This is a genomic window from Rhodococcus sp. NKCM2511 (assembly GCF_014905595.1).
GTDB lineage: Bacteria > Actinomycetota > Actinomycetes > Mycobacteriales > Mycobacteriaceae > Rhodococcoides > Rhodococcoides fascians.
The window spans coordinates 1,839,974-1,953,355 of sequence record NZ_BNHJ02000001.1 but is presented as its reverse complement, the minus strand read 5'-3'; the positions used below and the strand labels follow the sequence as shown (position 1 = coordinate 1,953,355).

General features: G+C 64.8%; 105 protein-coding genes and 1 riboswitch (2 of these 106 only partly in view). Of the genes, 55 read left to right on the top strand and 50 right to left on the bottom strand.

All coding sequences use genetic code 11. From position 1 onward, the window contains the following. Positions 1-358, bottom strand: partial view of an NAD(P)/FAD-dependent oxidoreductase gene (locus tag JLZ96_RS08910; RefSeq protein ID WP_201009867.1) — the 5' end (the start) only. Its footprint begins 1,004 nt before the window's first position; the window shows 358 of its 1,362 coding nt (coding positions 1-358); its start codon is at positions 356-358; the stop codon falls past the left edge of the window. Between the two features lie 153 nt (positions 359-511). Continuing rightward, positions 512-1,231, bottom strand: coding sequence for a FadR/GntR family transcriptional regulator (locus JLZ96_RS08905; protein ID WP_094621550.1), 720 nt, complete (start codon positions 1,229-1,231; stop codon positions 512-514). 206 nt (positions 1,232-1,437) lie between these two features. Between JLZ96_RS08905 and JLZ96_RS08900 the strand changes: the two genes are divergently transcribed. From JLZ96_RS08900 to JLZ96_RS08890, 3 genes are all read left to right on the top strand, one after another. After that, on the top strand, positions 1,438-2,916 hold the full coding sequence (locus tag JLZ96_RS08900) for a peptide MFS transporter (RefSeq protein ID WP_052073858.1): 1,479 nt from the start codon (positions 1,438-1,440) through the stop codon (positions 2,914-2,916). A 109-nt stretch (positions 2,917-3,025) separates the two neighbouring features. Next, positions 3,026-4,612 carry a gamma-glutamyltransferase family protein gene (locus JLZ96_RS08895; RefSeq protein ID WP_032366813.1) on the top strand — a complete coding sequence of 529 codons (1,587 nt, stop codon included), beginning with the start codon at positions 3,026-3,028 and terminating at the stop codon, positions 4,610-4,612. Continuing rightward, the gene (locus tag JLZ96_RS08890) at positions 4,609-5,349 is read left to right on the top strand and encodes a YoaK family protein (protein ID WP_230592001.1); all 741 of its coding nucleotides are present in this window, start codon (positions 4,609-4,611) and stop codon (positions 5,347-5,349) included. The genes JLZ96_RS08895 and JLZ96_RS08890 overlap by 4 nt, the downstream gene beginning before the upstream one ends. Here JLZ96_RS08890 and JLZ96_RS08885 read toward each other — a convergent pair. Together JLZ96_RS08885 and JLZ96_RS08880 are read right to left on the bottom strand one after the other, a co-directional pair. Then, positions 5,319-6,473, bottom strand: coding sequence for a hypothetical protein (locus JLZ96_RS08885; RefSeq protein ID WP_080736174.1), 1,155 nt, complete (start codon positions 6,471-6,473; stop codon positions 5,319-5,321). The genes JLZ96_RS08890 and JLZ96_RS08885 overlap by 31 nt on opposite strands. Before the next feature lie 48 nt (positions 6,474-6,521). Beyond that, positions 6,522-6,782, bottom strand: a complete 261-nt coding sequence (locus JLZ96_RS08880) for a hypothetical protein (protein WP_141214541.1) — start codon at positions 6,780-6,782, stop codon at positions 6,522-6,524. Positions 6,783-6,926: 144 nt separating this feature from the next. Between JLZ96_RS08880 and JLZ96_RS08875 the strand changes: the two genes are divergently transcribed. From JLZ96_RS08875 to JLZ96_RS08865, 3 genes are all read left to right on the top strand, one after another. Continuing rightward, a complete protein-coding gene (locus JLZ96_RS08875) occupies positions 6,927-7,457 on the top strand; it encodes a hypothetical protein (protein WP_143536227.1) in 531 nt (176 codons plus the stop codon). A gap of 148 nt (positions 7,458-7,605) precedes the next feature. Beyond that, positions 7,606-9,045 (top strand): PepSY domain-containing protein, encoded by a 1,440-nt coding sequence (locus tag JLZ96_RS08870; RefSeq protein WP_201009866.1) that lies wholly within the window; start codon positions 7,606-7,608, stop codon positions 9,043-9,045. Between the two features lie 70 nt (positions 9,046-9,115). Next, positions 9,116-9,919, top strand: a complete 804-nt coding sequence (locus JLZ96_RS08865; RefSeq protein ID WP_094716719.1) for a DNA-formamidopyrimidine glycosylase family protein — start codon at positions 9,116-9,118, stop codon at positions 9,917-9,919. Between the two features lie 11 nt (positions 9,920-9,930). Here the strand turns inward: JLZ96_RS08865 and JLZ96_RS08860 are convergent, their stop codons facing one another. Both JLZ96_RS08860 and JLZ96_RS08855 read right to left on the bottom strand, forming a co-directional pair. Next, entirely contained in the window at positions 9,931-10,650 is a 720-nt protein-coding gene (locus JLZ96_RS08860; RefSeq protein ID WP_032366809.1) for a GAF and ANTAR domain-containing protein, read from the bottom strand. 219 nt (positions 10,651-10,869) lie between these two features. Further along, positions 10,870-11,040 carry a CsbD family protein gene (locus JLZ96_RS08855; RefSeq protein WP_008718579.1) on the bottom strand — a complete coding sequence of 57 codons (171 nt, stop codon included), beginning with the start codon at positions 11,038-11,040 and terminating at the stop codon, positions 10,870-10,872. A gap of 151 nt (positions 11,041-11,191) precedes the next feature. Between JLZ96_RS08855 and JLZ96_RS08850 the strand changes: the two genes are divergently transcribed. The 13 genes from JLZ96_RS08850 to JLZ96_RS08790 all read left to right on the top strand — a co-directional run bounded on the left by JLZ96_RS08850 (position 11,192) and on the right by JLZ96_RS08790 (position 23,571). Further along, positions 11,192-12,184: a YihY/virulence factor BrkB family protein gene (locus JLZ96_RS08850; protein ID WP_027495725.1), complete on the top strand. Its 993-nt coding sequence runs from the start codon at positions 11,192-11,194 to the stop codon at positions 12,182-12,184. Between the two features lie 485 nt (positions 12,185-12,669). Beyond that, positions 12,670-13,668, top strand: coding sequence for a substrate-binding domain-containing protein (locus JLZ96_RS08845; RefSeq protein WP_201009865.1), 999 nt, complete (start codon positions 12,670-12,672; stop codon positions 13,666-13,668). A 34-nt stretch (positions 13,669-13,702) separates the two neighbouring features. Further along, positions 13,703-14,692: an ABC transporter permease gene (locus tag JLZ96_RS08840; protein ID WP_027495728.1), complete on the top strand. Its 990-nt coding sequence runs from the start codon at positions 13,703-13,705 to the stop codon at positions 14,690-14,692. Next, positions 14,689-15,471: an ATP-binding cassette domain-containing protein gene (locus JLZ96_RS08835; protein ID WP_027495729.1), complete on the top strand. Its 783-nt coding sequence runs from the start codon at positions 14,689-14,691 to the stop codon at positions 15,469-15,471. Before JLZ96_RS08840 ends, JLZ96_RS08835 begins: the two co-directional genes overlap by 4 nt. Next, complete coding sequence (locus tag JLZ96_RS08830; RefSeq protein WP_201009864.1) at positions 15,449-16,375, top strand: PfkB family carbohydrate kinase; 927 nt, start codon at positions 15,449-15,451, stop codon at positions 16,373-16,375. The genes JLZ96_RS08835 and JLZ96_RS08830 overlap by 23 nt, the downstream gene beginning before the upstream one ends. Beyond that, positions 16,365-17,015 carry a nucleoside/nucleotide kinase family protein gene (locus JLZ96_RS08825; protein ID WP_027495731.1) on the top strand — a complete coding sequence of 217 codons (651 nt, stop codon included), beginning with the start codon at positions 16,365-16,367 and terminating at the stop codon, positions 17,013-17,015. The genes JLZ96_RS08830 and JLZ96_RS08825 overlap by 11 nt, the downstream gene beginning before the upstream one ends. A gap of 36 nt (positions 17,016-17,051) precedes the next feature. After that, the gene (locus JLZ96_RS08820; protein ID WP_201009863.1) at positions 17,052-18,062 is read left to right on the top strand and encodes a LacI family DNA-binding transcriptional regulator; all 1,011 of its coding nucleotides are present in this window, start codon (positions 17,052-17,054) and stop codon (positions 18,060-18,062) included. Between the two features lie 32 nt (positions 18,063-18,094). Continuing rightward, a complete protein-coding gene (fbaA, locus tag JLZ96_RS08815; RefSeq protein WP_027495733.1) occupies positions 18,095-19,117 on the top strand; it encodes a class II fructose-bisphosphate aldolase in 1,023 nt (340 codons plus the stop codon). A gap of 93 nt (positions 19,118-19,210) precedes the next feature. Continuing rightward, positions 19,211-19,618, top strand: coding sequence for a YciI family protein (locus JLZ96_RS08810; RefSeq protein ID WP_032366806.1), 408 nt, complete (start codon positions 19,211-19,213; stop codon positions 19,616-19,618). An 8-nt stretch (positions 19,619-19,626) separates the two neighbouring features. Further along, a complete protein-coding gene (locus JLZ96_RS08805) occupies positions 19,627-20,784 on the top strand; it encodes an RNA polymerase sigma factor (protein WP_201010689.1) in 1,158 nt (385 codons plus the stop codon). Between the two features lie 110 nt (positions 20,785-20,894). Beyond that, positions 20,895-21,890, top strand: a complete 996-nt coding sequence (locus JLZ96_RS08800) for an alpha/beta hydrolase family protein (RefSeq protein ID WP_179274253.1) — start codon at positions 20,895-20,897, stop codon at positions 21,888-21,890. A 64-nt stretch (positions 21,891-21,954) separates the two neighbouring features. Beyond that, the gene (locus tag JLZ96_RS08795; RefSeq protein ID WP_027495736.1) at positions 21,955-22,170 is read left to right on the top strand and encodes a DUF2945 domain-containing protein; all 216 of its coding nucleotides are present in this window, start codon (positions 21,955-21,957) and stop codon (positions 22,168-22,170) included. Between the two features lie 192 nt (positions 22,171-22,362). Continuing rightward, positions 22,363-23,571, top strand: a complete 1,209-nt coding sequence (locus tag JLZ96_RS08790; RefSeq protein ID WP_236253867.1) for a ricin-type beta-trefoil lectin domain protein — start codon at positions 22,363-22,365, stop codon at positions 23,569-23,571. Here the strand turns inward: JLZ96_RS08790 and JLZ96_RS08785 are convergent. Then, entirely contained in the window at positions 23,553-25,559 is a 2,007-nt protein-coding gene (locus JLZ96_RS08785; RefSeq protein ID WP_057473939.1) for a hypothetical protein, read from the bottom strand. The genes JLZ96_RS08790 and JLZ96_RS08785 overlap by 19 nt on opposite strands. A 41-nt stretch (positions 25,560-25,600) precedes the next feature. Continuing rightward, complete coding sequence (locus tag JLZ96_RS08780) at positions 25,601-26,842, bottom strand: acetyl-CoA carboxylase biotin carboxylase subunit family protein (protein ID WP_032399260.1); 1,242 nt, start codon at positions 26,840-26,842, stop codon at positions 25,601-25,603. A 454-nt stretch (positions 26,843-27,296) separates the two neighbouring features. On the opposite strand from JLZ96_RS08780, the gene JLZ96_RS08775 reads away from it, so the two are divergent. From JLZ96_RS08775 to JLZ96_RS08765, 3 genes are read left to right on the top strand one after another with little or no spacing between them, the layout of a single operon-like run. Next, on the top strand, positions 27,297-28,595 hold the full coding sequence (locus tag JLZ96_RS08775; RefSeq protein ID WP_201009861.1) for a glycoside hydrolase family 16 protein: 1,299 nt from the start codon (positions 27,297-27,299) through the stop codon (positions 28,593-28,595). A 54-nt stretch (positions 28,596-28,649) separates the two neighbouring features. After that, positions 28,650-28,991, top strand: coding sequence for a GNAT family N-acetyltransferase (locus JLZ96_RS08770; protein ID WP_032366803.1), 342 nt, complete (start codon positions 28,650-28,652; stop codon positions 28,989-28,991). Positions 28,992-29,031: 40 nt separating this feature from the next. Further along, entirely contained in the window at positions 29,032-29,607 is a 576-nt protein-coding gene (locus tag JLZ96_RS08765; RefSeq protein ID WP_201009860.1) for a hypothetical protein, read from the top strand. 18 nt (positions 29,608-29,625) lie between these two features. On the opposite strand, the gene JLZ96_RS08760 is transcribed toward JLZ96_RS08765, so the two are convergent. Beyond that, entirely contained in the window at positions 29,626-30,558 is a 933-nt protein-coding gene (locus tag JLZ96_RS08760) for a DAPG hydrolase family protein (protein WP_236253866.1), read from the bottom strand. 80 nt (positions 30,559-30,638) lie between these two features. Here JLZ96_RS08760 and JLZ96_RS08755 point away from each other — a divergent pair, with 80 nt between their 5' ends. Then, complete coding sequence (locus JLZ96_RS08755; RefSeq protein ID WP_051365040.1) at positions 30,639-31,253, top strand: TetR/AcrR family transcriptional regulator; 615 nt, start codon at positions 30,639-30,641, stop codon at positions 31,251-31,253. A gap of 15 nt (positions 31,254-31,268) precedes the next feature. Here JLZ96_RS08755 and JLZ96_RS08750 read toward each other — a convergent pair whose 3' ends face one another. The 8 genes from JLZ96_RS08750 to JLZ96_RS08715 all read right to left on the bottom strand — a co-directional run bounded on the left by JLZ96_RS08750 (position 31,269) and on the right by JLZ96_RS08715 (position 39,514). After that, on the bottom strand, positions 31,269-31,994 hold the full coding sequence (locus JLZ96_RS08750) for a YoaK family protein (RefSeq protein WP_045842079.1): 726 nt from the start codon (positions 31,992-31,994) through the stop codon (positions 31,269-31,271). A gap of 50 nt (positions 31,995-32,044) precedes the next feature. Continuing rightward, positions 32,045-32,797: a TauD/TfdA family dioxygenase gene (locus JLZ96_RS08745; protein ID WP_094695504.1), complete on the bottom strand. Its 753-nt coding sequence runs from the start codon at positions 32,795-32,797 to the stop codon at positions 32,045-32,047. Next, positions 32,794-33,819: a D-alanine--D-alanine ligase gene (locus JLZ96_RS08740; protein WP_094695503.1), complete on the bottom strand. Its 1,026-nt coding sequence runs from the start codon at positions 33,817-33,819 to the stop codon at positions 32,794-32,796. The genes JLZ96_RS08745 and JLZ96_RS08740 overlap by 4 nt, the downstream gene beginning before the upstream one ends. Beyond that, positions 33,819-35,105, bottom strand: a complete 1,287-nt coding sequence (locus JLZ96_RS08735; protein WP_201009859.1) for an ATP-grasp enzyme — start codon at positions 35,103-35,105, stop codon at positions 33,819-33,821. Before JLZ96_RS08735 ends, JLZ96_RS08740 begins: the two co-directional genes overlap by 1 nt. Continuing rightward, positions 35,102-35,911, bottom strand: coding sequence for an O-methyltransferase (locus tag JLZ96_RS08730; protein WP_236253865.1), 810 nt, complete (start codon positions 35,909-35,911; stop codon positions 35,102-35,104). Before JLZ96_RS08730 ends, JLZ96_RS08735 begins: the two co-directional genes overlap by 4 nt. Next, positions 35,908-37,119 carry a sedoheptulose 7-phosphate cyclase gene (locus JLZ96_RS08725; RefSeq protein ID WP_027495749.1) on the bottom strand — a complete coding sequence of 404 codons (1,212 nt, stop codon included), beginning with the start codon at positions 37,117-37,119 and terminating at the stop codon, positions 35,908-35,910. The genes JLZ96_RS08730 and JLZ96_RS08725 overlap by 4 nt, the downstream gene beginning before the upstream one ends. A gap of 57 nt (positions 37,120-37,176) precedes the next feature. Beyond that, positions 37,177-37,842, bottom strand: coding sequence for an HAD-IA family hydrolase (locus JLZ96_RS08720; protein WP_032391892.1), 666 nt, complete (start codon positions 37,840-37,842; stop codon positions 37,177-37,179). 115 nt (positions 37,843-37,957) lie between these two features. Then, entirely contained in the window at positions 37,958-39,514 is a 1,557-nt protein-coding gene (locus JLZ96_RS08715; protein WP_051365041.1) for an adenylate/guanylate cyclase domain-containing protein, read from the bottom strand. Between the two features lie 154 nt (positions 39,515-39,668). Here JLZ96_RS08715 and JLZ96_RS08710 point away from each other — a divergent pair, with 154 nt between their 5' ends. The 4 genes from JLZ96_RS08710 to JLZ96_RS08695 all read left to right on the top strand — a co-directional run bounded on the left by JLZ96_RS08710 (position 39,669) and on the right by JLZ96_RS08695 (position 44,770). Continuing rightward, a complete protein-coding gene (locus JLZ96_RS08710; protein WP_027495752.1) occupies positions 39,669-40,574 on the top strand; it encodes a diiron oxygenase in 906 nt (301 codons plus the stop codon). Positions 40,575-40,612: 38 nt separating this feature from the next. Continuing rightward, positions 40,613-42,106, top strand: a complete 1,494-nt coding sequence (locus tag JLZ96_RS08705; RefSeq protein ID WP_201009858.1) for an FAD-dependent oxidoreductase — start codon at positions 40,613-40,615, stop codon at positions 42,104-42,106. Positions 42,107-42,205: 99 nt separating this feature from the next. Further along, entirely contained in the window at positions 42,206-43,303 is a 1,098-nt protein-coding gene (locus tag JLZ96_RS08700) for a ferredoxin reductase (protein ID WP_052054647.1), read from the top strand. 24 nt (positions 43,304-43,327) lie between these two features. Further along, positions 43,328-44,770 (top strand): acyl-CoA desaturase, encoded by a 1,443-nt coding sequence (locus JLZ96_RS08695; RefSeq protein ID WP_094621564.1) that lies wholly within the window; start codon positions 43,328-43,330, stop codon positions 44,768-44,770. An 85-nt stretch (positions 44,771-44,855) separates the two neighbouring features. Here the strand turns inward: JLZ96_RS08695 and JLZ96_RS08690 are convergent, their stop codons facing one another. Further along, positions 44,856-46,208 carry an MFS transporter gene (locus JLZ96_RS08690; RefSeq protein WP_057473941.1) on the bottom strand — a complete coding sequence of 451 codons (1,353 nt, stop codon included), beginning with the start codon at positions 46,206-46,208 and terminating at the stop codon, positions 44,856-44,858. A gap of 122 nt (positions 46,209-46,330) precedes the next feature. Beyond that, positions 46,331-47,218: a DUF5996 family protein gene (locus tag JLZ96_RS08685; RefSeq protein ID WP_032369126.1), complete on the bottom strand. Its 888-nt coding sequence runs from the start codon at positions 47,216-47,218 to the stop codon at positions 46,331-46,333. 161 nt (positions 47,219-47,379) lie between these two features. Here JLZ96_RS08685 and JLZ96_RS08680 point away from each other — a divergent pair, with 161 nt between their 5' ends. Beyond that, a complete protein-coding gene (locus tag JLZ96_RS08680) occupies positions 47,380-48,219 on the top strand; it encodes a class I SAM-dependent methyltransferase (protein WP_057473942.1) in 840 nt (279 codons plus the stop codon). Positions 48,220-48,250: 31 nt separating this feature from the next. On the opposite strand, the gene JLZ96_RS08675 is transcribed toward JLZ96_RS08680, so the two are convergent. Then, positions 48,251-48,688 carry an SRPBCC family protein gene (locus JLZ96_RS08675; RefSeq protein ID WP_057473642.1) on the bottom strand — a complete coding sequence of 146 codons (438 nt, stop codon included), beginning with the start codon at positions 48,686-48,688 and terminating at the stop codon, positions 48,251-48,253. 21 nt (positions 48,689-48,709) lie between these two features. After that, positions 48,710-49,177 (bottom strand): SRPBCC domain-containing protein, encoded by a 468-nt coding sequence (locus JLZ96_RS08670; RefSeq protein ID WP_057473643.1) that lies wholly within the window; start codon positions 49,175-49,177, stop codon positions 48,710-48,712. A gap of 195 nt (positions 49,178-49,372) precedes the next feature. On the opposite strand from JLZ96_RS08670, the gene JLZ96_RS08665 reads away from it, so the two are divergent. After that, positions 49,373-51,553, top strand: coding sequence for a glutamine synthetase III (locus JLZ96_RS08665; protein ID WP_027495760.1), 2,181 nt, complete (start codon positions 49,373-49,375; stop codon positions 51,551-51,553). 98 nt (positions 51,554-51,651) lie between these two features. Continuing rightward, positions 51,652-52,725, top strand: a complete 1,074-nt coding sequence (locus JLZ96_RS08660) for an alkene reductase (RefSeq protein ID WP_201009857.1) — start codon at positions 51,652-51,654, stop codon at positions 52,723-52,725. A gap of 97 nt (positions 52,726-52,822) precedes the next feature. On the opposite strand, the gene JLZ96_RS08655 is transcribed toward JLZ96_RS08660, so the two are convergent. Genes JLZ96_RS08655 through JLZ96_RS08645 form a run of 3 tightly spaced genes read right to left on the bottom strand, consistent with a single transcriptional unit; the run spans position 52,823 to position 55,861 of the window. Next, positions 52,823-54,328, bottom strand: a complete 1,506-nt coding sequence (locus JLZ96_RS08655) for a tripartite tricarboxylate transporter permease (RefSeq protein ID WP_032366793.1) — start codon at positions 54,326-54,328, stop codon at positions 52,823-52,825. A 16-nt stretch (positions 54,329-54,344) separates the two neighbouring features. Next, positions 54,345-54,875 (bottom strand): tripartite tricarboxylate transporter TctB family protein, encoded by a 531-nt coding sequence (locus tag JLZ96_RS08650; RefSeq protein ID WP_032366792.1) that lies wholly within the window; start codon positions 54,873-54,875, stop codon positions 54,345-54,347. Then, the gene (locus JLZ96_RS08645) at positions 54,872-55,861 is read right to left on the bottom strand and encodes a tripartite tricarboxylate transporter substrate binding protein (protein WP_032366791.1); all 990 of its coding nucleotides are present in this window, start codon (positions 55,859-55,861) and stop codon (positions 54,872-54,874) included. Before JLZ96_RS08645 ends, JLZ96_RS08650 begins: the two co-directional genes overlap by 4 nt. 113 nt (positions 55,862-55,974) lie before the next feature. On the opposite strand from JLZ96_RS08645, the gene JLZ96_RS08640 reads away from it, so the two are divergent. The 3 genes from JLZ96_RS08640 to JLZ96_RS08630 all read left to right on the top strand — a co-directional run bounded on the left by JLZ96_RS08640 (position 55,975) and on the right by JLZ96_RS08630 (position 58,925). Next, complete coding sequence (locus tag JLZ96_RS08640; RefSeq protein WP_236253864.1) at positions 55,975-56,382, top strand: universal stress protein; 408 nt, start codon at positions 55,975-55,977, stop codon at positions 56,380-56,382. Between the two features lie 120 nt (positions 56,383-56,502). Then, positions 56,503-57,909: a hemolysin family protein gene (locus tag JLZ96_RS08635; protein WP_094695501.1), complete on the top strand. Its 1,407-nt coding sequence runs from the start codon at positions 56,503-56,505 to the stop codon at positions 57,907-57,909. Next, positions 57,906-58,925 (top strand): hemolysin family protein, encoded by a 1,020-nt coding sequence (locus JLZ96_RS08630; protein WP_032374841.1) that lies wholly within the window; start codon positions 57,906-57,908, stop codon positions 58,923-58,925. Before JLZ96_RS08635 ends, JLZ96_RS08630 begins: the two co-directional genes overlap by 4 nt. A gap of 316 nt (positions 58,926-59,241) precedes the next feature. Here JLZ96_RS08630 and JLZ96_RS08625 read toward each other — a convergent pair whose 3' ends face one another. Then, the gene (locus tag JLZ96_RS08625) at positions 59,242-59,721 is read right to left on the bottom strand and encodes a DUF6764 family protein (protein WP_032386402.1); all 480 of its coding nucleotides are present in this window, start codon (positions 59,719-59,721) and stop codon (positions 59,242-59,244) included. Between the two features lie 207 nt (positions 59,722-59,928). Between JLZ96_RS08625 and JLZ96_RS08620 the strand changes: the two genes are divergently transcribed. Continuing rightward, positions 59,929-60,282 carry a VOC family protein gene (locus tag JLZ96_RS08620; RefSeq protein ID WP_032386401.1) on the top strand — a complete coding sequence of 118 codons (354 nt, stop codon included), beginning with the start codon at positions 59,929-59,931 and terminating at the stop codon, positions 60,280-60,282. Here the strand turns inward: JLZ96_RS08620 and JLZ96_RS08615 are convergent. Then, positions 60,279-60,653, bottom strand: a complete 375-nt coding sequence (locus JLZ96_RS08615; RefSeq protein ID WP_027495770.1) for a helix-turn-helix domain-containing protein — start codon at positions 60,651-60,653, stop codon at positions 60,279-60,281. The genes JLZ96_RS08620 and JLZ96_RS08615 overlap by 4 nt on opposite strands. 114 nt (positions 60,654-60,767) lie before the next feature. On the opposite strand from JLZ96_RS08615, the gene JLZ96_RS08610 reads away from it, so the two are divergent. Next, a complete protein-coding gene (locus JLZ96_RS08610) occupies positions 60,768-61,622 on the top strand; it encodes an SDR family oxidoreductase (RefSeq protein WP_032386400.1) in 855 nt (284 codons plus the stop codon). A gap of 34 nt (positions 61,623-61,656) precedes the next feature. After that, on the top strand, positions 61,657-62,268 hold the full coding sequence (locus tag JLZ96_RS08605; RefSeq protein ID WP_080730137.1) for an FKBP-type peptidyl-prolyl cis-trans isomerase: 612 nt from the start codon (positions 61,657-61,659) through the stop codon (positions 62,266-62,268). Positions 62,269-62,337: 69 nt separating this feature from the next. On the opposite strand, the gene JLZ96_RS08600 is transcribed toward JLZ96_RS08605, so the two are convergent. Further along, entirely contained in the window at positions 62,338-62,967 is a 630-nt protein-coding gene (locus JLZ96_RS08600; protein WP_201009856.1) for a lipocalin family protein, read from the bottom strand. Further along, the gene (locus tag JLZ96_RS08595) at positions 62,964-65,018 is read right to left on the bottom strand and encodes an MMPL family transporter (RefSeq protein ID WP_230591164.1); all 2,055 of its coding nucleotides are present in this window, start codon (positions 65,016-65,018) and stop codon (positions 62,964-62,966) included. The genes JLZ96_RS08600 and JLZ96_RS08595 overlap by 4 nt, the downstream gene beginning before the upstream one ends. A gap of 147 nt (positions 65,019-65,165) precedes the next feature. Between JLZ96_RS08595 and JLZ96_RS08590 the strand changes: the two genes are divergently transcribed. Beyond that, entirely contained in the window at positions 65,166-65,645 is a 480-nt protein-coding gene (locus tag JLZ96_RS08590) for a MarR family winged helix-turn-helix transcriptional regulator (RefSeq protein ID WP_032371734.1), read from the top strand. Between the two features lie 280 nt (positions 65,646-65,925). After that, positions 65,926-66,264 carry an STAS domain-containing protein gene (locus JLZ96_RS08585; RefSeq protein ID WP_230073692.1) on the top strand — a complete coding sequence of 113 codons (339 nt, stop codon included), beginning with the start codon at positions 65,926-65,928 and terminating at the stop codon, positions 66,262-66,264. A gap of 143 nt (positions 66,265-66,407) precedes the next feature. Here JLZ96_RS08585 and JLZ96_RS08580 read toward each other — a convergent pair whose 3' ends face one another. From JLZ96_RS08580 to pruA, 4 genes are all read right to left on the bottom strand, one after another. Continuing rightward, on the bottom strand, positions 66,408-66,596 hold the full coding sequence (locus JLZ96_RS08580; RefSeq protein WP_027495777.1) for a hypothetical protein: 189 nt from the start codon (positions 66,594-66,596) through the stop codon (positions 66,408-66,410). A gap of 232 nt (positions 66,597-66,828) precedes the next feature. After that, positions 66,829-68,673 (bottom strand): HNH endonuclease signature motif containing protein, encoded by a 1,845-nt coding sequence (locus tag JLZ96_RS08575; RefSeq protein ID WP_201009855.1) that lies wholly within the window; start codon positions 68,671-68,673, stop codon positions 66,829-66,831. A 63-nt stretch (positions 68,674-68,736) separates the two neighbouring features. Then, positions 68,737-69,681, bottom strand: a complete 945-nt coding sequence (locus JLZ96_RS08570) for a proline dehydrogenase family protein (RefSeq protein ID WP_201009854.1) — start codon at positions 69,679-69,681, stop codon at positions 68,737-68,739. Then, complete coding sequence (gene pruA, locus JLZ96_RS08565; protein ID WP_027495779.1) at positions 69,678-71,327, bottom strand: L-glutamate gamma-semialdehyde dehydrogenase; 1,650 nt, start codon at positions 71,325-71,327, stop codon at positions 69,678-69,680. The genes JLZ96_RS08570 and pruA overlap by 4 nt, the downstream gene beginning before the upstream one ends. A gap of 100 nt (positions 71,328-71,427) precedes the next feature. Here pruA and JLZ96_RS08560 point away from each other — a divergent pair, with 100 nt between their 5' ends. Continuing rightward, on the top strand, positions 71,428-72,999 hold the full coding sequence (locus JLZ96_RS08560; protein ID WP_032386398.1) for a CdaR family transcriptional regulator: 1,572 nt from the start codon (positions 71,428-71,430) through the stop codon (positions 72,997-72,999). Here JLZ96_RS08560 and JLZ96_RS08555 read toward each other — a convergent pair. The 8 genes from JLZ96_RS08555 to JLZ96_RS08520 all read right to left on the bottom strand — a co-directional run bounded on the left by JLZ96_RS08555 (position 72,984) and on the right by JLZ96_RS08520 (position 81,244). After that, positions 72,984-74,009, bottom strand: a complete 1,026-nt coding sequence (locus tag JLZ96_RS08555) for a LacI family DNA-binding transcriptional regulator (protein WP_032367931.1) — start codon at positions 74,007-74,009, stop codon at positions 72,984-72,986. The genes JLZ96_RS08560 and JLZ96_RS08555 overlap by 16 nt on opposite strands. Positions 74,010-74,082: 73 nt before the next feature. Beyond that, complete coding sequence (mmsB, locus tag JLZ96_RS08550; protein WP_201009853.1) at positions 74,083-75,411, bottom strand: multiple monosaccharide ABC transporter permease; 1,329 nt, start codon at positions 75,409-75,411, stop codon at positions 74,083-74,085. Then, positions 75,408-76,946 (bottom strand): multiple monosaccharide ABC transporter ATP-binding protein, encoded by a 1,539-nt coding sequence (gene mmsA / locus JLZ96_RS08545; RefSeq protein ID WP_032367932.1) that lies wholly within the window; start codon positions 76,944-76,946, stop codon positions 75,408-75,410. Before mmsA ends, mmsB begins: the two co-directional genes overlap by 4 nt. A gap of 8 nt (positions 76,947-76,954) precedes the next feature. Continuing rightward, the gene (chvE, locus tag JLZ96_RS08540; protein ID WP_032374214.1) at positions 76,955-78,091 is read right to left on the bottom strand and encodes a multiple monosaccharide ABC transporter substrate-binding protein; all 1,137 of its coding nucleotides are present in this window, start codon (positions 78,089-78,091) and stop codon (positions 76,955-76,957) included. A 198-nt stretch (positions 78,092-78,289) separates the two neighbouring features. After that, positions 78,290-79,093, bottom strand: a complete 804-nt coding sequence (locus tag JLZ96_RS08535; RefSeq protein ID WP_027495785.1) for a hypothetical protein — start codon at positions 79,091-79,093, stop codon at positions 78,290-78,292. A gap of 32 nt (positions 79,094-79,125) precedes the next feature. Beyond that, positions 79,126-79,440, bottom strand: a complete 315-nt coding sequence (locus tag JLZ96_RS08530; protein ID WP_027495786.1) for a multidrug efflux SMR transporter — start codon at positions 79,438-79,440, stop codon at positions 79,126-79,128. 13 nt (positions 79,441-79,453) lie between these two features. Beyond that, positions 79,454-79,517, bottom strand: a riboswitch (guanidine-III (ykkC-III) riboswitch). A gap of 45 nt (positions 79,518-79,562) precedes the next feature. Then, complete coding sequence (locus JLZ96_RS08525; protein WP_201009852.1) at positions 79,563-80,297, bottom strand: TIGR03943 family putative permease subunit; 735 nt, start codon at positions 80,295-80,297, stop codon at positions 79,563-79,565. Beyond that, positions 80,294-81,244: a permease gene (locus JLZ96_RS08520; protein ID WP_236253863.1), complete on the bottom strand. Its 951-nt coding sequence runs from the start codon at positions 81,242-81,244 to the stop codon at positions 80,294-80,296. Before JLZ96_RS08520 ends, JLZ96_RS08525 begins: the two co-directional genes overlap by 4 nt. A 151-nt stretch (positions 81,245-81,395) precedes the next feature. Here JLZ96_RS08520 and JLZ96_RS08515 point away from each other — a divergent pair, with 151 nt between their 5' ends. Continuing rightward, entirely contained in the window at positions 81,396-82,103 is a 708-nt protein-coding gene (locus JLZ96_RS08515; protein ID WP_032371592.1) for a response regulator transcription factor, read from the top strand. Further along, a complete protein-coding gene (locus tag JLZ96_RS08510; protein ID WP_032374218.1) occupies positions 82,100-83,512 on the top strand; it encodes a HAMP domain-containing sensor histidine kinase in 1,413 nt (470 codons plus the stop codon). Before JLZ96_RS08515 ends, JLZ96_RS08510 begins: the two co-directional genes overlap by 4 nt. Positions 83,513-83,517: 5 nt before the next feature. Here the strand turns inward: JLZ96_RS08510 and JLZ96_RS08505 are convergent, their stop codons facing one another. From JLZ96_RS08505 to JLZ96_RS08495, 3 genes are read right to left on the bottom strand one after another with little or no spacing between them, the layout of a single operon-like run. Beyond that, the gene (locus JLZ96_RS08505; RefSeq protein WP_052066411.1) at positions 83,518-84,621 is read right to left on the bottom strand and encodes an AbrB family transcriptional regulator; all 1,104 of its coding nucleotides are present in this window, start codon (positions 84,619-84,621) and stop codon (positions 83,518-83,520) included. Continuing rightward, positions 84,618-85,028 carry a universal stress protein gene (locus tag JLZ96_RS08500; protein ID WP_027495792.1) on the bottom strand — a complete coding sequence of 137 codons (411 nt, stop codon included), beginning with the start codon at positions 85,026-85,028 and terminating at the stop codon, positions 84,618-84,620. Before JLZ96_RS08500 ends, JLZ96_RS08505 begins: the two co-directional genes overlap by 4 nt. Before the next feature lie 35 nt (positions 85,029-85,063). Continuing rightward, entirely contained in the window at positions 85,064-86,449 is a 1,386-nt protein-coding gene (locus JLZ96_RS08495) for a CitMHS family transporter (protein ID WP_032374219.1), read from the bottom strand. Between the two features lie 169 nt (positions 86,450-86,618). On the opposite strand from JLZ96_RS08495, the gene JLZ96_RS08490 reads away from it, so the two are divergent. Beyond that, positions 86,619-88,283, top strand: coding sequence for a sensor histidine kinase (locus JLZ96_RS08490; protein ID WP_201009850.1), 1,665 nt, complete (start codon positions 86,619-86,621; stop codon positions 88,281-88,283). Further along, positions 88,280-88,936 (top strand): response regulator, encoded by a 657-nt coding sequence (locus tag JLZ96_RS08485; RefSeq protein ID WP_032386393.1) that lies wholly within the window; start codon positions 88,280-88,282, stop codon positions 88,934-88,936. Before JLZ96_RS08490 ends, JLZ96_RS08485 begins: the two co-directional genes overlap by 4 nt. Here JLZ96_RS08485 and JLZ96_RS08480 read toward each other — a convergent pair. Further along, a complete protein-coding gene (locus JLZ96_RS08480) occupies positions 88,919-90,301 on the bottom strand; it encodes an MFS transporter (RefSeq protein ID WP_201009849.1) in 1,383 nt (460 codons plus the stop codon). The two genes, JLZ96_RS08485 and JLZ96_RS08480, sit on opposite strands and share 18 nt — an antisense overlap. 74 nt (positions 90,302-90,375) lie before the next feature. On the opposite strand from JLZ96_RS08480, the gene JLZ96_RS08475 reads away from it, so the two are divergent. Then, a complete protein-coding gene (locus tag JLZ96_RS08475; RefSeq protein ID WP_032400093.1) occupies positions 90,376-90,900 on the top strand; it encodes a helix-turn-helix domain-containing protein in 525 nt (174 codons plus the stop codon). Between the two features lie 10 nt (positions 90,901-90,910). Here the strand turns inward: JLZ96_RS08475 and JLZ96_RS08470 are convergent, their stop codons facing one another. Then, on the bottom strand, positions 90,911-91,336 hold the full coding sequence (locus tag JLZ96_RS08470) for an HIT family protein (protein ID WP_032381608.1): 426 nt from the start codon (positions 91,334-91,336) through the stop codon (positions 90,911-90,913). 88 nt (positions 91,337-91,424) lie between these two features. On the opposite strand from JLZ96_RS08470, the gene JLZ96_RS08465 reads away from it, so the two are divergent. The 5 genes from JLZ96_RS08465 to JLZ96_RS08445 all read left to right on the top strand — a co-directional run bounded on the left by JLZ96_RS08465 (position 91,425) and on the right by JLZ96_RS08445 (position 98,758). Next, positions 91,425-92,696, top strand: a complete 1,272-nt coding sequence (locus tag JLZ96_RS08465) for a bifunctional glycosyltransferase family 2/GtrA family protein (RefSeq protein WP_201009848.1) — start codon at positions 91,425-91,427, stop codon at positions 92,694-92,696. After that, positions 92,693-94,690, top strand: a complete 1,998-nt coding sequence (locus JLZ96_RS08460) for a glycosyltransferase family 39 protein (protein WP_201009847.1) — start codon at positions 92,693-92,695, stop codon at positions 94,688-94,690. Before JLZ96_RS08465 ends, JLZ96_RS08460 begins: the two co-directional genes overlap by 4 nt. 76 nt (positions 94,691-94,766) lie before the next feature. Then, positions 94,767-96,017, top strand: coding sequence for a phosphoribosylamine--glycine ligase (gene purD, locus JLZ96_RS08455; RefSeq protein ID WP_201009846.1), 1,251 nt, complete (start codon positions 94,767-94,769; stop codon positions 96,015-96,017). Between the two features lie 264 nt (positions 96,018-96,281). Further along, complete coding sequence (locus tag JLZ96_RS08450) at positions 96,282-97,118, top strand: DUF559 domain-containing protein (RefSeq protein ID WP_032374226.1); 837 nt, start codon at positions 96,282-96,284, stop codon at positions 97,116-97,118. A gap of 491 nt (positions 97,119-97,609) precedes the next feature. Then, positions 97,610-98,758 (top strand): pyridoxal phosphate-dependent aminotransferase, encoded by a 1,149-nt coding sequence (locus JLZ96_RS08445; RefSeq protein ID WP_201009845.1) that lies wholly within the window; start codon positions 97,610-97,612, stop codon positions 98,756-98,758. Between the two features lie 65 nt (positions 98,759-98,823). Here the strand turns inward: JLZ96_RS08445 and JLZ96_RS08440 are convergent, their stop codons facing one another. Then, the gene (locus tag JLZ96_RS08440) at positions 98,824-99,855 is read right to left on the bottom strand and encodes a low specificity L-threonine aldolase (RefSeq protein ID WP_201009844.1); all 1,032 of its coding nucleotides are present in this window, start codon (positions 99,853-99,855) and stop codon (positions 98,824-98,826) included. Between the two features lie 40 nt (positions 99,856-99,895). On the opposite strand from JLZ96_RS08440, the gene JLZ96_RS08435 reads away from it, so the two are divergent. Next, on the top strand, positions 99,896-100,543 hold the full coding sequence (locus JLZ96_RS08435) for a TetR/AcrR family transcriptional regulator (RefSeq protein ID WP_032367536.1): 648 nt from the start codon (positions 99,896-99,898) through the stop codon (positions 100,541-100,543). A gap of 11 nt (positions 100,544-100,554) precedes the next feature. Here JLZ96_RS08435 and JLZ96_RS25130 read toward each other — a convergent pair whose 3' ends face one another. Further along, positions 100,555-100,683: a hypothetical protein gene (locus JLZ96_RS25130; protein WP_255182292.1), complete on the bottom strand. Its 129-nt coding sequence runs from the start codon at positions 100,681-100,683 to the stop codon at positions 100,555-100,557. After that, positions 100,680-101,330: a DsbA family protein gene (locus JLZ96_RS08430; protein ID WP_201009843.1), complete on the bottom strand. Its 651-nt coding sequence runs from the start codon at positions 101,328-101,330 to the stop codon at positions 100,680-100,682. Before JLZ96_RS08430 ends, JLZ96_RS25130 begins: the two co-directional genes overlap by 4 nt. Before the next feature lie 130 nt (positions 101,331-101,460). On the opposite strand from JLZ96_RS08430, the gene purB reads away from it, so the two are divergent. Continuing rightward, entirely contained in the window at positions 101,461-102,885 is a 1,425-nt protein-coding gene (gene purB, locus JLZ96_RS08425; protein WP_201009842.1) for an adenylosuccinate lyase, read from the top strand. Between the two features lie 46 nt (positions 102,886-102,931). Here the strand turns inward: purB and JLZ96_RS08420 are convergent, their stop codons facing one another. After that, the gene (locus tag JLZ96_RS08420) at positions 102,932-103,723 is read right to left on the bottom strand and encodes an HAD-IIA family hydrolase (RefSeq protein WP_032374032.1); all 792 of its coding nucleotides are present in this window, start codon (positions 103,721-103,723) and stop codon (positions 102,932-102,934) included. A 91-nt stretch (positions 103,724-103,814) separates the two neighbouring features. On the opposite strand from JLZ96_RS08420, the gene JLZ96_RS08415 reads away from it, so the two are divergent. After that, positions 103,815-104,231: an HIT family protein gene (locus JLZ96_RS08415; protein ID WP_201009841.1), complete on the top strand. Its 417-nt coding sequence runs from the start codon at positions 103,815-103,817 to the stop codon at positions 104,229-104,231. A gap of 72 nt (positions 104,232-104,303) precedes the next feature. Here JLZ96_RS08415 and JLZ96_RS08410 read toward each other — a convergent pair whose 3' ends face one another. Then, positions 104,304-105,515 carry an ABC transporter substrate-binding protein gene (locus JLZ96_RS08410; protein ID WP_201009840.1) on the bottom strand — a complete coding sequence of 404 codons (1,212 nt, stop codon included), beginning with the start codon at positions 105,513-105,515 and terminating at the stop codon, positions 104,304-104,306. 116 nt (positions 105,516-105,631) lie between these two features. Here JLZ96_RS08410 and JLZ96_RS08405 point away from each other — a divergent pair, with 116 nt between their 5' ends. The 3 genes in view from JLZ96_RS08405 to JLZ96_RS08395 are tightly spaced (at most 43 nt apart) and all read left to right on the top strand, a layout consistent with a single transcriptional unit that may run on beyond the window. Continuing rightward, positions 105,632-109,123 carry a non-ribosomal peptide synthetase gene (locus JLZ96_RS08405; protein ID WP_201009839.1) on the top strand — a complete coding sequence of 1,164 codons (3,492 nt, stop codon included), beginning with the start codon at positions 105,632-105,634 and terminating at the stop codon, positions 109,121-109,123. 43 nt (positions 109,124-109,166) lie between these two features. Further along, a complete protein-coding gene (locus tag JLZ96_RS08400; RefSeq protein ID WP_094644594.1) occupies positions 109,167-110,822 on the top strand; it encodes a (2,3-dihydroxybenzoyl)adenylate synthase in 1,656 nt (551 codons plus the stop codon). After that, positions 110,819-113,382 carry the 5' portion of an AMP-binding protein gene (locus JLZ96_RS08395; protein ID WP_201009838.1) on the top strand. Its footprint extends 133 nt past the window's final position, so the window shows 2,564 of its 2,697 coding nt (coding positions 1-2,564); its start codon is at positions 110,819-110,821; its stop codon lies beyond the right edge, outside the window. Before JLZ96_RS08400 ends, JLZ96_RS08395 begins: the two co-directional genes overlap by 4 nt.

Below are 113,382 nucleotides of genomic sequence, written 5' to 3'. Positions count from 1 at the left end.
CGACGAGTCGGTCCATCTCTTTCTCGGTGGTCTCGTCGACGGGGAACGAGTCACCCGAGTAACGGGTCCGCTCGCCCGCGGCGGAGATGTAGACGGACTCGCCCTCGCGGTATCGGTCGAACGTCTCGAGGCCGAGCTCACCGATCAGCGCGATGAGAGATTCCTGATCGGGTGAGACCCACTGACCGCCGATTTCGAGGCTCGCACCGTCGATGGGTTTCGTCCAGGTACGTCCTCCGACGCGGTCACGCGCTTCCAGCACGGCGACGGACAATCCTGCTTTGCGGAGCTCGGTTGCTGCGGCCAGGCCGGAAGGGCCGGCCCCGACGATAGCGACGTCACGGTCGAGGGTGGGCACTGTCGAGCTCCTTTGTTCGCGGTCGATCGGCCCGAGCCGATAGCACCTCGATTCTGTCCGGAATCCACCCGATCCGCACACGACGAAGTGGCCAATCGAGCGCATTCACGCGCACCGTTTCGGACAACAGGCTGGTGCGATCGGCGGTAAAAGTCAGTGCGCGAGCGGTGTGATCGCCTCGAGCACGTCGGCAAGGTGATCGTGCATCGCCTTCCGGGCGCGAACCGGATCACGTTCTGCAATAGCGTGATAGATGCTGCGGTGGGCATCGACGGAGCGTTGCATCCGCTGCTCGGTCTGAAAACTTGCCTGCCTCGACGGTGCCATCCACTCGTTGGTCTCGGTCACGAGCCTGGTGAGCATGGAGTTGTGGGCAAGGCCGGCGATCGCGAGATGGAACTGCACGTCGCAGAGTTGCATGACCTGCAGAGACGGCGGCCGATTCACGAGCTCTCGCTCGGACGTTTCGAGTGGAGTGCGTAAGGCATGCAACTCGGACGTGCGGTGGCGGACGGCGGCACGCTCGGCAATGGGTGGTTCGACGACCGTGCGTAGATCCATTACCTCGCGAACGGTGCGTTGGTCGCTGCTCATGCTTCCGAAGATGCTGCCTTCGGCCAGAGCGCGCATCTCCAGTGGTGCGACGATGCGGCCGGCTCGGGGTTTACGCGTCAGATAGCCCCGCAATTCGAGGTCCTGAAGTGCATGGCGGATCGAGATTCGCGACGCTCCGAGCATCGTCACCAGGGCGCGTTCGCTGGGTAGTTTCGATCCCGCTTCGACGCGACCGCTGTCGATCAGCTGCGCGATCCTGGCGCTGAGCAGCTCGGGGACCGACGCCGCTTCGACGTCTATCTCGGACCACGCTGTCATGGAAAGCCCCGTCCCCGCAGGTTACGAACTGGTCCTACCAAAATACCAGATTCACTCTGTTTCCCCAGTAAAGATTCGTTGACGTGTAAATATCCCACTCTTCACCTTGACGGTCTGGTCCTACCAGTTTTAGATCAAGACATCGTGACAACGGTCACTCATTCTTCTGAACCACTGATTCCCATGGACCCCAGAGGTGGACCAGCATGACAACGGACGGAACACTCCACAAGCCGAACGCGAGCGGAGATCACGGCTCGATCGGCTCGACGTTCCGTGATCAGCCGCGTGGGCTCGTGACGCTGGCCGGCACGGAGTTGTGGGAGCGATTCAGCTTCTACGGCCTACAGGTGATCCTCGCGTATTACCTGTACTACTCGCTCGTCGACGGCGGGCTCGGACTCGACGTCGGAGTGGCAGTCGGTATCGCCGGATCCTACGGCGGCGCAGTCTATATCGCGCAGATGGTCGGAGCGTGGGTCGCGGACCGGCTCGTCGCGCCGCGAACAGTTGTTCTCTACTCCGCCATCTCCATCATCCTCGGCCACGTGGTGCTCGCTCTGGTCACGACGACTGTGGGTATGGGCGCAGGACTGTTGTTGATCGTCATCGGCACCGGCGGACTCAAGGTCAACGTCACCGCGATGGTCGGGATGCTCTATGCGAACGATGATCCCAAACGCGACTCGGGATACTCGCTGTACTACATGGGTATATCGCTCGGTGCATTCCTCGGCCCGCTGCTCACCGGTGCCCTGCAGAGCTCGGCCGGTTTCCACATCGCCTTCGGCGCGGCGGCAGTGGGCATGCTGATCGGCCTGGCCCAGTACGTGGTCGGGTACAAGCATCTGCCCGAGGCCACCCGAACGGTACCCAATCCGCTGCCACGCTCGCGTCGGGCCGCGGCCGCAGCTCTCGCCGGATCGGTCACCCTGGTCATCGTTGCCGCGGCCGTCAGCGGCCTCCTGAATCTCGACAATCTGGGAACCGTGCTGACCGCGATCATCGTGATCGCCAGCATCGCCTACTTCGCAATGCTGTTGTCCTCGAGGAAAGTCGACGCCACCGAGCATCGACGAGTGCTCGCCTACATTCCGGTGTTCCTCAGTAGCTTGCTGTTCTGGACGTTGCTGTTCCAGTTGTTCACCACCCTGGCGGTGTACATGGACACCCGCGTCGATCTGACGGTCGGCTCGTTGACGATCCCTGCGGCAACCGTGATCACGTTGGAAGGTCTCTTCGCCACTGTCATCGCTCCGATCTATGCCGTCGTCTGGACGCGGATGGGCAGCCGGCAGCCCAATCCCGGAACGAAAATCGTCGTGGGAATCGGCCTGCTGGCGGTAGCGATGGCCATGTTCGCGGCAATGGCGGGCACATCAGGGGCGACGAATTCCGTTGTGCTGGTTCTCGTTGCGATGTTGCTGTTCGGTGCCGGCGAGATAGCCGTCGTGCCGTCGGTCCTGTCGGCCACTGCACAGCTGGCACCCGCATCGCACAAAGCCGGGATGACGTCGCTGTACTTCCTCACGATGGCAGGAGGCTCGACACTGGCCGGCTTGCTCGCTCAGAAGTACTCTGCAACAAACGAACTGACCTTCTTCGGTGCGACGGCCGCGGCGTCGATCGTCGCCGCGGCGGTGCTGTACGGTGCCTATCGCACGCTCATCGCACGAGCGCTCTGACGTGACACTTCCATGACGTGACACTGCTCCAACGCAACACTTTCGGACGAACCCAGAACATGCCCCGACCGATCCTGCTTTCGGATCGGCCGCACTCGAGGAGATATTCATGCCCGAACAGTCGCAACCGGCACCCGGCGTGGCAATCGCCGCGCCGCACACCGCGGCCGTTGACGCTGCCCGCACGATCGTCGAAGCCGGTGGTAACGCCGTCGATGCAGCGGTCGCTGCAGCTGCGGCCCTCACCGTGGTCTACCCGCACATGTGCAGTGTGGGCGGTGACGTCATCGCGTTGCTGCGAACGAGCGACGGCAGCACCACCTGTATCAACGCATCGGGAGCATACGGTTCGGCCGCATCCGTGGACCAACTGTTCGAGACGATCGAGACGATGCCGATCAACGGTCCGCTGACGGTGTCCGTTCCGGGTGCAGTGTCCGGGTGGGCGGCTCTGCTGGACGCCGGTGGCTCGCTGCCGTTACGCAACGTACTGGCACCAGCAATTTCGCTTGCCACAGAGGGGTTTCCGGCCAGCCCCGGACTCGTCGAGATGATCGAGCTCGACCGTGACGCACTGATCACCGATCCAGGCTTGCGCGCGAAGTTCTTCGTCGATGGTCAGCCGATCCCCGTCGGGCACCTCGTCGTGCAGCCCGAGTTGGCCCGGACCCTGACGGACCTGGCGACCGACGGCCTCGATTCGTTCTATCGCGGTCACACGGCCGACCGATTCGCCGCCGGACTGAAGAAACTCGACGTGCCGGTATCGAGAGAGGATCTCGAACGTCATCGTCCGATCGTCGAAGAACCTCTGGTGCGCGAATTCGACGGATTCTCGGTGGCCACGGCACCACCGAACTCGCAGGGCTACACACTGATTCGATCTCTCGGTGCCGCCTTGTCCGGGAGCGCGTCTGCGGGCGATGTCGACGCCGGGGTATTGGCCGAGATCTTCTACGACTCCGACGAGCATCGTGATACCTACCTCGCCGACCCACGCTGTGCCACTGTGGATATCCACGATCAGCTGACCCCGGCCGGCTTCGCGGCAATTCACGACGCGGCAGCAGCCCGGGTGGCTGGAGGGGAGCGGCAGACCTCGACCGCGTCTCCGCGTCCGGGCGGTGACACCGTCGGAATCGCCGTCGTAGCGAACGATGGCACCGCAGTGTCGTTGATACAGTCCGTCTTTCACTCGTTCGGAGCGCAGATCCTCGAGCCCGACACCGGACTCGTGCTGCACAACCGAGCTGCGTTCTTTACGCTCGAAGCCGCGTCGCCCAATCGCGTCGAGTCCGGAAAGCGGCCCGCGCACACGCTCGTTCCGGTGATCGTGGACTGGGCGGACGGAGCGGTGTCCGCCCACTCGACCATGGGAGGCAAAGCGCAGTCGCAGATTCACACCCAGTTGATCCTGCGGGCGCTGCGTGGATTCGATCCGCAGCAGACCGTCTCCGCGCCCCGATTCATCGTCGGCGGATTGGAAGCCGGCACACCCAACGGTTCGGTACTGGTCGAGCCGACGTTGGAGGACTCCGCCATCGAACAGATCTCGCAGACGGTGTTCACCGTCGAGCATGGCACCGAATTGGACAGTAACGCAGGTCATTCCATGGTGGCCAGGGTTTCAGCCGACGGAACGCTCGGTGCCGGCGCGGACCCGCGCAGTGACGGCGGCGTGTGGGTGACCGCATGAGTCTCGACGAAACGACGGTGGCCGGAGACGGGCCGGCACCGATGACCATGAGGCACCGTGTCGGCGAGGCCGTGAACGGTCATCTCCGATTGTGGTCGATGATGGTGCTGACGATGGTGACCGGCATGCTCGACGCCGTCGGCTACCTCGGGCTCGACCGCATCTTCACCGGAAACATGACCGGCAACATCGTCATCCTCGGTATGGGGGTGGCAGGTGAGGACGGACTCCCGATCGTCGGCCCGCTGGTAGCGCTGTTCGCCTTCGTGCTCGGTGCCGCGCTGGCCGGGGTGACGCTTCGCTCGGCTGCGCCGGGATGGAACATCCGGGTCACCGCGATCTTCGCAGTGGGAACGCTGGCACTTCTCGCAGCAGGCGTCACGCTGCTGGTGGTCGACGTGCAGGGCAACTCGCCGCTCGGTATCGCGATCGCCAGTGTCATCGCAGTCGACATGGGCGCTCAGGCGCTCGCTGCGCGCTTCCTCGCGGTCAAGGACATGACGACCGTCGTCGTCACGTCGACCATCACCTCGCTCGCCGGCGAGTCGTTCGTCGGCCAAGGCCCCGGTCGGCTGTTCAACCGGAGGCTCTGGGCGATCCTCGTGCTGTTCGTGGGGGCCGTCATCGGTGCGCTGCTACTTCGGGTGGATATCGCGATACCCGTGTTGCTCGGTGCCGCGCTGACCGCCGCCGTCGCGGCCCTGGGTCATTGGGCCTGGGACCGAGCCGCGGGCTGAGCCGTACCGGCGTCGTCGGTGCGGGACCGTTCTGCGCTGTGCTGGCGCCGGAGCATTTCTCGGTGGCCGTACGTAGCGTTGAGGATGTCGCTGCGATCGGACACCGACGAGCCCACTGCTCCGGCGACCGTGCCCAACGACGCCGCCAACCAGGCCAGTGACAGGTAGTCCGCCGTGTTAGCTTCTCGCCCGATCTGAGCGGTGAGAAACTCGGGCGAGATCACCACGGCAGCAGAGAGCAACACGACCGCGAACAGAACGGCATACATACACAGCACGCCGGCCACGACGGTGCCGAGAGTGGCAGAGTTGTATATCCAGCGATCGGTGGTCGAGGAGCGGAACCGTCGGTGCTCCCAGAGGCCGTGCGGAAAGATCAGCCACACCGTGATGGCCACGATGGCGGCGACGCCGATCAGTGTGAGCCGGGCAGGTGTCATCGAGGCCGCCATCTGCCAGATGCTCGCGTAGAACACACCGAACGCCGATGCGGCGCTCGCGGCCGCGAGCACGCTCGACAGTGCGGGGACGAGACGCCACGGCCGATTGCAGCGAATCATGCCCATGATCATGCGTGTTCGGCCGAACATGCCGGGAGTGAGCAGGATTCGCTCGCCGCCACCGTCGGGGTCGGGGCCCGGAGCCCACTTGGACATCGACCGTCGCAGGTGTGGCCGCGAGGCAGTATCGCTGCGGAGGAGATCGTGCACGATGGCGATGGCCACCGCCACAGCGCGACGCCGTACTCCTATGGTGCCGAACGAGGGTACGTACAACGCACCGGTCGAACCGTCACGCAATTCGGCGACGACGGGGCTGGCCCCGACGCGTCGCGGAACCTCGGAGATGCAGAGCACCAGGTCGAATGTGTTGGTGGCCTGAATGGCCTCCAGCCACTGACCCAACGGCGCAGAACCTGCCTCGGTGGGAGGCAATGTGACTGCGGGCCGGGCCGTGTCCAGTCGGGCATCGGTTCCGTCGATCGTGATGGTGGGCGGAAGTTCCTGTTCGATGGCAGCCGCTATCGTCGACGCGAATCCCTCGTCGGCCACCAACCCGATCGTGATCGTTCGTTGTCCTTCGCTTTCGGCCCCCGAGCCGTTGTCTGTCTTGTCGAAAACCATCTTGTCGCGGTACCCCGGACCAGGCGCCCTCACACACCGAGCCGGACGTCAGCACACGGGTTCGGGTTCACCCTTCGAGATCTGGAAGCGGCTGTGCAGTGCGTCCAGTTGGCGGTGCAATTCGTACAGCGCCTGCTTCTGAGCGCGGGCCTCGTCGGTGTGCCACTTCGCGCTGCGGGGGTCGCCCACCCGGAAGGCCTTGTGAGCGTAGTTCTCGGAGACTTCGATTCGGCTCGATGTCGACGCAATTTCGGCCGCGAGCATGTGGGCGAACACACGGGCCTGAGCCACATCCGAACTGTCCGGCACGGCGATCCTCTCTGAACGTGGCGTGATACTCGCGATCACCATAACGGACCTGGAAAAGACCGCTGGATCGGTTTTCGCGCACAAACCATGCGACATAGGCGAGACGCCAGTGCCTCTGCCGAAACGGGTAGTAGTCTGCTGTTCGTGCCCGCGACCCCGGACGGATCCGCAGCCCTGCGCGGGTCTGCCGTCGGCGCTCTGACGGCAACGATCACCGCCACCGCGCACGCGGTCGGCGGCGGTATGTTTCCCTCCGACGCCGCGATCGTCCTGTTGGCTCTGGTGTGCGCTGGACTCGGTTACGCTGCCGCCGCCGTGCCGATCGTCATCGCGCCTCGCCTGCAGCTGATGGCGACGCTGGCCGCTGCGCAGACGATCGGACACGTGCTGCTGACGATCGTCGACGGCGATCACCACGGTTCGGTGCTGACACAGCAGATGCTTGCGGCCCACGCGATCGCGATCGTCGTCGGCGCGGTGATCGTGCACGGGGCCGAGCGCGGGATCTCGCACGCAGCCACCGTTGTTCGTCGAATACTCCCGATACTGGCAATTCTCGTCGTCGACGGCTCGCCGAGTGCCGCCCCGCTTCCGCTGTATCGCACACCCGGCGTCCACCGGCTCCTCGATCTCTCGGGCTCCGGGAACCGCGGACCGCCTGCCGCGTCGTACTGACCGCAGCCTCCCACCACGACCGCTCCTGCACCGCGGGGGCGAGCAGAGCTGCGGCAATTTCTTCATGCGCACAGCACGTTTCGCTCGACATCGAGTCGACCCGTGCCCACGGCGCGCGCCCACCCCTGCCTTCACGAAACGAGCTCTCATGTCCACACCGGAAAAGGAACGCGTCGCCGATCCTTCCCCGCCCACCCGTCCGGCCGGCCCGCGCAGCTGGCGTCCGCTGATTCTTCGTCTGCACTTCTACGCGGGCATACTTATCGCACCGTTCATCCTGATCGCCACCGTCAGCGGCGGCCTCTACGCCGTCGCCCCGACCATCGAACAACTCGTCTACCGCGACTATCTGCACGTCGACTCCACCGGACCGGCTGTCCCGGTCGCCCAACAGATCCGAGCCGCTCAGGCCGAGAGGCCGGATCTGACCGTGTCGGCCGTGCGACCCGCCGCCGAAGTCGGCGACACCACCCGAGTGCTGTTCACCGACCCGACCCTCGGCGAATCGCGACGACTGGCCGTCTTCGTCGATCCCGCCACGGCGTCACCGGTGGGTGAACTTGCCGTCTACGGCTCCTCGAGCGCCTTGCCGGTCAGAACGTGGATCTCGGAATTGCACCGACACCTGCACCTCGGTGAACCGGGCCGGATCTACAGCGAACTGGCCGCATCCTGGTTGTGGGTGATCGCGCTCGGCGGCCTGTACCTGTGGATCGATCGCTACCGACGCAACCGAGACCGGGCGACACTGCTCACCTTCGATCGTGAATCGAAGGGCCGCAACCGGTCCTTGAACTGGCATGGCGTAGCCGGTATCTGGATTGCCGTAGGTCTGATCTTCCTCTCCGCCACCGGACTCACGTGGTCCACCTACGCGGGCGCCAACGTCACCGACCTCCGTGCGGCATTGAGCTGGACGACCCCTGCCGTCGCCACGACCATCGGTTCTTCCGACGCGGCGACCATGGGGGATCACTCGGGGGATCACTCGGGCCACGGTGGGCATTCGATGGACATGTCGGCCGATGCGTCGGCGACAGACAGCAACGTCGGCCGCATCGATTCGGTGCTCGACACTGCCGCAGCGAACGGCATCGACGGAGCGGTGGAGGCATCGATCCCGACGTCGGACGACGTGGCGTTCGTCGTCGCCGAAACCCGTCAGCCCTGGGTGATGTCGAACAACTCGATCTCGATCGACGGCAGCACCGGCGCGGTGATCGACACCCAATACTTCGCCGATTGGCCGGTGGCAGCCAAGCTGGCGGCCTGGGGAATTCAGTTGCACATGGGGACCCTGTTCGGCGTGGCCAATCAGATTGCCCTGGTTGGGCTTTCGCTCGCCTTGGCATCGGTCATCGTGCGCGGCTACATGATGTGGTGGAAGCGTCGACCCACGAAGAGCGCTGGACTCACCGCAGGCCGGCCGCCTCTGCGTGGGGGACTGCGCCGCATCTCGCCGATCTCTGCGGTGCTCCTCGCCACTGCCGTGGCCGTCGGCTGGTTCCTGCCCTTGTTGGGGCTCAGCCTGGTCGCCTTCCTGGCGGTCGACTTCATGGTCGGATACGTCAGGCGGCCCGCGCACTGACGCGAGGAGGACGACGCGCTCTCGCCGGTCGGTCCGATTGTTTCTGCCGCCCTCGGGATACTCGGAGACCATGCCCGAAGGTGACACCGTCCATGCGCTCGCCGCGCGATTGCGGCGAGCGCTGGACGGCGTCACGCTACGGGCAGGGCGACTGAACGTGCCCGCACACGCCGTCGAGAATCTCGCCGGGCGAACCGTCGTCGCGCACCGGACGCACGGCAAGCATCTGTTCACCGATTTCGACGACGACACCACGCTGCACACCCACCTCCGCATGACGGGATCGTGGACGGTGGTGCGAGCCGGCCGCTCGATACCGCGGCGGGTGCAGCCCGACGTCCGCGTGCGGCTGGCCGCGGTGGACGGGCCGACCGCATACGGAATCCTGTTGCCGGTCGTCGACTACGGGTACACGGCCTCGATGAATGCGCTGGTCGCGCATCTGGGACCGGACCCATTGCATGCCGAGTTCGACACCGATCGTGCGGCATCGAACATCCTCGCGCAGGGTTCTCGGCCGATCGTCTCTACCCTCCTGGATCAGCGGGTCATCGCGGGGCCCGGAAATCTATGGGCGAACGAGCTGTGTTTTCTGCGTGGACTGTGGCCCTGGGCTCCGTCGGCAGGCGTCGACGCGGAGAAACTGGTGACTCTGCTCGAGCGGGCGATGCGGCATTCGGCGAGCACCCCCGGGGCCATGCAGGTCACCACCGGCGACACTCGTCGCGGCCGGACTCACTGGGTTGCCGGTCGGGCCGGTAAACCGTGTCTGCGGTGCGCGACCGTCATTCGTGTCGAGGCCGACGTGCCGAACGATCCCGATCGACGCCGAACATGGTGGTGTCCGCACTGCCAGCCGGAGCCAGGGCTGTGACCGCGGAAGGGTCAGAACGTCGAGTTCGTGGGGTGGTCGGCGTCGACCAGGTTGCGGGCAACGGTGTGCAGCGGCAGATTCTGTTGCTGCGATAGTTTCGCCAGTAGGTCGAATGCCTGTACTGCGTCGAGGTCGTAGCGTTCCATGATCATGCCTTTTGCCTGGCCGATGATGTCCCGGCTGGCCAAGCCGGTCCGGAATTGCTCGGTGTCGCGGGCACTGAGCATTGCGATGGCAGCATGCGCAGACAAGGCCTCGCCGATCGCTACCGCATCGGCGTCGAACGCTCCGGTGACGTCGCTGTACAACACCAGGGCCCCGAGGTCATCGGCGTTGCTGTAGAGCTGAAAGGCCGAGAGCGACTTGAAACCAGCCTCGATGGCCATCGCAGCGAACTGCGGCCATCGCGGTTCGGTTGCCAGATCGTAGGACACGACGACGTCGAGGTGCCGGACCTCGGTGGGAATCGGACCTTCGTCGAGTTCGTACTGCAACCGACACAGCTTCTCGGCGATCGGGTCCGTCGATGCGACGACTGTGCGCTCACCCTTGTTCACCGTGGTGATGCATCCGGTGGTTGCGCCCGGAATGAGCCGAATCGCCATTCGGAGAATCTCACTCAACGTCTGCGGCATCGACCGATGAGTGTCGCGCAGCGATCGAGCGAACTGCGCGAGCGACAGTGCTTCGGACGTTCGAGACGTGTCTTGCTCGGCCGGTGAATCAGTCATTCACACGATCCTCTCGCGCGGTGGACCGTCGACGTCGTCGCGTCGGCGAGATCCTCGATCGTGCGCCTGCTTCTGGACGCCCTGTCCCGACCTCGAGGCCGGATCAATGGATTTTATACGGTTCGCGATGCGGTGGTCCGGTGAGTATCGCGGCGCATCATCGCGGGATGCACGAAGGGCCGCCGATCATTCGATCGACGACCCTTCCGGGGCTGCTGGTTACTTGAAGGTGTCCTTGATGTTCTCGCCGACCTTCTTGACGCCGGCCGAACCCTGATCCTTCTTGCCCTCGGCCTCGAGGTCCTTGTTGTCGGTTGCGTCGCCGACAACTTCCTTCGCCTTGCCGATGGCGTCCTCTGCTGCGTTCTTGGCCTTGTCGATAAAGCTCATGGCGAGTTCCTTTCTCGGTTCGGGTTGTTCTCGAAGGGTTGGTCGGAGCTCGACCGACGAAGCGCACGTCCAGATCGTGAGAGCTGGGTCACACCGAAAGCCGGAGCGTCGACGTTTCCGCAGGCTCGTCGCTGGCTACATTCGACCGATGATGGTCGCGAAGGTGGACAACTTCCAGCGCAGGCACCCCTCGGCAGGTTTCCCGCTGGCGGTGCTCTACAAATTCATGGACGACCGGGGCGGCTACCTCGCGGCATTGATCGCCTACTACTCGTTCCTGTCGCTGTTTCCCCTTCTGCTGCTGTTCACCACGCTGCTGGGAATCGTGCTGGCCGGAGACCCGGAGCTGCAGACCCGCATCATCGACTCGGCGATGAGTCAGATCCCGGTCATCGGTGACCAGCTCGGTCAACCGGACCGCCTCAGTGGCGGAACCACGGCCATCGTGATCGGCGTCGTCGGGTCGCTGTACGGCGGACTCGGAGTGTCGCTGGCCGTGCAGTACGCGATGAACACCGCGTGGTCGGTGCCGCGCAACGAGCAACCGGACCCCATCAAGGGTCGGCTGCGCGGATTGTTGCTGCTCAGCACAGTCGGCACCGCGATCATCGGACTGACGGTGCTGAACGGCGTCGCGTCCTCGGGCGTGTTCGGGTTCGCCGGTGGTGCGCTCGCACTCGTCGGAGCGGTGGTGGTCAACGCGGCCGTCTTCACCGCGGCCTTCCGAATCGGCACCGCGCGGGACCTGAGCGTGCGAGACGTGCTCCCCGGCGCAGCGATCGCGGCGGTCGTCTGGCAGGCGCTGCAGTCGTTCGGCGGCATCTACATCCGCTACGTCGTGGGCAACGCGAGTGCAAGCAACGGCATCTTCGCCATCGTCCTCGGTCTGCTCGGTTTCCTGTACGTCGCGTCGGTGCTGATCGTGCTGTGCATCGAGATCAACGCCGTACGCGTAGACCACCTGCATCCCCGGGCTCTGCTGACGCCGTTCACCGACAACGTCGAACTCACCGAGGGCGACAAGAACTCCTACACCGGCCAAGCAGAAGCGCAGCGTAACAAAGGATTCCAAGACATCACCGTCACGTACGACGAGCCGAATTCGGTGGTGGACGAGGACTCGTCGAGCACGCGAGGCGACTGATCGGCTCCGCACGCGCGCGCGTTTGCGAGGACCGGGGCGGCGGGGCCGGAGCGGGGACTGATCGGCTCCGCAAATGCGCGCGCATTCGTTGGATGCGCGCGGAATAGCGGGGCGATCGGGCACTATTTCGCGCGCGGATGGCAAACGCGCGTGCGTTTGCGAGGACCGGGGCGGCGCAGGGCCGGGGCGGCGGAGACCGGGGCGGCGGAGACCGGGGCGGAGACCGATCGGCGTGGGCAAACGCGCGCGCATTCGTTGGGTGCGCGCGGAATAGCGGGGCGATCGGGCACTATTCCGCGCGCGGATGGCAAACGCGCGCGCGTTTGCGGGAACTGGGGCTGAGCGGCGTGATGACGAGCTGACGCCGGCCGGTCGGAAAAGTTTTCGGAACTATTTCGCGAAAGCGCATGCGCAAGCGCTTGTATTGATAGTACGCTCCTGCAATCGAGCGACGCGACCTGCGTAGCGAGGACAAGGGAGTCCAGATGTTCAATCACCGTCGGAAGACCACGCTGACGATCGGAACCGCGTTGATGGCCGGTTCCCTCGTGCTCGGACTGACCGCATGCAGCGGTTCGGATTCGGACAGCGTCAAGGTCGGACTCATCACCAAGACGGATTCCAATCCGTACTTCGTGAAGCTTCGTGAGGCAGCTCAGGCCAAGGCGGACTCCAGTGGAGCCGAATTGGTCGCTCTCGCAGGTGCATTCGACGGTGACAACGAGGGTCAGGTCGCGGCGATCGAGAACTTGGTCGGCCAGGGTGTCAAAGGCATTCTGATCACCCCGAACTCCTCCACCGGAGTCCTCGACGCGATCAAGAAGGCACGCGACGCAGGCGTCGTCGTCATCGCCCTCGATACGGCCACCGACCCCGAGGACGCGGTGGACGCGACGTTCGCCACCGACAACAAGGCGGCAGGCGTCAGCCAGGGCGAATGGGTCAAGGGCACGTTGGGAACCACTGCACCCCAGGTCATCATGCTCGACGGCACCGCGGGCGGCACCGTCGACACGTTCCGTCACGACGGCTTCCTCGAAGGAATGGGCCTGACCGACAGCTCTCCCGAGATCGTCGGCCAGGAGAACACCAACGGCGACCAGACCAAGGCGCAGACGGCCATGGAGAACCTGCTGCAGCGCGCTCCGGGTGTCAATGCGCTCTACACGATCAACGAGCCCGCCGCGGCGGGTGCCTACCAGGCGATTCAGTCCGCAGGCCGCGCCGATCAGATCACCATCGGCTCGATCGACGGTAGCTGCACCGGTATCGCGAACGTCAAGTCCGGCATCATCGGTGCGACGGTGCTGCAGTTCCCGGCGAAGATGGCCGAGCAGGGCGTCGACGCTGTGGTCAAGTTCGCCCAGGACGGCACCAAGCCCAGTGGCTTCAACGACACCGGTTCACAGCTGGTCACCGACAAGCCTGTTGCCGGAATCCAATCCCAGGACACCGCATGGGGCGAAGCGAATTGCTGGGGCTGATCGCAGAAATCCGTCGAGGACCAGGAACTGATTCGTGAGCACCGATACCGCCGCGCCTCCCAAGGCTCCGAGCCGGTTCAACGTGGGAACCATCCTGCGTGAACCGCTGCTCGGGCCCATGGCCGCGCTCGTCATCGCCATCATCGTGTTCAGCTCGATTTCGAGCTCGTTTCTCAACCCGCAGAACGTTTCTCTGATTCTGCAGCAGTCCGTGGTGGTCGGCATTCTGGCCGTCGGCCAGACGCTCATCATCCTCACCTCCGGTATCGATCTGTCGATCGGCGCGGTGGCCGTGATGGGCACCATCGTCATGGCGCAGACCGCTGGTGCCAACGGCCCGGTGGTGGCGCTCGGCTCGACACTGGCCGTGTGCGTGGCGTTCGGCGCAATCAACGGCGGGTTGGTGACGATGCTGCGACTGCCGCCGTTCATCGTCACACTCGGCACGTTCACCGCGATCCAGGCAGCCACCAGGTTGCTGGCCGGCTCCGAGACCTACCAGGTGCCGAGCGGGCCGCTGACACTGCTGGGGACGTCGTTCAAGATCGGTAGCTTCTCCACCACGTACGGCGTGGTGGTGATGCTGCTGGTGTACGCCGTGATGTGGTACGCATTGTCCCAAACATCCTGGGGCAGGCACATATACGCGGTGGGTGGTAGCCCGCAGGCCTCGGACCGCTCCGGCATCAAGTCCGGTCGCGTGCTGTTCTCGGTCTACATCGTCACCGGTGTCATCGCCGCCATCGCGGCATGGGCAGCGCTCGGTCGAATCCCCAATGCCGACCCGAACGCCTATCAGAACGCCAACCTCGAAACGATCACCGCGGTCGTCATCGGTGGAACCAGCCTGTTCGGTGGCCGCGGCACCGTCATCGGAACTCTCATCGGAACTCTGATTGTCGGGGTGCTGCGCAACGGGCTCACCCAGGCCGGCGTCGACAGCCTGTACCAGAACGTCGCGACCGGCATTCTCGTCATCGTCGCGGTGGCCGTCGATCAATTCGCACGCAGGAGGTCACAGTGACTGCCCCCCTCGCTCTGGAAGCACGTGGTCTGGTTAAGACCTACGGCAGCGTGACGGCCATCAACGGAGCCGATTTCGAGTTGCGCGCCGGTGAGGTACTGGCAGTGATCGGCGACAACGGTGCCGGAAAGTCCAGTCTCATCAAGGCTTTGGCCGGTGCAGTCATACCGGACTCGGGTGAGATTCTGATGAACGGCTCGCCGGTGTCGTTCAAGAACACCCGCGACGCGCGGGCGGCCGGGATCGAGACGGTCTATCAGGACCTGGCCGTCATTCCCGCGCTCGACATCGCCTCGAACGTCTACCTCGGACGCGAGATCAAGCGCAAGGGCATCAGCGGCAGCATCTTTCGGCGATTGGACATGCCGAGAATGCGCGACGAGTCGTCGAAGCATCTGCAGGACCTCAAGATCGGCATCAAGTCGGTCAACCAGGCCGTCGAGACGTTGTCCGGTGGGCAGCGTCAGGGCGTCGCAGTGGCGCGAGCAGCGGCATTCGGCCGCGGGGTGATCATCATGGACGAGCCGACCGCAGCTCTGGGCGTGCGGGAATCGGGCATGGTGATCGACCTGATCCGAACGATTCGCGACCGTGGGATACCCGTGGTGCTCATCAGCCACGACATGCCGCACGTGTTCGAGGTCGCCGACCGCATCCACATCCACCGCCTCGGCAAACGCGCAGGCGTCGTGGATCCGAAGAAGCGCACCATGTCCGAGGTCGTTGCGCTCATGACCGGCGCGGAGGAGCCGACCGATGAGGAACGCGCCGGCCTCTGATGCGTCTCGCCCGGTCGGCGTTTTCGTCGGGCTGGCGACACTCGATGTGATTCATCGAGTGTCGTCGCCGCCGGCGTCGAACCAGAAGATCACGTCGAACGCGCAGTTCGTTGCGGCCGGCGGTCCTGCCGCCAACGCCGCCGTTACGTTCGCCGCACTGGGTGGTACGGCCGTTCTCGTCACTGCGCTCGGGGACGAACCGGTGGCTGCCTTGATCAAGGCAGAACTTGCGGAATGCGATGTGCACGTGATCGATTCGATCGCGGGCACCGTGAGAGCTGTACCCGTCTCGGCCGTGACGGTGATCGAGTCGACGGGAGACCGGTCGGTCGTCTCGGCCGACGCCGTGCACTCCGACGCCGCGCCGCCGAACGATCTCGATGCCGTGCTCGCCGGTGCTGACGTCGTACTCGTCGACGGCCACCACCCCCTGATCGCCCGCGCCGCCGTGGAACATGCGGCGGCGCGGGATACCACGTCGGTCGTCGACGCCGGACGCTGGAAACCCGTGATGAGCGAGCTGATTCCGTTCGTCACGGACATGGTGTGCTCGGCGGACTTTCGCACGCCCGGAGCGTCGGACACAGCTGCCACCGCAGCGACGTTGGTGCGCTCGGGCGTACGCACGGTCGTCACCACCCACGGCGGAGAGCCCGTCGAATTCTGGTCCGAGGGCAACTCCGGCTCCGTGGCCGTCGAGGCGGTCACCGTGGTCGATACACTGGGAGCCGGCGATGTCTTCCACGGCGCGTACGCGTACTACTCGACGCAGTTCGGCTCCGTGCAGGAACGTATCCGACGGTCGGCTCGCGTTGCGGCGCTGCGCTGTTCGGTCATCGGCCCCAGAGCGTGGCTACGCGAACTTCCCACCCACGTACTCGAAAGCGACAACAGTGAGCAATGACCGACAGGTGCAGGAAGCATCCCTCGACGAACTCGTGGAGCTGGCCGGGCGGCTCGCCGTGCCGGGAGAGCGGCACATACTCGGCCTGACCGGTGCACCGGGTGCCGGAAAGTCCACCGTGGCACAGCAGTTGGTGGATGCACTGGGCCCCGAGCTTTCGGTGCTGGTTCCGATGGACGGATTCCACCTGGCCAACGAGGTGTTGATCGAACTGGGCCGGCTCGATCGCAAGGGCGCACACGATACCTTCGACGACGGCGGCTATGCGCGTCTCGTCGCCGCGATTCACGATCAACGCCCCGGCGATCCGCTGGTGTACGCACCGAAGTTCAGGCGAGAGATCGAGGAATCGATCGGGTCCGCCGTACCGGTCCCGTCGGACGTTCCGCTGGTGATCACCGAGGGCAACTACCTGCTGATGCAATCCGACGCATGGCCTGCTGCACGGGCGATGATCGACGAGGTGTGGTTCCTGGCTCCGCACACGGCCGTTCGGCACGAGCGTCTCGTCGCGCGGCACGAGGCGTACGGGAAATCGCCCGAGGAAGCGCAGTTCTGGGCATTGGGTTCGGACGAACGCAACGCCGAGCTCATCGGTTCGACCGCCCAGCGCGCCGATCGAATCCTGCGATTGACATGAGACCGCCCGCGTCCGATACCCACGGAGACGACTGACATGCCCACCATGGACGACGTCGCTCGGATCGCCGGAGTGTCGGTATCGACGGTGTCGCACGTGCTCAACGGAACTCGTAAGGTCAACCCGGCCACCCGGCAACGCGTCGACGCTGCCATCGTCGAGATCGGATACCGGCGCAACGTCGTGGCGCGTTCTCTCGCGGCCGGTCGAACCCACACGGTGGGGCTGTCGATCGCGGCGCTGACCAATCCGTATTTCGGCAGCCTCGTCTATGCCGTCGAGCAGCGGTTGTCGGAGGCCGGCTACGTGCTGATTCTCGGTGACTCGCACGACGAGCCGACGTCGGAGCGGCGCGTCACCGATTCTCTGCTGGACCGTCAGGTCGACGGCATGATCCTTGCGCCTGCGGCCGGCTCGGAGGAGTCGACGATTCCCGAGATCATGCGCAGCGGAACACCTCTCGTGCTGATCGACCGTATGCTGGATATCTCGTGCGATCAGGTGGGCCCGGAGAACGAGCAATCCGCGTACGAGCTGACGGCCCATCTGCTCGACGCCGGTCACGAGCGAATTGCGATCGTCCGCGGAATCGACGGAATCTCCTCCACCACAGAGCGTTTCGCAGGTTATGCCAGGGCGCTCGCCGACCGGGGAATCGATGTCGACCCTCGGTTGATTCTCGAAGGCAGGTCCAACGTCGAGGTGGCCGAGACGCAGGTACGTCGACTGCTGACGGGCGCGGACCGGCCTTCGGCATTGGTGTCGATGAACAACTCGATGACCATCGGTTCCCTCAAAGCAGTTCGCGGCCTTGGTTTGTCGATCCCCGACGACCTGGCGTTCGTGTGCTACGACGATTTCGAGTGGTCCGATCTGTTCGAGCCGCGCCTGACGGCCGCCGCGCAGGACGTGCAGACCATCGGCAGAACCGCCGCCGACCTGTTGATCGGTCGAATCGAAGGCCGTGACGACGCGCCGCGGTCCATTTCGGTACCGACTACGTTCACCCACCGCAATTCGTGCGGCTGCGCTGCAGCAACACGCTGAAGACCAACCGCACCCGAAAGAGAGAACAGCCCATGCCGATTGCCAGTCCGGAACAGTACGTCGCCATGTTGGACCGCGCGAAGGAGGGCGGGTTCGCGTACCCGTCGATCAACGTCACCAGCTCACAGACCCTCAACGCGGCGCTGCAGGGATTCGCCGAAGCCGAGAGCGACGGCATCATCCAGGTGTCGGTCGGCACCGCGCTGTACCTGTCCGGCAATGCCGTGCAGAACCGCTTCGCCGGCTCCAAGGCGCTCGCGCAGTACGCCCACGAAGTGGCGCAACACTATTCGATCTCGGTGGCCCTGCACACCGATCACTGCCCCGCAGAGAACCTCGACGATTGGGTGCGCCCACTGCTGGCCGACGCGATCGAACGACGCTCGCGCGGCCTGGCACCGCTGTACCAATCACACATGTGGGACGGCTCCGCTGTGCCGCTCGACGAAAACCTGCGTATCGCACGGGAACTGCTCGATCTGTCGGTCCAGGCCGACACCATTCTCGAGATCGAGGTGGGAGTGATCGGCGGGGAAGAAGACGGGGTGTCTCACGAGATCAACGAGCAGCTGTACTCCACCGTCGACGACGCCCGCGCCACGATCGCCGCGCTCGGTGCAGGCGAGCGTGGTCGCTACATGACGGCGCTGACCTTCGGCAATGTCCACGGTGTCTACAACCCGGACTCGGTACATCTACGTCCCGAGATTCTCGACGAGATCCAGTCGGTCGTCGGTGCCGAAACCGGAAAGGACAAGCCGTTCGATCTCGTCTTCCACGGTGGATCGGGCTCGAGTGCCGCCGATATCGCGTCGGCAGTGGCCAGCGGGGTGATCAAGATGAACATCGACACCGACACCCAGTACGCGTTCACACGGTCCATCGCCGGCCACATGATCGGCAAGTACGACCAGGTTCTCAAGATCGACGGCGAGTACGGCAACAAGAAGGCCTACGACCCCCGATCGTGGGGCAAGCCGGCCGAGTCGGCCATGGCAGCACGCGTGGTCGAGGCAACCCAGATGCTCGGCTCGGTCGGACGCACGATGCGGTGAAGTTTCTCGGTCGAGTGTGTAGAAATCGGCCGACCGGCTCCGTCCCAGGGGCGAATGCAGAAAGAATGACTGCATCCGACGCTAGGAGACATCATGGCCAAGTACCTCATGCTCAAGCATTACCGCGGGGCCCCCGAGCCTGCCGGCTGGATTCCGATGGACCGGTGGACTCCGGCCGAAGTGCACGACCATATCCAGTTCATGCAAGACTTCGCCGCCGAGCTCGAGAAGACGGGCGAGTTCGTCGACGCGCAGGCCCTGGCCCCCGAGGGAACATGGGTGCGGTCGGACGGGGCCGGAAAGCCCCCGGTCACCGACGGTCCGTTCGCGGAGACCAAGGACTTGATCGCAGGTTGGATGGTCATCGACGTCGAGTCCTACGACCGCGCACTCGAACTCGCCGGGCAGCTCTCGGCAGCACCCGGTGCCGGTGGTGAGCCGATCGGCGAATGGCTCGAGCTGCGTCCGTTCATGGAGGCCCCCGCCACGATCGACGAGTGACGGCACTGGTGGATCCTTACCTGCTGCGGATGCTGACCCCGTCCGTGATCGGCGTTCTCGTCCACCGCGGAGCAGATTTCGCGGCGGCCGAGGACGCCGTCCAGGAGGCGTTGGTGCAGGCGGCCTCGGTGTGGGGAGCGTCGGCAGAGGCGGGTGACGCGCCGTCCGACCCGAAGGGGTGGCTCGTCACCGTGGCGTGGCGCAAATTTCTCGACTCCCAGCGATCGGAGAAGGCTCGACGGGATCGAGAGAACCGGGTTGCGGCCGAGCCGGAACCGGGCAGTGTCCACGGCGTCGACGACACACTGCAGTTGTTCTTCCTCTGCGCGCACCCGGTGCTGACACCCGCAGCAGCGGTAGCGCTGACGTTGCGTGCCGTCGGGGGTCTGACGACGCGGCAGATCGCGCAGGCGTATCTGGTGCCGGAGAAAACCATGGCCCAGCGCATCAGCCGAGCCAAACGGGCGGTGCGTGACGTCCGTTTCGACGCTCCGGGTGACCTCTCGACGGTTCGGCGGGTGCTGTACCTGGTGTTCAACGAGGGGTATACCGGCGACGTCGATCTCGCGGCCGAGGCGATCAGGTTGACGAGGCAGCTCGCGACCCTGTCCGACGACGCGGAGACCGCTGGACTGTTGGCGTTGATGGTGTTGCACCACGCCCGGCGCGCTGCGAGAACCGGATCCGACGGCCGGCTGATTCCCTTGGCCGAGCAGGATCGGTCGAGCTGGGACACCGTCTCGATAGCCGAGGGAATTCGAATTCTGCAGGCGGCGCTCGCTCGGGATCGGCTGGGCGAGTTCCAGATACAAGCCGCCATTGCCGCCCTGCATGCCGATGCGCAACGGGTCGAGGACACGGACTGGGTACAGATCGTCGAGTGGTACGACGAGTTGCTCGCGATCACCGACAGTCCGGTAGTACGGCTCAACAGAGCTGTCGCGGTGGGGGAAGCGGACGGCCCGGCCGCCGGACTCGCGGCGCTCGCCGCCGTCGATTCCGCAGTACCGCGGTACCACGCGGTGGCTGCGCATCTGCACGAGAAGGCCGGCGATCTCCGGTTGGCGGCCGAGCTGTTCGTGCGTGCGGCCGAGTCGGCGTCCTCGGTGGCCGAGCGGCATCATCTGACGCTGCGCGCCACTCGAATTCGTACCGCAGGTTCGTAGAGATACCGGGAAACAGCGAACGGACCGGGCGGTTTTGTAATCGGATCGTTAGCGGTCGAAAGCGGAATTCGTGCAACCCTCGTATGGTGCTGATGTTGCCTGTGGGACAGATGAGAAAGAAGCTGACGCGATCCACCGCGGTGGTGACGGCGGCCGTACTGGCGTCGATAGTGTTGGCCGGAAACGCGGCGCAGGCGCTGCCGGGCACTACCGGATCGGCCGATGCGGCAGTCGGGGCCGTCGGAATCCACCAGGTGTCGGCAACGCGCGCGGTGCTGAACGTGTTCTCTCCGTCCATGAATCGGGTCATCTCCAACGAGGTGCTGCACTCGCCCGGAGGTGGTCCCGCGCCCACGCTGGTTCTGCTCAACGGTGCCCTCGGCAACGAGGACGGGGTCGGCTGGCTCAACAACTCCGGCGTCGAACAGTTCTTCCTCGACAAGAACGTCACCGTCGTCGCACCGATCGGCGGTCGGTTCAGCTTCTACACCGATTGGCTGACAACCGATCCGGTGCTGGGGATCAACCTCTGGCAGACCTATCTGAGCCGTGAACTACCCGCGGCCGTGGACGCTGCTTACGGCTCGACGGGCAAGCGCGGCGTCGCGGGCCTGTCGATGAGCGGTGGCCCGGCGTTGGATCTGGCGATCCAGGCTCCCGACGTGTTCGACGCGGCCGCGTCGTTCAGCGGATGCCCGGCACCGTCCAATCCGCTTGCCACCGCAGGCATCTCGGCCATGATCGCCGGCGGACTCAACAACCCGTTCAACATGTGGGGGTTGCCGGGAAGTCAGGGATGGCGAGACCACGACCCGTCGCTCAATGTCGAACGACTTCGTGGAACGGCGGTGTACGTGAGCTCGTCACGCGGTGCGCCCGGCGCCGTGGATCGCATTCCCGACGGTGCCGTTCCGCCGTTCGGCGGCATGGCGGTCGAAGCGATGGTCAACTACTGCACGTCCATCTTCGTCGACGCCCTGCGTCGGGCCGACGTTCCGGCGACGGTATCCATGCGCGACGAAGGTGCGCATACCTGGCCGCTGTTCGAGGACCAGTTGCGAGAGGCCTGGTTCACCACACTGGCTCCGGCTCTGGGAACCAGCTGATTGCGCCGACGCGCTCGTGGGTAAGTGTCGATGGACAGACCACCGACGAAGGGATCACCGGAACATGTCGAAGGACGATTTGCACAAGGGCGACAAGGTCGAATGGCAGACCCACGGAACTACCACCGAGGGAACGGTGCAGGAGAAGATCACCTCCGAGACCGAAGCCGCCGGCCGCAAGGTCAAAGCCTCGAAAGACGACCCGCAGTACCGCGTCGAAAGTGACAAGTCCGGAAAGGACGCAGTGCACAAGCCCGAATCGCTCGACAAGAAGGACTGATCTCGCTCCGTAAGCTTCTCGAAAGTTGCTCCTGCTGACGATCTGTACCCTCGGCTGGGACGGATCGTCACTTTGGAGGCAACGATGGGGACGACCCCGATGCGGATTGTTCGTGCACGTTCGCGTCTCGGTCGGTGGGGTAGCGGTTGCCGCACGGGGAGGGCTCTTGTCGCTACGGGGACGCTGGCGATCGTGTCCGTACTCGTCGTGGGCTGCGGCGTGTTCTCCGGGGACTCGACCACGGACACGGACACACCGTCTGCAGTGACCTTCACCGGGCAGATCGAGTCTCCCGACAAGCTCTGCCTCGATGGAAGTGACACCGACACCGTCCGTCTCGCGACGTGCAACGGAACGCCGGCACAGCAAGTAGTCGCCGAGGCCGACGGCACGGTTCGGTCGCAATCGCAGTGCCTGGTGCCGAAGAACGGCGAGGCCGCAGCCGGTGTACCTGTTGTCCTCGGGAGTTGCGACGACAGTGCGGTCGCCGGTTGGACGGCGGGCGAATCCGGTGCGATCGCTCTGACGGGCACCGGCCTCTGTCTCGCGGACGACGCACGGCAGACCTCTCGGCGTGTGGCCGTGCTGGCCGAATGCGACGGCTCGTCGGTGCAGACGTGGACACCGGTAGCGGCCGCAGAACCGACCGCCGACAACCCCGGCGGAATTGCTGCACCCACCGGGGATCTGCCCGGCTGGAAGCAGATATTCGTCGACGAGTTCACCGCCCCGTCCGCCACCGGCAGTTGGTCCAATCAGTGCGACCCCTCGAAGGTCGTCTACACCGGAGCCGAGGGCCAGCGGTGGCGCACGTATCCGTCGTGCTATCCCGACACCTACGACAAACGGCCGTATCGGCCCGATGCAGTGCTGTCCACTGCCGACGGCGCTCTGCAGTACCACCTCGGTCAGGTCGACGGCGTTCCGGCCGGAGCGAGTATCTCCCCACTGATCGGTGCCGACCAGTATCAGACGTACGGACGATATTCGGCGCGTCTGAAAGTCGATTCACCGGATCTGTCCGAGTACTACGCGGCATGGCTGCTCTGGCCGCAATCCGAGAATTGGCCGTACGACGGCGAGTTCGATTTCCCGGAAGGTGCGCTGTCGGGCAACGTCGGTGGGTTCCATCATTTCTCGGGCGAAGGCTCGTGTGCCGACGGGTGCAAAACGCCCGCCCTCGACATCGGCGCGCAGTTCACCGACTGGCACACCTACACCATGGAATGGTCACCGGGAAGGATCCGGTACCTCCTCGACGACACGGTCGTGTTGGACTCGACCGACTTCGTACCGTCCACACCGATGCGATGGGAGCTGCAGACCGAAACCAAGGGGGACGGAAACAGTGAGGGCAATCTGATCCTGGACTGGGTCTCGGTCTACTCCTGGAACGGCTGATACGCGGCCCGCGCCGAGCGCTCGGCACCCCAACTGCGTTCGATGTAACCGACGATCGTGTCGATGTCCGCGTTCGAAATCTTCTCCGGCTCACCTTTTTCCAACGGATCCGTGTGGAAGATGTACAGGCGAGACGCGAATTGCTCGAACGGTAACGAGCCTTCGCCCGCGCGTTCGCCGTTCCCTGCCGTTCCGACGACGACTCCGTCACCCCAATCCTGCCCACTGTCGTTGTTGGGATTGAAGAAGTAGACCCGCATGACGCCGTCGGGATCGGGGGCAACACGCAGAATGGCGATGGCGTGCCACCCCACATACCGTGCAGCGCTGTCGGTTACGGCCACCCCGGCGGGTTGCGGGTGGATCAGCGGCTGATGGCCGTTGTACTCGGGGTGATAAGCGGCATGGAACTGCCGCAGGAAACCATCGAGATCGACCAGATTTCCGGTCGCGACGTCCACGTCGATATGGAACTCGCGGGCCGACCACCACCCGTGGAACTCGGGATTGACCCAGCGATGCGGATCGCCCGGTCTGTCGGCGCAGCGTCGGACCATCTCGGCGTAGATCCGGTCCAGGTGCGGAACCAGAATCAGCGATGCCGGGTCCAGATCGACCGGATCCGAGGTCGCGACACCACTTTCGCTGTCGACGGACGAGATCGACTGGCCCTCGAAGTGCATGACGATCTCTTCGTCTCGTGCCGCCCACACCACCATCTGCAGCAGGTAGTCGGGATCGTTGTAGGCCCACATCGACAGCGCGCGCGCCGACTGACACGTGGGATTGTCGCCCTGGCCGACACCGAGCGGTTGTCCGAGCATGGAGAGCAACCCACCGAGCAATCGCGACTCCGGTGCCGGAACCGGACCGAAAGTGGTGATCAAGCGTTCTCGCACTGCGGGCGCGAGGGTCAGCGATAGCTGACGCCACAGGGACGGCACGATCGGCGGCTGATGCAGGATTCCGCGGTCGAGGAGCAGTGCCAATCCGTAGAGACTTTGCGCCGTCTCGGGATACACGGTTTCTTCGATCAGACGGTGGACCAATTCCGGGTAGCGAGTGAGGCACGTACGCCCGGTGTCGGACAGCCCCAAGGCCTCGGGCAGGACATACGAGTAGTGGTCGACGAGATACTGCGTGAGTGTGGCGTGGTACGGCGAAACGAGACCGGTGTCGTGCATCGCCCGTGCGAAACCGCGGGCCTCGAACTGCAGTGCCTCGACGTCCATGGCCTCGAGCCGGTTGCGGTAGACCTCCACGCCCGGGTCCTCGCGGCATGCGTCCGTGGTGCCGAACAACGCCGTGGTCAACCGATCGAGTCCCTGACCGGACGTGCCGAGATCGACGGTCGGGTCGTCGCGATAGATCGCAATGCGCGTGACCATGGACTTGATGGTGTCGACCTGGATCGGACGCTGACGCAGAATCCGCCAGATCTCCTCGAGCAACTCGTCCAGCACACTGTCGTAACCGATCTCCCCGGCAACGTAGCCGAAGAGATCGCGGATCAGGTGTGCTGTCCGCCCCGAACGGACTCGCTCCGATTCCGAGGGCGGGGTGAACAACACCTCGAGGTTCAACGCGAGTACCTGGGAGAGGAAGCGTCGCGCATCGTCGGCGGTGACTGCGGGATGCTCGTACTCACCGGCGACGATCGCGACCATCCGCAACTCGCTGGCTGCTTCGAGAACCACGGTGTCGTCGTTGCCACTGCGCAGGCTCGGACCCACGAACGCGGGAACGAGAATGTCCGGCTGCGCCCAGTCAGTACCGGCGAACAGCCCGGCGTTCTCCAGCACCGCGGCGCGTTCGCGTACCGCGCCACAACCGCCGGGCTGCAACAACACTCGGTGAACAGAATCCAGAACCCGTCGCACCTTGGTGCTCTTGCTGAACTCCGGTGCGGCGGCCAGCGCGTCGACGGCGTGATCGAGTTGCGCCAGCCGCGACACCAGAGCCTTGTCGATCGGTGCAGCGTCGTTCATCGTCTGCGTCGTGGGTTCGTGGTCGTTGCCGAGTTGCTGCTTCACACGTAGAAGTCCAGTTCTTCCTGTTGCTTGAGCAGGTCGCGCATCCGGTACGGATCATCGCCGAAGAAGTACAGCAAGCCCCAGTGGGTACCGAAAGCCGTTCTCTTGGTGACGGTTTCCTCGACCGGTGCCGACAGGTCGTTGGTCTCGTAGTAGTCGTCGTCGGCGGTCGCGTCGGGGATGACGAGATCGCTCACGACGCGTCGCCGTGGGTACACCCCGAAGCAACCCGCGTGACCGGTGGCATCGACCACCTCGCGCGGGAAGAAGGCGTCGATTTCTTCTTCGGTGGTCTTCGGGTCGAAGGCGAGAGCCAGGCCCTGGTACGCGTTGAAGCCGTACGCCCGCTCGAGGAGCTCGAACACCTTGAAACCTGGTGGACGATAGGCGACTTCGCCGAAGTACATTTCTCCGTCGCTGGTGACGAAGTACTCCGGATGAATGAACCCGAACTCGATGTCGAACGCCTTGATGAGCTTCTCGATCTGCACCGTGATCTGCTCGCGATACTTCTCGAGTTCCGGCGTCGCGGGAACGAAGACGGAGTATCCGAGCGTTACGTACTCGGAGATGTTGAGGAACTTGATCTTTCCGTTGTGGATCCACGCCTCGACGGCGAACTCCCAGCCGTCGAGATGCGACTCCATCAGTACCGGGAACTCCTCGTCCGGGATGGAGTCGACTTCGTCGGGAGTCCGAATGACGCGGTGGCCCAGGCATCCTGCCTTGTCGAAGGCCTTGAGGTGGATGGGGTCGTTCGGGTCACCGTCGAGTTTGAGCAGCGTCTGGTTCACCCGGCGCAGAAAGCGGATAACGTCCTCACGATCGTGCGCTTCCTCGAAGATGCCGACACGAATGCCACCGAGCTGTGCACGGCGCTTCATCAGCGCTTTGTCTCGGAGCAGCATCGCCTGGCCGAACAACCTCGGATTGCCCAGCAGTACGGAGTTGATGGCCCCGGCCCACTCGACTGTCTCCTCGTACAGCGGTATCGCTACATCGACGCCTTTGTCTCGGAGAGTCTCCGCGATCTCGAGGGACCTGTCGTTGAGTCGCTCGAAGTTCCACGGTAGGTACGGAATGTCATGCTCGGTGCAGTACGCCTCGGCCCACTCTGGCGCGACGACGACGTAGCGTCGATCGAACGCGTCCAGGGCTTCCACTGCGGCCAAACTCCAGCCCAGCAGCGCTACGAAGCCTTTGTTCGGGTCTTTCTCCAGCCTCTGTGGCCGATCCATGAAGTTCCTTTCCCTTGTGATGCGCGGTCGAGGTCCTTCGCTCCACCGTACAGAGGGTGTTCGGTGCCGCTTTCCGGACCCGGTGCTCGGGAAGCCGCGATGCTGTGCGCACCGTCCCTCGAATTGTCGCGCCGGATCCTGCACGGGGCTGGCGATGCGCTCGTTTGCCAGCGAAATGATCGATATGACGTCCTAAAAAGTCCAGATGCATGATTTGCTCGACAATTCGATTCGCGTGAATAGATTTTCGATCCGGAGCAACTAGTTTAATATTTAATCGCTAATTCGTACCGGTCGTATTTCTTTCAATTACGCCTCTGACCTGGCGTTTCAGGGTGAATGCGAATTCACTGCGCAATGTCTGAATCATCCCTATGATTCGAGATGCCGGCAATCAATTGTATTTATCCGCCGTGTATCCAATGCGATGTTCGGTCTCTCGAAGGATGAAACCATGACTGTTTCGGGCCGTGCTGTTCTGAAGCGTTCCTTGGTGACGCTCGGAACCACCGTATTACTTTCGGCTTTCGTAGTTCACGCGCCACAGGCCGCGGCCGCCACCTCGGGACAGATCAAGACGCCCGCAGGGTTCTGCCTGGACAACAAGGGCGGTCTCACCGGACAGAACAATCCCGTCCAGATCTGGGATTGCAACGGTACCGGCGCGCAGACGTGGACCGGTACCGAGGACGCCACGATTCGAGTGCAGGGCCGATGCTTGTCGCCGGCATCGGGCTACGCGGCGGCCGGCGTCGCGTTGACGACGTGGGCGTGCAACGGCAAGCCCGCGCAGCAATGGTCGATCCGTGGGGACGGCTCGATCTCGTTGCTGCAGAAGACCGGCCTGTGCATTCAGAATTCGCGTGAGGTCAACGGAAACCGACCGGTGTTGGCGAAATGCAACGGGTCTGCTGCTCAGAAGTGGATCACCGCGACCACGCCGTTTCCGACGACGCCCCCGACGACGCCACCCCCCACGACGCCACCGACCACTCCGTCCACCACGCCCAGTGGGGTAGCCGCGCCGGTGGGCGACCTACCCGGTTGGAAGCAGATCTTCGTCGACGACTTCGCGAAGCCTTCCGCCGTCGGCAGTTGGGCCAACGACTGCGATCCCACCAAGATCGTCTACGTCGGTGCGCAGAATCAGAAGTGGCGCACGTACCCCAAGTGCTACAAGGACACCTATCAGAAGCGCCCGTACCGAGCGGACGCCGTGCTGTCCACGCACGACGGCCTGCTCGATTACGGATTGCACAATGTCGACGGTGTCCCGGCCGGTGCCAGCGTCTCGCCGGTGATCAACGCGGCAGGGCAGAATCAGACATACGGACGATACACAGCGCGATTCAAGGTCGATTCGGCAACTCTGGCCGAGTACTACGTTGCATGGCTGTTGTGGCCGCAGTCCGAAAGATGGCCTGCGGACGGCGAAATGGACTTTCCCGAAGGAAGTCTCGCGGGGCAGGTCGGCGGATTCCATCACTACTCGGGTGCCGGTTCGTGCGTCGGCGGCTGCCAGGACGTCGCTCGGAACATCGGCGCGAACTTCACCGATTGGCACACGTACACCATCGAATGGTCCCCGGGCCGCGTTCGCTACATCCTCGACGACACCGTGGTTCTGGACAGCACCAAGTGGGTTCCCTCGGGTCCGATGCGCTGGGAACTGCAGACCGAGACCAACGGCACCGGAAACAGCAACGGGCATCTGTTGCTGGACTGGGTTTCGGTGTACAGCTGGGTAGGCTGACCCGACCGCGTACCCAACCGACTGGGGCGTGCCATCGAGAGAAGGGGAGCGTCGATGACGGTCGACAAAACCGGTGCCGAAGTCGAGATCGCCCAGCAGGCAGACAGGTTCACGATTTCGGTCGAGGGCACACAGGTCGGCTTCACCGAGTTCGCCGACGACGAGCAGGGCAGGCGCGTCTTCTTCCACACCGAAGTGGATGCGGCCTACGGCGGACGTGGCCTGGCCACGATCGTCGTTCGGCACGCGCTCGACGCGACGCGTTCCGAGAACAAGCACGCCGTTCCGATCTGTCCGTTGGTGGCCGCGTTCGTCGGCGAACATCACGAGTACGACGACATGGTCGAGCCCGTCACGGACGATATTCGGCAGTGGCTGGCCGACCAGCAGGGATGATTCGTCGACCGACCGCTGGCCACGTGGGACGATCTGCAGCATGACCGATCCCGGACACCGCCCCGGCGGCACACATCTCTACCGTCGGTTGGTCACCCGGTCCGACGGCCCCTTGTCGCCCGTTCGGGCGGCCAGGAGGCTCTCGGCGTACATCTACGGCAACATCCTGGTCCTCGCCGCGGTTGCCGCCTCTACGCCGAGTTCCATCGGGCACGGGACGGCGGCCGTTCTCGTAGCGGCCACTGCGGCAACGACTTTTCTCGCGCATGTGTTCGCAGATTTCGTCGCCGGGAGCCAGATACCGGAGGCGCACGGTGATGCAACAGACGAACAGCGCACATTCGAGGCCATCGAGGAATTCCGGGATGCAGTCCCCATTCTGAGCTCCGGGACGTTTCCGGCGGCGATGCTGGCTCTCGGGTGGCTGTCGGTGCTTCCGGCGCAATGGGCCGAACTGCTGGCCGGTGCGGTGATCGTCGTACGAATCGCCACCATACCGATTGTCACGGAACGAATTCGCGGGAACCGTCCGACGTTTCGGGCCCTGGCGATCGGGCTCGCCACTGCCGTCGTCGCGGCGCTCATCGTGCTGGCGAAAGTCTTCTTGGGCCACTAGCTGCCCCTCGTGGACGGATCAACCGCCGAACTCTGCGTGCAGCTCCGGCAGAAACCCTGCGAGATGGTTCATCTCCTGTCCGCAGTGCAGCAGCAGATCTCGGGCGAGGTCGAGTCCGAGAACGAGGTCGCCCGGATCCACGGACGCACCCCGGCGAACTGCGCACACGGCCTGCTTCGGATCGGGAACGTGCAATCCCCGTTGGTTCAGATAGAACCGGCTGCGCATCTCGGCACCGCCCTGCACCGGCCGAACCTGATGGGCGAGCCAGCCCAGATCCACCGGTGCGATGGAACTTCCCACTCGGCCGAAGACGACCGTTTGGTCTGCGGGAACGTCGAAACCGTGCGCAACAGGGTCACGGAAGCCGATACCCAGCTGCTGAAGCTTCGGGCCGACGTACTCGTCGACGAACGATGTGTTGCCGATGTACTTCGCCCTGTCCGGTATCGCGTGGGCCGTCCGGTCCTCGGCGAGCGCGGCGTGGAGGTGGGCATCGGGGTGCCACAGTTTGTAGCGGGCCGCCTCGGCGGAATGCCAACCAAACCACCAATCCCACATCGCTGCCGTGACCCGGGGCATCGCGGTGTGCACCGCCACGAACGTCATGCCGTCGGCGCGTCGTCCGTAGCCGGTTTCGATCGCCGAATATCCCGTCGGCGCGAGATCGGTTGTGATGGAATCGAAGTGCGGGACCCACTCGGGCGCTATCGGCGGCCCCCCGACTGCGTCGGTCACGACGGCCGGTGCCGGTGTCGTCCGTGCGGCGAAGAAATGGGCATAGGGCCGTCCTCGGTCGATGTCGCGGTAGCCCTGGTACCGCTCGCCGCAGTCTTCACTCGAACCGGTGCCGGGAGTTGCGACCGCTCGTGCCGCGGGGCCGAACACAGCCGTGGCTGCAGCCGCGGCGGCACCCACCATCATTCGTCGTCTCGACGGGCCGCGGCTCATCGGGCGGGGTTCCTCAACATCGGTTGAGACTATGACGTGACTTCGGCAACTGTCAATGGTGGGGCACTAGACTCCGTGCTATGAGTCCTGCCCGTCCCAAGGACGACGAGTCGAGAGTGCGTCGGCGCGACGAAATCGCCGCGGCAGCAATCGAAGTGTTGGCAACGCAAGGTTTTCGCGGCTTGACGCACCGGGCGGTCGACGCTGCAGCAGGATTGAGCCCCGGGTCGGTCAACTACCACGCGCCCACTCGCGGACGACTGTTGCACCTGGCGCTCGAGCTGTTGTTCGCCCGCGACTACGACACTGCCGGCGCGACCTTCGGTGGTCTGGTCGATGTCAAACCACTCACCGTGGACATCGTCGTGAACCGCATCATCGACTTCATCGAGGCGATGACCACCGGAGAAGCAACGAAAAGAGTGATCGCGCGCAGCATCCTGCTCGGTGAAGCGCAACATGATCGGGAAATCCGCGATCTGTTCGACTCTCAGCGGGCCGCGTTCGTCGCGTACACCCAGTGGATAGTCGCGTCGTTGGAATCCGAAGACCCCCAGGGGGATGCGGAGATGCTCGTGGTCATGATCGAGGGTCTCGTGGGGAGGCAGGTGCTGATCGGATCGCGGCTGCCACGTCCCGTCGTCGACCGAATGCTGCGCACGATCGTCGGCGCATCCCCGATGGTCACCGATTAGCCGATCAGCCACCGATCAGCCGAGCAACGAGTTCCGTTCGGTGTGGGTGAACGTGAAGATCGTTGCACCGAAGCTGATGAGCGCAGTGAGCAGTAGCACCTGCGGCCCGGTGATCACGACGCCGATGAACGCACCGACAGCACCTCCCGCCGCGAAGGAGCCCAGAAGCGTTGCGTAGCAGAGCCAGTCGTAGTGTGTTCCGCCGCCGAAGAGGTGACGCTCGATTCCCTGGCCGAGCTTGACCACCGTTCCGGTGACGTAACTGAGCGGGATGTACGTCTCCTCCTTCTTCGTGAACGCGGTGTTCAACGCGCCCAGCGCGAAGGCGACGAGGAGGATCGGGTAGAAGTTCACGTTTGCCGACGACCACCCGGAGACAGCGATGTCGATCAGACCCGCAGCTCCCAGCGCAACGGTGGTCAACACCGTCGCTCCATGGGGGTGGTTGGACCAATAGCGGCGCCGACAGATCGACGAGACGATCACGCCGCCGAGAAACGCCGCCATGAGTGCCAATGCGGCCCAGGGTGATGCTCCAGGTGCCACCTCCTTGCCCTCCGGATGGCCGAAGTGTCCGACGACGGCTCGTTCGGTGTTGCCGGTCATGAATGTCACGAAGTAGCCGGCGGAATGCAGGAACGCGACCGCACCCACCATGCCTGCCAGTCCGGACAGGATCCAGGACAGACGAGCTTCGGCGCCGACGGCTGTTTCGCGGCTGATCGCCAAGGGGGAAGTCATGACTCGATTCTCCGGGCGTGAGCCGCGGCGGCAAATCTTTGAGTCATCGGTCACACAGAGGCAGTCGGGTGGGTGCTCGCCACCATCCCGCGGTGCATCACCCGGTTGCCGACCACCCCGCTGTGATCGGCGCGGTGCATCACACACCTGTTGTCCCACATCACCATGTCGTCGGGGGACCAGTTGTGCCGCAGCAGGTTGTCCTCCCTCGTGGAATGCTCCACGAGGTAGCGAACGGTGTCTCGTGCTTCGTCTTCGGTCAGTCCGCTGATCGCGACACAGCGAGCGGGCGCGGACAGCGACAGCGCGGTGCGTCCCGATATCGGGTGAACGGCGAAGAGTGGATGGTCGGCGGAAGAATCGGAATCCGACGCCACGCCGGTCACTCGGTGCGTCACCGTGCGCCCGGCCAAATGCTCCTTCACTTCCGCTGGAAGCGTCTCGTATGCGGCGTATTGGTCGCTGAACAACGTACTGCCTCCGGCCGCGGGAACTTCGACCGCGCGTAACGCGGTGTAGGCGGGAGGATTCGGAATGTAGGTGGTGTCGACGTGGAACGTGGACTTCGGCGGCGTGGAACGGCCGACGTTGCTGATGACGTTCAGATCCGGACAGTCGGGAACAGGCGTCTCGCCTTCGGTGAACATCAACTCTCCGAACCGGCGCAGGAACGCCAGGAAGCGCTGATCGTCGACGGGCTGGTTCGGCAGGATCAACACCCCGTGTTCGGCGAGGAGCTCTCGAAGTTGCTCTATTGAAACCGATTCCAAGTTCAGATCGGCCATCTCGGTTCCCAACGTCATGACGACGACTCCTTCACCGGCAGTTCTTCGAGCGCGAATGCGAACAATTCTTCGACGGTGATGCCCGCGGCTGCGGCCATCACCGCCAACACGCTGGACGGCGAATAGGAGCAGTAGAGGCTGGCTTCGAGAAACCACGGCTCGCCGTCCGGGTCGATGCGAAAGTCGAACAGGCCGTAGTGTCGACATCCCAGTGCGACATGACTCGATCGTGCTGCTGCCCAGACTTTTTCGGTGATCGGATCCGAGACGTCGACCGTCCACGCTCTGGTCTGCTCTTTCGCGACCAGGTAGAGATCGCCGTCGGATGTGCGATTCAACTTGTCCGCACTACTGCGGACGGAGTCGACGGCGTACTCTTCGAGGGGCAAGCACACGAGTTCGCCGTCTCGGACGATGATCCCGCACCGAACTTCACGACCCAGTGGAACGTACGTCTCCACCAGTGCAGCAGGCGAATACGTCAGAGCCTCTCGAATCGCGGGTGCCAGCCCGTCGGACCCGTGGACCAGCGAGACACCCATCGAGTTGTCCGAATCCACGGGCTTGACCACGACAGGCAGGGCGAGGTCCATCACGTCGTCGGCGGATCGGACGACCACGCCGTCGGGAACACGCACGCCAGCCGCCGCGACGACTGCGCGGGCGCGGGCCTTGTTCGCCGTCAACGCCATCAGGTCCGGACCGTTGCCGGGGTAGGGCACGCCCAGTAGATCGAACAGGCTGCGGTACGTCGTCATACCCGGCATGCAGAACATCTGCGGAACCATGACGTCGAAGTCTCGCACCGCGATGTGCTCCACCGCCTGTGCCAACGGCATCTGCTGCGCCGCAGCGATACTCGAATCCTCGAGATCGGTGGGGAAACTCCAGAGGCCGCCGGGAGAGACGAACGCGATCTCGAAACCGTACGCGGGGTCGTTACCGAGGGCACCCAGGAAGCCGCCGGCGTAGACCCGAGAGAGATCACTGTGAAAGCGGTCCACCGAGGACCCGACGAGCACCACGACCGACAACGTCATCAGTCGCCTCCGTTTTCCACGAGTTTGCCGATGTTGAAATCGATTCGGGACCAGCCACGCCGCTCGCGGAGGTTCCGGATCAGCAACGACGGAATCTGAAGATGATGTACCAACAGATACGGCAGGGGATCCCAACCGGTGAGGATGGCGTCCTTGCCTCGAAAGATGGTGCGGAGCCGAGATACTCGATCACCCTCGGTGATCAGACGCCACAGCTCGTGGTAGATCCAGTACGTCGGCCGGGCCGTCGCACGCGGCACGATCTCGGCATGCCCGTCGTCGAGGTACGCGGCAGCCAGGTCGGGGTGGTCGTAGAACATCGTGATGGCCGAGTGGGTGCGCGGGTTGCATTCGATGGCGTAGATCCGTTCGTCGGCGGCGGACTCGATGAAGTCGAACGAAAGCTGCCCGGTGGTGTCGAGCGAGGAGACGAATGTCTCTACCCAGCGCAGGATTTCGGGCTTGTCCACCATCTCGTAGTTCACCTGGAAGGCGGACGACACGCAGCAGCCGTACACCTGCAGGCGACCCTCGCGCACCGTGCCGTGCGTGCAGTACTCCTGTCCGGCGATGAATTCCTGCAGGATCCACGGGTCGTTCTCGGTAATGTGCAGGCTCCGGGCGAACGCGGAGTTGCGTTCCGGCGTGTGCGCCGTCAACCGCGTCAGATCCATTCGGCCGACCGGGTTGTACGAGATCCGCTTGAGGATGTACTCACGACCCGGCTCGAAGTCGAACTCGTCGATCTGGGCGGGGTCGGTGATGCGCCTGAAGTCGGGAACACGGAGTCCCAATGACGCTGCGTGCTCGGAGAATCGGGACTTGTCGTCGACCATCCGTACGGTATCCGCGTCGCCGTGGATCACCTCGCAGTGCGCATCGAGGAGTGCACGCGCGTCGGCGTCGTGAATACTCGCAGCCGGGCTTGCCACGGGCACGAAGACGTCGACGCCCTCGCGGCGCACGATGTCCAGCAGAGCCTGCGCATATCCCGAATCACCCGGGTCGGGAATGCAATGGAAACGGTCGACAGCGCGGGAGAAACGATGTCCGGTCCAGCGGTACTTCGCCGATTCCACGAGGATCACCCGATGGCCGGCGAGATGGAAGGACCGTGCGAGTTGCAAGGCTTTGGTCATCTTGCCGCCACTGATCAGAATCGTTCTGGGCGAATCGGTTCGATGGGCGACGGGCCGGGTACCTCGCAGCGCCGCCACCCCCACCGCCGCGAGGTCGACGGGGAGGGTGACCGTGAGGCCGATCAGCGCCGCAACGGTGCGGATCATGTGCGCCGGATCAGTGTGACACCGTCGCGCAACGGAATCAGAACCTGTTCCACGCGAGGGTCGTTCGCGACATAGTCGTTGAACTCGGCGATGGCCCGGCCGTTCTCGTTCGGCTGCGGAGCGTAGGGCTGACCCTGCAACAGGGTGTTGTCGACGGCGATCACGGCACCGTCGGAGAGCAGATCGCTCTCGAGCAGGTACTCCACGTACCCGCGGTATCCGCTCTTGTCGGCGTCGACGAACACCAGATCGAACTTCCCGTCGAGCCCATGCAGAGTGTCGAGCGCAGGCCCTACCTGCACCGAGATGGCAGATCCTGCAGTCGATTCCGCGAAGCAGGACTGCGCGAACTCGGCCACGTACGGATCCACCTCGCAGGCGACGACCTCGCCGCCCGCGGGCAGCGCCTCGGCCATCGCCAACGCCGAGTAACCGGTGAACATACCGATCTCGAGCACCCGAGTCGCCCGCGTCATGTGCACGAGAAACGCCAGGAAGCGTCCCTCCACATGGCCGGAGAGCATTTCCATCTCCAGGGGCCCGGAACCGGAGACCACGTCGCGTGATCCCCAATCCGCAGAGCGGGTCCGCGACGCCAACGTGGCCAGTGCCGCAGATTCGGAGGTGGTGCAGGTGTCGAGATACGGGTCGAGTCCCGCGGCGAGATCGCGGGCCCGATGAACACGGGTGGTCAACTCGTCGGTCACCCCGGCGTCGGCGTCGAGTAGCGAGGCTATCTCGCTGAGCTCGCGCGCCAGGATCGTCGTCGGGGTGACCGGACGCGGCGTCATGGCTGCATCGGTCACGGCGTGGGTGCGGTGAACATGTCGAGACCCTCGCCCGCCCGTGGGAAGTCCAGACAGATCTTCTTGTGCAACGACAGGACGTCGGCCAGTTCGCGAGGTTCCAGGTCGTTGAGGAAGCGGCAGGTGCCGATCGGGTCGGGCACCGCGGCACGCAGAATCCCGTCCCGAGTCTTGAGGATGGATGCTGTTGCCTCGGTCAGCAACTCGGGTGTCAGGTACGGGCTGTCCAATGCCAATCCGATGCTGCTCATGACTCCGAGCACGCGGTCTCTATCGGCCGTCGACAGGTGGCCGCGTTGTTCGGCGACCGTCGTCGACAGGGCCATGTCGATGTTGATCGCGTGGCCGTGGAAGAACGGCGCGGGCGGCGTGAGCTCGAGCGTGGGACTCCACGTGTGCCCGAATGCAATGACTCGGTCGAGGTCGATCTCGTGCAGGTTGGGTGCCTCGAGCTCGAGCATCGTCGCGATTGCCGAGTACGTCAAACGGTCTGCGACCGAACGCAACTCAGGAGTTCCGTCGAGGTGGCCGAACCGGGTGCGTAGCAGCTCCGGGCCGTACTGCTCGAGCAACTCGAAGATCTCGAGGTTGCCGACCACGGAGATCTTGATGAGCTCCGCCATCCCGTTGCGGACCTGATCCTCGGGCAGCGTGCCGAGGAAGGAAAAGTCCAACAGCACCTTCTGCGAGGCGTGGTAGGCCCCCAAACGATTCTTGTGCTTGCCGTAGTTGACGGCCACCTTGATCGAGACGCTCGCATCGATCAGGCCGATCAACGTGGTGGGAATGCGGATGTAGGGAGTGTTTCGGCGGTAACTCGCGCACGCGAAACCGGCTACGTCCGTGGTCAATCCACCACCCACCACGAGGACCGGCTCGGTTCGCACGAGACCGAACGCGTCGAACTCGCCGACGATGCGCTCGAACGTCTCGAGTGATTTCGCGGTCTCCGCAATGTGGACCGGCACCACTGTCAGGGCGATACCGTGGTGATCGAAGTATGCACTGATCCGGTCGCCGTAGATGGCGTGCACCGATTCGTCGACAACCATCAGGGCGCGCCCGTACGGACGGTAGCTGTCGGCCAATTCGGTGTTCTCGATCGCGAACACTCCGTCGACGTAGATCAAGTCGTATTCGATCCGCTCGTATCCCTCGACACGAAACGATCGGTCGCCGGCGACGACCTGGGCCTGAAGATTACTCACTTGTTGCTCCTGAGATGGATGAAGGATCGGGCAAAATGCTCACTCCGCAGGCTCCGCTCAGGCTGAAATCAGGGCGCGGACGCGCTCGGGATCGAGTGCATCGACGGTGTCGGTGGCCGAGCCGAAATCGGTACCGGCAGTGTTCTCGTTCGGGAACGCGACACAGGTGACGCCCGCTGCCGCTGCCGCCTGCACTCCACCGGCGTTGTCCTCGATCGCCACACTGTCGGACGCGTTCTCGCCCAACGTCTTCAAGGCGAATTCGTACGACGCGGGGTCGGGCTTGCCAGCGTCGACCGACGAGGCGTCGACGATGATGTCGAACGAATCGGCGGTGAGCTCGGGAGACAGGGCAGTGAGCAGTGCGTCGATGTTCTCTCGCGAGGTCGTGGTCACGAACCCGACCTTCAACCCGTTCGCTTTCGCGGAGTCGATCGTGTCGGCCACGCCCGGTCGCGTCTTGACGTCGGATTCGCCGATCAATCGCTGGAAGATCTCGGACTTGGTGGCGTGCACGGCGGCCGCGTCCACCTCGGTTCCGGTGCTCGACGCGTATTCGCTGATGCGGTCGGCACCACCGTTCGATCCGAGCATGGACCGATAGTCGTCCTGCGACCAGTTCCAGTTCAGATCGTGGGCGGCGAAGGCCTCGTTGAACGAGCGTCGCTGTAGCTCGGAGGTGTCGACGAGAGTGCTGATGGAGCCGAACAGAATTGCGGGCATGGGTGCCTTTCGGAGCGAGAGACGTTGTACCAGCAAATGTCTCGCGCCAGCGCGATGGGTGGGTTGGTTCGGGGGGTATGCCCCATCGGCACCGAAAGGGAAACCTTCGAATTTTCTACCGTGTGCTCGCCTGTTCGCCGCGCAGTATCGGAGCCGCCAGAACCGTCGGTGCGGATCGCCCGCGAAGGGTCACGGACCGACCCGATTCCCACAGTTGCCGCTCGTCCGAGGTTGCGTGTTCGAGCACCGTCGACGATGTGAGCACGTCGGTGTCGGGGTCGTCTTTTGCGAGATCGGTGAGCCGCGCAGCCTGATTCACCGTGTCGCCGATGACGGTGTACTCGAAACGGGACTCGGCCCCGATGTTGCCGGCGATCACCGGCCCGTACGTGACGCCGATGCCGATCTCGAATCCGCCGTCGGCGCGAAGCGCGGCGGCGAGGGTGCGTGCAGTGCGCAGCGCCGCGGTGGCCGGGTCGGGATGATCGACCGGAGCGCCGAAGATCAGCAGGGCGGCATCGCCCTCGAACTTGTTGACGAAGCCGCCGTTGCGCTCGCCGTGTTCGACGACCACTGCGAAGAACCGATTGAGCAGGTCCACGACCGTCGCGGCGGATTCGCGCTCGGCCAGTGCGGTCGAGCCGACCAGGTCGATGAACAGGACGGCGACGGTTCGGTTTTCGCCGCCGAGACGGGGCGCGCTGGCCAACGCGCGCTGGGCGACGTCGTGGCCCACGTGCCGGCCGAACAGCGAACGGAGTCGTTCGCGCTCGTCGAGACCGACGACCATCTTGTTGAACCCGTTCTGCAGCCTGCCGATCTCGGACGCGTCGTAGACGTCGACGCGGGTATCGGTGGCACCGGCCTCCACTCGCTGCATGGCAGAGCTCACCTGCTGCAGCGGATCGGACACCGAGCGACCGACGAGGAACATGCCGCCGAAGCCGACGACGAGGGCGATGGCAGACAGTGAGACCATCGCGGGGGACAGGTCGACGTCCGGGGGTATGACGGTGTCGATCAGTCGGCCGAGTCCGATCAGCCCGAGCCCCAGGATGGGAATGGCCGTGCTCAGTACCCAGATCAGGACGACGCGCAGTTTCACGCCGAGTGCCGCGGCGTCGGTGACCTCGCTGACCTCCATCACAGCCGCGGTGATCGGCCGCAGGGTCCGTTCGGCTACCAGGTAGCCCAGCGAGCAGGTCGCCAGTCCGCCGAAGCTGACGGCGATGGCCACGATGATCGACAGTGCAGCCCCGGCCGAGGCGTTGACGCCGACGAACACCGCAACACCGAGCGCCCACAACAGAACGTGCACGCCGAGTTGCCGGAGGGGTAGCCGGATCACGGCGATCGTGGTCTCGTCCGACGGCGTGCCGCCGGTGTGCAGCCACTCGACGAGCGGTCTCGCGACGCGAAGTCCGAGCGCGATCCCTATACCGATCGCGACCGGTAGGTAGACGAAGAACGCCAGGTAATTTCGGTCAGGAGCGCAGCCTGCGGAGTGACCTCCAGAGCAGAACAGGATCTCCTCCGATCCGACCGGCAGCGGCAGGATGAACCGCGCCAACACGAAGACGATGACCGCCCCGATGGCGTTGGCCGACACCATTCCCGCCGCGTAGAGGCGCATCGGGGTGCGGGCGAGGGCGGACCTCAGTGCTGCGATCACTGGCGCTTCTTCGTTCTCTGCACGCTCGAACTCTAGGTGCCCCGACGAAAAGAATTCGGGCGATTCTGCCCGAGTGACTATCTGTGTCGACAAGTACCTGGTAATCTCCGTAACAGCTAACCACTCCTGTTCGACGATGAAAGGAACGACGGCGATGACCAGCACACTCTCCAGGAACGATGTCCTCGAGCCCGAGGATGTTTCCGCACGTTTGCTCGATTCCGCCGCCCAGCTGTCGTACGACCCGGCCGAAGAGGTCGACTGGGAGGCCGATCTCGATCCGTCCCTCTACGGTCTCAATCCGGAGTGGAGCACGCTCTACGGCACGAAGTTGTGGGACGAGATGAGCGAGGAACAGCGCATCACGCTCACTCGCCACGAGGTCTGCTCGATCATGAGCACCGGCATCTGGTTCGAGATGATCCTGCAGCAGATGGTGTTGCGCGATCAGTACTGCAAGGACTCGTCCAACTCGGATTTCCAGTTCGCGCTCACCGAGATCGCCGACGAGTGCCGTCACTCGATCATGTTCGCTCGGGCCTGCCAGAAGATGGGCATCAAGGCGTACCTGCCGCGCCGGTCGAGCATCGAACTCGGCCGCGGATTCAAGGCCCTGGCATCCGCCGAGGTCGCCTACGGCGGCATCCTCGTCGCCGAAGAAGTTCTCGACGTCATGCAGCGCGACTGGATGCGCGGCGAGAACGTCCTGCCCCTCGTGCGCACCACCAGCAAGATCCATGTCGTCGAGGAATCGCGGCACATGACGTTCGCGCGCGCGCAGATGCGTGAAGACATCGAAGGCAAGAGTCCGGCTCGCCGCAAGGCCAGCGCGCTCGTCGTCGCGATCGCCGCTCGACTGATCGTGTCCAACATGGTCAACAAGGAGGTCTACGCAGCAGCGGGCCTCGATGTCGACCGTGCGGTGAAGGAAGCGAAGAACAACGCCCACCACCACACGATGATGCGCACCTCGAGCGAGCATCTGATGGCATTTCTTCTCGACTGCGGTTTGATCACCAAGCCGGCGGAGATGATCTACCGTCGTCTGCACATGCTCTGACCACTCTTTTCGAGGCCGTGAAGGACATCCGATAACCCATGCCGTTCGCGATCACGCAGAACTGTTGCAACGACGCATCCTGCCTGTCGGTGTGCCCGGTCAACTGCATTCATCCGACCCCCGACGAGCCGGATTTCGGTAAGACCGAGCTGCTGTACATCGATCCACGATCGTGCATCGACTGCGGTGCGTGTGCGGATGCGTGCCCGGTCGACGCGATCACCCGGGTGTCCCGGTTGACTCCGGACCAGCAGATCTACGCCGAGATCAACGCGGATTACTACCGCGACAAGCCGGCGGTTGCGGAGTGGGGTGAGCCGCGCTTTCCGGTGGCGACGGTCAACGAGCTGCCTCCGGTCAGTATCGCCATAGTGGGCACCGGTCCGGCGGCCTGCTACACCGCGCAAGCCCTGCTGCGCGTGCCGGGAACCACGATCACGTTCTACGACCGGCTGCCGACCGCAGGCGGTCTGGCGCGCTACGGCGTGGCACCGGACCACCTCGGCACTCGACGCATCAGCGAGCACTTTCGCGGAATCTTCGCGCACCCACGCGTGACGATGAAGCTCGGCATCGAGGTGGGCAAGGACGTCGATCACGTCGAGCTGGCTCGAAAGTTCGACTCCGTCGTCTATGCCGTCGGTGCCGACAAGGATCGAGCGCTCGAGATTCCCGGTGTCGATCTCGACAATTCGGTCAGCGCGCGCACCCTGGTCGGCTGGTACACCGGGCATCCCGACGTCCCCGCCGACGCCATCGATCTCACGGGCGTCGACCGCGTCACCATCATCGGCAACGGCAACGTCGCCCTCGACGCCGCGCGCATTCTCACGGCCGATCCCGATTCTCTGAACGGAACCGAGATCGCCCCACACGCGTTGGCAGAGCTCCGTCGCAATCGCGTGCGAGAGGTGGTCGTCCTGGCTCGACGAGGACCGGAGTTCGCGGCATTCACACGATCGGAGTGCAAGGCGCTCGTCGATCGCGCCGGAGTCGACGTCGTCGTGGCGGGACCGGACGGAATTTTCGACGCGATCGACCGGCTGCCGTTGTCCGCTCCCGCATCGGCGCTGGCCGGTGCGGCCCGAGTCGATCTCGGATCCGGCGCGCACGGGCGTCGCATCGTGTTCGCCTTCGGGCGGGCACCTTCTGCTGTGCATGGGCAGGGCTCGGTGGAGTCCATCGAGGTGGGAGTGGGTGAACACGCGGTCACTCTCGCGACGGAGCTGGTGCTGCTCGCGATCGGTTATCGCGGAACACCGTCGCCGGGCGTCCCGTTCGACGACATCACCGGCACCATCCGTAACGAGGGCGGCCGCGTCACCGCGGCCGACGGCACTCCGGTGCCCGGGTGTTACGTGGTGGGGTGGGCCAAGCGCGGGGCGACCGGTGGCATCGGCGACAACAAGATCGATGCCGAGGAAACAGCCGAGGCGTTGTTGGCGGATGTACCCACTCGAGGTACCCGGCCGCTGGGCTGGTATGGCAAGGTCAGTGCCGCCTTGGGAGACCGAGTGTCGCGAGCACGCTGACCGGTCGGTATTTCCCGGTTCTGTTCATGTTGTGTAGCAGTCTCATTCGAGTCTGAGCAATTCCGGCGCGCGGCAGGCCGCCCGGGGTTACCGTTGAGTATGGCTGAACGGGGGGCCAAGCCCCAGGTTTCTTTTGTGAGACGGACGATGCTGCGCGCAGTCCGGTCGTTGTTCAATCCGCTCCGGCCCGACGACTACCTGTCGATGATCAATCCGCTGTGGACCACTCGTGAGCTCCGCGGCAAAGTCGAACGTGTGGTTCCCGAGGGATCCGAGGCCGTGTCGGTGTACATCCGTCCCGGTTTCGAGTGGCAGGGCCACACGCCGGGCCAGTACGTACGGCTCGGGGTGCTCATCGACGGCCGCTATCACTGGCGGGCGTACTCCCTCACGTCCGATCCTGACCCCGAGGACGGGTTGGTCAGCGTCAGTCCCAAGCTCGTGCCGTCGGGGACCGTGTCGCCGTATCTGGTGGGCACCATCAGAACCGGCGACATCGTCCGGCTCAGCGAGGTCGAGGGTGAGTTCACGATTCCGAGTCCGGTTCCGGACAAGATGGTGTTCATCAGCGCCGGCAGTGGCATCACGCCGATCATCAGCATGTTGCGATCCCTGGATCATCACGACCAGGTCCGTGACGTGGTCGTGGTGCACTCGGTGCACAACCGTGAACAGTTGATGTTCGCGGACACGCTCGAGGAACTGGAAGCCAAGCACGACGGGCTGACGGTGAAGCTACGCATCACCAGTGACGAAGGTCGAATGAAGGCGTCGGAACTGGACGAACTGGTCCCGGATTGGCGTGAGCGAGAAGCATTCTGCTCCGGTCCGGGCGAGCATCTCGACGATCTGCGCTCGTACTGGAAAGACCAGGGCGAGTCGGAACGCTTCCATTACGAGAGTTTCCAGCCCGTCATCGGCGGTGGAGACGATGCTGGTGAGGGCGGAACCGTGCGCTTCGTCAACAGCGAGAAGGACGTCGAGTGCGACGGCGGCACAACGATTCTCGCCGCGGGCGAGGAAGCCGGCCTGGATCTGACGTACGGCTGCCGAATCGGCATCTGCCATACGTGCGTAGGTACCCTGAGGAAGGGGCGTTTACGTGACCTACGTAACGGGGATATCTCCGAACCTACGGGGCAAGCGGTTCGGATCTGTGTCAACACTGCTGAGGGCGACATCGAAATCGAACTCTGATCTTCCATTCGAACAGGGGAATGTATGTCTATCGACGAAACCACCAGGCGCGTCACCGACACCGATGAGCCGGTGAACCCGCTGGCGCACCTGAGTGACGAGACGATCGCCGAACTCGCCAAGGAGTTCGACGCCATTCACGACGAGGTGTACTCCAGCCTCGGTGACAAGGACCGCAAGTACATCACCTCGGTGATCGCAGCCCAGCGTCAGCTGTTGGTTGCCGGCCGCGTGCTGTTGCTCGGCTCCACCAGCAAGCCGGCGTGGCTGGCCGGCACCGCATGCCTCGGCATCGCGAAGATCCTCGAGAACATGGAGATCGGCCACAACGTCATGCACGGCCAGTGGGACTGGATGAACGATCCGGAAATCCACTCCTCCGTGTGGGACTGGGACACCGCGTCCACCGCCAACTCGTGGAAGCACTCCCACAACTACGTGCACCACACGTACACGAACATTCGCGGCAAGGACAAGGATCTCGGCTACGAGATCATGCGTATCGATCCACGTCAGAAGTGGAGCCCTGTCTACCTGGCCCAGCCGTTCTACAACGTGCTGCTGATGGCGTTCTTCGAGTGGGGCGTCGCCCTGCACGATCTCGACATCGAGGCTATCCGTCGCGGAGAGAAGCCCGTCAAGGAGCTCGTCGAGGACCTCAAGGGCATCGGCGTCAAGGCACGGAAGCAGTTCGTCAAGGACTACGTGGGCTGGCCGCTGATCAGTGCCGGGGCATTCGCGGTGGCGCAGCTCGCCTCGGGTGGTCGTCTACCCGAGAGCAAGAGGTCTCGCCTCGCGTCCAAGCTGCGGGGATCCGCGCGTTTCGGCAAGAACCGCCGGACGGCCGCCCTGTTGGACAGTCGGGTCAGTGGTGTCGAGAGCACGTTCCTCTCGACGGTTGCCGCCAACTTCACCGCCAACATCATTCGCAACGTCTGGTCGAACGCGATCATCTTCTGCGGTCACTTCCCGGATCAGGCATACACCTTCAGCCAGGAAGAGGTGGAGAACGAGACCCGCGGCGGATGGTACGTGCGTCAGCTGGTGGGCGCCGCCAACATCGACGGCGGACCGCTGTTCCACCTGATGAGCGGCAACCTGAGCTACCAGGTGGAACACCACCTGTACCCGGACATGCCCAGCACTCGATACTCGGACGTCGCGCCGAAGATCAAGGACATCTGCGAGCGCTACGAATTGCCCTACAACACCGGGCCGTTCTTTCAGCAGTGGGGGATGGTCCAGCGGACCATCGCGCGATTGGCCTTCCCGGGTGGCAAGGTTCGGCCGAAGCCGGGCCCCTACCGTCCCGAGGAGAGCTGGCGTCGCAAGTTCGCCGAGGGTGCCACCAAGGACAGTGAGGCCGCCAAGACTCGCGGTCGCGTACCGGCCGAGCATCCCGCGGCGGGACCGGAGCACAACTCCGGTGGCGTCGACGTTCAGCCGCCGCCCCGTGGCGACGACTGAGTCTCGTTCCAGGACAGCTGACAAGAACCGCGGCCACCCGACTTCCGGGTGGCCGCGGTTCTTTGTGTGTGTCGGTTGTGGGCCCTTACGCCATGTCGACATCCTTGGTCTCGATCAGTCTCTTGGTGCAGACCAGACTCAGCACCGACAGCAGAGCCAGCATCACGCCGATCGAGATACTGCCGAACGCGGCCGCGAGCGGTGCGGCAAGCATCGGCGGAATCGCGCCACCGAGAACGCCGGCGAGGTTGTAGCCCAAACCTGCTCCGGTGTAACGGAATCGGGTCTGGAAGAGCTCCGGAAGCAGAGCTCCGGTCGGGCCGTACGCAACACCGAAGATCGCGAGCGTCACGCACATGCCGATCACGAACGCGACCGGTGAGCCCGAGTCCAGCAAGGGGAACAGTGCTATCGACCACGGCACCGCGACGATGCACGCCGCCATGATGACCCGACGTCGGCCGACGCGATCGGAATAGGTTGCCGAGGTAGCGATGGCGATACCGAAGATCACCGCAGCGCCTATCCCGGTAACCAACACGAACGGGCGGTCGAACCCGAGGGTTTTGGTGCCGTAGCTCGTCAGGTATGCGGTCCCCATGTAGAAGAAGGCGAAGAGGGACGCCAAAGCGCCTGCCGCAGTGATGATTTCGCGCTTCTGGATGCGCCATGCGTCGAAGATCGGCAGTTTGGTCGGTGCCGAGTTCGCCGGAGCGTGCTCTTCGGCGAGCTTGTTGGCTCGAAAGACCGGGGTCTCTTCGATGGCCAACCGCATGTAGAGGCCGATGAGGACCAGAACAGCGCTGAGCAGGAACGGAATTCGCCACCCGTAGTTGAGGAAGGTCTCGTTGGTGTCGCCGAACAGCAGGCCGGTGGCGAGGAAGGTCGCACTGGAGAAGATGAACGCGGCCGAGGGTCCCAGCTGCGGGAACATCGCATAGAACCCACGCTTGCCGGCCGGTGCGTACTCGGCAGTGAGCAGCGTGGCACCCGCCCACTCTCCGCCGACGGCAAATCCCTGCCCGAATCTGAGCAGTACCAGAATGATCGGGGCTGCGACTCCGATGGTGGCTGCGCCGGGCAGTAGACCGATCGCGAAGGTGGACACGCCCATCAACAGCAGGGTCGAGATCAGGGTCTTCTTACGACCGATGCGGTCGCCGAAGTGGCCGAACAGCACCGCACCGACGGGCCTGGCGATGAACGCGACGGCGAACGTCGCGAACGACGCCACGGTGCCTGCGGTCGATCCGAGCGCCGGGAAGAAAATCGTGGGGAAGACGAGTGCGGCGGCAGTGCCGTAGATGAAGAAGTCGTAGAACTCGATCGTGGTGCCGATGCCACTGGCAACCGCTACTCGGCGGACGCTCGTCTTCGTCTGCACCGCCGGTGGGGTCGGAGTGGCGACGCCCGGATCCTCGGGCGAGACAGCGGTCATGGTTCCTCCGTTTTTGTCGGGTATCGGGTATATGTGCGATACCGAATGCGACGAACGGTAGTGATCCGGGTCACCCGTGGGGTACCCCCGAATGGGGGGAACGATGACCGCCCCCACCCGAGCTAGTCCCAGTGGGCGGTCTCGACGGCAGCGCGGTAGGTGTTCTCGAGAAAGGCGAGCAGAAGTGCGTCGGGGTCCTCGGCGGTGCGGACGGACTCGTACGGAAGTACGTACTCGCCGAGATCACGATCGAAGTACGCGGGGGCGGTGACGGCCGGATGACTGTCGTAGCCGTCCGGGTTCGGGTAGGCGTACGCGTAGAACGCGCCCTCCGCGGCCCCGCCCGGCCAGAACCCGGCGCTCGACACCTCGTCGCTGTATGCCTCGTGCATCACCCAGTCGGGACAGTTCGGAACACCACCGGGATGTTGTGGTGCAGGCCTTCCGGAGAATCGTGTGACAGCGAGATCGAAAGCGCCCCAGAAGAAGTGGACCGGGCTGGATTTGCCGCGGAAGCCGGCTCGAAACTCCGAGAACACCCGATCAGCGCTGACGAGCGCTCGCCAGAACTTCTGGACGGCATCGGCGTCGTACGACGCGTGCTCGACGTCCTCGGCGAACGGTGTCGCGTGTGGCAGTTCGACCGGCACTGCCACGATCGGAGCCTCCACGCCGAGCCCGGAGAGCAGATCGGTGTACTCGGCGTAGAAGTCGGCAACGGTTCGAGGCTCGAGCCTCATGGTTCGGCGCTCGCCATCGGTGGTGGCGAGGATCAACTGGTGTGCGAGAAAGTCGAAGCGAATCTCGAGGCCTCGATCGCCGAGCGGCATCAGCGACGTCGTCAGGCCCGACGCGTCGACGTACAGCGCAACTCCCCACCAGTGGTTGAGCGGGGGAGACAACGCCATTCGGGTCTTGCCGACTATCTGGGTCCACAGTTGCACCGTGTCGCGAGTGTCCGCCCAGCTGTCGACTCGAAGTTCGGGCCACGCGTCGTACGAATTCGTCATATGTCGATGATGCACGGACGAGGGGAACCAGACCATACCTGTGCCGGGGCACCGGGACACCGGGACACCGGGGCAGCACCTCAGGCGCGCCTCAGGGTTCGTCGGTACGGTCGTCGGCAGTTGCGGTACGTCCGCAGCTCGTGAACGGGGAGGTGTCCGAGTTGTCCACCGACTCCAACCGGGGTGTTTTCGACGATGCTCGGGTCGCCGCCACGTACGTGGAATTCATGGGACCCACCGACGGATTTCTCGATCGCGGTGAGGCCGCAGCCTTGGTCGCCGCCGCAGACCTGGCCCGCGGGGTTCCGGTGTTGGACGTGGGTGTGGGGAGCGGCCGCACCACGCCGCTGCTGCGACTGCTTTCCGACCGCTACGTGGCAATCGACTACGCCCCCAACATGATCGACGCTTTCCGGAAGAATTTTCCCGATCTGCCTGCGCACGTCGCCGACGCTCGTGACCTGGCGGCGTTCGAGGACGGTGAGTTCGGCTTGGTCGTCTTCAGCAACAACGGACTCGATACCGTGGCCCACGAGCAACGCCGCCGCGTACTGGCCGAATTCGCGCGGGTGACCGACGAGACAGGCGTCGTGGTCTTCTCGACGCTCAATCGAGGTGGCCGGTCGTATCTGGAGAGCCCGTTTCAGTTACGGCGACCGACGACTCGGCCACAGTTCTCGCTGCGAGCACTTCTCGTCGCCGTCGGACGTCGTCTGCTCGATCCGTCTGCGCAGGTGCGCGGTGTGCGGAACTGGCTCGTCAATCGGTCGAAAGCCGAGGATCACCGATCGTGGGCTCTGGCCCCGTTGCAAGCCCACGAATTCGCACTCGTCATGCACTTCTCGACCCTCGACGACGTCCGCACTCTGGTGGCCGGCGCAGGCCTCGAACTGATCGCCGTCTACGGCGACGACGGCGAACGCATCGCGCCGGACCGACACGAGTCCGCGGCCGACAACTTCACCGTCCTCGCGAAAAAGCCTGCGCTGGAACGAAAGTGACTTCGAGGTACTGAGCTCGGAAGCGTCGAGGTCACAGTCTTTCCAGCGCGGCGGTCATCTTCTCCACGGTCTCCGGAGCGACCTTTGCCTCGAAGCCCGCCTTCAGGAACGGGCCCGCAACCTTTGCCGCACCGTTGAATTCGACGTGCGCGTGGTAGTCGATCCGGGTCGACGCGGGGCCCTCGGCTGTCAGCGTGATGTCGTCGACGCTGGTTGCCGTCTTGTTCTTCCCCTCGAGCACGACGTGATCGGGCTCGTCGGTGACCAACGTATACGTCAGTTCGGTGGTGACTCCGAACAACTTCGAGACGTTGTGCCACTGCGTTCCGACGGCCACCGGGCCGTCGGAGACCTGGGTGCAGCTCTCGGTTCCCGGATCCCACGCCGACGCATTGGAGAAGTCGCGCAGGAATGCCGCGGCCTTGTCGAGCGCGACAGCGGCGGTGAAGGTTCGGGTGACGTCGACCATGAGGTTCTCTCTTTCGATGGATCAGTTCTCGACGGTGACGCCGAGGTGTTCTGCGAGACGGCGCATCGTGCCGACGATCTGTTCTTCGGTCACCCTCGGAAAGCCGGCCATCTTTCGAAACTCCGGATCGGTGACGCGGGACCAGTCGTAGACCTGCGTCAGCGCTGTCCTGTCGTGGGCGACCTCCTCGAGTTCCCAGGACCACCGCGTGCCACGGGGTTCCATGCCCTGGCGATTGGGAATCCAACCGATGCGTCGGTCCTGCTCGAACACGAACACGGTGTTCTCCATGACGTACTCGCCCAGTTCCGGTTGATACATATCCATCGCGAAGGTGTCGCCCACCGCGTTCAGCGGCGTCGGATCGATCGCGCCGCGGAGCATTTCCGAGCCGTCGACCGCGGCCTGGACCTCGGGATTGGCGAGCGCGGTGAAGACGGAGGCGGGAGGAGCGTCGATCACGCGGCGGACGGTCAGTTCGTCGGTCATGGGGCCACGCTTTCCGGTTGATTACGCTGGCTACGCAGTTACCCCCGTCTGCGGGGAAGGAAACTCCTGCCTTCCGACGGTTTTGCATTGCAGTGGACACAGCGACGAAACACCACCGCCACGAGGCATTCGTACAGTCGCCGAGTCGGACTCCGCACACACCAGGTGCGGAGCGCACCTTGCCAAGGGGTAGCCATGAGTGGAAATACCGTCCGCCTGCAGGCGATCAAAGACGTCGAGGCGTACGTGCCGCCTGCGGTCAGCTTCGTCGGAGACGAGAAGCCGGGCGAGATATTCGGTGAGAACGTCTTCAGCAAGGTCGTCATGCAGAAGCGACTGCCCAAGTCGGTCTTCAAGTCGGTGATGGCCACGATCGACAAGGGCAAGAAGCTCGACCCCATGGTGGCCGACGCGGTGGCGTCGGCGATGAAGGACTGGGCTCTGGAGAAGGGCGCAACGCACTACGCGCACGTCTTCTACCCGCTCACGGGGTTGACGGCCGAGAAGCACGACAGCTTCTTCGATCCCGTCGGTGACGGCAGTGCGCTCGCCGAATTCGCAGGCAAGACGCTGATTCAGGGCGAGCCCGACGCGTCGAGCTTCCCCAACGGCGGCCTGCGCAACACGTTCGAGGCACGCGGATACACAGGCTGGGACGTCACCAGCCCGGCGTACGTCCTCGAGAACCCGAACGGTAACACCCTGTGTATCCCGACGGTGTTCGTCTCGATGACCGGTGAGGCCCTCGACCACAAGACGCCGCTGTTGCGTTCGCAGCAGGCGATGGGCGGACATGCCGAGCGCATCCTGAAGCTGTTCGGACACGAGAACATCGAGAACATCGTCTCGTTCTGTGGCCCGGAGCAGGAGTACTTCCTCGTCGACCGGCACTTCTTCCTGGCCCGTCCCGACCTGCTCAATGCAGGTCGCACCCTGTTCGGCTCGAAGCCGCCCAAGGGTCAGGAATTCGACGACCACTACTTCGGTGCCATCCCCGAGCGCGTGCTCGGCTTCATGATGGACACCGAGCGTGAGCTGTTCAAGCTCGGCATTCCTGCCAAGACCAGGCACAACGAGGTAGCACCCGGACAGTTCGAGATCGCGCCGATGTTCGAGCGCGGCAACATCGCGGCCGATCACCAGCAACTGTTGATGACGACGTTCAAGACCATTGCCAAGAAGCACGGCATGGAGTGCCTGTTCCACGAGAAGCCCTTCGAGGGCGTCAACGGCTCCGGCAAGCACGTCAATTTCTCCCTCGGCAACTCCGACCTGGGATCGCTGCTGGTGCCCGGCGACAACCCCCACGACAACGCGCAGTTCCTCGTCTTCTGTGCCGCCGTCATCCGCGCGGTGCACAAGTACGGCGGTCTGCTGCGCGCATCGGTGGCGTCGGCGACCAACGATCACCGCCTCGGTGCCAACGAGGCTCCGCCCGCGATCATCTCGATCTTCCTCGGCGATCAGCTCGCCGACGTGTTCGACCAGATCGCCAAGGGCGCAGCCACATCCTCGAAAGGCAAGGGCACCATGATGATCGGTGCCGACACCCTGCCCGTACTGCCGACCGATCCCGGCGACCGCAACCGAACCAGCCCGTTCGCCTTCACCGGCAACAGGTTCGAGTTCCGCGCCCCCGGTTCGATGCAGACCGTCAACGGCCCGATGGTCACGATCAACACGATCATGGCCGAGGCGCTCGACTACATGGCGACCAACCTCGAAGCGGCCGTCGCTGACGGCACCGATTTCGACACCGCCGTGCAGAATCTGCTGACCGAGATCATCACCGAACACGGCGCGGTGGTGTTCAACGGCGACGGCTACTCCGACAACTGGCAGATCGAGGCCGAGGCACGCGGCCTACCGAACCTGCGTACGACGCTCGACGCGTTGCCGGAGTTGATTTCCGAGTCGGCGATGGAACTGTTCGAGAAGTACAAGGTGTTCAACCACCGAGAGATGCACTCGCGCTACGAAATCGGGCTCGAGCAGTACGCGTTGACGGTGTTCGTCGAAGCGCGGTTGACGCTGGAAATGGGTCAGACATCGATCCTTCCCGCTGCACTGCGCTACCAGACGGAATTGGCGCAGAACGTCAGTGCGCTCAAGGGCGCGGGCGTCGACGACGTGGACATGACTGCGCTGCACGCAGTCTCGGCTCCACTGTCGGAGCTGCGGGCAGCGTTGGCGACATTGAAGACCGCCCTCGAAGCGAATCCGGGCGGCGACGCTCTGGCCGAGGCCACCCACGCCAAGGACGAACTGTTGCCTGCGATGGCGGCTGTCCGTTCTGCGGCCGACACCCTCGAGGCAATGGTGGCCGACGATCTCTGGCCGCTGCCGACGTACCAGGAGATGCTGTACATCCTGTGAGTGAGCAATGTCTCGGATCGGAATAGCTTCATGGATCTCGGTCGTTCGAGTGATCAGTGGCAAGTACTGTGCACGCACTCGTAAGGAGATAGAGAACCATGAAGTTGTTTTCCCCGTTGACGCTCGGTGACCTGAAGCTCGACAACCGGTTGGTGATGGCTCCGCTGACGCGGGTGCGCTCAGGACGTGACGGAGTGCCGGGTCCGCTGGTGGTCGAGCACTACAAGCAGCGGGCGTCCCTCGGTCTCATCGTCAGTGAAGGCACCTACCCGAGCCATGCGGGCCAGGGCTTCCCCGGTCAGCCCGGTCTGGTGACCGACGAGCAGATCGAGGGGTGGCGCAATGTGGCCGACGCAGTGCATGCCGACGGCGGGCTGATCTTCGCTCAGGTGATGCATGCCGGGCGCGTGACCCACGAGGCGACGACGGGTGGCCGTGAGGTCGTCGGCCCCAGTGCCATCGCCATCGACGGCGAGACTCACACGTACGAGGGAAAGAAGGCGTACCCCACCCCGCGTGCACTGCGGGAGGACGAACTGCCCTCGGTGATTGCCGATTTCGTACAGGCCTCGAAGAATGCGGTCGCTGCCGGTATGGACGGCGTCGAGGTTCACGGTGCCAACGGTTACCTGTTGCACGAGTTCCTTTCGCCCGCCTCGAACCAGCGTGACGACAAGTACGGCGGTTCGCCGGAGAACCGGGCGCGGTTCGTGGCCGAGGTGGTCGAGGCCGTGGCCGCGGCACTCGGAGCCGGCAAGGTCGGCATCCGCATTTCGCCCGAGCACAACATTCAGGATGCGCTCGAGACGGACTCCGACGACGTGCGTGCCACCTACCGCGCGCTGGTCGAGCGGCTCGCGCCGTTGGGTCTGGCGTACCTCAGTGTGCTGCACAAGGATCCGTCGGGCGAGCTGGTACAGGATCTGCGGCAGGCGTTCGGTGGTGCCGTGCTCGTCAACAGCGGCTTCGGTGAGATCACCACTCGCGACGAAGCGCTGTCGCTGCTCGACGACAACGTCGGCGACGCCATCGTGGTCGGACGTCCGGCAATCGCGAACCCCGATCTCGCGTACCGCTGGCGTGAGGATCTTCCGCTGAACGAGCCGGACCAGAGCACGTTCTACACCGACGGTGCCAAGGGCTACACGGATTACCCGGCTCTGCAGCACTGAGTGCTTCGCAGTGGTGTGGTTATGCGCCTGCGGGCGCGCAGGAGTGAAGCCTGCGGAACGACCCGAGAACAGAGCCACACCACTGCGCGGAGGGCACTCAGAAGTCGGCGGTCTTGCGGGCGCGGATCTTGCTGACGATCGAGAACACCACGGCGATGATCATCAGTGCGTAGAGCACGATGGTGATGCCGCTACTGACCAGAATCGACGGGTCGCCCTCGCTGACGGCCAGCGCGCGTCGAAGTGATTCCTCGGCGAGTGGGCCGAGGATCACGGCGATCAACACCGGTGCGAGCGGAATGTCGTAGCGCCGCATCATGAATCCGACGATGCCGAGCCCGAGCATGAAGATCAGATCCACGATCGACGCACTGGACGCATAAACGCCGAGGGCGGCGAACACCGAGATACCCGCGTACAGGTAGTTCTTCGGGATCTTCAGCAGCTGCGCCCACAGTGGTGCGAACGGCAGGTTGAGGATCAGCAGCACGATCATCGCCAGGAAGAGGCTGGCCAGCAGGGCCCAGACGATGTCTCCACTGCGCTCGAACAGGAGCGGTCCGGGTTGCATACCGTACTGCTGGAACGCTGCGAGCATGATCGCCGCCGTGGCGGACGTCGGTAGACCCAACGCCAGTAGCGCTCCCATGGCCGTACCGGCCGTGGAGTTTCCGGCCGCCTCGGGTCCTGCCACACCACGAATGGCACCTTTGCCGAACATCGGCTTCTCGCGTTTACGATCGAGCCGACGCTCGGTGCCGTACGCCAGGAAGCTCGGCACCTCAGCGCCGCCTGCTGGTATGACGCCGAACGGCACACCGAATGCCGTCCCGCGTAGCCAGGCCGGGAGTGCTTCGCGGAACTCCGCCTTGCTCAGCCACGGTCGTCCCTGCGACTTGATCAACGACCGATCCTCGGGCCGCCCGATCTTCGACGCGATGTGGATGACCTCACCGAGGGCGAGCATCGCGACGGTGATGACGACGATGTGGATGCCGTCGAACAGGGCAGGTACCTCGAAGGTGAATCGTGAAGCCCCCGACGGACCGTCGATACCGATCACGGCCAAAGTGAGACCGATCAGCAGTGCGGTCAGACCTTTGAGGGCGGAGTCCGAGACCACCGCCGAAGTGGCGATGAACGCGAACACCGCGAGTGCGAGATATTCGGCGGGTCCGAAGTTGGTCGCCAGCGCCGCAAGCGTCGGTGCGAAGAACACGACCAAGGTCGTGGCGATCATGCCACCGATGAACGACGCGATGGCCGAGGTCGCCAAAGCCTGTGGGGCGCGGCCGTTCTTGGCCATTCGATGTCCCTCGAACGTACCGGCGATGGCGGTGCTGTTGCCGGGGGTGTTCATCAGGATGCCCGAGATGGAATCGCCGAACAGGCCGCCGAAATACACTCCGGCGAACATGATCAGCGCCGCGGTGGGGTCGAGAGTGAACGTGACCGGCAGCAGAAGCGCCACCGCCATAGCAGAACCGAGTCCGGGTAGCACGCCGACGGCGGTGCCGAGCAGTGCGCCTACGAACACCCACACCAGGTTCATCGGAGTCAGCGCGGTGCCGAACCCGTCGAGAAGATTACTCAATGAATCCATCGGAAATTCAGCTCCGTCAGAAGATCTGGGCGAGAACGCCGCCGGGCAAGGTCAGGCCGAGGCCCGCGGAGAATACGATCTGGACGGCGCTCGAGACCAGCAGTGCGACTGCCGCGTCGAACACGTAACGGCGACCACCCAATCCGACCGAGACACCCCAGAAGAGGATGGCACCGGCGAGAACCCAGCCGAGCGGGTCGAGGAGAGCGATGAACACTGCCACCGATCCGACGGTGATCGACAGGGTTCGCCAGTTGCTGACGGTACCGGTGTGCGGCACGCCGTCGTCGTCGACGCCGCGATCGATGACGTCTGGCTTGACCATGAGTTGGATCGTGACCAACACGGCGACCACGAAGCAGCCGCCGGCGACGATGGCCGGAAAGACCTGCGGGCCAGGGGAGGTGGCGGTGGGAGGAACATCCATCGTGATGGTTCCGTAGACCAGGAATGCGCCCAGTGCGACGAGCAGTGCCGGAACGATCAGGCCGCTACGGCCCGTCCAGAAGGAGCGGGAGGTTGCGGTGTCGGGAGTCGTCGTTGTCATACCAGCCCCAGCTCTTCCAGAATTCCGGTGATACGTGCCTGCTCGACCTCGAGGAATTCCCCGAATTCGTCTCCTGTGACGACCGATTCCTTCCAGCGGTTTCGGTCGACGGCCGTCGCCCACTGCTCGGTCTCGACCATCTCGGTGACGATGTCGACGAGCGTCTGCCGGTCCTCGTCCGAAATCCCGGGCGGCGCAACGATTCCGCGCCAGTTCACGAGGTCGACGTTGTAGCCCTGTTCGATGAACGTGTCCACGTCGAATCCCTCGAGCGGCTCGGGCGCGGCCACGGCGAGGGCACGCACGTTGCCGGCTTCGATCTGATCGCGGAAGTCGTTGAATCCACTGACCGCGACGCCGACGGTGTTGGACAGCAGCGACGTGAGTACCTCACCGCCGCCGGAGTAGGCGATGTAATTGATTGCGGCCGGATCGATGTCGGCTTCCTGGGCCAATTGGCCCGCCACGATGTGGTCGATGCCGCCGAGCGACCCGCCGCCGATCGGCAGGCCACCGGGGTTCGCTCGCCATGCCTCGATCATGTCCTCGAGATTCTGGATCGGCGAGTCCTTCGGGACGACGAACACCTCGAAGTCCTCGGCGAGCTTGGCGATCGGCACGGTGTCGGCCAAGGTGGTGTCGGAGTTGTTGATCGCGATGCCGCCGAGCATGACGGTGCCGGTGATCATCACCGTGGTGGGCTGACCGCTGAGGTTCTCGAGTTGGCTCAGGCCGATCGTGCCGCCGGCCCCTGGAACGTTGACCACCTGCGCGTTGTTGACGATGCCATCGCTGCGCAGCGCTTGCTGCGACTCGCGGGCGACCAGATCCCAGCCGCCGCCCGCAGCAGCCGGAGCGATCAGTGTCAGTTTGGCTCGGGCATCGGAGCCGCTGGCACTGCGAGCGGCGTCGATACCCGCCACGGTCACCGCTCCCACCACCGCCAGGGCACCGACTGTTCGAAGCAACGTGGGCGGTATCGCCATCAGAGACCTTTCGTGTGGTGTGTCACAGCGTCAGGTTAGATACAGTTTGTCCGATTAGTCCAGTTCACAACATCGAGGTCGATCTTCGGTGGATTCGAGCAACGGGAGAGACCGTGTCTTCAGCGAACACAGCGGTAGGCAGCGCAGTGGCAGTAGCGATGAGCAACACCCCCGAGGGGCAGGAAGCGTTGCGGCGCGGTGCCGCGGAGGCAGAGCTGCGTCGGACCGAGCTGATCGTATTGTCCGTGGTGGACCGCGATTCCGTATCGGCGGAAGACCGTAGCGCGGCGCAGGCCGAGGTGGAGCGGACTCTCCCCGGAACTGCGACGACTGTGCGCGTCGAACCGGATGGCGGCGACCCGGCCGGCGCACTGGTCGATCTCGTCGCCGACGTCGGTGCGGGGATGCTCGTCATCGGGTCCAAGCGCAGATCGGCGGTCGGCAAATTCCTGATGGGCAGCACGGTGCAGCGCGTTCTGTTGGACAGCCCGGTCCCCGTCCTCGTCGTGAAAGCGCCGTGACCCGGTAGTATCGGACAAATATCCCACCACTCGACCTCGAGGAATCATGGACAGCGATAAACCCGGGCCGGACACGGCTCCCCGCACTACAGCTACTACGTGCGAGGCGGTGTCCGGCGAATGAGCGTTCTGCTCACTCTTCTGCTCGGCCTGCTCGTCGTTTTTCTCATCACCGTCGCAACCGGTTACTTCGTTGCGCAGGAATTCGCGTACATGACCGTCGACCGGTCCCGGCTCAAGGCGCGTGCCGAGGCCGGCGACGCCGTCGCAGCTCGCACGCTGACCGTCACCAAGCGGACCTCGTTCATGCTCTCGGGTGCACAGCTGGGTATCACGGTCACCGGCCTGCTTGTCGGCTACGTCGCCGAACCGCTGATCGGGCAGTCGTTCGGAGCGATACTGGGCGGCGTCGGTGTTCCGACAGCAGTCGGTGTCGGCCTCGGTGCCGTTCTGGCGATCACGTTCGCGACGTTCGTACAGATGCTCTTCGGTGAACTGTTTCCGAAGAACTTCGCCATCGCCCGCCCCGAGCCCGTGGCTCGATGGCTCTCGCTGTCGACGACCATCTATCTCAAGCTCTTCGGTTGGCTCATCACCATTTTCGACCAGTCGTCGAACCTGTTGCTCAAAGCATTCAAGATCGAGCCGGTGCACGATGTGGAACATTCGGCGAGCCCACGCGACCTCGAGCACATCGTGTCGGATTCGCGGGAGACCGGGGATCTGCCCGACGAGCTGTCGACGCTGCTCGATCGCATTCTCGACTTCCCTACGCGCAACGTCGAACACGCCATGATCCCGCGTTCGCGTGCGGCGACGGTCCGCGACACCGACACCCTCGGTGAGGTGAAAACACTGATGGGCCAAGAGCATTCTCGATACCCCGTGCTCGACGAGGCCGACGGAATCGTGGGCGTGGTGCATCTGCACGACGTGTTGGCCTCCACCGCGCCGGATTCGACCCCCATCGCAGACCTCACCCGCGATGCGCTGATCCTTCCCGAGATGCAGAGCCTGCCCGACGCGATGCGCGAGCTGCGGGCGACACGGAACCAATTGGCTTGTGTCATCGACGAATACGGTGGTCTCACCGGAGTGATCACCATCGAGGACCTGGCCGAAGAGCTCGTCGGCGAGATCACCGACGAGCACGACGACGGCGTACTCGACCCGAGCCCGGTCAGCGCCGACGACGGCAGCTGGACGATGGCAGGGGAGGTGCACGTCGACGAGGTCGAGCGCGCCATCGGCGTCGACCTCCCCGACGGTGACTACGAGACCATCGCGGGATTCGCCATCGCCCATCATGGTTCGCTACCCGACATCGGGACCCGTATCGAGGTCGATCTGCCGCCGGACAACGCGGACCTCGCCAACGACGACGAGTCGCCGATTCGATTCGTCACGATCGAGGTGCAGGAGATCGACAGTCACGTGCCGTCACTACTGACCCTCACCATCGACGAGCGGACAACCGAGCACGACGAGAATTCGGCCGAGTCCGATACTGCAGGAGCGCACCGATGAGCAACCTCTGGGTCTTTCTGGCCGTCACCATCGGTCTGATCGCTGCGAGCGCCTTCTTCGTTGCCGTGGAGTTCGCACTTCTTGCGGCCAAACGGCATCGCCTCGAGGATGCTGCCCCCAACTCGCGGGCGGCGCGGGCTGCTCTGCGCAGCTCCTCGGAATTGACGGTGCTGCTCGCCGGATCGCAGCTCGGTATCACCGTCTGCACCCTCGCGCTCGGCGCGACCACCAAGCCTGCGGTGCACTACTGGCTCACGCCGCTGTTCGAGAGCATCGGCCTGCCCTACTGGTTCGCGGACGTCCTCGGCTTCGTCCTGGCCCTGATCATCGTCACGTTCCTGCACTTGGTCGTCGGCGAGATGGCTCCTAAGTCCTGGGCCATCGCACATCCCGAGAAGTCGGCAACGATGCTCGCAATCCCCATGCGCGCGTTCATGTTTCTCACGCGTCCGGTGCTGACGGCCCTGAACAACATGGCGAACTGGTGCCTACGCAAGGTGGGCGTCGAGCCGGCCGACACCGTCGGCACCGGGCAGAACGCAGACGACCTGCGTCAGCTCGTCGAGCACTCGGTCAACGTGGGAGCCCTGGACGCCAGCTACCAGGCGCAGATATCCGGGGCATTGGAATTGCAGGATCTGACCGTCGGTGACCTGGTGGCCGGAAGTGGCGCGCCGACGTCGGTACCGTCGTCGGCGTCGATCGACGACGTGCGGGAGGCGTCCCGGATCAGCGGCCATCTGCGCATCCTCGTCAGTGACGACGACGTAGTGAAAGGTGTTGTGCACGTGAGGGATACGTTGACCGAGCCGGAGTATCTCGCCGAGATCACCCGCCCGGCCTACACGCTGGATCGGACGACACCGGTCTACGTCGCCCTGCAGTCGATGCGCGAGACCAGACATCATCTGGCGCTGGTCGTCGAACCGTCGGCCGAGGCGGGTGACAGTGCGCGCACTATCGGCGTTGTCACCCTGTCGGATGTGTTGACGCGGCTGCTGCCCGAGCCTGTCTGATCTTCGGTCACCCCATACGAATCATCCCCGCCCGGCCAACGCGGCCGAGCGGGGATTTTTCGTGAGCACCGGATCCGAATGTCAGATCGGGGCGATGACCAGAAGGTGTGCCCAATACGACGCGACGTCGTGGCCGAGTTGGGGGAGCAGAACGTCGTAGAGCAGGTAGGACATCATTGCCGTCGAACTCCTTGTTCAGCGGGCCGTCACCGGCTCGCGTACCGAGACTGTAGTCAGTGAGACTGTAGATCAACCTGGGCCCGGCGGCACTGATATGGCCTGCGCAAGTCGTGTTTCACCCCGACGACGACGGGCATCAGCCGATGCAGCCCTGCAGGGTGGTGAAGCTTCCGGCGAAGCCGGCACCGTTGCAGGCGGCACCCTCGGGGGTGAGGGTTATCGTCGAGCCCGGCGCAGCCACGGCGATCGACAGTCCGAGGCCGGCCGCAGTGTTCTGCGCGATGGCACCGGGACCGAAGGCGATCGCAGCAGGCGCGCCGCCGAAGCCGGCGTTGCTGACGGCAGTTCCGCCGTTGAGACCGAGGGCCAGTGCCGCCGCGTTGTTCATCGCCTCCGCCGAGCCCCATCCCTCGAGGCCGACTCCTGCTGCGGCACTTGCGCCGTCTGCGGAGCTGTCGCACTGTGAACCTCCGACGAGCGCGGCGACGTCGGCCCCTCCGGGTGCCGTGGTGCAGGCGACCGGTGCGGCCGAGGCCGTGCCGGGCACCAGGGCCGCGAAGGTACAGGCGAATCCGAATGCTGCTGCTCCGCCGAGAATTCTCTTGGTATGGAACATGGTCGATGCCTCCAAGATTTGGCGCAGGCACCGGGCGTGCCGCGCTCCTGCGGTTGCCGGATCGACATGCTCGTGCGCCCCGACGACCTTCCTCGAGTGTTACCCCGTAGCGACGCGCTCAGAGATCCGCATGGTCACGAATGCATCTCGGTATGATCACAACGCGGTAAACAGCGTTCCCCCACCCTCGGTGCTTACGATGGCTCCATGATCGGACGTATCGACGAGGTCGTATTCGACTGCACGGAACCGGCTGTGCTGGCCCGATTCTGGGCGGGTGTGCTCGGTGGTCAGCCCGTCGTGCGCGACGACTCGTGGCATTTCGTCGATGTTCCCGGGTTCACCCGGATGGCGTTCCAGCGAGTGCCCGAGGGTAAGTCCGGCAAGAATCGACTACATCTCGACGTGGACGTTCCCAGCATCGACGTTGCCGTCGAGCAGGCAGTAGGTCTGGGTGCGACGGCGGTGGGGGACCGGAACACCACTGCGGCCGGGTCGTTCCAGGTGCTACTCGACCCCGAGGGCAACGAATGGTGTGTAGTGACGCCCCCAGCTGACTAGCGGGCGTCGTGCTCGGCGCGTGCTTCGAGCACGGCAGGCATCGAGCCCTCGATCAGTTCGATGAGGTCGGTCAACCGTGATCCGACCTCACGTCCGAGCGGGGTGAGGCTGTATTCGACCTTGGGCGGGATGGTCTCGAGCACGGTACGCACGATGAGGCCGTCGCGTTCGAGGGTCTGCAGCGTCTGTGCCAACATTCGCTCGCTGACGCCGTCGACGCGTCGGCGCAGGGCATTGAATCGGTAGTCGCTCTCGGTGAGGGCCGCCAGGACGAGCACTCCCCACCTGCTCGTCGCGTTCTGCAGTGTCTGCCGTGACCCGCATTCCCGTGCGAAGACGGATGCTTCGAGAGATTCGACGGCCTCGGACATTTCTCCATGTTAACGCAGGCCGTACCGGCAGCGCTAAATTTCGATGTTGCACTGCACGAAAAGTAAGTGCATGATGAAACGGAACTTGATACTTCAACCTCGGGAGCGTTTTCCATGACCACAGCCATCACCGGAGCGACAGGCAATCTCGGCGGGCTCGTCGTCGCCGCACTCATCGATCGCGGCGTCGCGCCTGCCGACATCGTCGCCGTCGTACGCAACGCCGACAAGGCGGCCGCACTCGCCGAGCGCGGTGTGGTGGTACGGGTGGCCGACTACAGCGACACCGACGCGCTGGCGTCTGCGTTCGCGGGTGTCGAGAAGGTGCTGTTGATCTCGGGATCGGAGGTCGGCCAGCGAATTGCTCAGCACAACAACGTCATCGACGCCGCCGAGGCAGCCGGGGTGAGCCTCGTCGCTTACACGAGCGTGCTCGCTGCCGACACCTCCGGCATCAGCCTTGCGCCGGAGCACAAGGCCACCGAAGAGCGATTGACGGCCTCGCCGATTCCCGCTGTGTTTCTGCGTAACGGCTGGTACTGGGAGAACTACTTGGGCTCGCTCGGCCAGGCCATCGACAGCGGAGTGTGGCTGGGTGCAGGCGGGAACGGCAAGATCGCCGCTGCCTCTCGCGCCGACTACGCCGCCGCTGCCGCGGCTGTGCTGACTCTCGAGAACCAGGGCGGGAAGATCTACGAGCTCGGCGGGGACGAGCGCCTGACCTATGCCGAACTCGCGGACGTTCTCGCCGGCATCTCCGGGAAGCCGGTCGTCTACAAGGATGTCACCGAGTCGGAGTACGCCTCGATTCTGCAAGGCGCAGGACTGCCCGATTTCGTGGCGACCATGCTGGCGAGCGCGGATGCCGGTATCTCCCGCGGGGAACTCGACACCGATTCCGGTGACCTGCAGGCATTGATCGGCCGCGCGTCCACCCCGGTCGCCGAGGTGTTCCGCTCCGCGATCTGACGGGATACACGGGGCCCCGTATGCCACTTGTAGCGTGGGCCCCGTGAAACTCACCTCGACCCGCACCCTGTTCCTGGCCGCCACCACCTCACTCGTCCTGTTGACGGGTGCATGCAGTTCCGACTCGGATTCTGGGACGTCGCAGACGACGTCCTCGGCGACGTCCTCCACCGATGCGACGGCTTCGAGTAGCTGCCCCACGGGCACACCCGACCCGTCGGCCACCCCGGAGTGGACATTGGCAGGCGACACCGGCAGCATCGCCGTCACCGGATCGACGGATACTGCGGCACCGGCCGTCGACGTCGAAGCCCCGTTCAGCGTCGCCGAGACGCAGGTGAAAACGCTGAAGGCCGGGGACGGCCCGATCGTCGCCGACGACGCGAACGTGTCCGTCTGCTACCTGGGCGTCAACGGACGCGACGGATCGACGTTCGACAGCAGTTTCGAGCGCGGCGCACCGGTCGAGTTCCCACTGACCGGCGTGGTGGCGGGCTTCCAGAAAGCCATCGCCGGACAGACCGTCGGCTCGACCGTCGCCGTAGCGGTGACGTCGGCCGACGGTTACGCGACCGGCAATCCGGCAGCCGGAATCGAGCAGGGCGACAGCCTGATCTTCGCTATCTCGATCCTGTCCGCGAGCTGAGTGCCTCCGGCAGTGGCGTGGTTATAAGCCCTCTGCGGCACATAACCACGCCACTGCGGCTCCGCCGCACTACACGGTCGAGAGCTGCTGAATCGTCGTCGCGCCGCCCGGGGTGGGCGTCGTGGTGATGAAGTTCGAGTCGTAGCCCAGCGATTCGACGACGCTGCGGATCTCGCGGAACTGCTCGACGCTGACGTCGGGCGTGCGCTTGAGCACGAATCCGGACGTGCGGCTGGGGCTTCCGACGAACGCCCACGAGTAGTCGTCTGCGATGTAGGCCACGATGTAGTTGGTCGGCCCCTCCTGGCTCTCCTGCGTGGGGACGCCCGGGAAGCTCACGTGCAGTTGGGCTTTGGTGACGGTGTCGTTGACCCGAGCATTGCCGACGATGCGGTTCTCACCGCCGGTCCAGGTGGTGCAGGTGTTCTCGACGCGAATGTTTAATTCGTCGATCATCTGGTAGTTCGCCTGCGTGTCACGGGCGCAGATCAGGTTGAACGGCTGCGGCACCGCGGCAACCTGGTTCCACGTGCCCAGGTACCGTTCGACATCGAGTGACGGGATCGGAGCCAGTGGCTCAAGACCGACCGACCCCAGAGGGCCGACCGGTTGCGCTTGCGCCGGGGCCGCGCCGAGCAGGGCACCTGCGGCGACTGCTCCTGCAATTGCGGTGCGGCTCAACATCGTACGTACCTTCATGAATTTCGCTCCTTGGTTGCGGTCGTCTCGTTGTCGATCGTGCTCGGCCACCAAATCCCCGGGCCGATGAGGGTGAACAGGGCGGGAATCACGACGGTGCGTACCACGAAGGTGTCGAGCAGAATGCCGAGGCCGACGATGATTCCCAACTGGGTGAGGGTGATCAGCGGTAGGACGCCGAGGACGCAGAACACTGCTGCCAGAACGATTCCCGCGCTGGTGATGACGCCGCCGGTGGCCGAGACCGCCCGCACGATCGCAGATCTGGTGCCGTGCCGAACCGTCTCCTCCCGGGTCCGCGTGACCAGGAAGATGGTGTAGTCGACACCGAGGGCGACGAGAAACAGGAACGCGAACAGGGGAGTGTTGTCGTCGAGCGCGGGAAAGCCGAAGACGTGCAGACTCACCCAGCTACCGATACCGATGGCGGCCACGGCACTCAGGACCGTGGTGGCGACGAGAATCAACGGTGCGACGACGGCGCGAAGCAGTATCAACAGCACGAGTAGGACGACCGCCAGGATCGCCGGTATCACCACGATCCGATCGCGGGCGGCAGCGTCGGTGGTGTCGAGTGCTTTGGCGTCGCTGCCGCCGACTCGTGCGTCGTCGACACCCGCAAGGGCGGACCGAAGGTTCTCCACGACGGTGAAGGATTCGTCGGAGGCGGGGGCAGCGTCGGTGACCACCGACAGCCGGGTCAGTCCGGTACCGGAATCAGCGACCCGATCCACCGAGACGACGCCGTCGACGTCCCGGACGGTGGCGACGACGCCGTCGATATCCGAGGTGGGTGCGAGAACCGTGATCGGGTCTGCGGATCCGGCCGGAAAGTGTTGCGAGAGAGTGTCGAATCCTTCGACGGATTCGGCGGTCACCCGGAATTGCTCGGTCTGCGACAGCCCGATCTGTGTGCCGACCAAGGCCGCGCAGCATGCGAGCAATACGGCGATGGTGATGGAGGCGGTCGCCACCGGACGACGAGCGACACCGGCGGCCACCGAATGCCAGACGCCCTCGGTGGTGGTATCGCGATCGGACGGCTTGGGGACGAAGGGCCAGAACAACTTCGGGCCGCACAGTGCCAACAACGGAGGCAGTACGAACAGCACGAACACCGATGCGACGACGAGGCCGGCCGCGGCCAGCGCTCCCAAGCTGCGAGTGCTGGGGAGGATGGCCAGCAACAGAGTCAGCAGTGCGAGGACAACGGTGGCATTGCTGGCCAGGATGGCCGGTCCCGCGTTCCGGACGGCGTGGCGCAACGCGAGCCGGTGATCGGACTCGCGGCGGAGTTCCTCGCGGTAACGAGAGATCAGCAGCAGGGCGTAATTGGTGCCTGCGCCGAACACGAGCACGCTGGTGATCCCCGAGGTCGAGCCGTCGAACGACAGCCCGGTCGCCTCGGCGAGGGCCGTGCCGACGGTGGAGGCGAACCGATCGGCGAAACCGATGACGGCAAGCGGAACCAACCACAGAATGGGCGATCGATAAGTGGCGATGAGGAGCACTGCCACCACGAGTGCGGTGACGGCGAGCAACGTGAAATTGGCCCCGGAGAACGAGTTGGCGATGTCCGCTCCGAATGCCGGCCCGCCGGTGACCTGGGCGTTGAGATCGGACGGTAGGCCGACCGTCGCCGCGGATCGGAGGCTTGTGATCAGGTCGTTCAGGGTGAAGCCGGACAGTTCCGAGTTCACCTGAACGAACGCGATTGCGGCCTTCCCGTCCGGTGCGACGATCGGAGGGGGTCCAGGTTCGTCGGTCACCGACCGGTCGACGGTGAGCAGCCTGGCCTGCGCAGCAGCGGCTGCCTCGATATCGGCCGGGGTCAGGTCACCGCCATCGACGCGGCTCAGAACGAGGATCACCGGTGCGGTGTCGGAGTCCGGGAACTGGGAGAGCAGCTCGTCCACCTGGTACGACTCGGCGGATGTCGGCAAGGAGTTCGGCGACTGACCGGCAGAATCGTTGCTACCGACGAGCCCGATCACGGCAATCGAGAGAATAAGAATGGCGAGGGCGAGCGCCCACGATCGACGATGCGTCACGGCCGCGGCGATGCGGTCCCAGGCTGCGGTGGTCTCGGTACGGGTGCTGTCCACGAAGAAACAATCTCATTTACTTAGATATTAAGCAACTGAATCTCTTGCGGGCAGTAGTCTGACCATGACCGCAGCGAAGGAGTTACCACCGCCATGACCGACCGAAACCACCTCGAATCCGCGATATCGGCGGACCTTCGGGCGCTGTCATCGGTGTCGGAACAGATCGGTCAGGTATTCGGTGCGTTGCACAGCTTGCGGCCCAACGACTTTCGCGCTCTGCTGCATGTGATGGTCGCCGACGTCGAGGGCGCGCCCCTCACCGCGGGTGAGCTCGGCACGATGCTCGGACTGTCGTCCGCGGCGATGACGTATCTGGTGGAGCGGATGATCGCGTCCGGTCATATTCGACGCGAATCCGACGCGTCGGACCGACGTAAAGTCATACTTCGCTACGACGAGCACGGTATGGAGGTTGCTCGCGGGTTCTTCGGACCACTGGGAGCGCGCACCAGCGCTGCGCTCGAGGACCTACCGGATTCGGATCTCGACGCTGCCCACCGAGTGTTCGAAGCGCTCATCGGAGCCATGCGCGAGCATCACGCCGACCTGGGAAACAGCACCCGCACGTAGCCCGCGTTCGCATCGGGATGTTCGAACCGCTGGTGGGGGCCCGCATTGTGCCAATGCTGGACTCCGAGCGTGCCGGTGCCGTAGGGTTGGCCGTGGTTGAGCTAACAGCCGGTCACGGGGAAACGCAGCGAAGTGTGCGCCCGGGTCAGGCGAAGAATTCTGCTCCCGTTGCGTAGATCGGTTTCCCCTTCAGTTCGACCGATCGATGGGATCTGCCATGAGTGTTGAATCACGAGGCAACAAAGTTCGAACCACTTCGGTGAGCGTCGCGGAGAAGTCCGTGTCCGTTGCAGCAACCGGAGCCATCTTCACCGCGCACGACGGCACCGACGGTTCACTCGTCGTCGCCGTCCACGGCGACATCGACATGCTCAGCGCGCCGATGTTCTCCGATTTCGTCTGCAGTCGCGTGTCCAGCAAACGGCATCTGACTCTCGACCTGTCCAATGTCGAGTTCTTCGGCATCGCCGGACTCTCCGTCTTCGATGCAGTTCGTGAATACACGGCTGGCATCGGTGCTTCGTGGTCGATCGTGGCAAGCCGATCGGTGACCCGCCTGCTGCAGGTTGCCGACCTCGAGTCGACGATTCCGACCTCCCGACCGACGACCGACCAATAGAACTGGCGGCGACATCGCCGCGACAAGAGGTGGGCAGCTCCTGCACAGGGGCTGCCCACTGTCGTTTGCCGTCCCCCCGCACAACGATCGGGCGGTCCCGCGAATCACTGGGACCGCCCGATTGTCGTGTGAAAGCACAAGGTCTAGTCCTTGGTGCCTTCCGAGTCGCTGAAGAATGCCCAGTCGCCGTCGTGCTCGACTTCGAGGCGCCAGCCCAGCTCCTCGTTGTCGGCGCGGCTGTCCTTGAACCAGGCGTGCGCGTCCTCGGAACTGGTGATGTCCTTGGTGGCGACGACGGTTCCGTGCGGGTCGATAACTCTGTAATTTGCCATGCGGTGAGGGTGCCCCGATGTTGCGCAACCTAACCCAGCCGCATCACCGGCACCGGCCGCTAAGAGAAGCGGAAGCCAATGCCGCGCACTCCGGATAGAGCTGGGCAGAAGCCGGGGCTGGGTAGTAAGGCCGGGTTGTGTGGGAGGGCCGGGGTGTGTGGGGACGGCCGGGCTGTGTGGGAGGCGAGGCTGTGTTGAAGGCAGAGCTGTGCCGTGGTGGTGGTGTGGGTCGTCAGGCGGGTTGTCGTGGTTCTTCGTCGCCGGTGTCGCGGGTGTTGTCGTTGTGCTGGTCGGGTGGGTAGAGGACTTCTTCGGGGTGGTGTGCGTGGTTGATCAGCCCACGGCGTGTGGGGTCCATTCCGGTCGGTGGGTGCCACAGGGTGCGGCCGGGGTAGCGATGTGCGGCTGTGGTTTTGGTGGTGGCCCACTTTCCGGGGCCGGTGCCGACGAGTGCGTGGTGCATGTCGCAGGCGAAGGTGAGGGAGTCGATGTCGGTGGGTCCGCCCTCGACCCAGTCGTCGAGGTGGTGCGCTTGGCACCAGGTTGCGGGGCGGGTGCAGGAGGGGAAGCTGCAGCCGCGGTCGCGGGCGATGAGGACGATGCGTTGGTCGGCGGAGGCGATGCGTTTGGATCGGCCGAGGTAGAGGGCTCTGCCGTTGTCGTCGAAGATGGTGAGGTAGTGGTGGGCGTGCGAGGCCATGCGGATGGCGTCGCGGATCGAGACGCGGGATCCGGTGGCGGTCATGGCGTAGCCGCAGCCTGCGTCGAGGTCTTTGAGGGTCATGGTGACGATGGCGGTGACGGGTAGCCCGCGGTGGGTGCCGAGGGTGCCGGAGGCGAGGGTGTGCCTCAGTGCCATCTTCAGGGCGTCGTGACGGCGTTCGTTCTGGGTGCGTACATCTCGCGCGGCGGCAGCGTCGCGAGCAGCGGTGTCCGATGCGTCGGCGTCGGCTTGGCCGACGGGTTCAGCAGTGCTGTCGGAGCCTGCGTCGTCGTTAATGTCGGCCGTGCTGTGTGGCGTTGTGCCGCAACCACAATCGTTGCTGTCGGTGCACTCACCCTCACCGCGGTCGTCGCCACTGCGGTCGTCGTCACCGTAGAAGTCGGCACCGTTGCCGACCGTCCCATCCCACAGGTATTCGTCATCCGATCGAGCATCGCTCGATCCTGCCTCGTCGGGCATCGGCCCGGGCTTTGGCGTAGCCGCACTGCCACTCCCGCCGCCGTCCTCGTCGCTGGCGGTCTCATCCTCGTGGACGATCGATGTCGGGTCTGCAGGATTGTTCACTCCCGGTTTCGCGGCTTTCGAGAACAGGGCTTCGAGGTAGGCGCGTAGTTCGGAGTCGACGCAGAACTTTCCTTCTGACATTCCGTCGGAACCCTGCTCACCGAGGTAGAAGAACGCATCCCGTTTCCGTGGCCTCGGCTTCGCGTTCTTGTCTTCGTCTTCGTCTTCGTTCTCGTCGAAGTCGCCGTCGGGGTCGAGGATCGAGTCCAGGTGCGCCACCAGTGGCGCGAAGTCGTCGGGCCGCCTCGTCGAGGCGAGACCCACCAACTGCTGTTCGGCGCGATCGCGGGTCTGCGGATCCACACTCGCCGGTAGGTGTCGGAAGAATTCGCGGATCATCTGCACGTGCTGGGCATCGAGCAACCCTGCCCGCACCGCTGCAGCGGTGTGCGGCAGCAAAGGCGGTAGCGGTTCGCCGGACAGTGCGGTGCGGTCACCCAATTCGGCGGCCAGACGTACTCGCGCACCGGCTGTTCGTGGGGTGATTCGCAGCATCCATGCCACCGCGCACGGCACCGACCCCGGATAGACGTCGAGGCCGTGTTGTGCGATCAGTTCGTTGAGCCAGGTGTGCGAGTACGCCGTCACAGACCGCGACACAGTTTCCATGCGTTGGATCACCGCACGCCGGTCGGCATTCGACCACGCCACCGACCCTTGCCCCGCCAACTCGGCGACCGCCGACTCCACCGCCTCGACCAACCCCGCCAAGACAGGGTCGGACACGACGGGGGCAGGCGGCACCGTTTCGATGCCGTCCACCCCTGATCCGCCGTCCCCCGAAAGCATGAACAGAATCTACCGCGACCCACCGACACACTTTCGAACACACGTTCGTCGATCCGAGTGAAGTCAGTTGCGAGAGAGCAGCGACCGCGCGAAGAACATGAGGTTGGCCGGCCGCTCTGCGAGTCTGCGCATGAAGTAGCCGTACCACTGCTCTCCGTAGGGCACGTAGACACGCACGTGCTGGCCGGCGTCGACCAGTCGTCGTTGTTCCTGGTCGCGGATTCCGAACAACATCTGGAACTCGAAGTCGGCTGCGGACCGTCCGGCGTTCGCGGCGAGCCGCTCCGCCGCCTCGATCATCTCGGGATCGTGGGAGGCGACCATGGGGTAGCCGCTGCCGTTCATCAGCACTTCCAGGCACCGTAGGTAGGAGTCCGAAACGTCCCGTGCACTCTGGAACGCCACCGACGCGGGCTCGTTGTACGCGCCCTTGCACAGTCGGATGCGAGATCTCGGTCCGGACAGTTCTCGGCAGTCGGCCTCGGTTCGTTTCAGGTACGCCTGCAGCACCGTGCCGAGATCGGGAAAGTCCTGCCGCAGTTCGCGCACGATGGACAGGGTCGAGTCGGTGGTGGTGTGGTCCTCGGCGTCGACGGTCACCCACACTCCCGCCGCTGTTGCCGCGGTACAGATTTCGCGCGCGTTCTCGAGCGCCAGCGTCCGGTCGATTCCCTGACCGAGGGCCGAGAGTTTGAGCGATACCTCGAGCGCGGTCTCGGCGGTACTACGCGTCGAAAAGCGTTGTATCAGTGACAGGTACGACTGAACGGTGGCTGTCGCCTGCGCGCGGTCGGTGGTGTCCTCGCCCAGATAGTCCACCGAGACGAATCGTCCCGACCCCAGCAGGGCATCGACGGCGGTGACCACGGCGGGCTCCGATTCACCGGCGACGAAGCGGTCGACGAGCGATCGGGTGGCACGCAGCCGCGTCACGGTGGCCTGCAATTTCGGTGAGCGTGCGGCCGCCAGCAGAGCCGGCCGCAGTGGGTTGCTCAGCACTGTGGTCATCGTGTGCCCTCGCCTTCCTGATGGGGGTAGCCGTGTGCGGTCGGCGGGACGAACGTTTCCTTGACCGTGCGTGCCGATGCCCAGCGCAACAGGTTCTGCGGTGAGCCGGCCTTGTCGTTGGTACCCGACGCACGCGCTCCGCCGAACGGTTGCTGACCGACGACCGCGCCGGTGGGCTTGTCGTTGACGTAGAAGTTTCCGGCGGCGAATCGCAGTGCCGAATGGGCCTGCTCGACGGCCGTGCGATCGGTGGCGATGACGGCACCGGTCAGTGCGTACTTCGATCCGGTGTCGACGGTGCGCAGTACGTCGGCATAGGCGTCGGGCCGGTTGTCGTCGTAGACGTGCACGGCCAGAATGGGGCCGAAGTACTCGGTGGTGAACGCTTCGTCGGTGGGGTCGTCGCCGAGAAGAACTGTGGGAGAGACGAAGTACCCTTCCGTGTCGTCGCACGTTCCACCGGCGGCGATGGTCAGACCGGTCACGGATTTCGCGCGGTCGAGCGCAGCTGCGTTGCGGTCGAACGCCTTTCGGTCGATGACGGCACCGCCGTAGTTCGACAGGTCGGTCACATCGCCGTACTTCAGGGCCGACACCTGCTCGATGAAGGTCTCACCCATGCGAGCCCACAGCGACTTCGGCACGAATGCCCGCGAAGCGGCCGAGCACTTCTGACCCTGGAAGTCGAAGGCACCGCGAATCATGGCCGTGGTCAACACGTCCGGATCGGCCGAGCTGTGCGCGACGACGAAATCCTTGCCGCCGGTCTCGCCGACGAGCCGCGGGTAGGAGTGGTAGTTCGAGATGTTGTTGCCGACCTCGCGCCACAGCGTCTGGAAGGTCGCAGTGGATCCGGTGAAGTGGATGCCCGCCAGGCGTGGATCGGCCAGGGCTACTTCGGAGACCATCGGACCGTCGCCGAGGACGAGGTTGATCACTCCCGGCGGCAGACCTGCCGCCTCGAGCAACTGCAGCGTCAGGTACGCGGCGACTGCCTGGGTAGGCGACGGCTTCCACAACACCGTGTTGCCCATCAGTGCGGGCGCTGTGGGGAGGTTACCGGCGATGGCGGTGAAGTTGAACGGTGTGATCGCGTAGACGAAACCCTCGAGCGGGCGGTACTCGACGCGATTCCACACGCCCGGGGCCGACACCGGCTGATCGGCGAGGATCTGTCGTGCGAACGCGACATTGAACCGCCAGAAATCGATCAGCTCGCACGGTGCGTCGATCTCGGCCTGGTAGGCCGACTTGGACTGCCCGAGCATCGTTGCGGCAGCAATCCTTTCGCGCCACGGACCCGACAGCAGATCGGCCGCGCGCAGGAACACTGCAGCTCGCTCGTCGAACGGAAGATCGCGCCAGGCCGGTGCAGCTGCGGTCGCTGCGGAGATCGCGTCCTGCACGTCCCGGTGCGTTGCCTCGGCGAAGCTACCGATGACCGAGGCGTGCCTATGGGGTTCGACCACATCGGTATCGGTGCCGGCGGCGTCGCGGTGGACACCGCCGATCACCTGATGGATGCGGACGGGGTTCGCACGTAGTTCGTCCAAGCGGATGCGCAGCCTGGCGCGCTCGGCGCTTCCTGGGGCATAGGTGTTGACCGGCTCGTTGACCGGGGTGGGAACTGATGTGACCGCGTCCATGGTGGCTCCTCGCACTGGGGTGTGTGCTGCTCATTGAAGTCGCATCGACAGCCCGTTCAATCAGCTCATCGGCCAAAGAATTCGTGGTGTACTTGTCCGCATGGCCAATACCGTGACGCTGCGTTCTCTGCTGACGTCGCTGCACAGCGCCGTGGTCGAACTCGTAGTTGCTCCGGCGGGAACCGAGATCACCGTCGAGTCCGTGGCCCTGCTCGACGGCGACGACCTCCGTCGACCGCCGGGAACGGCCGCCGATCTGACCCTGCTGGTCGGCGTCACCGAGACCGATGCGCTGCGTTGGTTCGACGATCTGGCACTGCGTCCGGTGGTCGACAGGCCCCTTGCGGTGCTGACCAAGGTGGCCGACTCGACCGCGTTGGCCCACGCCGCCCGAGAGACCGGAATCGCCTTGGTCGCGGTACACCACCAGACCCGCTGGGAACTGCTGCTGTCGACGATGCGCGGGGTCCTCGATCAGTCCCGCTCACCGGCCTCGGACGACGGGCTGTTCGGAGCGGACACCGATCTGTACGAATTGGCGCAGACGGTTGCGTCCTTGACCAAGGGCATGGTGAGCATCGAGGACGAGCGCTCGCACGTATTGGCGTACTCGGCATCGGACGACTCGGCCGACGAGTTGCGGACCCTGTCGATCCTGGGGCGAGAGGGACCGGCCGACTACCTTCGTCGTCTGCACGAGCGTGGGGTGTTCGATCGACTCCGCCGTACCGACGACGTCATCGACGTGCCAGCCGATGCCGAACTCGGTATTCGTCGACGCCTTGCCGTCGGGATACGTCGAATCAGTGGCGCAGCAACGACTCTGGGAACGATCTGGGTTCAGGAGGGCGCGCGTCCGCTGTCGGTGGACGCCGATGCGGTGTTGCGCGGAGCGTCGGCGGTCGCCGCCCGGCTGATCACCCGCATCGCGAACGCCCCGACCAACGAGGCGCTGCAGATTCAGCGACTGCTCGGCGCGCGGGGTGGCGGCGTGGACATTCCGTCGCTGGCCGCGGCGCTGTCGATTCCGACCACGGGAACGGCCGCGGTCGTCGGATTCGCCGCCTGTGGTGAATTCGACATCACTGGTCTGGCTCCGTCGATCCGGTTGCACGCCAGCGCATTCAGGCGAGACTCGCTGGTGACCGTCATCGGCGAGAGAATCTACGTACTGTTCTCCGGAGCTGCGTCGGGGACGGCGATTCCGGTGTGGACCGCAGATGCCGTGTCGCGCATCGAGACTCGAACCGGACTGTGCTTGCGCGCTGCGGTGGCCGCGCCGATCGCCGATCTCGACGGGGTGGCCGCAGCCCGGTTCGAGGTCGACCGAGTATTGGACGCGACCACCGGCGACGTTCGGGTCACCACGCTCGCAGAGTCGAGAACGTCTGTGCTGCTGGGCGAGATCGTCGACATCATCTCGAATCACGAGCAGTTACGGGACCCGCGGATCGCAGCGCTGGATCGGTACGACGCCACCCACGACGGCGCGATGCGTGAGAGTCTCGAGACGTATCTGGCGTGCTTCGGTGACGTGCGTGCCGCAGCGGAGAGGCTGCACATCCACCCGAACACGGTGCGTTACCGCATCCGACGCGTCGAGCAGATTCTGGAGTTGGATCTGTCGGATCCGGACGCGCGGTTGTTGGTGGAGATTCAGCTGCGGATGTGAGCGTCACGGGCCTCGGCAGTGCTGGACCGGATCACCAGGCTCGGCTCGATACGCGAGCGACGGGTGCTGCGGTTGCCGGAATCGATTTGGGCCAAGAGTATTTCGACGCTACGGATGCCGACCTCGCTGAACTCCTGACGGATCGTCGTCAGGGGAGGGGAGAAGAACTCCGCGTCGGGAACGTCGTCGAAACCGACCACACTGACGTCCGTCGGAACTTTCCGGCCGTGCACTTCGAGGGCGCGCAGCACACCGAGGGCCATCGCATCGTTTCCGGCGAACACCGCTGTGACATCCGGGTTCTCGGCCAATCGGCAGCCGGCCTCGAAGCCGGACTTCGCGGTCCAGTCGCCGGCGAGAACGAGTGGCGGTTCGACACCGGCCTGCTCGTGGGCCGAGCGCCACCCGATGACGCGATCGGCCGCCTCGTACCACCCCGAGGGGCCTGCGACGTGCCAGACGGCGCGGTGACCGAGTGAGAGCAGATGTGTGGTGGCGGATTGCGCGCCGGCGACCTGATCGACCGAGACAACCGCCAGATCGCCTTCCGGCGATCCTTCGACGGCCACCAGTGGCAGTTCGGCGGCCAACTCGGCGATGTCGCCGCCGTCGGTGCTCAACGGCGCGATGACGACGACGCCGTCGACGCCCTGCTTCTGCAACCTGCGCACGCAGGTGCTGATCGCCACCTCGTCGAACGAGGTGGGGACGCCGACGACGACGGAGTATCCGGCCTGTCGTGCGGCCTGTTCGACGCTGTAGAGCGTCGACACCGGCCCGTACAGAGCGTTGCCGGTGCCGACGATCCCGATGGTGCTGCTGCGGCCGGTGACCAGAGCGCGAGCTGCGGTGTTCGGCCGGTAGCCGAGCTCCGCGATCGCCTGCTCGACCCTCGTTCTGGTCGCCTCGGTGACGTTGGGATGGCCGTTGATGACCCGAGAGACGGTCTGGTGGGACACACCCGCGAGCCGAGCGACGTCGGTCATGGCCGGTCCGCGGGTCGGCGTCATCGCACGCATCCTCCTTCGCTGGTCGAACACCATCTCAGCATGCCCGGACCGGATCGGCGCGTCACCGCCCGGATCACGTCGTTTTCGTCATCGATGCAGAGGTCGGCGGTGCCGGCTTTCCGGGCTCGCCGGGGGAGAACATCTCAGCGGGTACTGGTACGCCCAGGTAACTGGTGGGAGACGCGGCTTTGTCTCCCTTGCCGCCCTTACCGCTCGCCGCACGACGCTTGGTCCAGATGTCGAACGCCACGGCGGCGAGCAGCACCAGACCCTTCACCAATTGCACTCTCTCGCTGGGTGATCCGATCAGCGACATGCCGCTGTTGATCACGGCGATGATGAGTCCACCGGTCAGCGCGCCGACGATGCGGCCGACGCCGCCCTGTACGGCTGCGCCACCGATGAACGCCGCCGCGATGGCGTCGAGCTCGAAGCCGTTGCCCGCAGTAGGACCGGCCTGGTTGAGGCGTCCGGCGAAGATGATTCCGGCCAGAGCCGAAAGGACACCCATGTTGACGAAGATCCAGAACGTGACCGGCTTGACCTTGATACCGGACAGGGACGCGGCGTGAATGTTGCCGCCGATGGCGTACACGTGCCGACCGAATACGGTCTTGCCGGCCAACGTCGAGTAACCCATGACCAACATGGCGAGCAGGATCAGCACGTACGGCAGGTTCTTGAAACGAGCCAACTGGACGGCGATCGCAAGCACGAGAGCGGCGGCGAACGCCATCTTGATCAGGAACAGCGGCATCGCGTCCACGGTCTGGCCGTACTTCTGCCGGCCCGTTCGGGAACGCCACTGGCTGAACACGATTCCAGCGACCGCGAGAATCGCGACGAGCAACGTGAAGATGTCCGCCCCACCCAATGGCCCGAGTCCCACATTGCCCATGAAGCCGGGCAGGAAGCCGTTGGACAGTGTGCGTACCGGTCCGGGGAACGGCCCGATGCCCTGGTTGCCGAGGACGATGAGAGTCACCGCGCGGAAGACGAGCATTCCGGCGAGGGTGACGATGAACGCGGGAATGCCGAAGTACGCGACCCAATAACCCTGCCAGGCACCGATCAGGCCGCCGACGATCAACGTGATCAGCACCGCCAGTGGCCACGGTACGTTCTGTTGGACCATGAGGACACCGGCGATGGCTCCGGTGGCCGCCACCACCGATCCGACGGACAGGTCGATATGGCCGGCGATGATGATGACGACCATGCCGATGGCCAGAATGAGAATGTACGAGTTCTGCACCACCATGTTGCTGATGTTCTGCGGCACCAACAGCTGACCTCCGGTCAGCACGGTGAAGAGCACGATGATCAGCGCGAACGCGATGAAGATTCCGCTCTGTCGGAGGTTTCGCGTGAGCAGCCCCCGAACGGTCGACAGCTGGTTCATCGAAGTACTCCTGTTCCACGGGTCATGAGATGCATGAGAGATTCCTGGGTTGCGTCCTCGCGGTCGACCTCACCGGTGATCCGGCCGGCGGACAGCGCGTAGATCCGGTCGCACAGACCGAGAAGTTCCGGAAGTTCGGACGAGATCACCAGCACTGCCTTTCCGGCGTCGGCGAGTTGGTTGATGATCGAATAGATTTCGAATTTCGCGCCGACGTCGATTCCTCGCGTCGGTTCGTCGAGGATGAGCACGTCGGGATCGCTGAAGATCCATTTGCTCAGCACGACTTTCTGCTGATTGCCGCCGGAGAGTTTGCCGACCACGGCGGAGACGTTCGGTGCCTTGATGTTCATGCTCTTGCGGAAGCCCTCGGCGACCTTGTATTCCTGGTTGGCGTCGACGAAGCCTCCCGTCACCAACTTGTCCAGCGCCGCGGTGGAAATGTTGCGCTTGATGTCGTCGATCAGGTTCAGCCCGTACCGTTTCCGGTCCTCGGTGGCGTACGCGATGCCGTGATGGATGGCATCGTTGACGGATTTGACGTGAATTTCCTTGCCGTACTTGTAGAGCCGTCCCGAGATGTCGATCCCGTAGCTTCGGCCGAAGACGCTCATGGCCAACTCGGTACGGCCGGCACCCATCAATCCGGCGAGGCCGACGATCTCACCGCGCCGCAGCGTGAGGTTCGCCTTGTCGACGACGGTTCGGCCCTGCTGGGTCGGACTGTGCACGGTCCAGTCCTCGATGCGCAGAACTTCCTCTCCCACAGTCGATTCGTGGGGCGGAAACCGGTGCTCGAGATCGCGGCCGACCATCAGTGAGATGATGCGATCCTCGGTGACGTCCGGGTCTCGCATGTCCAGCGTCTTGATGGTCTTGCCGTCCCGAATGATCGTGGTCCGGTCGGCAATGGCCGCGATCTCGTTGAGCTTGTGCGAGATGATCACGCACGTGATGCCCTCGTCCCGTAGACCGCGCAACAGATCCAGCAGATGTGCGGAGTCGGAATCGTTGAGTGCCGCAGTGGGTTCGTCGAGAATCAGCAGGGTCACGTCCTTGGACAGTGCCTTGGCAATCTCGACGAGTTGCTGCTTGCCGACGCCGAGATCGCTCACGACGTTGACGGGATTCTCCCGCAGCCCTACCCGGTTCAGTAGGGCTGCGGCCTCGGAATTCGTTCGGTTCCAGTCGATGAACCCGCGCTTGGACCGCTCGTTGCCGAGAAAGATGTTCTCGGCAATGGAGAGATGCGGACTCAGTGCGAGTTCCTGATGGATGATGACGATGCCCTCGGCCTCGCTACTCCGGATGTCGGAGAACGAGCACTCTCGACCGTCGAACACGATGTCGCCGTCGAATGTGTCGTGTGCGTACACACCCGACAACACCTTCATGAGCGTCGACTTGCCTGCTCCGTTCTCGCCGCAGATCGCGTGGATCTCGCCGCGATTCACCGAGAGAGTGACATCCTGTAGCGCCTTGACGCCGGGAAATGTTTTGGTGATGCCGCGCATCTCCAGAATCGGGCTCGTCATCGCCGAACTCACTTCAACTGATCCTCGGTGTAGTAGCCACCCTCGACGAGCAGCTTCTCGTAGTTGTCCTTGTAGACGATCTCGGGCTGCAGCAGGTACGCCGGAACGACCTTCTCGCCGTTGTCGTAATCGGTGGTGTTGTTGGTCTCGGGAGTTTGACCGTTGAGCATGGCCTGAGCCATCTGGATCGTGACCTCGGCCAGCTGGCGCGTGTCCTTGTAGATCGTGGAGTACTGCTCACCGGCGATGATCGACTTGACCGACGGCACCTCGGCGTCCTGTCCGGTGACGACCGGGTAGGGCTGACCGGCGGTTCCGTAGCCGTTGCTCTTGAGCGCGGACAGAATTCCGATCGACAGACCGTCGTACGGGGAGAGCACGCCCTGAACCTTCTGGCCCGAGGAGTACGTCTTGGTCAGCAGGTCTTCCATGCGCTTCTGTGCCGTCGCCGGATCCCAGCGCAGGGTGGCAGCGGTTCCGAAGTCGGACTCGCCACTACCGATCTTCAGAGTTCCCTTGTCCAGGTACGGCTTCAGGGTCTCCATGGCACCGTCGAAGAAGAAGGTGGCGTTGTTGTCGTCGGGCGAACCGGCGAAAACCTCGATGTTGAGCGGGCCGGCGGGCGCGTCGGCCTTGTCGGTGCCGTCCTCGTTCTTCAGCCCGAGGCCGACCAACAGTGAGGTGGCCTGGTCGACGCCGACCTTGTAGTTGTCGAACGTCGCGTAGTAGTCGACGTCCGGGGAGTTGCGGATGAGCCGGTCGTAGGCGATGACACCGATGCCGTTGTCCTTGGCTTCCTGCAGCTGGGTGGTGATGGCGGTGCCGTCCACCGAGGCCACGATCAGCAGCTTCGCGCCCTGGGTGATCTGGTTCTCGATCTGGTTGACCTGGGTGGGAATGTCGTTCTCCGCGTACTGCAAGTCGACCTTGTATCCCTGGCCCTCCAACGCGCTCTTGAGGTTGTCGCCGTCGGCGATCCAACGGGCGGAGGACTTCGTCGGCATGGTGACACCGATCAACGCACCTGCGGTGCTGCCGCCCTCGGCCGGAGCCTCGTCTGCGGTCTTGGTACTCGATCCGCACGCACCGAGCGTGAGGGTGAGGGCCACCGCGGCCGTAGCCACGGATAGCTTTCGAAACTTCATCGTTTCTCCCTGTGTTGTGAGGTAGACCGTGAAGCGGAGGCCGTCGGGTGGTCCCGTGTGGTTCGCATCACATCAAAACGAAAGTGTGAGCGATAACATCGGCATTGTCAAAGATTTCTTTTTGCACCCCGCGTGAGCAGTGTGAGCGCTAACATCTGCCGCCGACGACTCTCGGCGAAGCGCCGAAGTTGCGGCCCGTCAGTGCAGCTCGTGCACCGACTGCTTACCGCTCTTGAGCCAGCGGCTCGGCAGCCGGCCGACCAGCTCGCCGAGTGGATGCACCGCCGCCGAGAGGATCTCCACGGAATCCTGCAGGATGTCGATCGAGATACTCATACGCTCGATGTTCGGAGCCACGGACGTCAGCGTCTCGGACAGTTTGACCAACTGGTCCAGCGGCCCGCCCTTGGCCGTCAGACGCTCGACGGCACCGTCCTCGGCCAGCATCGTCTCGAGGATGCCGTTCTCCGCGATGGCCCGTTCGATCAGACCGTCCTGACGCGTCAGCACCTCGAGCGGACCGTCCTTCGCCGTCAGGCGTTCGAGTGGGCCGTTGGTGGCGGTGATCCTGTCCAGAAGACCGCCTTCGGCGAGCAACCGCTCGAGCGGTCCGTCCTCAGCAAGCAGTCGGTCCAGCGGTCCGCCGGGAGCGAGAATGCGTTCGACCGGCCCACCCGGAGACAGCAGACGCTCGAGCGTGCCGTCCTCGGACGTGAGTCGATCGACGACGCCGCCCTGGGCGAGCAGGCGGTCGAGTGGCCCGCCCTCTTTCAGGGCGTTGCCCAACGCGCGGTCGTCGGAGGTGAGCTGGCCGAGCTGGGTGAGCAGCTGCATCGTGCCGCCGCGCGGATTGGCGAGCGACGCCACGCCGGCCGTGCCGGACGCGCCGGTGGCCAACGCCATCCTGGTGGTCGCCAACGCGACCTCTGCGACGCCGATCGCCTGCTCGGCGATGGCCAAGCCGGCCCGTGCGGGCAGTGTGATCGCTGACACCCAGTTCATCGTTTTACTGTAACTGCTTGTAGCCGGGAAAATCAGTGAAGAACCTTCAGTCCCACAACGCAGCCGACGATGCCGACCAGAAGTACGACTTTGAGGAACGACGCTGCTTCGGCACCGGTGATCATCGCGTACGCCACGGTCAAGGTGGCACCGATTCCCACCCACACCGCATACGCGGTTCCGGTGGGCAACGACCGCATCGCGACCGCGAGACCGATCATGCTGAGCACCACCGCGACACCGAAAACGACCGATGGTCCGAGCTTGGAGAAGCCCTCGGACTTACCGAGCGCAGTCGCCCAGATCGCTTCGAGAACGCCGGAAACGACGAGAATCAGCCATGCCATGAGAAATCACCTCTCGGCACCGTCTTGTCGCTGTTCGGGTACGGCGCGCCTCGTCCGATTGTCGGAAGTGACCTGTACGACGGTACCAATTTTTCTTCGGCGGGGACGCGAATTTTCCGGTGTCAGTACGCGTACGTGTTCGTCGGCGGGTCGATGCGCCGGGCCGTCGAGACCGTCATCGTGGGGGTGAAGGCGGTGGCTTCGGTCGCGGTCGATGCGTCGACGGTGCCGGTGAGCTGCAGCCAGGTTCCGTCCGGAACATCCTCGAGGACAGTCGAATTGGAGTCCAGGTGAATTCGGATGGACCGCGCGTCGGCCGCGCAGCAGATGATCAGGACACGGGCGAGATCGAGACCGTCGGTTGTGCCGTCGACGCGCGGCGACCCACCGTTCGCGGTCGCCACGGCGAATCCGGTGACACTGATCTCCCGGCCGTCGAGGCTGTCCTCCGAATCTCGGACGGCCCGCTGCACGACGTCGAGCAACGGGACGTCGGGGGCCTGCCCGTCGGTTAACGGCGGGAAGGGTGTCTTCTCGTGGGTCGAGACGGCGTCCACGGATCGGTCGCCGACCGCCGAGACACCGAGCGCGGGCGGGGCGACGAGGAGGATCACCGCAATCGGCACGAGCAGCAGCCAATACGGGCGCGCGTCGTGATCGTGACCGTCCGTCGGCCCACCGCGCCGGATGTCGGCGACGATCGAGGCTGCCGCGAGGACGACGATCAGAACGCCCGCGATCAGCAGATACGGATGCAGTGACGGTTTGACGTACCGAACGAAACTGCCGTCGAGCGAGATCTTCACGATCGCTCCGCCGAAGAGGAACAGCAGGACGTTCTGCACCTCGCGCTTCATCGCGCGCCGATCAGGAATCCGCCGACGACCGAGGCGCACACGATCGCCACGACGAAGGTCAGTGGTGCGAACCGGACGACGAAACCGCGCCCGAAGCTGCCCGCCTGCATCGCCATCAACTTCAGATCGACGGCCGGGCCGACCACCAGGAAGACCAGACGCGGCAGCAGCGGCAACATCGACATACTGGCCGCGACGAACGCGTCGGCCTCCGAACACAGCGCCAGCAGAACCGCTAATACGGCCATCACCACGATTGCCAGCAGCAGCTGACCGGCCAGGTGCTCGTACACCCGGTCGGGAATCACCAGGTGCAGGGCCGCGGCTGCCGCGGCACCGAACACCAGAAACGCCCCGGCCTGCAGCAGGTCTGCACGAGCCGACTCGCGGAACGTCTCCCACCTCGAGCCTTCGTGATCGTGACCTCGATCCGCCAGCCGCGCGGTGATCCACTCGGCCTTACCGAATCGCGTCCACAGCCAGCCCATCACCATAGCGGTGGCGAGTGAGGCGAGGAACCGGGCAAGAACCATCGCCGGCTCACCCGGAAAGGCCACCGCAGTCGACACGAGAACGACGGGGTTGATCGCCGGTGCCGACAGCAGAAATGCCAGAGCCGCCGACGTCGGCATTCCCTGATCCATCAACCGTCGGGAGACGGGAACAGCTCCGCACTCGCACCCGGGCAGTGCCATTCCGGCGAGTCCGCTCACACCGACGGCCGCGGGCTCGTTCTTCGGGACCACACGTCGAAGCACGGCCGGGGAGACGAACGCGGCGATGCCGCCGCTGACGAGCACGCCCAGCACCAGGAACGGCGTCGCCTGCACGAAGATCCCGGTGAAGACGGTGGCTCCGGTTCGCAGGGCAGGGGAGGCGGCGACCCACTCGGCGAGGTACGGACCTGTCACGATGCCCAACACGAGCAGAGTTGCGAATACGTGCATGGAAGTGACCGTCGGCCTGCGCCTCGTGCGGCGATCGGCGTTCGCAGGGTGCATCGCGCTCCATCATGCCCTCTCTTCGGGCCCCTCTCGTTCGGGGCTCACAGCAACCTCACAGCGAGAGTCCAGCGGATGAGCAGCAACGCGCGCGATGATGGACACCGTGAGCGAAACCCCCGAAGCGCGTGTACTGATCGTCGACGACGAACCGACCATCGTCGAGCTGTTGGCGGTCAGTCTCAAGTTCCAGGGATTCGAGGTCGCGACGGCGTCCTCCGGCCCCGAGGCCTTGGACAAGTCGCGTAACTTTCGGCCCGAGGCACTGATCCTCGACGTCATGATGCCGGGCATGGACGGCTTCGGTCTGCTGCGCAGGCTGCGCGCAGACGGAGTGGATGCTCCGGCGTTGTTCCTGACGGCGCGAGATTCCGTGGAAGACAAGGTGACCGGTCTGACGCTCGGCGCGGACGACTACGTCACCAAGCCGTTCAGCCTCGAGGAAGTGGTGGCTCGGCTCCGGGTGATTCTGCGCCGGTCCGGTCGGACCGAGGAGACGGAATCGTCGCGAGTCGCGTTCGCGGACATCGAACTCGACGACGACACTCACGAGGTGTGGAAGGCAGGCGAGCCGGTCTCGCTCTCGCCGACCGAGTTCACACTGCTGCGGTACTTCATGGTCAATGCCGGAACGGTGCTGAGCAAGCCCCGCATTCTGGATCACGTGTGGCACTACGACTTCGGCGGTGAGGTGGGAGTGGTGGAGTCCTACGTGTCGTATCTGCGTCGTAAGGTCGACACGGGCGATACCCGATTGATCCACACGTTGCGGGGCGTCGGCTACGTCATGCGGCAGCCGCGGTGACCGGCCTCCGCTCACGGTTGGGGGACATCCCGCTGCGCTTCACTCTGGTTGCGGCCCTGCTGCTGTTGGTCGGGCTCGGACTGCTGGCATCGGGTGTCGCGGTGACGTCCTCGTTGGAGACGTCGTTGATGCGTCGCCTCGATCAGCAGTTGGTCGAGGCGTCTCGGGGTTGGGCGCAACCGGACTCCCGCCCACTTCCACCCATCGGCGAGCCCAATCCTGGTCGCCCGCCGTCGAATTTCTACGTCCGGTCCGTGGCGAACGACGGCACCGTACGGGGACCCATCAACGATGTGGCAGAAAGTGTTCCGGATCTGTCCGGTGTCACCGCCGATCGCCCGACGACGGTCGGCTCCGAGAGCGACCCAGGGAAACAGTGGCGCGTGTTGACGGTGACCAACAGTGACGGATCCACCACTGTGGGAATTCCGCTGGGTCCCAATCAGCAGACCGTCAGCCGACTGATGGTGCTCCAGTTGTACATCGGAGCAGCGGTATTGGTGGTGTTGGGTGTGGTGGCGTACTTCGTGGTGCGGCGCAGTCTGCGGCCGTTGCGCGAGGTGGAGACGACGGCAGCTGCGATTGCCGCAGGCGATCTGCACCGGCGGGTGCCCCACCGCAGTGAGAGAACGGAAGTCGGTCGACTGTCGGCGGCGTTGAACGGAATGCTCTCGCAGATACAGCGGGCGTTCGCGGCGACCGCCGCCTCGGAAGAAGCGGCGCGGGCGTCCGAGGATCGGATGCGTCGGTTCGTCGCCGACGCCAGCCACGAACTGCGGACTCCGCTGACGACCATCCGGGGATTCGCCGAGCTGTACCGGCAGGGGGCGATGAGCGACATCGCATTGTTGATGACGCGGATCGAGGGCGAATCGGCGCGCATGGGACTGCTCGTCGAGGATCTGCTCATGCTCGCGCGACTCGATGCCCAGCGTCCCCTCGAGGTACGTCGAGTCGACGTGCTCACCATCGCCGCCGATGCCGTGCACGATGCGAAGGCCGTCTCGCCCGCACGCGACATCTCGTTGAAGGTATCGGCAGGACCAGGTATTCCGGAGGTCGCCGGCGACGATGCCCGGCTGCGTCAGGTGTTGGCCAACCTCGTGGGGAACGCAGTGCGGCACACGCCCGAGTCCGCGTCGATCACGGTGTGCGTGGGCACCACCGAGGAGTCGGTGGTGCTCGAGGTGCAAGACACCGGCCCTGGGCTGGGTGAGGAGGAAGCAGCTCACGTCTTCGAGCGCTTCTATCGCACCGACTCGTCCCGGACCCGTGAGAGCGGGGGCAGTGGGCTCGGCCTGTCCATAGTCGCAGCCCTGGTCGCCGCCCACAACGGGACCGTGGACGTGCGAAGTACTCCAGGCGCGGGTGCCACGTTCCGGGTCGAACTACCCAGGGCTGCAGACTGATCCGCTCACCCGGCCATGGACCGATCCTTCTTGCGTTCGGCGATCTTGGTGTACGCGGCAGCAGCGAGGGGCGCGGCCACGAGCATCGACACCAGCCGGATCACCTGAACGCAGGCGACGAACGTGACGTCAGATCCCGTCGTCGCGGACACGGCGAGCACTGCGGCCAGTCCGCCGGGCGTCGTCGCGAGATAACCGGTCAACATGCTGACTCCGGTGACGGCGGACAGTGCCCAGCCCAGGAGTGCGCAGATCAGACCGATCGTGAGTACGAGCAGCGCGGCCCACGGGAAGATGCGTCCGATGGCCCGCAGGCTGGCGACGGTGAAGGCAAGTCCTGCTTGCCATCCGATGACGATGAACGCCAGCGGCAGCAGTACTTCCGGGACGGAGATGTCTACGGGCCAGCCGAGTAGCTCGCAGGCTCCGGCGACGATCAGCGGTCCGAGCGTGGCGGGGGCGGGGAGTCGGATCGTCTTCGCGAGCAGGATTCCGACGACGACGGCACCGATCAGAAAGGCCGTGCCGATGTACCACGGTGTCGTCGACGCCTCGTCGGTACCGGACGTGCCACCGGTGTCGGTGTGAAAAGCGAAGGTGACGATCAACGGCATCGTGACGACCACCAACGCCACGCGGAGATACTGGACCACGGCGACGATGCGCTCGTCGCCGCCGAGCTCGCGGGCGACCGACACCAGACCTGTTGCGCCACCGGCAATCAGAGACAGTGCTCCGGTCACCGGATCGACGTCGCGGTGCAGTGCCAGCAGGGCGCCGCAGCCGGCACTGACGATCAGGGTCGCCAACCCGACGGTGACCGCGGGAAGCCAGTTCTCTCCCAGCGCAGCGAGAGTGTCGGTGTCGAGCATGAGTCCGATCGTCACCGCCAGCGTGCCCTGCGCTGCCATGGACGCGGGACGGGGGACCGCGGCCGGACCCAACCCGGTCAATGCGAACACCACGGCGACGACGAGTGCGGCGAACAGCGACGGCGCGGTGAGGCCCAGACTCGCGAAAAGGGCCCAGCCCCCGAGGGATACGGCCGCGAGGCCGATCCATCGGAGGCTGTGCCGCACTACGGTCGTCACCTTGTCGGCAACGATCACGCTCCGGACTTGACCAGTAGAACCGGAACCGGAATTTCGAGCAGCAGGCGCTGAATCGTCTGTCCCATCAGGAACTTGCCGACTGCCGAGCGGTGCCGGGAGCCGACGACGAGGATCTCGGACTTCTGCTCCTCCACCAGAGTCAGCAGAGTGTTCACGGCGTCGGGATCGGGGCGACCCACCGCCACGGTCCAGGCCACGGCCTCGGCGTTGTCGATGTCGGCCAAGGCGGTCTCTACTGAGGTGGAGACCGCAGCGGTTTCGCCTGCCTCGGCGGACGGCTCGGCCGATCCCGACAGTGCGTGCAGGACGACCAGATCGGTCTCTCTGATCCGAGCTTCTCGAACGGCGGCCGCGAGTGCTGCGCGGCCCTCGGGTGAGTTGTTGTGCAGTACGCCAACAGTCATGACGGTGTCTCTTTCAGGAAGGTGGGGGTGAGGGATCAGCCGAACGGAATCTGACCGAGGACGATGCCGACCGCCAGCATTGCGAGGGAGACGACCACCGCTCGCCACAACACCTTCTTGTGGTGATCGGCCAGCGAGACTCCGGCCAGGGTCACCAGGAGCAGGATGGCCGGAACCAGCGGGCTCTGCAGGTGGACGGGCTGACCGGTGATCGAGGCACGGGCCATCTCGACCGGGTCGATGCCGTACTTCTCGGCGGTCTCGGTGAGCACCGGCAGGATGCCGAAGTAGAACGCGTCGTTGGTCATGAAGAACGTCAGCGGGATGCTCAGGATGCCGGTGATGACGGCCAGGTACGGGCCCATTCCCGGCGGGATGACGTTGAGCAGCCACTCGGCCATGGCCTCGACCATGCCGGTGCCCTGGAAGACGCCCGTCAGGATTGCTGCGGCGAGCACCATGGCGACGACGGAGACGATGGAGGACGAGTGCCGAGCGATCGCGTCGCCCTGCTCCTTGACCTTCGGGAAGTTGACCGTCAGCGCGATCGAGGCAGCGATCATGAACAGCACCGGGATGGGAAGAATGTCCATGACCAGGATGACGAGGAGAACGACCGTCAGAGCAGCGTTGAACCAGAGCAACTTCGGGCGCAGCGTGTCGCGATTGGGGTCGAGACCGTCGAAGAATTGACCCGATTCGCCGGAGCCGTCCGATCCGCCGGTTCCCGCTCCGCCGGTTCCCTTGCCGCCCTTGCGGATGCTTCCGCCGCCGCCCGAGGAAACAAGTTCGGGTTCGTAGATCAGCTTGCCGATGCGTCGACGCTCCATGATGCCGAGGTGAACGGCGAAGAGCAGCACGATGATCAGGCCGACGATCATCGACGGAACCATCGGAACGAACACGTCGGACGGGGAGATTCCCAGAGCGGATGCAGCGCGAACCGTCGGGCCGCCCCACGGGATGATGTTCATCGTGCCGTTGGCGAGTCCGGCGACGACCGTCAGAATGACCGGGCTGACACCGAGTTTCAGGTAGAGCGGCAGCAGTGCGGACGTGACGATGATGAAAGTGGTCGAGCCGTCGCCGTCGAGCGAGACGACCATGGCCAGAATGGCCGTTCCGACAACGAGTTTCATCGGGTCGTTGCGTACGACACGCAGGATGCCGCGCACCAGTGGGTCGAACAGTCCGACGTCGATCATGATTCCGAAGAAGATGATCGCGAAGAACAGCAGGGCCGCGGTGGGAGCGAGGGACTTGATGCCGTCGGTGATCATGTCACCGATGCCGAGTCCCGCGCCGGCCAGCAGACCGAAGATGACGGGGACGAGGGTGAGTGCGACGACGGGCGTGGCTCTCTTGGTCAAGATCAAGAACATGAAGGCGGCTACCATGAGGAAGCCGAGTATCACCAACATCGTGCACTCCTTCTCGAAATGTGTGAGGTGGGTCCGGTTGGACTACGTGTTGTGACTGAAGTTACGTAACCGGCATCACATGTTCGCCGTTGTGCGCACTACCCGCGCAAGCAACGTAAAGAGCCTTTTGCGCATTGTGCTCGAGCAGCTCTCGCTCTAGCCTTGGCTGGTGCGATTGAGGACTCAAGTGCTGCTGCTGCAGGCCGCGTTGGTTGCGGTGGCGCTGGCAGTGGCGTTCGGAGTATTTGCGATCAGTAGCGGCGAACAGGCCAGCGAGGAGTATGGCGAGCGGGCACTCGCGGTCGCGCGGACCGTGGCCTCCGACCCCGAGGTGCGTTCGCTCGTGGGGCAGTTCTCGGCCGCGGACACCGCCGGAACCGATGCTGCGCCGGCCGGAGTGCTGGCAGGCGGTGCGCTGCAACGGACGGGCGAAAGCGCCCGGGAGCGCACCGATGCACTGTTCGTCGTCATCACCGACGACCGGGGACTGCGCCTGGCACATCCGGATCCGACCGTCCTGGGACAACGGGTGAGCACCGATCCGTCCGGTGCGTTGGCGGGCAACGAGGTCGTCGAATCCCAACGCGGCACGCTGGGCGACTCCGTCCGTGCCAAAGTGCCCATCCTGGCTCCGGGCTCGGCAGACGTCGTGATCGGCGAAGTGAGCGTCGGAATCTCCACGACGGCAGTGCGAACCGAGCTGGTGAAGGATCTGATCAACGGCGCACTGGTCACCGGCGCAGTCCTGCTGTTGGGTGTGCTGGGCTCGATCCTGCTGGCGCGCAGGTGGAAGCGGCTGACCCTGGGCCTCGAACCCGAGGAACTCGCCGAGCTCGTGCGCGAGCAGGAGGCGGTGCTGCACGGCATCGGCGAAGGCGTGGTGGCCGTCGATCCGGACGGCATCGTCACCGTCGTCAACGACGAGGCGCGCACCTTGCTCTCGATCGAGGGGAAGCCGGGAATGCGCGTGGAGGACATCGGTCTGACGCCAAGATTGCTCGAGGTCATCGAGATGCCGACGGGCGAGCCGGTACTCGCGGCCGTCGACGAGGTCGTCGTCATCGCGGCGGCGCGAAAGGTGTTGCGTGACAATCGAGATCTGGGGACGGTACTCACCGTGCGCGATCGAACGGACGTGGAGGCACTGACGCGTCAACTCGACGCGGTGCAGTCGATGTCCGCGGTGCTGCGCGCCCAGCGACACGAGTTCGCCAACCGGATGCATCTGGTCAGTGGGCTGCTGCACGAGGGCCACCCCGATCGTGCGTCGGAGTACATCGACGAGATTCTCGGTGTCGGACCGAGATCGGAGGCGGTCGAGGGCATCGATGCGGTCTCCGACGCCTACCTACGTTCCTTCCTCACGGCCAAGGCGGCACACGCGCGCGAGAGTGGCGTGCGACTGGTGTTGGGGGAGAACACCTGGGTCGGTGGAGAACTGGTCGGACCGGTGGATGTCACTACCGTGCTGGGCAACCTGATCGACAACGCGATCGATGCGGCACGGCTCGGTGCACGTCGACCTGCCGAAGTGGAAGTCGAGCTGGTGCAGGAGGATTCGACCCTGCATATCGTCGTCGTCGATTCGGGTGACGGCGTTGCGTTGGCACCCGAGCAGGTGTTCGTCGAGGGAGTCTCGACGAAATCGACGGCGGACACGCCGGGTGGTCGAGGCGTGGGACTGGCACTGAGCCGACAGATCGCGCGAACCCGTGGCGGAGAGGTGACGTTGGCCGATGCCGGCGGGCAGATCACGGCCGACAACGATCGCGGGGGCGCAGTGTTCATCGCCTCGATTCCCGACGCACTACTGATCGAAGAGGTGACGCAATGAAAGTTCTCGTCGTCGACGACGACTTCCGGGTCGCAGATCTGCATGCCGCACTGGTGAATTCGCTCGACCAGTACGAAGTGGCCGCAGTGGCGACGAGTATCGCCCAGGCGCGCGAGCTGCTGACGACACAGTCGTTCGACCTGGCACTGGTGGACGTCTATCTGCCGGATGGGTCCGGTATCGACCTGGTGCGAGAACTGCCGTGTGACGCCGTGGTGCTCTCCGCTGCTGCGGATCAGCACACGGTGCGCTCGGCGATGACCGCGGGCGCATGGACGTATTTGATCAAGCCGTTTCCACGCTCGGCGCTGGTCGATCGCCTCACCGGGTATCTCGCATACCGCGGCGCGCTCGACCGCACGGACGAACTGACTCAGACGGACATCGACGGTGGGCTCGACGCCCTCCGCCCGCGCGCTGCGGCTCCGTTACCGGCCTCGCAGTCGGTCACCCGCGACCTGGTGCTCGACGCGGTGCGCGGAACGGCGGAGCCGATGTCGGCCGGAGAAGTCGCTGCAGCCATCGGCATTTCGCGAGCGACGGCCCAGCGGTATCTGGCCACCCTGGTGTCCAAGGGTCGGTTGCGAATGCAACTGCGGTACGGATCGACCGGGCGTCCCGAGCAGGAGTACTCGCTACCGCCGGGTGCGTGACATCGCCACGACCGCAGCTCCGACGAGCGAAATGGCCGCGGTGAGCAGAGCCGCGGTGTTCCAGCCCGTGACCAGAGCTGCCGCGGCATGATCGCCGGCAGGCACGGCAACCACAGCAACGACGGTGACCCCGATAGCGGATCCGACGTAGCGCGCGGTGTTGTTGGCCCCGCTGCCCATACCGCCGCGTCCGGGCGGGACGCTGGCCACGGCCTCGCGTCCCAGCGCGGCGTTGAGGACGCCACTGGCGACGCCCGCCACGAGCAGTCCCGGCAGCAGCCGAGGCCAGTCGGCGTCCGCGGCGAGGCCCGTCAACATCACCATGCCCACTGCCACTCCGATCAGGCCCGCGGCGAGCTGGGTGCGGCCGCTGACGGCGGCCGGGATTCGCCGAGCCAGCAGGGCGGTGACGACCGAGGTCGCAGACCACGCGAACAGCAGAATCGCTGCCCCGAGCGCATCGATGCCCAGAGCGGTGCCCACGAACCCGGCCATGTACGACATCAGTGCGATGATCCCGCCGCCCGTGGCCAGGGCGGCGACCGTGGCGGCGAGAAACGGTGGATGCCGAAACAACATGAGATCGAGCATCGGGCTCGCACTGCGTAATTCGAGCGCGACGAAGGCCAGCAGCAGGAGGGAGGCGAGAACGAACAACACGATGGGAGTCACGGCGGTCCACCCCTGCCGTCCCTCGACCAGCGCGGCCAGCAGTGCGCCGATGCCCGTGGCCAACAGCACCGCGCCGACCGGATCGAGGCCGCGCGGGGCGTCGGACATGGATTCTTCGACGCGCAGCTGCGCGACGACGGCGAGCACGAGAGTGGCGATCGCGAGGACCACATACGCCTCACGCCAGCTGGCCCACCGGTCGAGGAGCGCGGCGAGTAGCGGTCCGAGCGCGATACCGGCCCCCACGCTGGCACCCCAGACTCCGCTGGCCTTGGCGCGCACCGGCCCGGCGGGGTGAGTGTGCGCGATGATGCCGAGGCTCGATGCGACGACCGCCGCGCCGCCGAGGCCTTGCAGGATGCGGGCCAGCACGAAGATGAGGGTGTTGGGAGAGACGGCACAAACGATTGCGCCGACGGCCAGGACGACTGCTCCGAGTACGAAGGTGCGGCGACGGCCGAAGTCGTCTGCGACGGTGCCGGTGGTGAGCAACGCGGCGGCGAGACCGATGCTCATCGAGCTCAGAATCCAGGTCCGTCCCGCCGCGTCCGACATCAGGTCCAGCGCGGTGCTGTTGATCGTCGCGAGCGGAGCGGTGAACGCCATCAGCGTCAACAAGGTGCCGGATGCGGCGACGGCCAGTGCGCGGGTGCCGTTCGTCGTGCCGGCGGGTGTAGGTGCAGTGTCGGTCATCGTCGTCTCTCTGGTCTGGTGATCGAACTGTAAACGGCCAGCTTGGTTCGGTCAACAGACTGTACGATCGGCGCATGGCACTCGGAACCGACTACGCCCGCCAGGACTGCCCCTTGGCCCGCGCGCTCGAACTCGTCGGCGAGCGCTGGACCATGCTCATCGTCCGCGACAGCTTCTTCGGGGTCCGACGCTTCGGCGACTTCCAGGTCCACCTCGACATTTCCAAGGCAGTCCTGGCTCAACGGCTCGGCACCCTGGTCGACGCCGGACTGCTCGACCGGCAAGCCCGAGCCCACGGCGGCGGCCACGACGACTACGTCCCGACGCACGCCCTCGAAGGACTGTGGCCGGCCGTCTACGCCCTGAGCTACTGGGGCGAGGAACAGAACCCGAAGCCCACGGGCACACGTCGCCGATTTCTGCATGCGACCTGCGGGACAGATCTGGGACCGCTCGGACTGTGCCCCGAGTGTGGCGTCGCACCCGGCCCACGCGACATCGATACCGACATCGGACCGGGTTACGACCCGGACAACCGATCCGACGCGGTATCGACGCAGCTACGAACGCGCCGACGGCTGCTGACGCCCCTGCGCTGAGCGAGGCGCATCAGTTAGGGACGTGAGCCTCGTGCCCGAGGTGGCGTAGCGCTGCTCGAAGCTTGTCGGCAGCATCGTCCTGTGACTCCGCGGACGGGTTCGGATCCGCACCGGAGATATCGAAATTGCCCATGTCGTACGCCGGAAACACGTGCAGATGCAGGTGCGGCACCTCGAGTCCGGCAATCAACAGGCCGGCCCTGGGCGCGTCGAACGCCGTCCTGACAGCCTGACCGATGATCTGCGCGACGGCAGTGATCTTGGCGAACACGGCACCGTCGACGTCCTGCCACTGATCGATCTCCGCACGCGGAACCACCAACGTGTGACCCTGAGTGACGGGGGCAATCGTCAGAAACGCCACGACGTCGTCGTCCTGCCAGACGAACCGTCCGGGAATCTCGCCTGCGATGATCTTGCTGAAAATAGAAGCCATGGGGACAGAATGCCTTATTGGGGCGTCTCCCAGGTGATTGCCAGGTTCGTCGCAGCGTGGGTCCAGCTGCACACACGAGTGTTGCCTCATGACAACGAACTACCTCGCCCGAGCAGCAGGCCACAGGCCCGGCTCGAACGCCACGGCCACGCTCGAGGTGGTCATCCCGGTGTACAACGAAGAGGCGGATCTCGAGCAGTGCATTCGTCGACTGCACGAGCATCTCGAGGAGAGGATCCCGATTCGGTCGCGGATCACCATCGCCGACAACGCAAGTACCGACGGCACCCTTGCGGTGGCGCATCGGCTCGCCGACGAGATCGACGGAGTTCGGGTTCATCATCTCGACGAGAAGGGACGCGGGCGGGCACTCAAAGCGGTGTGGCTCGCGTCCGACGCCGACGTCGTTGCCTACATGGATGTCGATCTGTCCACCGATCTCAACGCCCTCATGCCGCTCGTCGCTCCACTGCTGTCGGGTCACTCGGACCTCGCCATCGGTTCTCGGCTGAACCGGTCGTCCCGGGTCGTTCGCGGAGTGAAACGTGAATTGATATCGCGCAGTTACAATCTCATCCTGCGCACCTCGCTGCGCGCCCGCTTCTCCGACGCTCAGTGCGGGTTCAAGGCGATGCGCACCGATGTTGCTCGCCAGTTGCTTCCACTCGTCGAAGACACCGGATGGTTCTTCGACACCGAGCTGCTCGTCATCGCCGAGAAGGTCGGCCTACGGATTCACGAGGTGCCGGTCGATTGGGTCGACGACCCCGACAGCAGCGTCCACCTCCTCGATACCGCCGTGAAGGATCTGCAGGGATGCTGGCGCGTCGGTCGTGCCCTTGCGACCGGAATGCTCCCCGTCGCCGAACTGCGTCGAAGCCTGGGACGGGAGCCGCTCGTGGCCGGTGTACCGCACGGAATGATCGGCCAGCTGGTGCGATTCGGCATCATCGGTGTCGCGAGCACCGTGGCCTACGCACTGCTGTATCTGGTGCTGCATCCCATGATCGGGGCACAGGCCGCGAACTTCGCGGGACTGCTGATCACCGCGGTACTCAACACTGCGGCCAACCGCGCCTTCACTTTCGGCGTCCGAGGGCCCGCGGGCGCGGGCAAGCATCAGCTGCAGGGTCTGGCGATCTTCGGCTTCGCGCTGCTGATGACGAGCGGCTCGCTCGCGATACTGCACGCCTGGTCCCCGGACGTGTCGCGGCACATCGAACTGGCCGTTCTCGTCGTCGCCAATCTCGTTGCCACCGTGTGCCGATTCGTCGCACTGCGGTGGGTCTTCCGTAGTCCGAAGTCCGATCTTTCGGAGTCCGATCTTTCGGTGTCCGATCCTTCGGGGGAGAACCGATGACCACGACGATCGAACGGCCGTCCGCGGCCGCGCCGACCGAGCCGGCGACCTCCCGGCGGTGGGAACTTCTCGGGTTGATCACTCTGTTGATCGGCACCGGCGTGGCATACATCTGGGGACTCGGTGCTTCGGGTTGGGCCAACTCGTTCTATTCCGCAGCGATACAAGCAGGTTCGGTGTCGTGGAAGGCCTTCTTCTTCGGGTCCTCCGACGCGGCCAACTCCATCACCGTCGACAAGCCGCCGATGTCACTGTGGCTGATGTCGTTGTCGGTGCGGGTGTTCGGCCTGAACACCTGGGCGATGCTGGTGCCTCAGGCGCTCCTCGGAGTCGCCTCCGTTGCGCTGCTACGAGCCGTCGTCGTCCGCCGATTCGGTGCGGCCGCCGGGCTGCTCGCCGGACTGGTGCTGGCGCTGACTCCCGTTGCCGCACTGATGTTTCGGTTCAACAATCCCGACGCGTTGCTGGTGCTACTGATGATCGCCGCCGTCTGGGCCATGTTGCGAGGCGTCGAATCGGGAAAGACCAAGTGGCTGTTGATCACCGGTATGTTCGTCGGATTCGGCTTTCTCACCAAGCAGCTTCAGGTGATGCTCGTCGTACCGCCGCTGGCCTTGACGTACTTGATCGCCGGGCCGCCCAAACTCGGCACTCGAGTGCTGCAACTGTTCGCCGCACTCGGAGCCATGATCGTCTCGGCCGGTTGGTGGTTGCTGATCGTCGAATTCTGGCCGGCATCCTCGCGGCCGTGGGTCGGTGGCTCGCAGAACAATTCGATTCTGGAACTGACTCTCGGCTACAACGGGTTGGGTCGACTCAGTGGCAACGAGACCGGCAGCGTCACCCCGGGCGGCGGTGGTGGCGGCGGGTCGATGTGGGGCGAGACCGGCATCCTCCGCATGTTCGACGCCTCCCAGGGCGGCCAGATCGCCTGGCTCATACCTGCCGCATTGTTGCTGCTGGTGACGGGACTGGTGTTGCGAGGCAAAGCCCCTCGCACCGATGCGCAACGCGCGTCGTTGATCGTCTGGGGCGCATGGCTGCTCGTCACCGGTCTGACGTTCAGCTTCATGGCCGGCATCTTCCACTCGTATTACACGGTCGCACTCTCGCCTGCCGTCGCTGCGCTCGTGGGTATCGGCAGTGTGATGCTGTGGCGCGAACGACAGCGGTTGTGGGTCCGGATCGCGATGGCGCTCGCGGTGGCGTCGACCGTCGCACTGGCGTGGGTGCTGCTCGGCCGTAGCGCGAGCTTCGTGCCGTGGCTGAAGTGGGCGATCCTGGTCGTCGGTGTGGTGGCGGTGGTGGCTCTGCTGATTCCGGCCCTCACTCGCGGCAGGCTCGCCGCGGTCGCGATTCTCGCGGTGATGTTCGCCGGACTGGCCGGGCCGACGGCGTACGCGGTGGACACGATCGGCACCCCGCACACCGGATCGATCGTGTCCGCCGGGCCGAACACCGGTATGCGCGGATTCGGCGGCATGGGTGAGGGCCGGCGCGGGCAGGGTGGTCTGCCGGGTGGAATGCAGCTGCCTCCCGGTGCACAGATGCCGGCCGGAATGCAGCCACCGGCGGGACTCCCGGGTCAGGCCGGCCAGCTGCCGGGCGGTGCCGAGATGGGCGGCATGGGTGGCGGTATGGGTGGTCTGCTCGAGGGCAGCACCCCGACCGCCGAGGTCACCGCGATGCTCGAACAGGACGCCGGCTCGTACACCTGGGTGGCGGCGGCCATCGGTGCCAACACCGCGGCGGGTTATCAACTGGCCACCGAGGATCCCGTCATGCCCGTGGGCGGCTTCAACGGAACCGACCCGTCGCCGACGCTGGCCGAGTTCCAGCAGTACGTGGCCGACGGCCGAATCCACTACTTCATCGGAGGCGGCGGTATGGGCGGCAGGGAGTCGGGTTCCTCGGCCGAAATCTCGGCATGGGTGACCGAGAACTTCACCGCGACCACCGTCGACAACGTCACGCTGTACGACCTGACACAGTAATCTCGCCATCCCCGACGGGCCCCGCATCACGACAGGTGCGGGGCCTGTCGGCGTCGAGCAGATAGTCTGATGCACTGTGCGCGTACTCGTCATAGGTTCCGGTGCTCGTGAGCACGCCCTTCTACTTGCGTTGAAGGCCGACCCGTCGGTCGACAAGCTGTTCGTCGCTCCCGGCAATGCAGGCACGGCCACGCTCGCCGAACAGCACGCCGTCGACGTGGCATCCGGTGAGGCGGTGACAGCACTGGCCACGAAGCTCGAGGTGGACCTCGTCGTCATCGGGCCCGAGGTGCCCCTGGTTCTCGGAGTGGCCGATTCTCTGCGCGAGGCCGGCATCGCCACGTTCGGCCCGTCGGCCGACGCCGCACGCATCGAAGGATCCAAGGCTTTCGCCAAAGACGTCATGGCAAAGGCAGGCGTGCGAACCGCACACAGCGAAATAGTCGACTCGCCCGCACTGCTCGATGCCGCCCTCGACCGATTCGGCCCCAACTGGGTCGTCAAGGACGACGGACTCGCCGCAGGCAAAGGCGTCGTCGTCACCACCGACCGCCTCGTCGCCCGCGATCACGCCGCAGAACTCCTCGAAAACGGTCACCCGGTACTGCTCGAGTCGTTCCTCGACGGCCCCGAGGTGTCCCTGTTCTGCCTCGTCGACGGCGAGACCGTGGTTCCGCTGCTGCCCGCGCAGGACCACAAACGCGTCGGCGACGGAGATACCGGCCCCAACACCGGTGGCATGGGCGCGTACACCCCACTCCCATGGTTGCCCGACGGTGCGGTCGACGAGATCGTCCGTGACGTGGTGAAACCCGTTGCCGCCGAGATGGTGAAGCGTGGCGTGCCGTTCTCGGGTCTGCTGTACGCCGGTCTCGCGATGGGTGCCGACGGGCCGGCCGTCGTCGAATTCAACTGTCGCTTCGGTGATCCCGAGACACAGGCGGTGCTGGCCTTGCTGGAGTCGCCGCTCGGCGAGGCGCTGAATGCGACGGCCACCGGCACGCTGGCGTCACTGCCACCTCTGCGCTGGAGGGACGGCGCGGCGGTCACCGTCGTCATCGCCGCCGAGAACTACCCCGGTCGCCCCCGCACCGGTGACGAGATCCTCGGCTCCGCGGGCGAAGGCGTCCTGCATGCCGGCACCGCTGTGAAGGACGGCGCGGTCGTCTCCGCGGGCGGACGCGTGTTGAGTGTGGTCGGCACCGGATTCGACCTCACCGCCGCCCGCGACGATGCGTACTCCCGGATTGCGGGAATCCGCCTGCCCGGCAGTCACTTCCGCACCGACATCGGACTGGCTGCCGTGGAAGGGCGCATCTCGCTGTAGGTCGATGCACGCAAAGCAGGTGTGCTGAGTGTCCACTATTTGCCGTCGTGCACGGGATCCCAATCGTCGGGGCTGAAAGTGGACGCTGAGCCCAGTTGCTGGGGCTAGGTGTGCTGAGTGTCCACTATTTGGCATAGCACACGGGATCCCGATCGCCGGGGCTGAGAGTGGACGCTGAGCCCAGTTGTCCACAGGCATTCGCGTTGTCCACATTTCTCGGATCGGGCTCCCGCGAACAGTTCTCGAGCACAAAGCTGTTCGACCATGGGGGTATTCACGAGACAGCAACTACTCGACAGTGGCGTCAGCGCAGGGGCAATCGACTATCGGGCCAGGGTCGGCACGCTGACCCGGCTGTTGCCGGGCGTCTACTGCACTGGAGAACCGTCGTTCCGCGACCGATGCGTCGCCGCGACGCTGTGGCAACCGGATGCAGTGCTCAGCCACCTGACTGCGGCGTGGTGGTGGAACCTGATCGATGACGAACCCGAACAGGTGCACATCACCGTGCCCCGCAGCACGCGAGCGCGGTGCCCTTCGTGGCTGCGCGCGTATCGTCGAACCATTCGGGAGACGAGTTTCGTCGACACCCTCCCTGTCGTGACGATCGAGCAGTGCATCGTCGACGTGTCGGCGTCACTCGGTGGGGCAGCCCTGGAACCGTTCGTCGACGCAGCGCTCAGCGGGTCCGTCAGCAAACGCGGATTGGCGGCGCAATGCGCGAAGTCGGCCGGAATGGCAGGAGTCACCGAAGCGAAGAAGCAGCTGCGACAGTGCTGCCCACGCACGCTCTCCGAACCGGAACGACTGGTGGCCCGCGCACTCACCGCGGCAGGCTACTTTCTCGAGATCAACGCGGCGGTGGGGCAGTACTTCGCCGATCTGTTGGACCGTCGAGCCCGGGTGATCATCGAGATCGACGGCCGTGAATTCCACAGCGCGCCGGGGGTGTTCACCAACGACCGTGTGCGCCAGAACGCACTGCAGCTCGAGGGGTGGCTCGTGCTGCGATACTCGGCCGCGCTGGTGATGACCGACCTCGACGCCGTGGTGCGCCAGATCATCGAGACCGTGCGACGTCGCCGGAAGGCACTGAGCTGAGTGTCCACTATGTGTGGCCGGAGGCGGGATCCCGTGCCTGCCGCGAAATTGTGGACAGTGAGCTCGCCTGTTCGGCTCCACTGTGCTGAGTGTCCACTATTTGTCGCTGGAGGCGCGATCCCGTGCTTGCCGCGGAATTGTGGGCAGTGAGCTCGCCTGTTCGGCCGAACTGTGCTGAGTGTCCACTATTTGTGGCCGGAGGCGGGATGCCGTGCTTGCCGCGGAATTGTGGGCACCCAGCTCACCTGTTCGACCCAACTGTGCTGAGTGTCCACTATGTGTGGCCGGAGGCGGGATCCCGTGCCTGCCGCGAAATTGTGGACAGTGAGCTCGCCTGTTCGGCTCCACTGTGCTGAGTGTCCACTATTTGTCGCTGGAGGCGCGATCCCGTGCTTGCCGCGGAATTGTGGACAGTGAGCTCGCCTGTTCGGCCCGCGCAATCCTATGCCTGCCGCGAAATTGTGGACACTCTAGTCAGTAGTGTCGATGGAATGCACAGTGAATCGCAGCGATCGAAGGTCGAGCCGTTCCACGTGATGGATGTGTTCGCCGCGGCGGCCGAGCGGGCGCGTACTCACGGTGATGTGCTGTCGCTTGCCGCAGGTCAGCCGTCGACCAGGGCGCCCGGGCCGGTGTTGCGCGCCACCCGAGACGCTCTGGATTCGCATTTGCTCGGGTACACCGAAACGCTGGGCATTCTGCCGCTACGGCAAGCGATCGCGGATTATCACAGCACGCGGTACGGCATCACCGTCGAGGCCGACGACGTGGTGATCACCACTGGGTCGTCGGGCGCATTCACGTTGCTGTTCCTCGCTGCGTTCGACGCGGGGGATACCGTCGTCATGGCCAGGCCGGGGTACCCGGCATATCGAAACACGTTGGCGGCGTTGGGCTGTCGCGTCGTCGAACTGGATTGTGTGGAGGAGACACGGTTCCAGCCCACTGTCGCGATGCTCGACGAACTACCGGAGCCGCCTGCCGGGCTCATCGTCGCCAGTCCGGCCAATCCCACCGGCACGATCATCGACCCCGACGAGCTGGCCGCCATCGCGCGCTGGTGCGACGAGCACGGAACGCTGTTGATCTCCGACGAGATCTATCACGGCATCTCCTACGGCGACTCGCACACGTCGAGCGCCTGGGAGACGTCGAAGGAATCCGTGGCCATCGGATCGGTGTCCAAGTACTTCTCGATGACGGGGTGGCGCATGGGCTGGATGCTGCTGCCGGCCCGATTGCGCAGGGCCGTCGAACGTTTGGCGTCGAACATGACGGTCTGCCCGCCGGCGATCTCGCAGGTGGCAGCCATTGCGGCGTTCACCGAAGAGTCGCGCCGCGAGCTGGATTCGCATGTCGAGCGGTACGCCGTCAACCGCAGGATCCTGCTCGACGGTTTGCCTGCGTTGGGTATCACCGATCTGGCTCCGGCCGACGGTGCCTTCTACGTGTACGCCGACATCGCGCATCTCACCGACGACTCGCGTAGTTGGTGCGCCCGAGTGCTGGCCGAGACCGGTGTCGCGTTGGCACCCGGCGTCGACTTCGACACCGTCCGTGGGAACCACACGGTGCGATTCTCGTTCGCGGGCACCACGTCCGACGTCGAAGAAGCGTTGGAGCGACTACGTCGCATGTGAATGGAAACTCGTAGCAGCCTACGAGGCAGGAGTGGAGCCTGCGGAACGACAGGAAAGCACTGCGCTCACATGCGGCGCAGCCGCTCCAGTACCTCGTCGATGTCGGCGACGGATACGTCGCGATGCGTCACGAAGCGCACCTTGCCGGCGACGGTGACGGCGGCGATTCCCAGATCGGCCAGCTCGGTCACCGTTCGAACAGGATCGGCTACGGCGGCGAGCACGATGTTCGTCTGGGGTTCTGCGACCTCCCAGCCGCGTTCACGAAGGCCGCGTGCCAGCGTCGACGCGTTGGCGTGATCCTCGGCCAGATCGCCGATTCGATCCAGCGCAACGAGCCCCGCCGCAGCGAGAACGCCGCCCTGACGCACGCCGCCGCCCAACATCTTTCGCACACGCCGGGCCTCGTGGATTCGCGCGGCATCGGAGACGAGCATCGAGCCGACGGGTGCGCCGAGCCCCTTGCTCAGGCAGACCTGCACCGTGTCTGCGCCGGCGGTCAACGACGCGATCGGAACATCCAGTGCCACAGCGGCATTCCACAGCCGAGCCCCGTCGAGGTGAATTCTCAATCCCGAGTCACGTCCGGCAGCAACGAGTTCCGCCCACTCGTCCGGTCCTAGCACGGCACCGCCGGCGAAATTGTGTGTGTTCTCGAGTGAGAGCAATGTGGTCCGCAGGGCGAAGTACGGTCCGACGCCGCCGGCTGCCGCACGCACCGTCGACGCAAGGGGGCGTCCGGGGCCACCGTCATGGGGAAGTGCCTCGGGCATTCCGCCCGCCAACCAGGCTGCGGTGCCGAGCTCGGAGCCCAGGACGTGCGCGTGCTCCGGGGCCAGGAATCGATCGCCGCGCTGCAGATGGAGCATCAGCGCGATGATGTTGCCCATCGAACCGGACGGCACCCACAGCGCCGCCTCGAAGCCGAGCAGATCCGCCACTCTTTCCTCGAGCGCCGCCATCGTCGGATCGTGATCGAGGACGTCGTCGCCCACTTCGGCGTCGGCCATTGCTTGTCGCATGATCGAATCTGGTCGGGTGATGGTGTCGGAGCGAAGGTCGATAGGTCGATGAGCCACGAACACTGACAATTCCATAGCGCGAAAGCAGTCCGACGAACGGCTGCGAGCTGGCACGATGACTGGAATGTCCGCAGGTCCGACCGAGTCGCAGCACAAGGTGTCGGGTGCGACTCCGAAGGGAGTGCGCCGCCGCCACGCTCTGGCGTCGGCGGCTGCAGACCTGCTGGTCGAGGGTGGATTCGACGCGGTTCGGCACCGGTCGGTTGCCGCTCGCGCCGGACTGCCGTTGGCGTCGACCACCTACTATTTCGAGTCGCTCGGCGACTTGGTGGCCGCGGCGGTCGACGTCGTCGGGACCCGCGAGATCGACGTCATGCGCGGACGTATCGACGACGAGGGCAAGTGCTCGCAGAAGATGGAGTCGACGGTCGATCTCATCGTCGACCTGCTGATCGGGCCGCAGGGCGGTCATGAGCAACTGGTCGCCAGATACGAGCGGTTCATCGCGTCGGCTCGGCATCCCGAACTGCGTGAGGTGCAGTTGAGGCTGCGCGCCCAGATCGACGACCTGCTGACCGATGTGCTGCGGCGATCGGGGCGCACGGTGCAGGAAGAGCAGCTACGACGACTCGTCGCAGTGGTCGACGGTGCAGTGGTGGGCGCGCTCAGCGAAGTGGATCCCGATCCGCGCGAAATGGCGCGCAGCATGCTGTTGGCCGTCATCGACATCGTGGCACCAGCGGAACAGGTGTCGGCCGATTGACTCAGGCCCCCTCAGGCCGGCGTGTTCAACCCGAAGTCGTTCTCGCCCGAGTCTGCGTCTCGGATCGGCGGCACCTCGCACACACCGTCCTCGCAGACGAGTCCGTGGTCGTCGCCGACCATCTCCAAAGGGCCGCTCATGAGCCGGCCGCGGCCTTCTGCAGGACGTCGGCGAACACCGACGGTTCCTGCGCGCCCGACACACCGAGGCGACCGTCGATCACGAAGAACGGCACACCACTGATTCCGTAGGCGATGGCCTGCTCCTTGTCTGCGCGCACGGCGGGCAGGTATTCCTCGGACTTCAGCGCCTCGACCACCTCGTCACGATCGAGACCGATTTCCGCGGCCAGGTCGGCGAGGTCGTCGACGCGTCCGACGTGGCGGCCCTCCTCGAAGTAGGCCGCCAGCAGCCGTTCCTTCATCTCGACCTGCTTGCCCTTCGACTTGGCGAAGTGCAGGAGCTCGTGCGCCTTGATGGTGTTGGTGTGCTGCACGGCGTCGAAGTCGTACGCAAGCCCCTCGGCTGCGGCCAGCTCGGTCATCTGCCCCAACATCTGCGTGACCTGGGCGGCCGGCATGCCTTTGTGGGAGACGAGAAAGTCGACCTCGCTGCCGTCGAAGTCGACCGGTGTGTCGGGTGCCAGCTCGAACGAGTGGAACTCCACTTCGAGCGCCCCGCCATCGGCGATGAACTCCGCAGCACCTGCCTCGAAACGGCGCTTACCGACGAAGCACCACGGGCACGCGATGTCGGACCAGATGTCGACCTTCACTGTTCGGCTCACGGCGGCTGCAACATCGGAATGCGGTGCTCTTATTCCACGCGGCGATGATCGCGGGAGGTCGGTGGCGGCAGTCCACTTTCGAAACAGTGCAGTCGTCTTCCAAGACCGACAACTGGGCCACGTAAGCTGGATGCTCGTGAGCATCCCGAATGTCCTGGCCACCCGTTACGCAAGCCCCGAACTGGTGGAGCTGTGGTCTCCGGAATACAAGATCACGCTCGAACGGCAACTGTGGATTGCCGTGCTGCGCGCACAGTCCTCGCTCGGAGTGGACGTGCCCAACGCGGCGATCGCCGATTACGAGGCCGTCGCCGACCAGGTCGACCTGGCATCCATCGCCGAGCGGGAACGCGTCACCAGGCACGACGTGAAGGCTCGCATCGAGGAGTTCAACGCCCTCGCCGGTCACGAGCACATCCACAAGGGACTCACCAGCCGCGACCTGACCGAGAACGTCGAGCAGCTGCAGATTCTGCGTTCGCTCGAACACGTCCACACGCACGGTGTCGCCGTGGCGAAGCGGTTGGCCGAACGCGCCGCCGAATACTCCTCCCTCGTCATGGCCGGCCGTAGCCACAACGTCGCCGCTCAGGCCACCACGCTGGGCAAACGCTTCGCGTCGGCCGCCGACGAGCTGCTGCTCGCGCTGTCCCGGCTGCAGGAACTGATCGCGCGTTACCCACTGCGCGGCATCAAGGGCCCGATGGGCACCTCGCAGGACATGCTCGACCTCTTCGGCGGAGACTCCGCGAAGCTCGTCGCACTCGAACGCATCGTCGCCGATCATCTCGGCTTCCGGCACACGCTCACCAGCGTCGGCCAGGTGTACCCCCGCTCGCTCGATCACGAGGTCGTGTCCGCGCTGGTCCAGGTGGGTGCCGGGCCGTCGTCGTTCGCGCACACCGTCCGCCTGATGGCGGGCCACGAGCTGGTCACCGAGGGCTTCCAGCCCGGCCAGGTCGGTTCGTCGGCGATGCCGCACAAGATGAACACGCGCTCGTGTGAACGCGTCAACGGCCTGCAGGTGGTGCTTCGCGGCTACGGATCGATGGCCGCCGAGCTCGCCGGAGCGCAGTGGAACGAGGGCGACGTCTTCTGTTCCGTCGTGCGTCGCGTCGCGCTGCCCGACGCGTTCTTCGCCATCGACGGTCTCATCGAGACCTTCCTGACCGTGCTCGACGAGTTCGGTGCGTACCCCGCCGTCATCGCCAAGGAACTCGACCGATACCTGCCGTTCCTCGCGACGACGAAGGTGCTCATGGCTGCCGTGCGCGCGGGCGTCGGCCGCGAGACCGCGCACGAGGCGATCAAGGAACATGCAGTTGCCGTCGCACTGGCGATGCGTGAGCAGGGGCAAGAACCCGACCTGCTCGACCGCCTCGCCGCCGACGATCGACTCCCACTCGACCGCGCTGCCCTCGACGCCGCACTGGCCGACAAGACGGCCTTCATCGGTGCGGCCGACGCTCAGGTCAATGCCGTCGTCTCGGCCGTGGAGCGGTTGATCGCGAAGTTCCCCGGCGGTGCGGCCTACAGCCCGTCGCCGATTCTCTGAGTTCTCTGTTGTGAGTGGAAACTCGTAGTGGGCTACGAGTTTCCACTCACATCAGGACGTCAGGCAGGTCTGCGACGGAGTCGATCACGTGATCGGGTTCCATCGCGAATTCGTCGGTGATGCGTCGATCGAGCACGTCCTGACGGAACTTTCCGGTGCGCACCAGAACACCGGTCATGCCGACGACCTGGGCGGCGAGGACGTCGTTGTCGAGGTCGTCGCCGACCATGACGACGTCGTCCGGGTCGACGCCCATCCGCTCGGACGCCGTGCGGAAGCCCAGGGGAGCGGGCTTGCCGATGGCTTTCGCGGCGTGTCCGGACGCTTGCTCCATCCCGGCGAGGTACATGCCGGTGTCGATGCGCAACCCGCCACCGGTACTCCACATCAACGATCGATGCATCGCGACGACGGGAATGCCGCGACACAGCCAGTCGTAGACGCGGCTGAGCCGTTCGTGCGTGAACTCCGGGCCGGCACCGCCGACGACCACGACATCCGGATCCCCGGACGACTCGTCGACGAATTCGATGCCCGGCATATCGGCCGCGATCTCGCCGTTGTTGATCATGACCACCCGGGCATCCGGGTAGTTCTCGCGTAGATGATCCGCGGTGAGCGACGCGGCGGTGACGATCTCGTCGGAATGGACGTCGAGTCCGACGTCGCGCAATGCCGCCGCTATCTGCTCGCGCGTCTTCGAGGTCGTGTTGGTCAGGAACGCGCGTGCAATGTTGTTGTTGTCCAGGTACTTCAGCGTCGCGGCTGCTCCGGGTACCGCCTGCCACGACGTGACGAGTACGCCGTCGATGTCGAAGAGAACCCCGCCGATGCTCATCGGCAAACAGTAGTCGGGTCGAGTCAGTCGTGCAGTTTCAGCAGTCGCGGTGTCGTTCGTGCAGTCAGCGCTCGCGCCTAGGCTCGATGCCGTGAACCCCTACACGATTTTCTCCGAGATCATTGCCGGGACCGCCGAGGCGTCGCGCGTCCACGAGGACGACACCGCGATCGCGTTCATGGACATCAGGCCTCTCACCACCGGGCACGTGCTCGTGGTGCCCAAACAGCAGTATCGGACGCTGGCCGAGTTGCCGCCCGAGATCGGCGCGCATCTGTTCGTCGTCGGGCAGAAGGTGGCTGCCGCTGTGCGAGCGAGCAATCCACGTGTCGCCGGGGTGAACCTGTTCCTCGCCGACGGCACGGTGGCAGGTCAGGAAATCTTCCACGTGCATCTGCACGTCATCCCGCGCATGATCGGCGACGGATTCGGCCTGCGGGCTCGGCCGTCGTCGCCGCATCGATCCGAACTCGACCGACTGGCCGCCGAGATCGCGGCTGCCCTGTAGTGATGACGAACGAACACAGAACGGGACCACCGGCAGCGATCACCGATGGTGCCGTGAGTGTGCTCGATACGACTACTCGGCAGTGACCTTCTGCGCCTTGGACAGTGCATCGGCGTAGACGTCGATGGTGTTGGTGTAGCGGCTGTAGCTCTTGTTGGCGCCGTAGTCCCACAGCACCATCTGTTGCTTCTCGACGGCGGAGATGGTGTCGAAGCCGGGGTAACGGCTCGGGATGTCGGCAAGCTTCACGTCGGATGCGTTGGCAACGTCGTGGTAGACGAACGCGACATCGGCATCGACACTCGACACGTTCTCCCAGGACACCTTCTTCCAGTAACCGTCGTCGGTGCCGTCGGGGGTGTACATCTTCAGGCCCCAGCTTTCGTAGTCGCTGAAGTCGGGATCCGCCGACGGGTCGAGTACGTAGGCGACGTCGAGGGGCCAGACTCCGACTCCGGTGAGGTCCTGACGTTCGGACGCAACCTTCTTGAAGTTGGTGACAGCAGCGTCGTAGTCGGACTTGATGTCTGCCAGCTGTGGGGTGTCGAGGTCGACGCCGAGCGACGACGCCAACCCGGCGTAGTTCTCGATGGTCTTCGCCGTCGACGTCGTGTCCAAGGTGACCCCCAGGGTGGGAGCGATCCGATCGATCGTGTCGGCCTTGGACGAATCGGCCGTCGTGGTCAACTTGCCGAACTGGCCGAATCTCGGGTTGAACTCACCGATGACGAGATCCGGGTCCAGGCTGGCGGCTTTCTCGAAATCGAAGGTGCCCCAGGTCTCGCCGACCGATTCGATGCCCGTCAGATCGGAGCAACTCAGAATCGGGCTGGTCCCCATCGGCGTCGTCGACCAGATGGCGATCGGCTTGATTCCGTACGACATCAGCGCAGCGGCGGATTCCTCGTCGGCGATGATTCTGGTCGGTTGTGCATCGAGGGACACGGTCCGTCCGCGGCCGTCGGTATATGTGAACGGTCCGGACGCTCGGTCGACCGAATCGACGCGGTCGTTCGCACTGCACGCGGCGGGGTTCGCGTTCAGGTCGACGGCCTGGGTGCCGGCGTCCTCGGTGTCGGTGGTGCCGCTGCTGCACGCGGCAGCAGCGAGAAGCACGAGAACCGCTATGCCTCCGGTGAGGGCGCGGGGTGCGGAGCCGAATCTGCTCGAAATCGGTGTCACGTGTCTGCTTTCGTCGAGGCCGAGATGGCCGATGTCGAGTGGAGCGCCGTTCTTCCTGGTGTCGAGGTAGGGGCCGAGGGCACCCTCCTCGCGGTAGCCCACAGATGCTAGCCTCCTCAGGGTCGACTAAGCGAGGGTAGCCTTTCCTTATGGACTGGCTCTGGATATCGCCTGGTCGCGCGCATACGCAACACAGTCGATCGAAGGGGACTCACCGAATGGATCAGCGGGGAATCGGACGGGACGAACTGCGGGCGGTGGTTGCAGAACTGATCGGTGCGGAACCCGGGGCTGTGTCGATGGACGCGGATCTGTTCCAGCTGGGTCTCGAATCGATCGTTCTGATGCGGTTGGTCGGGAGATTCCGCAAGCAGGGGTCGACGGTGACGTTTGCCGAGCTCGCTGCGCAGCCGAACATTTCTGCCTGGTCCGAACTGATCGGTGGTTCGGCCGAATCGAGTTCCCGAAACCCCGAGCGGCAATCGACGCTGGTCGAATCGGACACGTCGGAGTTCGATCTCGCACTGTTGCAGCACGCCTACTGGATCGGGCGCAGTGCCGAGCAGCGGTTCGGCGGGGTCGCACCGCATCTCTACACCGAATTCGACGGCGAGGCAGTGGATCCCGATCGACTACGTGCGGCGCTCGATGCCGTCGCACAACGGCACGAGATGTTGCGGGCCCGGATTTCGGACAACGGGCAGCAGCGCATCGAACCGACCTCGGGGTGGCGCGGGTTGACGGTCCATGACCTACGATCCGAGTCCGACCCGACCGACCGCCTCGAAGAAACGCGGCTCCGTCTGACCCACCAGATGCTCGATATCGAAGCGGGCGAGATGTTCTCGGCCGATCTGTCGCTCCTGCCGAACGGTCGCACGCGTCTGCACCTGGACATCGACATGATCGCCGGCGACGCAGTGAGTTTCCGTATTCTGGTTGCAGACCTGGCGCGGGCCTACGACGGCGATCCCCTCCGGGCAATCGAGTACAGCTATTCGCGGTACCTCGCCGATCGGCCGCTCGATCGACGCAGCGCCCGTGCTCAGGCCGAACGCTACTGGTCCGAGCGCCTCGACTCACTGCCCGGAGCGCCGACTCTTCCGTTGCTGGAACATGATTCGGGTGCTCCGGTAGCATTGCGTCGGGCATTTCATCTCGACTCCGCGGCATACGGCGATCTCCAGACGCACGCCAGAGCCCACGGAGTCACCCCGGCGGTGGCAGTGGCCACGGCGTTCGCCGAGGTGATCGGTGCCTGGTCTCGCGAACAACGGTTTCTGCTCAACGTGCCCATGTTCGATCGCGCTCCGACGCATCCCGACGTCGAGAATCTCATCGGTGACTTCTCGTCGTCGGTCATGCTGGAAGTCGATCTGAGCGAGCCGCTCTCGTTCGTCGAACGTTCCCGTCGGATCCGGTCCCGACTGCACGAAGACGCCTCGCACGCCGACTATTCCGGGGTCGAGGTGCTGCGCGACCTCGGTCGCCGTCGAGGAGAGCCGGTGCTGGCTCCCGTCGTCTTCACGAGCGCGCTCGGTTTGGGCGAGTTGTTCGACGCTCGCGCGCGGCAGGTCTTCGGTGATCCGGTGTGGATCATGTCGCAGGGGCCGCAGGTGGTTCTCGACGCGCAGATCACCGAACTCGACGGTGGCGTGTTGGTCAACTGGGACATACGCGAGAACGAGTTCCTCCCAGGAGTTCCCGACGCGATGTTCGACGCGTTCGAGACGCTGGTTCGCGCACTCGTGGTCGACGGTGACTCCGTGTGGGCGGAGCCTGTGGGTCAGCTGGTTCCACCGCGTCAGCTGATGTCGCGAACTCCGTCAGCCGATGTACCCCGAACGGACGCGTCGCAGTCGGCCGGGAACGAGACTCTGCACCGCGCCTTCTTCGATCGCGCGTCGCAGCATCCCGACGCGGTGGCGCTCGAGTGGGGCGAGAACGAGTCGATGACGTACGGCGATCTGTGTGACCGGGCACTGAGAGTTGCTGGGGCACTAAGGGACCGAGATATGACAGTGGGCGACACGGTGGGGGTGACGCTGCCGAAGGGTCCCGATCAAGTGGTCGCAGTTCTCGGTGTGCTCGCCGCGGGCGGGGTGTACGTACCGATCGGCGTCGACCAACCGTCGAGCCGTGCTGCGCTGATCGCCCGAAAAGCGGGGTTCACGGTGACGATCGGCGGATCGGGCGACGACGGTCTCGCGGTGTCCCACGCGATCCTGAGTGAGCCTCGGCCCGCCCCGCACCTCGGCCCCGACACCGCGCCCGCGTACATGATCTTCACCTCCGGCTCCACGGGTGAACCGAAAGGTGTTGTGGTCTCGCATCGCGCCGCGATGAACACGATCATGGATCTGGTCGAACGTTTCGACCTGAACGAGGGCTACCGTCCATTGTGCCTGTCCGAGTTGGACTTCGACCTGTGCACGTTCGACCTGTTCTCGGTGTTCGCGGCCGGCGGTACGGCCGTGCTAATCCAGGAACACGAGCGCAAGGATCCGCAGCGCTGGGCCGCTCTGATTCGTGCGCACCGCGTCACGGTGATCAGCTGCGTGCCCCCGCTGCTGGACATGATCCTGTCCACCGGTGACGATGTGGGCGGTTCGCTCGAGGTCGTCATGCTCGGCGGCGACAAGGTGAGTATCGACCTTTACCGGCGGCTGACGGCGGCGGTTCCCGGATGTCGGTTCGCCGGACTCGGTGGCGCTACGGAAACCGCGATCCACAACAGCATCTGTGAGGTCGTGGACGTCGATCCGAACTGGCGCACAGTCCCGTTCGGGGTGCCGCTCGCGTCGACGGCTCTTCGGGTGGTCGATGCGCGTGGGAACCAGGTGCCGGACTGGGTGCCCGGTGAGTTGTGGGTCGCGGGCGTCGGTCTCGCCGACGGCTACCTGGGCGATCCCGAGCGTACGAACGAGCGCTTCGTCGAGGCCGACGGCTACCGCTGGTACCGCACCGGAGACCTGGTTCGGTACTGCCCCGGCTCGACGGCCGAGACCGGCTCCATGGTCGAATTCGTGGGCCGTGTGGACAACCAGATCAAGATCAACGGATTTCGGATCGAACTCGGAGAGATCGAAGCGGCACTCACCGCGGATCACGAGGTGGCCACTGCCGCAGCCGTTGTCGACCGCACCGCAGCTCCGATCCTGCTGTCCGCCGTGGTGCCGACCGATCGAGACGCGGATCCCCGTGAGACGGTAGCGGCCGTGAGGGCCAGGGCCGCCGAGCGTCTCCCAGCGCACATGGTGCCGGAGCAGATCGTGACGGTCTCCGCGCTGCCGCTGACCGTCAACGGCAAGATCGACTCCGCTGCCGTCGTCCGGCTGTGTCGCGCAGCGGGAGAAAGCGAACGGGTCGATGCCCGGATTGCGCCCAGAACTCACCTCGAAAGCGCCCTCGCCCTGATCTGGCAGAAGGTACTCGGGGTCGACGGCATCGGTGTGACGGACACGCTCTTCGCGCTCGGCGGCGATTCCGTCCTGGCGACGACCATCGTCGCCCGCATTCGCGAGTCCTTCGACATCACGTCGGTCACCGTGCGCATGATGTTCGCGGCACCCACCGTGGCCGGGCTCGCGGACCGGATGATCGACGCAGAAGGTGACGCAGAATTCCTCGAAGCCACCGCCGAGATCTTCCTGTCGGTCGAAGCGATGTCGGAGGACGAACTGTCGGCCGCGCTCGAACACCATTCCTGACCCGCTTCGCATTCCCGGAGGACGAGAATCCATGGTGCAGAACATGACCGAACTTGCCGAGCCGGACGCCGACGTCGACGCTTTCGTACCGTTCGGCGACGAGCGTGCCCGCAGGTACCTCGACGCCGGGTTGTGGCGAGGTGAAACCCTTCCAGAGGTGTTCGCAACGTGGGCGACGCAGTTCGGCCCTTCGAGGGCGGTCGTCGACGATCGCACGGAGCTGAGGTACGACGAGCTGCTTCGACGAGTGCGGAGCGTCGCAGCCGGATTCGCCGATCGCGGCATCGGACCGGGCGACCGGGTGGTCGTGCAATTACCGAACTCCGTGAACTTTGCGGTCGTGCTGTTCGCCTTGCTCGAATGCGGAGCGATCCCGGTGCTGACGCTGCCTGCACATCGCCGACGTGAGATCACCCATCTCGCCGCCACCGCATCGGCGGTGGCGTACGTGATCTCCGATCGGGACGGCGACTTCGACTATTGCGAACTCGCCGATGAGGTTCTCGCGTCGGTGACGAGTGTTCGGCACGTCTTCGTCGACAGTTCCGGACCCGAATCGAACGGCGGCGGGTCCCATACCTCTCTGTCCGCGGTGGCCGGGGTGCCCCGACAGTTTCCGCGCGCCCGGCCGACCGATCCTGCCTTACTGCTGGTCTCCGGTGGCACGACGGGATTGCCCAAGCTGATTGCCCGTACGCACAACGATTACGAATACAACGCCAGGGCCAGTGCGGAGGTCTGCGCTCTCGGTCCCGAGGACGTGTATCTCGCCGTTCTCCCTGCTGCACACAACTTTCCGCTCGCATGCCCCGGGCTGCTCGGTGCCCTCGGGGTAGGGGCAACGGTGGTGTTCTCCGGCAGTGCCAGCCCAGACCACGCGTTCGCGCTGATCGAGAGGTATCGCGTGACGATCACGGCGCTGGTTCCGACGTTGACTCATCTGTGGTGCGAGGCAACGGAATGGGAGGATGCAGACCTGTCCAGCTTGCGGTTGCTGCAGGTCGGGGGAGCGAAGCTGGCACCTGAGGTCGCCAAGCTGGTCGAGCCCGCGCTCGGATGCCGGCTGCAGCAGGTGTTCGGCATGGCCGAAGGACTACTGAACTACACCCGAGCCGAGGACAGCCCGGAACTGGTGATCGGAACGCAAGGCAGGCCGTTGTCCCATCTGGACGAGGTGCGCGTCGTCGATGCGGACGGAAACGATGTATCGCCCGGGGAAGTCGGTGAATTGCTGACGCGGGGCCCCTACACCATCAATGGCTATTATTCTGCGGCAGAACATAATACGACTGCCATCACCCCGGATGGGTTCTATCGCAGTGGGGATCAGGTGCGCGAGCTCGAGTCGGGCCATCTCGTCGTCACCGGTCGCATCAAGGACGTGATCACCCGAAACGGCGAGAACGTCGCGGCCGACGAGCTCGAAGACCTGCTGCTCACCCATCCTGCAGTAGCGCGGGTCGCGGTGATCGGGGTGCCCGATGCCGCTGTGGGCGAAAGTGTCTGCGCAGTCGTGGTGCCGAACGGAAGCGGTCCGACCGTCGCCGACGTGCGGGCCTTCCTGACGGCGGCCGGCTGCGCCGGATTCAAACTGCCCGATCGCGTGGTGACACGAACATCGCTGCCCGTCACCGCCATCGGCAAAGTGGACAAGTCCTTGCTCGTCACACAGTGCACGCAACAGCAGCCGACTCGATGAAGGAACCCATGGATCTCGACGACGTCAGACGTAGGTTGGTGCAGGAGCGGTTGCGGCATGCCCGAGGCGACGAGGCCGCACCCGAGGCGAGCCGCGGCCCACTCGCAGACGTCGAGTCCGCCGAATTCGAGTCGTTGAGGGAGCAATTCGGATCCATCGACGACGTCTGGCCACTGTCACCACTGCAGCTCGGGCTCGTCTTCCAGGTAGGTGTCGACGCCGATGCCACCGAGCTGTACACCGTCCGCACCGTCGTCGAGGTCGACCGCGTCCTCGACGACGACAGGATCAGGCGAGCTCTGCAATCGGTCGTCGATACCACCGCGGCGATGCGGACGGCCTTCGTGACGCCGGACGACACCGCGCCGGCCCAGGTCGTGCTCTCTGCGGTGCAGGCACCGTTGACGGTGGTGGATCTCCGTGCGTGCCCGGCGAGCGAGGTGGACGATCGATGGAGCCGGATTCTCGCGGACGACCGGGCGCTCTCGTTCGACATCGCTGCGCCGCCACTGTTTCGGGTCACCCTGGTGCACCTTCCCGGAGGGGTCGACCGACTGTTGACCACCTACTGGTTCGGGTGCTTCGACGGCGGATCCTCGGCACTGCTCGTGGCTCGAGTCCTGGAGCAGCACGACGAGAACGGCACGCCCGTTCCGCCGGACCACGGCTACCGTGAGTATCTGCGTTGGCTGGCTTCTCGCGACCGTGCCGAGTCCGAGCAGGCGTGGCAGCGGTACTTCGGCGATATCGACAGCCCGACCTCGGTGGCCGCGGAGGCCACCCGTGGGGACGGTTCACCCCGCAGGATCGAACGCAGAGTGACGGCAGCGGTGTCCGGCGCGCTGGATCTGCACGCACGTCGATCCGGTTCGACTCTGTTCACGGTTCTCGCAGCGGCCTGGGCGAGTGTGTTGATGCGTGTGGTGGGGCGGTCCGATGTGGTGTTCGGTACCGCCGTCGCCGGTCGGCCCATGGATGTGGCCGGTTCCGACACCGCGATCGGCGCGTTCATCAGCACGGTGCCGATCCGGGTGACGGCAGGTGGATTCGATTCGGTCACCGATGTGGCTGCGCGCGTGCAGGATCAGCGTCTCGACCTGATGCCGCACGACACCCTCGGTCTCGGTGGAATTCAGCAGGCCATCGGTGCGGGGGCTCTGTTCGACACCCTGCTCGTCCTGCGTAACGCTGCCGGGCCTGCGGGACGACAAGAATCGACGTCGGCGGGGAACGAGCGCCGCGTGCGACACATCTCGACCGTCGATGGGTCCGAGTTCCCGGTGTCCATCGCAGTGGATCCCGGCGATGAACTGAACCTGTCGGTGACGTATCTACCCGATTCTGTGGACGACGAGCGTGCCCGATCGCTGCTCGACTCGTTCGCATCGGCACTCGATACCGTTGCAGCGCAGCCCGATCTGCCGATCTCGCGCTGGCCGTCTGCCCCGGGCGACATGCCGAGTGTCGTCGAGAACGAGTTCGACGGCCGATCGGAACGACTGCAGGACAACACGATCGCCGAATTGCTCGCCGCACGCGCCGCGGCCGTTCCCGACGACATCGCGTTGGTGTTCGGAGACCGGCGGCTGACCTTCGGCGACCTCGACCGGCGGGTGAACGCCTGCGCACTGGCGCTGCTTCGCCGGGGTGCCGCTCCCGAACGCATCGTGGCCCTCGCTCTGCCGAGATCGGTGGAGATGGTGGTGGCCCTGTTCGCGGTGCTGCGTACCGGTGCCGCGTACCTGCCCCTCGAACTCGACTATCCGACAGAGCGTCTCGACGTCATGTTGGCCGACGCGCAACCGGCCGTTCTGGTGACGACGGTGGACACGGAGAGCCGGGGATTGGCCACCACCGCCACACGGATGGTCGTCGACTCCCCTGAGGTCGTAACAGAGTTGGCGTACGACATCGACGCGTCGGAAGTCGAGGCGGCCACAGCGTCGGTCGGTTTTGCGTCCGGCACCGTCGGCCGACTCGAGCACCCCGCCTACGTCATCTACACCTCCGGCTCGACCGGAACACCGAAGGGCGTCGTCACTCCGTATCGCGGTCTGACGAACATGCAGATCAATCACCGGAACGAGATCTTCGCTCCCACCGTCGCCGTGGCAGGAGACCGCACCCTGCGGATCGCACACACGGTGTCGTTCTCCTTCGACATGTCGTGGGAGGAGTTGCTGTGGCTCGTCGAAGGTCACGAGGTACACATCTGCGACGAGGAATTACGCCGCGACGGTGAGGCATTGGCTCACTACTGCGAGCAGAACAGAATCGACGTGGTCAACGTGACGCCCACGTATGCCGGACATCTGCTCGATCTCGGACTGTTGGACGAACGCGACGGACATCGAATTCCCCTGGTCTTGCTGGGTGGTGAGGCGGTACCGGATGCACTGTGGAGTCGGCTCGACGGCATCGGCTACAACCTTTACGGGCCTACCGAGTACACGATCAACGCGCTCGGTACCGGAACAAGGGACAGCGTCGGGCCGTCCATCGGTTCGCCGATCCTGGGCACACGTGCGTCCGTCCTGGACCAGTGGCTACGGCCGGTCCC

Excerpts from the sequence above, each read along its gene's own strand:
- JLZ96_RS08905 (WP_094621550.1), bottom strand. The coding sequence starts at position 1,231 with ATGACAGCGTGGTCCGAGATAGACGTCGAAGCGGCGTCGGTCCCCGAG.
- JLZ96_RS08900 (WP_052073858.1), top strand. The coding sequence starts at position 1,438 with ATGACAACGGACGGAACACTCCACAAGCCGAACGCGAGCGGAGATCAC.
- JLZ96_RS08895 (WP_032366813.1), top strand. The coding sequence starts at position 3,026 with ATGCCCGAACAGTCGCAACCGGCACCCGGCGTGGCAATCGCCGCGCCG.
- JLZ96_RS08890 (WP_230592001.1), top strand. The coding sequence starts at position 4,609 with ATGAGTCTCGACGAAACGACGGTGGCCGGAGACGGGCCGGCACCGATG.
- JLZ96_RS08885 (WP_080736174.1), bottom strand. The coding sequence starts at position 6,473 with ATGGTTTTCGACAAGACAGACAACGGCTCGGGGGCCGAAAGCGAAGGA.
- JLZ96_RS08870 (WP_201009866.1), top strand. The coding sequence starts at position 7,606 with ATGTCCACACCGGAAAAGGAACGCGTCGCCGATCCTTCCCCGCCCACC.
- JLZ96_RS08865 (WP_094716719.1), top strand. The coding sequence starts at position 9,116 with ATGCCCGAAGGTGACACCGTCCATGCGCTCGCCGCGCGATTGCGGCGA.
- JLZ96_RS08860 (WP_032366809.1), bottom strand. The coding sequence starts at position 10,650 with ATGACTGATTCACCGGCCGAGCAAGACACGTCTCGAACGTCCGAAGCA.
- JLZ96_RS08855 (WP_008718579.1), bottom strand. The coding sequence starts at position 11,040 with ATGAGCTTTATCGACAAGGCCAAGAACGCAGCAGAGGACGCCATCGGC.
- JLZ96_RS08850 (WP_027495725.1), top strand. The coding sequence starts at position 11,192 with ATGGTCGCGAAGGTGGACAACTTCCAGCGCAGGCACCCCTCGGCAGGT.
- JLZ96_RS08845 (WP_201009865.1), top strand. The coding sequence starts at position 12,670 with ATGTTCAATCACCGTCGGAAGACCACGCTGACGATCGGAACCGCGTTG.
- JLZ96_RS08830 (WP_201009864.1), top strand. The coding sequence starts at position 15,449 with ATGAGGAACGCGCCGGCCTCTGATGCGTCTCGCCCGGTCGGCGTTTTC.
- JLZ96_RS08820 (WP_201009863.1), top strand. The coding sequence starts at position 17,052 with ATGCCCACCATGGACGACGTCGCTCGGATCGCCGGAGTGTCGGTATCG.
- fbaA (WP_027495733.1), top strand. The coding sequence starts at position 18,095 with ATGCCGATTGCCAGTCCGGAACAGTACGTCGCCATGTTGGACCGCGCG.
- JLZ96_RS08810 (WP_032366806.1), top strand. The coding sequence starts at position 19,211 with ATGGCCAAGTACCTCATGCTCAAGCATTACCGCGGGGCCCCCGAGCCT.
- JLZ96_RS08800 (WP_179274253.1), top strand. The coding sequence starts at position 20,895 with ATGAGAAAGAAGCTGACGCGATCCACCGCGGTGGTGACGGCGGCCGTA.
- JLZ96_RS08795 (WP_027495736.1), top strand. The coding sequence starts at position 21,955 with ATGTCGAAGGACGATTTGCACAAGGGCGACAAGGTCGAATGGCAGACC.
- JLZ96_RS08785 (WP_057473939.1), bottom strand. The coding sequence starts at position 25,559 with ATGAACGACGCTGCACCGATCGACAAGGCTCTGGTGTCGCGGCTGGCG.
- JLZ96_RS08780 (WP_032399260.1), bottom strand. The coding sequence starts at position 26,842 with ATGGATCGGCCACAGAGGCTGGAGAAAGACCCGAACAAAGGCTTCGTA.
- JLZ96_RS08775 (WP_201009861.1), top strand. The coding sequence starts at position 27,297 with ATGACTGTTTCGGGCCGTGCTGTTCTGAAGCGTTCCTTGGTGACGCTC.
- JLZ96_RS08770 (WP_032366803.1), top strand. The coding sequence starts at position 28,650 with ATGACGGTCGACAAAACCGGTGCCGAAGTCGAGATCGCCCAGCAGGCA.
- JLZ96_RS08765 (WP_201009860.1), top strand. The coding sequence starts at position 29,032 with ATGACCGATCCCGGACACCGCCCCGGCGGCACACATCTCTACCGTCGG.
- JLZ96_RS08760 (WP_236253866.1), bottom strand. The coding sequence starts at position 30,558 with ATGAGCCGCGGCCCGTCGAGACGACGAATGATGGTGGGTGCCGCCGCG.
- JLZ96_RS08755 (WP_051365040.1), top strand. The coding sequence starts at position 30,639 with ATGAGTCCTGCCCGTCCCAAGGACGACGAGTCGAGAGTGCGTCGGCGC.
- JLZ96_RS08750 (WP_045842079.1), bottom strand. The coding sequence starts at position 31,994 with ATGACTTCCCCCTTGGCGATCAGCCGCGAAACAGCCGTCGGCGCCGAA.
- JLZ96_RS08745 (WP_094695504.1), bottom strand. The coding sequence starts at position 32,797 with ATGACGTTGGGAACCGAGATGGCCGATCTGAACTTGGAATCGGTTTCA.
- JLZ96_RS08740 (WP_094695503.1), bottom strand. The coding sequence starts at position 33,819 with ATGACGTTGTCGGTCGTGGTGCTCGTCGGGTCCTCGGTGGACCGCTTT.
- JLZ96_RS08735 (WP_201009859.1), bottom strand. The coding sequence starts at position 35,105 with ATGATCCGCACCGTTGCGGCGCTGATCGGCCTCACGGTCACCCTCCCC.
- JLZ96_RS08720 (WP_032391892.1), bottom strand. The coding sequence starts at position 37,842 with ATGCCCGCAATTCTGTTCGGCTCCATCAGCACTCTCGTCGACACCTCC.
- JLZ96_RS08710 (WP_027495752.1), top strand. The coding sequence starts at position 39,669 with ATGACCAGCACACTCTCCAGGAACGATGTCCTCGAGCCCGAGGATGTT.
- JLZ96_RS08705 (WP_201009858.1), top strand. The coding sequence starts at position 40,613 with ATGCCGTTCGCGATCACGCAGAACTGTTGCAACGACGCATCCTGCCTG.
- JLZ96_RS08700 (WP_052054647.1), top strand. The coding sequence starts at position 42,206 with ATGGCTGAACGGGGGGCCAAGCCCCAGGTTTCTTTTGTGAGACGGACG.
- JLZ96_RS08695 (WP_094621564.1), top strand. The coding sequence starts at position 43,328 with ATGTCTATCGACGAAACCACCAGGCGCGTCACCGACACCGATGAGCCG.
- JLZ96_RS08690 (WP_057473941.1), bottom strand. The coding sequence starts at position 46,208 with ATGACCGCTGTCTCGCCCGAGGATCCGGGCGTCGCCACTCCGACCCCA.
- JLZ96_RS08685 (WP_032369126.1), bottom strand. The coding sequence starts at position 47,218 with ATGACGAATTCGTACGACGCGTGGCCCGAACTTCGAGTCGACAGCTGG.
- JLZ96_RS08675 (WP_057473642.1), bottom strand. The coding sequence starts at position 48,688 with ATGGTCGACGTCACCCGAACCTTCACCGCCGCTGTCGCGCTCGACAAG.
- JLZ96_RS08670 (WP_057473643.1), bottom strand. The coding sequence starts at position 49,177 with ATGACCGACGAACTGACCGTCCGCCGCGTGATCGACGCTCCTCCCGCC.
- JLZ96_RS08665 (WP_027495760.1), top strand. The coding sequence starts at position 49,373 with ATGAGTGGAAATACCGTCCGCCTGCAGGCGATCAAAGACGTCGAGGCG.
- JLZ96_RS08660 (WP_201009857.1), top strand. The coding sequence starts at position 51,652 with ATGAAGTTGTTTTCCCCGTTGACGCTCGGTGACCTGAAGCTCGACAAC.
- JLZ96_RS08655 (WP_032366793.1), bottom strand. The coding sequence starts at position 54,328 with ATGGATTCATTGAGTAATCTTCTCGACGGGTTCGGCACCGCGCTGACT.
- JLZ96_RS08650 (WP_032366792.1), bottom strand. The coding sequence starts at position 54,875 with ATGACAACGACGACTCCCGACACCGCAACCTCCCGCTCCTTCTGGACG.
- JLZ96_RS08645 (WP_032366791.1), bottom strand. The coding sequence starts at position 55,861 with ATGGCGATACCGCCCACGTTGCTTCGAACAGTCGGTGCCCTGGCGGTG.
- JLZ96_RS08635 (WP_094695501.1), top strand. The coding sequence starts at position 56,503 with ATGAGCGTTCTGCTCACTCTTCTGCTCGGCCTGCTCGTCGTTTTTCTC.
- JLZ96_RS08630 (WP_032374841.1), top strand. The coding sequence starts at position 57,906 with ATGAGCAACCTCTGGGTCTTTCTGGCCGTCACCATCGGTCTGATCGCT.
- JLZ96_RS08625 (WP_032386402.1), bottom strand. The coding sequence starts at position 59,721 with ATGTTCCATACCAAGAGAATTCTCGGCGGAGCAGCAGCATTCGGATTC.
- JLZ96_RS08620 (WP_032386401.1), top strand. The coding sequence starts at position 59,929 with ATGATCGGACGTATCGACGAGGTCGTATTCGACTGCACGGAACCGGCT.
- JLZ96_RS08615 (WP_027495770.1), bottom strand. The coding sequence starts at position 60,653 with ATGTCCGAGGCCGTCGAATCTCTCGAAGCATCCGTCTTCGCACGGGAA.
- JLZ96_RS08610 (WP_032386400.1), top strand. The coding sequence starts at position 60,768 with ATGACCACAGCCATCACCGGAGCGACAGGCAATCTCGGCGGGCTCGTC.
- JLZ96_RS08600 (WP_201009856.1), bottom strand. The coding sequence starts at position 62,967 with ATGAAGGTACGTACGATGTTGAGCCGCACCGCAATTGCAGGAGCAGTC.
- JLZ96_RS08590 (WP_032371734.1), top strand. The coding sequence starts at position 65,166 with ATGACCGACCGAAACCACCTCGAATCCGCGATATCGGCGGACCTTCGG.
- JLZ96_RS08580 (WP_027495777.1), bottom strand. The coding sequence starts at position 66,596 with ATGGCAAATTACAGAGTTATCGACCCGCACGGAACCGTCGTCGCCACC.
- JLZ96_RS08575 (WP_201009855.1), bottom strand. The coding sequence starts at position 68,673 with ATGCTTTCGGGGGACGGCGGATCAGGGGTGGACGGCATCGAAACGGTG.
- JLZ96_RS08570 (WP_201009854.1), bottom strand. The coding sequence starts at position 69,681 with ATGACCACAGTGCTGAGCAACCCACTGCGGCCGGCTCTGCTGGCGGCC.
- pruA (WP_027495779.1), bottom strand. The coding sequence starts at position 71,327 with ATGGACGCGGTCACATCAGTTCCCACCCCGGTCAACGAGCCGGTCAAC.
- JLZ96_RS08560 (WP_032386398.1), top strand. The coding sequence starts at position 71,428 with ATGGCCAATACCGTGACGCTGCGTTCTCTGCTGACGTCGCTGCACAGC.
- JLZ96_RS08555 (WP_032367931.1), bottom strand. The coding sequence starts at position 74,009 with ATGACGCCGACCCGCGGACCGGCCATGACCGACGTCGCTCGGCTCGCG.
- mmsB (WP_201009853.1), bottom strand. The coding sequence starts at position 75,411 with ATGAACCAGCTGTCGACCGTTCGGGGGCTGCTCACGCGAAACCTCCGA.
- mmsA (WP_032367932.1), bottom strand. The coding sequence starts at position 76,946 with ATGACGAGCCCGATTCTGGAGATGCGCGGCATCACCAAAACATTTCCC.
- chvE (WP_032374214.1), bottom strand. The coding sequence starts at position 78,091 with ATGAAGTTTCGAAAGCTATCCGTGGCTACGGCCGCGGTGGCCCTCACC.
- JLZ96_RS08535 (WP_027495785.1), bottom strand. The coding sequence starts at position 79,093 with ATGAACTGGGTGTCAGCGATCACACTGCCCGCACGGGCCGGCTTGGCC.
- JLZ96_RS08530 (WP_027495786.1), bottom strand. The coding sequence starts at position 79,440 with ATGGCATGGCTGATTCTCGTCGTTTCCGGCGTTCTCGAAGCGATCTGG.
- JLZ96_RS08525 (WP_201009852.1), bottom strand. The coding sequence starts at position 80,297 with ATGAAGCGCGAGGTGCAGAACGTCCTGCTGTTCCTCTTCGGCGGAGCG.
- JLZ96_RS08520 (WP_236253863.1), bottom strand. The coding sequence starts at position 81,244 with ATGCACGTATTCGCAACTCTGCTCGTGTTGGGCATCGTGACAGGTCCG.
- JLZ96_RS08515 (WP_032371592.1), top strand. The coding sequence starts at position 81,396 with ATGGACACCGTGAGCGAAACCCCCGAAGCGCGTGTACTGATCGTCGAC.
- JLZ96_RS08500 (WP_027495792.1), bottom strand. The coding sequence starts at position 85,028 with ATGACTGTTGGCGTACTGCACAACAACTCACCCGAGGGCCGCGCAGCA.
- JLZ96_RS08495 (WP_032374219.1), bottom strand. The coding sequence starts at position 86,449 with ATGTTGGTGATACTCGGCTTCCTCATGGTAGCCGCCTTCATGTTCTTG.
- JLZ96_RS08485 (WP_032386393.1), top strand. The coding sequence starts at position 88,280 with ATGAAAGTTCTCGTCGTCGACGACGACTTCCGGGTCGCAGATCTGCAT.
- JLZ96_RS08480 (WP_201009849.1), bottom strand. The coding sequence starts at position 90,301 with ATGACCGACACTGCACCTACACCCGCCGGCACGACGAACGGCACCCGC.
- JLZ96_RS08475 (WP_032400093.1), top strand. The coding sequence starts at position 90,376 with ATGGCACTCGGAACCGACTACGCCCGCCAGGACTGCCCCTTGGCCCGC.
- JLZ96_RS08470 (WP_032381608.1), bottom strand. The coding sequence starts at position 91,336 with ATGGCTTCTATTTTCAGCAAGATCATCGCAGGCGAGATTCCCGGACGG.
- JLZ96_RS08465 (WP_201009848.1), top strand. The coding sequence starts at position 91,425 with ATGACAACGAACTACCTCGCCCGAGCAGCAGGCCACAGGCCCGGCTCG.
- JLZ96_RS08460 (WP_201009847.1), top strand. The coding sequence starts at position 92,693 with ATGACCACGACGATCGAACGGCCGTCCGCGGCCGCGCCGACCGAGCCG.
- JLZ96_RS08450 (WP_032374226.1), top strand. The coding sequence starts at position 96,282 with ATGGGGGTATTCACGAGACAGCAACTACTCGACAGTGGCGTCAGCGCA.
- JLZ96_RS08445 (WP_201009845.1), top strand. The coding sequence starts at position 97,610 with ATGCACAGTGAATCGCAGCGATCGAAGGTCGAGCCGTTCCACGTGATG.
- JLZ96_RS08440 (WP_201009844.1), bottom strand. The coding sequence starts at position 99,855 with ATGGAATTGTCAGTGTTCGTGGCTCATCGACCTATCGACCTTCGCTCC.
- JLZ96_RS08435 (WP_032367536.1), top strand. The coding sequence starts at position 99,896 with ATGACTGGAATGTCCGCAGGTCCGACCGAGTCGCAGCACAAGGTGTCG.
- JLZ96_RS25130 (WP_255182292.1), bottom strand. The coding sequence starts at position 100,683 with ATGAGCGGCCCTTTGGAGATGGTCGGCGACGACCACGGACTCGTCTGC.
- purB (WP_201009842.1), top strand. The coding sequence starts at position 101,461 with ATGCTCGTGAGCATCCCGAATGTCCTGGCCACCCGTTACGCAAGCCCC.
- JLZ96_RS08420 (WP_032374032.1), bottom strand. The coding sequence starts at position 103,723 with ATGAGCATCGGCGGGGTTCTCTTCGACATCGACGGCGTACTCGTCACG.
- JLZ96_RS08405 (WP_201009839.1), top strand. The coding sequence starts at position 105,632 with ATGGATCAGCGGGGAATCGGACGGGACGAACTGCGGGCGGTGGTTGCA.
- JLZ96_RS08400 (WP_094644594.1), top strand. The coding sequence starts at position 109,167 with ATGACCGAACTTGCCGAGCCGGACGCCGACGTCGACGCTTTCGTACCG.